The following is a 115,343-nucleotide window of genomic DNA, read 5'->3' on the forward strand; positions in this document are numbered from 1 at the left end:
ATTAAAGATATTGTTGGGTAAAAAAGAAAGGTCAGTCGATTTTGCCGATGAAGCGGTAGTAGATTTCTACTTCCTGTTCACGGCTTCCGTCCTCGCCCTTGGCAGCTTCGTGGACGGTTATTTTTTCAATTAGAGTGTTCAGAAGTTCGGCGGTCAGCTCCACAGGGTTGACATACTGTTTCATTAGGGCAATCCACTTTTCAGCATCCGCTGCGGTCTGTACGGCGGCTTCCATCGTTTCGTGAAGCTGTCTTATTTTTGCTTCAAGCTCCTTTTGCTCGTTCTGGTACTTCTCGGACAGCATATTGAAGTTATACTCGGTTATGCGTCCGGCAGACCAGTCCTCATACATTTTAGCAAACAGCCCGTCAACCTCGGCTTTACGCTTCTCTGCCTTTTTCAGCTCCGCAGCCTGCTTTTTCTTTGCAGAGTTTCTTTCCCTGTCGCTGGCATTGAGCAGGCGTTTCAGTAGCTTGTCCTCGTCTTTCTGTGCCAGCATAGACCAGTATTGCAGTCTTGCAAGTACATAGGCATACAGTACATCATAGCGGATATAGTGCATGGAACACTGGCGTAATCCCTGTCCGTTTTTGCTGCAATGGTAGTACCCGTATGGGTTTTTGTTCTGCTTGTTTTCCCCATAGGCTAAAGACCATCCGCAGTCTGCACATTTTATCAATCCTGCGAAAATCTGTGTCGTACCGTTTCTGCGTTTCCTGCGTCTGCTTGCAATCAGCTCCTGAACTTTTTGGAACACTTCTTCGGAAATGATGGCTTCGTGGGTATTTTCCACACGATACCATTCTTCCTGCGGCTTCCGCACCTTTTTCTTGTTCTTGAATGAAATGTTGCTCTGCTTGTTGTGAACGCTGTGACCGATGTAGGTTTCCTCTTTCAAAATGCTCTTGACCTGTGCAATCGTCCACGCATAGGCTTTTTCTGCGGGCGCACCGGCGTAGATATTAGCGAAAGTCCCGTATCTTTCATAGTTCAGCCAGCCGGGGGTAGGTACTTTTTCTTCCACCAGAATCCGTGTAATGCTGGCGGCACCCCTCCCGTGTACTGCAAGGTCAAAAATCTTCTCTACAATCCAGCGTGTTTCCGGGTCGATCAGAAGATGACCTTTTTTGTCCGGGTCTTTTACATACCCCAGCGGTGCATAGGCTCCATAGTGTGCGCAATTGGCAAATCTTGTGCGCATGGCAGCCTTGACCTTTTTGCTGGTCTGTCGGGCGTGCATTTCATTCAGGATGTTTAAGAATGGGGCAAGCTCGCTTTCTCCGTTGATGGTGTCCACATTGTCATTGATGGCAATGTAGCGTACTCCCTTGCTGGGGAAATAGATTTCCGTGTACTGACCGGTCAGGATATAGTTTCTTCCCAGACGGGATAAGTCCTTTGTGACAACGCAGTTGATTTTCCCGTCCTCGATGTCATCAATCATCCTTTGGAAACTTGGACGCTCGAAATTTGTCCCGCTCCATCCGTCGTCAATGTACTCGTCTACAACAGTCAGCCCATGCTCTGCGGCATACTGCCTAAGCATCATGCGCTGGGTCTGGATACTGCCGCTTTCCCCCTGTAATTCATCGTCACGGCTCAATCTCAAATATAGTGCAGTGTTATAAATCGTTGTATTGTATGGTTGTTTCACGGTTAAAAATCCTCCTTCTAAAAGAAACAACCCACGCTTATACAATACTCGCTGGTACAAGTATATCATAAGCGTGGGCTGATTGACAGTCGTTATTCCGTATTTTTTCAGGAAGCGGCGGCAGCGTGCTGGATCACATCTTCCAGTAGGCTGTCAAGCGGCTTCCCATCCTGTGCGAAATGCTCCGATACCTTGATACGGACTTTCCCCATGACAAAATACTGGGTGCCGTCTTTTTCGGTAAGCAGGGTGCCGCTGTTTTCGTTGTTGCTCTCGTTTTTGTTTTTTGCCATAGGCAGTTACCTCCATAAATGAAATATGCCCGACAAGGGAATGTCAGGCAGGTGTACAACCGCAGACTGTCTCCGTGTCAACCAAACCGTGTCAACCGGCAGAAAAGACTTTGAAAACAATCCATAGGCGCTCTATTATTACTTTTTACTTTTTCTTTGATTTCTTGGTTGACATGGTTGACAAAGGAGAGAAATGCCCCAAATATCAGGCTTTTCCCCGTCAACTGGCTGTCAACCAAAGCGTCAACCAAACTGTCAACCGGCGGCTTTTCAGAATGGCAGTTCCATTTGCCGGGCTTCTTCTTCCGTGATTTCCTGAAAACCGTCCCCCTCCGGCGGGTCTTGGTTGACACGCTCCCAGCCTTTTTGAGAACCGTATTTCTTATACCGCTTCGGGCTTTTGTAGGCTGCCCAGCCCTGTATGATGCCGCCCGCAATGCCGGTATTCATAATCTCGCAGATTGCCCGTGTCTCCCAGTCTGCCGGGGAATTTAAGTTCCCCAGCGCTTCCTCATAAAGCTGCTTGGAGCATACCCTGTCACCGGTGTAGTCCTCCAAATAGGCGTAGATCATGCCGGCCTGTGTGTCTTCCTGCATAAAGTCCTGCTGGTGGGCGTTCAGGTATCGGTTCATTTCCATGCTGAATGACAGCTTATACTTCCCACTGCGATAAACCGTCATGGCTTCCGCCCACATCTGTTCGATATACGCCCTCGCCGCCGCTTCATCGTCCAGTATGTGAACCTCCGCCCGTTCCGGGTACACCGTCACGGGGAGAAAGCGCCGGTTGCCGGTGCGGTCACGGGGCAAAAAGTCCTGCCGGTTGGTCGTCCCTCCAAATACACATTGCCGCAGCCGGTCTGCCGGATGTGTCTCATACGGCACTTTGTAGGTTTCTTTCTGGCGGCTTAAGAATGACTTGATTTCCTCAATACTCTTGGCGTTGGCTGTGGCAATCATCTCCGACATCTCGATAATCCAATGCCCTTGCAGCTTGCGGTACACATTTTCATCGTCCAGCTTTTTCAAATCGTCTGAAAACCATTCGTCCCTGCCTGCCAGCAGCCGGAAAAAGGTAGATTTCCCGGCTCCCTGACCACCAACCAGACAGAGCATGACCTCAAACTTGCTCCCCGGTCTGAATACCCGCCGGATGGCTCCCATCAGGAACAGTTTCAAGGCTTCATAGGTGTATTCGTCCGTATCGGCTCCCAGAAAGTGATGCAGGGCGTAACGGATGCGCTCTGTGCCGTCCCATTGCAGGCTGTTCAGGTAATCCCTGACTGGATGGTAGCGGTTTTCATTGGCAACAATCTTGATGGCGCTCTGCACCTTTTTCTCGCTGGTAAGCCCGTAATTTTCTTCCAGATACAAAAGCAGGTAGTTCATGTCCATGTCGGTCAGCGTGGTACTGGTGCGCTCCCAGCCCAGCGGCTTCACAATGTCAATCTGCTCCGTCAAAAGGTTCAGGCGCAGCGCCCCGCGAAACAGAGGGTCACGCTGGAACACCGTCAGGCAGTTTCGGATGCTGTTCTTCACGCCGCCTTTCTGCGTCCCCTCTAATGTTTCCCGGATTTCTGCCGGTGTCTGCGCCGGTTCCATTGTGTCCATCGTCCTTTTGACCGCTTCCTGCGTTTCCGGCGGCAAGCTCTGAAATTCGCTGTTCAAGCCGCAACACCTCCTTTCCCTGTGCGGCGATCAATGCCGCTTTTTCTTCTATTTCTCCGTATAACAAAATATCCAAAAGGTATTCTGTGTAGCTTATCCTCTGCAACGCTTCCACAAAAAGAGGATGCCAGATGGCATCCTGCGGCTGTGGGGCGTGTGCTGTTTTCCAATGCTCCAGCAGGCGCAGATAATCGCATAGCACCCGGAAACAATACCGTTCCGTTTCCTGAAATCTCTGCTCCGCTGATTTTTGTCGGGGCTGTGACCTGTTGTGACGCTTCCTATCTGGCGGCGCATTGCCGGATTTCTCATAGGAAACGCCGAAGTCCTCCGCAAGCCTGACCGCAGCTTCCCGTTTCCCCAATCCATGCAGCAAAGCGGCAAAGTCGATCACATCCCCGGAAGCCCCGCAGCCGAAGCAGTAAAAGCGGCTGTCCACTTTCATGCTGGGCGTGCGGTCATTGTGGAATGGACAGCAGACCATGCCGTTTCTCCCCACCCGGATTCCATAGAATGAAGCAGCCTGCCGGGTGGTAACAGACTGTTTCACCGCTTCAAATACATTCAAATGCTCCCTCCATAAAAATACTGGTAGCGGTAAAGCTGCCGGTTATATCATAGCTCCATCTCATGTTTCTTTCTCTGTACTGCCTGTGGCTGCTCCCTCCGGCGCAGTGCGGTATCTACGGCGTTCTGCACCTGCCGTAGCCGTATGACTTCCTCCCGGAGTGGCTTGTGCTGCGGAGACAGTTCGGCATACTCTGTTTTTAACTGTGCGTATTCCTGTTTCCATGCTTTCAGGGCAATGGGTTTTCCGTCCAGTTTTTCTTTCAAAATACGGCGGGCGGCATAAAACAGCCGTAACTCCGCATCGTGGGATGTTTCAAATTTCTCCCTCTGTTTCTTAAACTTGATATTGTTCAATTCCGTATGAACAGGTTTTAGCCGCTGGTAATTCTCGCCCTCCCGTATCAATTCCTGCAATTCCTTTATCCGGGCAGATTTCTTTTTCATGGAGTCGCTTAACGCTTCAAATTCTTCGTTGACAGAGGAAAGACGCTCCTGCAAATCCTCTAATGTGAGCAGCTTGTTTTCCGTCAGATAATTGACGGCTTCGGCAAACTGCTTTAAGTTTCCGGTTCTGGCTTTATTGCTCCATGCCCCTGCGTTGCGCTGGTTGTAATAAGCGATCAACAGGTCGGCAAGGCTCGGTGTCTGCGGTTTGGAAAGTTCTTCTTTTACCTCTGCCATCCAGACAAACAGGGCTTTGATCTTCTTCCTCACATCCTGCATGAGCCGGTTGGTGGCTTTAATCCAGCGGTTCAGTTCCCCTTTCTCGGTGCGGATGCCCTTTGCTTCCATCTGCCGGACATTAGCTCCCTCGTGGACAGTAGGTATCAGGTCAAGCCCCTGCCGCACATAGGAACGGTGGTCGATACGCACATCCAGCCCTTTTTCCTCAAATTTTGTATTAACGGCAGCCGCCCACTGCTCCCGCCAGTGTTCCAGCGTTTCCGGCTCATGCCAGTCTGTTGTATGGACAGCGTTAAACATATAATCGCCGTTTTTATCCCGGATTCGGTTTCCATCTTCATCAAGAAGATATTCCCGACGCTGTTTTTGTCCCCATGTGCCATCCGGGTTCAAAGGGCGCATGGTTGTCATCACATGAAAATGCGGGTTAGGGATGCCGCCGTCCTCTTTCTCCGGGCTGTGAAAAGCAAGGTCGGCAATCATGCCTTTTGTCACAAACTGCTCCTGTACGAACTTCCTCGCCAGCTCCATGTTTTCTTCCAGCGTCAATTCATTCTGCATGGCAATATCAAAGGAATAGGCAAGCTGTGCTTTTGGATGTTTCTCGCAGTTCTCCACAGCATTCCAGAGGGTCGCCCGGTCAAGATATATTTCCGGCGCATGGGGCGGCAGCATGATTTCCGAAGCGATCACGCCGCCCTTTTTGGTGTAGTCGCTGACTTCTCCATAGTAGCTGCTGTAAAGACGCTCCCCGGCTCGATAGGCTGTGCTGGCAATGGCGCTCTGACCGGCGCTGCGCTTGATCTGTGCGATTGAAAAATGATAAAGTGCTATCCTTAGTCACCGCCTTTCTCCTGCCCGGAAATACGGGCGTGGTTCTCTGTGGCAGACCGGATGAAATGCTCCGCCTGCGGCAGATTCAAAATGCTTTCCATGAGGGAATAAAATTCCGCTTCGGATAGCTCCTTTGTCTGTGGTGCAATGCTCTCAATAGCTGCCCCACGGGTAATCAGCCGGTGCGTCCTCTGTTTCCGGGAACCGCTTTCCAGATACGCCTGCCGGTTTTTCAAACGCTGCATTTTCCGTTTTTCCTGTTCCAGCAGGACAGTGGTTTTTTCATATTCCTGCTTCAACTGTTCCAAAGATTTTTCCATGTTCTCACATCCTTTGCTGATAAGATAAAGAAAGACCATCCGCAGACAGTCCGTGTGTCAGTGCTTCTATAAAACCCGATGAAAAGGGAAAACCGCAGAGCGGATTTCTCTTTGCGGCGGGTACACAGGGGATAGCCGCTTTAGCGGCGCAAGGGGGTGTAGCCACCTTGTCGGAGCGAAGCGAACGCAGACCTCGGATTGCTGATTTTATCAGCGGCAGAGGTAAGCTCCGCAGGACGCACGATACATGGTCTTTAGACTATGTATAGAAGTGCGCCCTTAGTTCCTAAGGGATTTTGCCGTTTCCGGCAGTCTTGTCCTTTTTCTTGGAACGCTTGGAAAGATACTTCGGGCAGTCAACCACAACCGCCCGGAAGCTCTGTTTACATTCGTGCTGGCATTTCCGGCACAGTTCGTTGTAAGTGATACGGCTGCGGTCATTTAAGAAGAAAGACCATTCCAACCGCCGCTTGTTACTCATTCTTGCCATAACCGGCTCCTTTCTCCGTTTCTATCTGATGTACGCAGATAGGCTGTTTTGATGTAGCGTCTCGGTATCATTTTTAAGTTTTTTTCCCTCTGTATGCCCCTTTGGAAAGTGCGGCAGTATTGCAAGTCAGGGAATGATACCTCACGCTTATTTGTCGCTTCCCGGTACGGTTTCGGAGCCTTTTGCCATCCATTCAAAGAAAGCAATTTTGCTGACCTTGATAAGTCTGCCCCTGCGGAACGCTGGAAAGCCGGGTGTGTGTACCAGCTCATAGGCGCTCGCTCTTGAAATTCCCATAATCCGCTGAATGTCCGCCACATCCAGAACCAGCGGTAAATCCTCGTAGCTGTTCAATCTCTTTTTATCGTTCATTCTGTTCCTCCCATAAATCAAATAGGTTAAAATGCTTCCTGTTGCCGTTCTCCCCAAAAGCCGTTTTCCTGCCCCATTCCTGCGGTGTTTCCCTGCATTGGTGCGCCGAATGCGTCACTTCTCCTGCCGGTCATATCCCTTTTGGACGGTCATTCACTTGTCAAGGTACTGTGCGGTACGAAATTACCAACCGCAATCATCATAGCGTACTATCCTTGACAAAACAATGATTCTGCGATACCATGAGTGTAACGGATATAACTGAATTATATAATTACCATAAACAAAGGCAGGGGATAGGGATGGAGAATCAGTTTATACGGCATGAGCCATGTTTTGAGAGGATTTTGTTTGTCCTGACGCTGGACAGGAAGAAAATGAAAGAGCGGATTTTGATTGGGGAAGAACAGCAGATCCGCTTCCGTCTGAACGGGAGCCAAAACGCAGAGGTGCTTTGTGATATGACACGCCCACTGGGAACTTTTTTGATAAACTTTGAGCGTGACACGGACAGAGACTGGAACTTATACGGGCTTTCTCCGCTGCGGCAAGCTCTCCACTCCAACCGATGGAAACAGCCGGAGCTGGAGCAGGCGGCAAGCGAATTTCTTTGGGAGAAATATCTTAGCAACGACCCTCTGAAAATGTATGTGGCGTTCCGTATCTGGAACAGCTATCTGCTTGCCAGAGAACCCCGTGACCGTAACGCTGCCTGTGACCGCTTCATGGATAAAATGAGCAGACTGACCGGGGTATTCCAAAACGAAACCATGAGCTTTGACAGGGAGACAGGAAAACCGAAACAATTTCAAGCTGGCAGCCTTTATTTCAAAGGCGCACCGTCAGAAGATACCCGGCTTGACCTCTGGTTCCCGGACAACCGGCGCACAGAAGAATGTGTGTCTGCCTATGCGTCCCTCTACCCGTTGATTACCTATTATCTGAACAGGCTGAATGACTGGGGGCTTTGCTTCCGGCGGTGCAAGGTCTGTGGAAAATATTTTCTGGCAAAGAGCCAGCGGTATGAGCTGTGCAGCGACAAGTGCCGAAAAGCACAGGCGCTTCAAAACAAGCGGGAATTTGACGAGAGGTCAAGAGAAAATAACTATGACCTGCTTTATAAAAATGAATGCCAGAACTGGCGCAACAAAATAAACCGGGTAAAAAATACCGCAGGCTTTCCGGCTGACCGTCTGGAAAAAATACAGGCTTCCTTTTCCGACTTTAAGAAAGAAGCCTTACAGAGAAAAAAGGCTGTAAAAACAGGAACGGCCAGCCCGAAAGAATTTACGGACTGGCTGTATCTGCAAAGTAATGTAATTGTGGAACTGACAGAATACTAAATTTTTTTCTCGTTGTGAGGTTTCTGTGACATTTGCCTGATGGCAGTATCGAAATTGCAGTAATTACTCATGCAAAATGCTTCTTCGTTTTATACACTATACCTATATGGTGGAGCACCAAATGAAAGGAGCAAAAAATATGTCTGAGATTCAAAATGCGATTGAAGTAAAGAACTTAAAAAAAGGTTTTGGTGGCAGAGTTTTGTTTGAGAATTTTAGCCTGAATGTAAAAGCAAATACAATCCATGCGATTATTGGCCCGAACGGTTCTGGAAAGACAACACTGCTACGCTTGATTACAGGGGTATACCAGCCAAATGCAGGGACAATCAACATTGCAGGGAAATATGCAATGCAGCTTGAAAATGACTATCTGTATGAAGAACAGACTGGTCTTGAAAATTTGAAAATTTTTGGGAAATACTTTGGATTTGAAATAAATGATCGTTCAGACGGCTATTGTACGCAATTAGGATTGACCGAGCATTTAGGAAAGCGTGTTAGCACTTATTCTAAAGGAATGAAAAGAAAACTGTCCCTTTTGATTGTGATTATGATGGGACGGGATATTCTGCTCATGGATGAACCAACATCGGGTGTAGACCCCATATCCAGAGTAGAAATCCGTAGTTTGATAGAGGCTCTAAAAGCTGACGGAAAAACGGTTATTATCACTTCACATGACCTTAGCGAGATTGAAAAGTGCGCTGATGATGTATCTATGATTAAAAATGGCAGATTGCTGTTTGATAAGGGTATTCAAGAAATGCAAGGACAATCATTGGAAGAAATCTTTATTAAGGAGGGCAATCGGCATGAGTAATATGGGAAAAGGCGCAGGCTACTATCTTACCAGAAGTAAAAGCCTCCTAATTGATACTGCGATTGTTGCCATTCTGGCGATTTTTATGAGCTTTGCAATGCAGATGGACACCTTGCAGTCTAAGGGAGAAGATTATTTAGTCCTAATGCTCTATGCGGTTATTTTTGGTCTTACCTCCCTGCAATCCGGTGCTATGATTGTAGATTTGACAGCAAAGGATAAGTTAAGCCGGAGAATTGAATTTTTTGCAGCTTCTGGAATTGCAGTAAAAGAGATTATAAAACAGTATTCGATACAGATTTTCCGCTTTTCTGGTATTATCCCGTTCTTTGTTTTTATGAGTTGCTATTACTTTACCGACTGGACAATGAGCTTTGGGCGGATCGTATGCGTTTATCTTAGTATTCTTGTACTTAGTTTTTGTGAGATTGTCGCTTTGAATATCATTGTACTGGATGTGAAACGAGTAAAACTGTTCAAAAATGTTCTGTTCTTTGGTAATTTTGCACTGGTTTATTTGATTGCGATGTCGGCAGAACAGATTACAGAGTTTGTGAATCAACATCATATAGGAATTGACTATTTGATTATTGTGGTTGATGTTGCACTTTGCATGATGTTTGCACTATTAAGTTTCTTTAAGGCTCGGCACATGAGCAACGAAACAGTCATCAGGAGGGATGGCGAATGGGTTTGATAACATTAAACCTTAAAAGGGTATTGAACTGGAATTTTATATTTATGAGTGCGGTAGCAGCTATCTTCGGCATGATCTCTCTGATGAACTTTGGGGATATTTCAGAGAACATTGTATTTGGTGTTGATATAAAGTATTTTATGCTTGATGGATACCTGTGCTTATTTATCTTTTTTGCCGGAGAAATAAGCAAGGATATGTTGCAGCAAGAAAAAATCACAAAGAGAATAGAATGGAAACTTGCTAATGGTATTAAAATCTCAAGTATTGTTAAGGAGAATCTGCTATCACTATGGATTGGAACGCTGATCCTTTTGTTTCCTCTACTTTTGATGATTTCCATTCGTCTGCCAAACCTTATCTTGTTATTAAGCACCTATTTTCTGATCCTTAGCATATTGTATTCGGCATTTATAAATGTTTTGATTCTCTGGATTAGAAATATGAACTGGTTTAAGAGTATTCCTATCTTTGCAACACTGCTTCATATTTTGCTGGTTGTCTTAAAATGTGGGATATTTATGAAAACGAATAATGTGTGGGTGTTGCTACTATTTTCTCCAGTGAGTATAATAGTTTTGACTGCGTGTGGTTTATGTCTGATGACTAAAGAACGGATCGTATCATCATATTACTAACATAATGAATTTTAGCTGAAAGGAGGGGGGCTATGCAGGATAAACGCTTCTATCCGTATCTGTTTCTTCATGCGGGTATTGTGACTTTATGGGTTATATTGGATAGAACACATAAAGGAATTGCGAATGACGGAGCCATCAACTTATTGTCGATTGCCGTCTTGCTTTGTTATTTCAATCTGCTCTATCTTCATGTAATGACATCACGGCGAAAGGCAACAATATCTGAATGTGGCTGGAACCTGCTTTCTGTTTCCTTTATTGCGGCGCTGATGTATGATGGATTTTCCACCTTATACACGGGTGCATTTCTGGTTTTTGCATTGATTATCGGAATAATGCTGGTAAGAACTGACGCAAGCCGGGGAAAAATGGTTCGCTTGCTGTTTGGAATTGCGTCTATCATACTGTCGTTTTTCAATTTCCGAATTCTCCCTGCTATAACCATGTTAGTTGGAATGTTCATGGGAATTTTCCTTGATTATAGATATATAAATTTGAAACAGGTTAATATTCTTCCGATTGCCCAGAGGAAAGCAAGATATGTCCTCGCTCTTATGATTCCCTTGTTTACAGTCGTACTTTATTGCTTTGATTTGTCCACCCTGCAAGTCAATGTGTTTTTTCAGCTTATAATGCTTTTATTTGAGGCCTTTGCTGTCATTCATCTTGGCGACATGGAAGCTCGTTACAACGAGCTGACAAAGTATTATGAATTAACGAACTATATTGCAAGTGAGAGGGAAGATTTTTCAATGCTACTTCACAACGATGTGCTTCAAGATATTGGAGGTGCCAAAAATCTTCTGTCGCTTCGCTCACCAGCTATTGATGAAACAAAAAGGATATTATCTGATTTGGAACTGCGAATAAGAAATATGATGAATTTCTATTCGTCTAATATCTTTTCGGGGTATGCTTCATGGGAACATATTGAATATATGCTTGACGCCATTAAGAAGCTGTACCCAAAGAAAAATATATTTATAGATTTTACCATTGACAGCGAAGCAAGGATTGCTTTGAAAAAAGATAACAGTTTGGAACAGACTATGCAGATAATCAAAGAGCTTGTCAACAATGTTTATAAACACGCTGCCGCTTCTTTTATCCATTTGGAAATCGCGTTAAATGAAGAAAGTAAACTCGTAATTACCTGTCAAAATGACGGCGCGAAATCGAATGACATTGAAAACATTCTTTCTTCTAAAGGTGGTATGCTGTTCTTAACGGTGTTGATAAATGGGAATGGCGGTAACATTCAGTATTTAGAAAAAGATGGTATTTTAACTGCAACGGCAGTTTTGGGGAGAAAAAATGAAGATATTACTATTTGATGACCACAGGATATTTGGAGAGAGTTTAAGCAAACTTCTGGAAGATTGGGATGAAATCTCTATCTGTCGCTATGTAAGTAATGAAACAGAGTTTTGGAATATTCTTTCCGTAGACGAATGGGACATTGTATTACTTGATGTCAACCTAAGAGAGCAGTCAAAAAGTTCTGGCATTGATCTGATAGAAACGATATATAGTAAAAAGCCAAAAATAAAGGTGGTTATGCTATCCTCTTATGATATGCCAGTTTATAGACAGGAGGCACTTAAAAAAGGCGCCGTAAGTTATATTGATAAGTCTGCCTCTGCTGACGAGTTGGTAAAAAAACTCACAGCTATTAGTAAAGGTCACAAGTCCACTACGCCCCCTTTATTAGATCCCCTGACAGATCGTGAAGCGGAAATTATTAAGGCGATTGGAACAGGGAAAACGAAGCATGAAATAGCGCAAGAACTGTATATCAGTGAACGGACACTTTACAACCATATCCAAAGCATCTATGATAAGCTGGGGGCTAAAAATGCTATCGAAGCCTATAACAAGGCTATTGCACTTGGATATATCACACCCTTAATATGAGTTTAGGCAATAAGAGGGACAGATATATCAGAACACAAGTGACAAGTATGCACATTATGTAAGCAGATAGCAAAAACAAGTATCATTGAACGACTTCATCAAAACAATAAAGAAAAGCCGGGAGCAAAATTAAGTCTGCTTCCAGCTTTTTTGTATTTGTTATTGTATGTGGTTGACTAAGGAATATTGTTTAAGCGTGAGTTTGTGATATTGGGTGTGGTATCTTTAACTATGGGAAACTCCCTTTTCCCATTTTGAAACTGTCTGCCGAACAACATTTAACTTTACTGCCATTTCTTCCTGGCTCATTCCTCTTGTTTTTCGGAAATGCTTTATATTCTCATTAATCATAATTTCATATCCCTTCTATTCGATATGTACATGTACATTATAAATTATACGAATATGCTGTTTCCGATACAAGCAATGGAAATTAACATTGGCTATTTTTTCTTTACACTTAAAAGTTAATTTGTGAATACCCGATAATTCTCTTCCTTATCGTAATCCTTGTGGATTCCATCATCCTCATACATCGTATAACTGCTGTTTTTATATCCGATAAGTTGCAGATGTTCGGTATCAATATCTTTCACACACTCTGCTGCTTCTGCAACCGGGATGCATTTACCACTTCGAATGAAGAGCGGTACTTCATTTAGTGCCACATCTACATAATGAATACCTTTTGCGAGAACCTCTTCAGAAATGCTTCCGTCCGGCAGGAACTTGATAAATTTCATTTCTTCCGGCAGATAAACATAACGGCCTCTTGCGTTCTGCTCGTAGACCGGAGCGATCATGATCTCGTTTCCAAGCATCAGCTGATCCTCTATCCTGATTGCTCTCTTGTCATCCGGATAAACAAACCCAAGTGGTTTGAAATACATGTCATCATTCAGCACAGCTTTCATGTACTCACTGTACAGATACGGCACAAGACGATATCTTGTATTAATGATAGCGCGGAAATCCTCGATTTTTTCAAATTGATAACATTCCTGCTCTCTTGTTCCCGTTGCTGAATGATTACGCATCAGTGGTGTGAATACACCAAGTGCAAGAAAGCGAAGCAACAGTTCTCTTGTCGTATCACTGCCAAATCCTCCAAGGTCAGCACCTGTATACAGGAAACCGCACATATTCAGAGACGGCAGCATCTTCAGGTTAAGAAGGATATGCGACCACCAGGATTTATTATCACCTGTCCAGATTCCGCCATAACGGTGCATTCCGATATAAGAAGATCTAGAAAACATCAGAAAACGTTTTTCCGGGTCAATGCGTTCAAAAGCTTCTCCTGCTGCTCTTGTCATATTGTAGCCAAAAAGATTATGTACTTTGTCATGACGGATCTTTTTGCCATCGACATTGTGATAAAATCTTTTGTAATCTTCCGGATTATTTGCAATACTGAGCATCTTGTCCTGCATTTCCCAGGGATGGGTCTTGCCTTCGGTATCCTTTGCAAACGCTCCGGCAAGTTCTCTTGCCTCTGCAAGGCCTTCGGAAGAATAAAAGATTGCAGGCTCATTCATATCATTCCAGAAACCTTCTATTCCCTGTTCGATCAGAAAACGATACTTGTCCCCGAACCATTTTCTGGCTTCCGGATTCAGCATATCCGGGAAATGGGTATCTCCCGGCCATACAGCTGCAACAAAATCACTTCCGTCTTCTCTCTTACAGAAATAGTTGTTTTTGACACCTTCCTCGTAAATCTCATATCCCGGCTCAACCTTCACACCGGCATCAATGATCGGAATCAGGCGAATATCCTGGTCATCCATTTCCTGCACAAATTCTGGAAAATCCGGGAAATTTTCTTCATTCACTGTGAAATCTTTGAATGACTGCATGTAATCAATATCCATGTAAATCATGTCGATTGGGATATGATTCTCCCGATATCCTTTTGCAACAGTACGGAAATCTTCTTTCGTCGTATACCCCCAGCGGCTCTGTCCGAAACCAAAAGCAAACTTCGGCGGGATATAGCTGCGTCCGATTACGTGGCGGAACTGTTTTACGATATCATAAGCATTCTCACCTTCAAGCACATAGATATCCAGATCGGCATTTTCGCAGGATACCCTGAGTGTATCCTCTCTGTCATATCCGATATCAAAGGTCAGTTTCGACGGATAGTCAAAAAACAATCCAAACGTAGTCTTTCCACTCACAATAATAAAGTTGTGGGCTCCGTATAAAGAACGCTTGTCCTCTGTGTGTACCGGATCATCTGTGCAATTACTGATATAACAATACCCTCTCTTGTTGATTCCACGATTGGCTTCACCCAGACCATAGACAATGTCATCTTCATCCATGATATAAGTAAAAACAAATCCTTCCTCCTGGCTGACCTCTCCATATGGGAGAACGCCCTCAGTTGTTTCAATTTTTTCAGTCAGTGCCTCCGTATTAAACGGAGTTCCATATCTATATTTTCTAATCATTTCTCTGCCACCTGATGTTTATAATATAATACGAATGCTTCATATGGGTTCAGAATAATTTTTCCGTCGAATTCTTTTCTTCCAAGGTTTGTGATCAGACACTCTGCGCCTTTGAATTCTTCCGGCACTTCTACTTCTGCATTCTTGTCACTGAAGTTGCAGACAGTCAGAAGCTTTTCCTGATCCCCTTTTCTTGTGTAAGCAAAAATCTGTTCGTCTTCACGATAAAGTGGTTCAAATTCGCCATAAACAATAATTTCTTTCTCCTTGCGCAAGCTGATCAGTTTCTGATAGTAATGGAAAATAGAATCCGGATCTTCAAGCTGCTGTGCTGCATTAATCTTTTTGTAGTTTTGGTTTACTTTAATCCACGGCTCACCATCTGTGAATCCAGCCTGTTTGCTGTCATCCCACTGCATCGGCGTTCTCGCATTGTCACGGCTTCTCAGCATCAGACATTTCATCATGTGTTCCGGAGTCATAAGACCTGATTCAGTAAATTCTTCAAAATAATTGATACTTTCAATATCACGGTAATCTTCCAATTTGTCAAAATAAGCATTTGTCATACCAAGCTCTTCCCCCTGGTATACATATGGCGTTCCCTGCATCATGTGAATACAGGTAGCCAGCATTTTTGCAGATGTTTCTCTGTATACCGGATTGTCATTTCCAAAACGGCTGACGCTTCTCGGTTGATCATGATTACCTAAAAACAAACTGTTCCATGCTTTACCCTGGAGTTTCTCCTGCCATTTGATCATGATGTTTTTAAACTCTTTAAAATCATATTTTTGAGTTGTCCACTTTCCATAATCTCCGCATCCACTCTCCACATGCTCAAATTGGAATACCATGTTCAGTTCATTTCTGTCTTCACCCGCATATTTCTGTGCTTCTTCAATTGTAACTCCAGCTGTTTCACCAACTGTCATGATATCATATTTTGAAAGGACTTCATGATTCATTTCCTGAAGAAATTCATGGACTCTTGGACCATGTACGCTATATGGTCCAAAATCGCCATAAAGTCCGTTATTCATTTCTCCATCCGGAAATCTCTGATCTTTGGAAATCATACTGATAACATCCATACGGAAACCATCAATTCCTTTTTCACACCAGAATTTCATCATATCGTAAACTTCCTGGCGTACTTTTTCATTTTCCCAATTGAGATCCGGCTGTTTTTTTGAAAACAGATGCAGGTAATACATCTGTGTCTGCGGATCATATTCCCATGCAGAACCGCCGAATGCTCCGCCCCAGTTATTAGGTTCTTTTCCGTTTACCGGGTCTTTCCAGATATAATAATCACGATATGGATTATCTTTTGACTTGCGGCTTTCAATAAACCAGTTATGTTCATCCGATGTATGATTGACTACAAGATCCATCAGAATTCTGATGGATCTTTTGTGTGCTTCACACAACAATTCCTCATAATCCTCCATAGTTCCATATTCTTCATAAATTCTACGGTAATCGGAAATATCATAACCATTATCGTCCTGAGGTGATTCCAGCATCGGAGAAATCCATAACACATTTACCCCAAGTTCTTTAAGGTAATCGAGTTTCTGTATGATTCCTCTGATATCTCCCACACCATCACCGTTACTGTCTTTAAAACTCTTAGGATATATCTGATATACTACACTTTCTTTCCACCATTTTTTCTCCATGCCAAGTCTCCTCATTTCTAATTATTTGACCGCTCCTGCAACCACACCATTCATTATACTCACCTCAGCCTTGCAATATCAAGAGGTTTCTCGCGAAACTACAAAAGGTAACAAAGTTTATTTCCTGCTTTTATACAGTTTATACAAAGAAAAACAGGTCATTGCACCTGCTCGCCTATATATGCAAAAAAAGGATCCTGTCATTCTTTGACAGAATCCTGGTATGCTCCCCGTCAAGAGGACAATAAAAAATAATAAATTTTTGTATCGTCAGCCATGCTATGGCTGGCGATATTTTATGCTGCTTTTGTATATTGCTCATGATATTTCATTGGTGTCATTACATGCAGTTTCCTTTGAAGTCGTTGGTTGTTGTAGTAATCTATGTAATTAGCTATCGCAGTAATCAAAGAGCTTCTGCCATTAAAACGCTGTTTATAATACATTTCTCGTTTTAGAATTCCCCAAAACCCTTCCATTGGTCCATTGTCAATACAGTGGGCAACTCTAGACATACTCTGCTTCATATGATGTTTTTTTAATCTAGTATAAAACTGTGCGCTTGTATATTGAAAGCCTCGATCAGAATGAACTAATGGGTGTGCATCTGGCTCCTGACGGACAGCCTCATCAAACGTGTCCATAACTAATGGATTATCATTATGATCGCTGATTTTAAAGGAAACAATCCTTCTATCATATAAATCTAAAATAGCACTCAGATAAACTTTATGAACTTCTATTCCGTTGTAGTATTTAAATTCAGAAACATCTGTAAGCCACTTTTCATTCGGTTTTTCGGCGTGAAATTCACGGTGTAAATAGTTTTTTGCTATGTGATCAGGATTTCTGTCTCCTCTGGTACAACTCTTAGGTTTCCATTTAATATTTGATTTTATATCGTATTTCCTACAAATACGAAGTACTCGTTTATCATTCACATGAATTCCTTTATGTCCATCTAATTCATCACGAATCCTTCGGTATCCCATATCTGGATGCTGGTTATGAATCCTTTGGATTTCAGTGGATAGTCTTTCGTTTCGAAGTTCATTATTACTTTTCGGATATTTTACCCAGCGGTAATACGCAGAACGTGTAACATTAAGATATTTACAAAGTCTATCTATGGGATAATGCTTAGTAGACGATAGTTTTTGGATGGCTTCATATTCGGCTAACCGATGGATTAAAGATAGCGACCCCTCCTTTCCAGTTCTCTGACTTTTTTTAACAGATCATTCTCCATTTGTAAGTCTAGATTTCTTCTTTCCAGTTCAGCTATCTTGTCACGTAGCTCTTCTTCAGGTGTTCTGCTTGGAAGAGAAGCTATACGACGTCCACGTCTGTCTTCCAGACCCGCTTGACCCATCTTTTCGTATCGTATTACCCAATTGCGTACTTGTTGATAGGAACAATCATATTTGAGTGCCATTGCACCATAATTCTTATCATTTGCAAGACAATCTGTTACTATTTTTAATCTCTCATCAAGTGTAGTGTTCTTTGCTTTTTTCATGTAAGCACCTCCAGTGGATGTTTTTAATATTCCACCAGAATTATACACCTTAATCCAATCGGAAAGCTGTTTGTGTGAACGAATTCCGTATTTTGTGCAAATATCCTGAAGAGATCCTTCTCCGTTAAGATAATCATTTATAGCAGATATTTTTAAATCTTTTGAATAAGATTTGTTTTTCGGTTGATTGAGTAATCCAGTTGGTCCATCATACTGATAAATAGAAATCCAATTTCGAATACTATGATGATCAACTCCCAATTCTTTTCCTGCTTGCCGTATGCTAATTTCTCCTGCAAGGTAGCGTTCGACTATTTTTACTTTTTCTACTGGTTCTATCTTACTCTTTCTGAACATGAAAATACCCCCATATAGGACTTTTATATTTCATTGTCCTATATGAGGGTAGCATATCATCCCTCTTTACCAGATAGACTGGGTTTTTTATATTTAATTCGTTCAGCGTCTCTCCCTGAATCAATTTCATCAGACGTTCCAACGCCACATGTGCTTTTTGTGGAATATCCTGATGAACTGTTGTCAGTTTCGGTCGAATCATGCTCGCGTAAACACTGTCATCATATCCTGTAACAGAAATCTGCTCCGGAACCATGATTCCTTCGTCAAAAAAGAAATTTATTGCTTCTATCGCATTATAATCTGAAGAAAAGGCCAGCGCTTTTGCTTCAAGAAAGCGTGGAAGAAGTTCTCTATATTTCCTGAGACGAAGATTTCTTTTACCCGGGATAACTATATATCTGGAACGACTGCAGAATCCCCCTTGTTTTTCCATCGCCTGTTTGAATCCCATCCACCGATAGTAATCGCTGTCCTGCTCTGTTTCTGCAACAAACAATGCTTTCTTATATCCACAGGAATACAGGTATTCTCCGATCTGATACCCGCCTGAATAATCATCTATGCCAACATTCTGGAATGTATAAGCACCCTTCGGATAAGCATCGATCAGAATCATTTTCTTATTTAATCTGTGTGAAAGGTTATGATACTGCTCTTCATTGTATCCAAGGATAATCAATCCCTCTACATTCCATTTTGAAGCAATATCCACTACATTCTGAATACTTTCACCACCGATAAGCATAACATAATATCCGTTTTCTTCCATTTCCATCTGAATCGTTCCGATCAGTTCTCCCACGAATGGATCCTGAAGTGACTGCATACCATGAGCGTAAGTAAATCCGAGTACTACACCTATGATTCTGGAACCACGTCCGGAAAGCATCATGGACCCCATATTCGGAACATAGTTCTGTTCTTTAAGAATAGCCGTGATTTTATCGATCGTTTTCTGGGAAACTCTTTTCGTATTGCCATTTATAACATTGGATACCGTGGTGCGGCTAACGCCTGCCATATCTGCAATATCCTGAAGCCGAATCATAAAACCTTCCTCCTGTATTCTTATTTCCTTACAATACTTTTTCCTGCTTATTTGTACTCAGATACTTTCGTTTCTACAAAAGTCATTTTCGCTTATATCAAATTTATAATATCATAGGCAGTTATGTTTGTCACATAAAGGTTTGCAATTTCAAACTGCAAGACCGCTGTAATTGCGACTGATAAAATTAACCATTGTCTCCATGAATATATTAGAGATATAATATAAATACTGGTATCTGATTTTTCTGAATACTAAGTATCTAAAAATGGGGAATGATAAATGAACAAACAAGAGAAACAGATTTTCACATCAGACAATTTGAAAGAAACAGCCATCATGACGATAGCAGTGGGCATTATCGCCGCGGCCGTATATTTCTTTTTGATTCCGAGTATGACCTCGATCAGCAGTATATCCGCACTGGCAATTGTTATGTCGCATTATATACCGTTGCATGTATCAACGATCACAATGATATTGAACGTTGTCCTACTGCTGATAGGCTTTGTGACATGCGGAAAGGAATTCGGAGCAAAGACGGTTTACACCAGCATCCTGCTGCCGGTGTATCTTGCAGTATTTGAACACATATTTCCGGATTTTACCTCGCTGACAAACAGCAGTGAACTGGATGTAATATGCTATATCCTGGTCGTAAGTATCGGCCTCAGTATTTTATTTAACATGAATGCATCTTCTGGCGGACTGGATATCGTAGCGAAGATCATGAATAAATATCTGCACATAGAATTGGGAAAAGCAATGTCCATCTCGGGCATGTGTGTGGCACTTTCTTCCGCTCTGATCTATGACAAAAAAGCTGTAGTTTTAAGTGTGCTTGGAACTTATTTTAATGGTATTGTGCTGGATCATTTTATCTTTGGCCAGAATCTGAAAAGACGTGTATGTATTATTACAAAATACGAAGAAGAAGTCCGTCAGTTTATTTTACATGAACTGCATAGCGGAGCAACATTCTACGAGGCGACAGGCGCATACAATATGCAGAAACACAGAGAAATTATTACAATTGTGGACAAGAGTGAATATCAGAAACTGATGAATTATATTATCAAGAAGGATCCGGAAGCATTCGTGACAGTGTATACAGTATCTGATATGAGATACCGTCCAAAGGTAAGATCCTTTTAGGCGGGAAGAAGCTCTACAAAACACTTTACGCAGCTGCTTGAATATCTGAACAGAAAAGAGTCGCAGCCTGTTCCATCAGGGAATAACTGTGACTCTTTTTATTTTGTCTTCCATTTTTGTGGCATTACTTCACAATATCCAGCTGCCCGACAATTCCGATATATCCATCTGTTTTTATTGATGACCATAATGTGTGCAGTTTCAGATCACACATCTGCCTTTCACCTCTTACTTTTAACATTACTTTCATTGAAACTTCTTTGTTTTTACTTGATACTGAATCCAGCGAATCTTTTACGCGCTGAATATCCTCTTCGCTTATATCATATGCTCCATATAAATCAAATTCCAGATTATCTCTCTGATATTCTTTCTGCGATTCTCCGTCTGTTAAAACCAGCTTTCCTGAAATCGCATTATACTCTATTGAAATCTTACCGCTATTTTCCTTAAAGAACTTTATCTTTTCCTGCATAATCTCAATAACACGCTGGGAATAATCCTTGCGTGGCAATGCATTTTGCCTCAGTATTTCTTCTGAGATCTTCTGCGCTTCATAATACTCTCTGTTGTCATCCTTTTCTTTCTTAAATGTTCTGGACAACTGAGGACTGATCTCTTTCAGGCATTCCAGAAGAAGCGGATTAAACTGTCCGCACTGACCTTCCTGGATCATCTGGATTGCCGTATCATGATCATATGCATTCTTATAGCACCGTACACTTGTAAGCGCATCATACACATCAGCAATTGACACGATCTGCGCAGAGATTGGTATTTCTTCCCCTTTTAGTCCATCCGGATATCCTCTTCCGTCCCATCGTTCATGGTGCCACCGGCAGATTTCCCATGCAGTGCGTACCAGTGGCTTGTCCTGTGGAAAATCCATATTCCGGATCATAGACGCTCCAATCTCACTGTGGCTTTTCATGATCTTGAATTCTTCATCTGTCAGTCTGCCTGGTTTATTGAGGATTTCTTCCGGAATGCTGACCTTTCCAATGTCATGAAGGGAAGATGCTGTTATAATCAGAGCAATATCCGCTTCTGTCAGATGATACGCATCTGTTTTCCTGATCAATTCTCTCAACAGCATCTCCGTTGCGATACGGATGTGTAATATATGTTCGCTGCTTTCACTGTTATGAGAACCTAATACATTGCTCAGGATTCCAATCATAATCGTGTTGTTTTCTTCTTTCTCATAGACCTGATCTACAACCACATTGATCAGTCGTTTCTGGTTTGCATAAAGTCCCAATGTATTCTGGACTCTTTTCTTTACGATAACTGCATCAAACGGTCGGCTGATATAGTCTGTGATCCCCAGATCATACGCTTTTCGCATAATTTCGACTGATTCTTCTGATGAAATCATGACAACCGGGACTTCATCAATCCACTGGAACTCCCTCATATGTTCCAACACCTGGAATCCATTCATCTGCGGCATATTGATATCCAGAAGCATCAGGTCGATCTCTGGATGCACTTCCAGAATCTGAATTGCCTGAGTTCCATTTTCAGCTTCCAGATAATCATAACTGCTGCCAAGAATCTCCTTTAATATATCTCTGTTAAGTTCTGAATCATCTACAATAAGTAGTTTTTGTTTCTCACTCATCCTTTATCCTCACGATTTTTATTTTTCCTGCTAATTCAGCAATAATCTTCACTAATAGTTTCATATCGATCGGTTTTGAGACATGCTCATTCATTCCCGCTTCTTTTGACTTTATCCGGTCCTCAACAAAGGCGTTCGCAGTCATTGCGATGATCGGAATTTTCTTTGCATCACTTCTGTCCATTGAACGGATTATCTTTGTTGCCTCATATCCGTTCATAACCGGCATCATGACATCCATGAGGATTGCGTCGAATTCACTGGAAGCACTTTTCTCAAAAGCTTCCACTGCCTCCTGACCGTTCCATGCCTTTACCACAGAAGCTCCTTCGCTTTGAATGACGAATTCTGCAATCTCCATGTTCAGTTCATTGTCTTCTACGAGCAGAATGTTTAATCCTCTGATGGAAGCCGTTACTTCCTCCTGCTTCTCTTCGTCTCTTGCTACATCTTCATTTATTTTAAATGGAATTGTGATCACAAAAGTAGTACCTACGCCCTGCTCACTTATAAAGGTGATTGTTCCACCCATTTTTTCCACAAGACTCTTTGTGATCGGCATTCCCAGGCCGGTACCGCCAAACTTGGATGCTCCGCCTTTCTGCTCCTGCGCAAATGGCTCAAACAGATGTTTTTGGAATTCCTCACTCATACCAATTCCCGTATCCTGGCACTTAAACTCCAAAGTTACAATTTTGTCCTGTTCAGAAGAAATCTCCCTGCTGCTCAAATAAATCTTTCCATAATCTTTATTGTACTTTACGGCATTACTCAGGATATTCATCAGAAGACGCTTTAGATGGATTGGGCTGCCTATAAGATCTTTATGAATGATCTCTGGTGTTTTATATTCCACCTTGATTTCTCTTTCATCAGCCATCTTTCCGACTACATCTATCACTTCATTTATTATTTGATAGATATTAAACGGTTTCTCTTCCAGATAAATTTCTCCTGACTCCAGTTTGCTCATATCAAGAACTTCATTAACCAGTTCCTGGAGAATATTGGAAGCCTCACGGATTTTCCCTCTGCATTCAGTCTGTCTCGACAGATCATCACGATAATAATCGCCCACATCAAGCATTCCGCAAATTCCATTGATCGGTGTCCGGATATCATGGCTCATCCTTTGCAGGAATTCTGTCTTCGCCCGGTTCGCCGCATCAGCCTTTTCCGCTGCTTCCAGAAGGCTCTTTTGATACTTCTGTTCTTTTTCCCTTTCTATTTTGAGAATATTTTTCTGTAATTTTCTGTAAATCATCCAGATTAGTGCTACAACAATCAGATAAATGAACAGGCACATGATCACATTTTGCAGAAGTGTCTGAAATATGATCGAATCCGGAACGTAAGCATAGATATAATGGTCTCTCTGCTTCAGCATAACACCGTGACACCGGACTCCATTGATCGTTAAGCCCATCATATGCTTACTGTCCGCATGATCTTTTAACTTCTGGATTGCTTCATAGTCTGTTGTGCTTTGTCCGATCAGCCCGGTATTGTTTGAAGCAATGATCACGCCTTCATCTGCTACGATAATTGTCCCATCCCGGTCCTTCCGATAGCCATTCAACAAACTTTGTATCGTAAGTGTATAATTCATTGCATACTCTGCGGAAGTATAATAGTAAGTCACTACAACTCCCGGTGCATCCTTTCTTGTGCAGGCAGCCATATCAATATAAGCCCCGTCATTATGATTGATTCTCTTGGCATACACTTTTTCATCGTAAATTGCTGTATCCAGTACGATTTCTTTCTCTGCACATTCTTTTATTTCCGGCAATAAACTTTCGTTCGTACTGTATTCACATACTATAGTTCCATCTATATCCAGAATTGCTATTCCCGTCAGCCATAACTGCTCTGCACTTTCTTTCAACAACTGATTATCCAATGTTTTTTCATTTTCTATTTCTGCGGCTATATTTTTGCTAACCTGCCGGGTTCCCTCAATGGCACGAAGCAGACTTTTGGATTCTGATGATTCATTATAATGTGTATATGTAGAACATTGTACTTTTACATAATTTACCGTGTCTAAAAGATCAGCCTCTTTCTTTTCTTTGTCTGCATTGCTGAAAAAACATACAGACAGCACGACAAGACATATCCCAACAGCTATACTGATGATCCAGAATTTCTTTTCTGTTGGGACAGATTTTTTATTCTTCTTCAAGCTGGTCCACCTCCAGATATTTTTCTGGGTCATCAAGATATTTTCCTATGATTTTTTCAGAAGTTCCGTCCTCTCTCATTTCATCCAGAGTCTGCTCCAGTTTCTCCGGCAGATCCCGAGTTTCATTTTTTGAGAAAGCGACTCCGATTCCAACTGTCATAAGTGGTTCATCCAGAATTCGGAATTTCGCATCATAATCTTTCATATACTGTATAACCGATTCCTCATGTGCACCTATTGCATCTGCATATCCCTTTCCAAGGAATGTATAGATCAGTTCCCTGTGTTCCAGGCTGATCAGATTACCAAGCTTTGGAATCCTGCTGTCTGTTCTTTTCAGAAAAATTCCTTCCGGTTTTGTTGTAGATTGTACGGCAAGTGTCTTTCCTTCCAGATCACTCAGGGTATAGATATCACTGTTCTCATTGACTGCAACCACCTGGTTACTGACCATATACGGACCGGCCCATTTATAATCATCCAATCGTCCTTTCATGGAGAAGCAGCCCATAATACAATCAATATCACCGTTCTCTACCAGCTCTTGCTTCTTCTCCCAGTCAATATTGACAATTTCCACGTCATAACCCATTCGTCCGAACGCTTCCGTTGCCAGTTCAACATCGATTCCTGTTGGTACACCATCTTCATTCAGATAATTATATGGGGGATAACTGTCGCTTCCAAGCTTTATAACCGAGCGTTCCGCTGTGTCAGATACTTGATCTGTTTTTCCACATCCAGAAAGCCCTGTTATCAGACATGTCAGCATAAGACATGCACTTATCACTTTCTTTATTGTCATATACTTTTTTCCTTTTGAAATCAAAAATGTGGTAACTGTTCAGAGCCAACCTCCAAAATGCTACGCATTTTACACCTGTTTTATGAAATTTTGCTTGGCTCTGAACAGTTGCAAAATATGATTCTATTATATCTTGATATTATTCTGTACACAAGAAAAACCTGTTACTGTTCACACGATGTGCGACCAACAACGCATATTGCGCAACCATATTGACATTCCTTTCACAGGGTGTCATAATACTTGCGGAGATAGTATTTGGAATACTACAAAACTATACTCTGACTGAATCACAACAATTTCATATTGAACAGTTACCCCGCCGGAAATGGCGGAAAGCGAGCTTATATTTATTTAAGACATAAAATAAGACTCAGGGAATACGAAGAATAGCAAAAGCATTTGCAGGGACCAGTATGCCTTGACGAATGCTTTTTTTGTAAGGAGACCAATAAGAAATGACAGTTGAGATGTTAAAAGGAAAGATTCATCGTGCTACAGTAGTACAGGCCGAACTTGACTATGTTGGAAGTATTACTGTTGATGAAGACCTGCTGGAAGCAGCAGGAATTATGGAATATGAGAAAGTTCAGATCGTGGACGTAAATAACGGAAGCCGATTTGAAACTTATACGATCTGCGGCAAGCGCGGAAGCGGAATGATCTGCTTAAATGGTGCTGCGGCAAGATGCGTAAGTACTGGTGACAAGATTATTATCATGTGTTATGCACATTATGATTCTGAAGAAGCCAAAGAACATAAACCACAGGTTGTTTTTGTAGATGATGAGAATAAGATCAGCCGTGTTACAAACTATGAGAAACACGGATTACTGAAAGATATGGCATAACTGCAAAAGTGATTGTAACCTATAAATGAAAATGAAATTTGTTGAATTCAGAACAAGAGGCTATCTCCTAATTTAGTTTTAAAAGGAGAACACCATGCAGGTAACAAAAACAGTAAAGGAAACAAGAGATTTAATTAAAAACTGGAAAAGAGAAGGAAAAACAATCGGTCTTGTACCGACAATGGGATTCCTGCACGAAGGACACGCAAGTCTGATCAAGAGATGTCGCGAAGAAAATGACATCGTTGTTGTATCTGATTTTGTAAACCCGACACAGTTTGGACCGACAGAAGATCTGGAAGCATATCCGAGAGATTTCAAACGTGACAGCGAACTCTGCGAGAGCCTTGGAGCTGATGTCATCTTTCATCCGGAACCGGAGTATATGTACCATGATCCACATGCCTTTGTAAGTATTGATACTTTATCAGATACACTGTGCGGTAAGACAAGACCAATCCATTTTAAAGGTGTATGCACCGTTGTTTCTAAGTTATTTAACATTGTAACACCGGACAGGGCATATTTCGGTCAGAAAGATGCACAACAGCTGGCAATCATCCGCAAAATGGTACAGGATCTGAATTTTGATATCCAGATCGTAGGATGCCCTATCATCCGTGAGGAAGACGGACTTGCGAAATCATCCAGAAATACATATTTAAGTGAAGAAGAAAGAAAAGCCGCACTTTGTCTTTCAAGAGCTGTAAAAGCCGGTCAGAATATGATCTGTAAGGGAAGCAAAGCTGAAGAAGTATTAACAAAGATGCGCGAGATTATCGAAGCTGAACCTCTGGCAAAGATTGATTATGTATCTATGGTAGATGCACTGGATATGCAACCGGTAGAAATCGTAGAAAAAGACGTTCTGGTCGCCATGGCAGTTTACATCGGAAAAACCAGACTGATCGACAACTTTAGCTACGAGGTATAACATATGGAAAATGTGATGAAAAAAGTAGGAAAAGCCAGTTCTTTTCTTACAAAATATATTGGAATTATTATCATCTGCTTCTCTATGATCGCATTTTTCTGGCGCGATGGATTCGCGTGGACAACCAATTATACATCCATCTTTTTAGGTGTTGCCATGTTTGGCATGGGGCTTACAATCAAGATGAACGATTTTAAGAGAGTTTTTTCAAGACCAAAAGAGATCGTGATCGGATTTGTTGCACAATATACGATCATGCCTGTTGTGGCATGGGGATTATGCCAGCTGATGCATCTTCCGACAGATCTTGCACTCGGCGTTATTCTGGTCGGATGTTGTCCTGGGGGAACAGCAAGTAATGTGATCACATATATTGCCGGAGGTGATGTGGCACTCTCTGTTGGAATGACGATCACTTCCACGCTTGCGGCCCCACTGATGACACCGTTATTAGTGTATCTGCTTGCCGGTGCCTGGGTAGAAGTATCTTTCCTTGCAATGGTAATTTCTGTTGTAAAGGTTGTACTGATTCCGGTCCTTCTTGGTATTTTGATCAACTGGATCTTTGGAAAGCAGATTCAGAAAATATCAGAAGTACTTCCACTGATTTCTGTTGTATCCATCGTAATGATCATCAGTGGAATCGTATCTGTCAATGCAGAAAAAATCTTAAGCTGTGGTCTGATCGTACTTGGAGTTGTGGCACTTCACAATCTCTGCGGAATGGGCATCGGGCTTGGCGCAGCAAAACTTTTACATATCGAATATGATAAAGCTACTGCGATTGCAATTGAAGTCGGAATGCAGAACAGCGGCCTTGCGATTTCTCTTGCAACAGCTAATTTTGCAGCCAATCCGCTGGCAACGCTTCCGGGAGCGATCTTCAGTGTATGGCATAATATATCAGGCTCTTTATTCGCCGGGATCCGCCGTGGCGGAACTGGTACGAAAGAAGCTTGCCTGGAAGTAACTGAATAGATAAAAGAAAAGCAAACGAGGATAGGAAACTACTTTCTCCATCCCCGTTTGCTTTTCTTTATTTTCCATAAGCATACAGCTTAAAGTCATCCGTTTTGCCTGCAAGCCCCTTCATTCGTATCGCCACAGTCGTACTCGGATGTACATTTTCTACCGTTATCGTATTCAGCCATCCTGCGACATTGCCCTTACCTCCGTCTTCCGTAAATTCTTCCTGCGTTAATATATTTCGCATTGCCTTGTCCAAATCTACTTTTCGGTAAGGCATTTCCGGAAGATATACGAACCGATCCTGCAGTCTGAGGAGTTCAAGATATCCGGTTGGACAGTATAATGCATTTCCACTGCTTCCTGCATACATACCGATTGCCATATTGTTATATCCCGGTTTATCTGACACATCCATTGAAAATGCAGTCTCACCGGTCTCAAAATCGATCATGATAAACTGCCACATGCCACTGTCCAGGTCCTGAACATAACCGTAAATGTATCCTGTTGCGGTTGAAAGCTTCATCATCGATGTATCCCGGATATCATCTCTGCACCAGATACTCTTCATTTCATATCCGTCCTCTGTCTTGATCGTATCAACACGCTCAACTCCCGGCATGACCATTTTATTTCCTTTCTGCAGCCAGTTTACATCATAGATATTTTCATATGTCTGTACAGATGAATCGTTATCTGCGTCCGCAAGCTTCGCACTTCCTGCTCCAAACCAGTTACATACGATTGTGCTGACTGTACCTTCACTGTTATCATATACGATTGCTGAATTTTCTACGGATACCTGCATTTCTTCCGGCAGCTCATCAATAACAGGTGTGCTTGCAACCTTTTCACCGGTCTTCATATCTAATGCCAGCAGATTCACCGGATTCTGATTATCTGTAAACATGACCAGATTACTGGTTAGTGACGGTGAACATCCGCTTCCCCACGCCAGACCTCCTCCGGTCGTTTCATCACCTTCTTTGCTGTCTTTTGCCCCTGCACTTTCATACGGAGTACACCATTCTACCTGTACACCGTTATCTGCTTTCAGCAGATAGCAGTTCTGATTTGTTAAGATGACCGCACCCTCTTTCGAAGAAGCTATTCCATTTTCTGCCCCTTCTCCAGGAGTTAATTCATATACAAATGTAGCCGCTGTCAGATCAACCTCTTCTCCATTCAGAATTGCGTTGATCGCATCTCTGGAAATGTATCCCATCGCACCTTGCTGCTGACGTTCCGGATAGATTCTGAATCCGCCGGTTGCAAACCAGAGATTCCCCTCATAGTCAAACACTACGGATAATAAATTCTGATCCAATGTCTTTCCGGTAATCGCCTCTGCCGCTGCTTTAATATCAATATCCAGCACTTTTTCAAATTCCGGCAGCACATTTCCTTCCTCGTCTGTTGCTTTCAACATAAGTACATGATTGTTGCTTGTCGGACACACCAGACGATTATTTTCATCAACAAAGGAATAGGAACTTTGTATCACATACCCTCCACCGTCATGCTGTTTTGGCGAGAAATATCCGATCGTCTGTGTTTCTTCTGCATTGATATCACGAATTGCAAGTCCTCCCAGCAACGGAACAACTGAATGTCCATAATTGTCAAAAAATACCGCCGGAGACGCATTCGGATTCACCTTTTCATAAGAAACATTAATTTCTGGGTAAATACCAACAGGCAGTACCTCATCTGTTGAATCTGAATTATAACAATCATGGTGGATATTCGCATCATTTTTTGCCATATAAGGATTCTCATCGATTGCCTTTTGGGTAAGCGGTTTTATCGTTACTCCTGAGCTTACACTTTCTGTTTTTGTCTGTTCCTGTTTCACCTCATCTGTCTTTGGTTCATTCGATGAACAACCTGATGTCATTGCGACTGCTGATATAATAAATGCTAAAAGAATTGTTCGTTTTTTCATATTATTCGGCCTCCTTTTCTCGTAATCTGTAACTGTTCAGAGCCAAGCAGAATTTCATAAAACAAGTGTAAAATGCTTGCATTTTTAAGACTGTTTTTGAAATTTTATTTGGCGGATACGCCACACCGACGAAATGCGTAGCATTTTGAAGGTTGGCTCTGAACAGTTATGTTTTTATTATAAAAAAACATCTCTTATTTTCAATTCTTTTGGCACGAATCATGCTAAAATGGCACGAATTGTAAAAGACACCATCTCCTGACCGAACTACTTTTCAGCCAGAGATGGTGCCTTCGTTATCCACATTCTTCTGTTAAATGAAATCTTTTTTCCACATTTATTCCATGTTTTTCACATTCCGGATGTGGATTTCCCATTACTTTTCACACTGCGTGTGTCCAGCAACAATTTCTCTTCATTTTTAAAAATTAATATATCCCTGCAGCCAGATCGTACCTTTGAACCGTCTTCCGATCTCCGGCTCTCCCATCACGGAATCTGCCGGAACGCAGACATCAAATGTCAGTTCATTTACATTCAGACGCATCTGATACAGTCTCACACCTGTCATTCTGTTGATCCGCTCTCTCACTGCCAGGATTTCTCCCATGATCGAATACATATCACATTCTGCTCCAAACGGCATGAAATATGTGTCCACAATGGAAAATACATCTTCATTCGCCAATCTCTTTGACACCTTGGAATAGAGATCCATATCGTCAAATGTCAGCGTCTCGATTGCTGCCTGGTCGCCCTTGCGGGCTGCGTTCATCAATTCTCTTCTTGTATCTGACGCACGCTTTTCATTTAAAATCTGCTGCTCATTTTTATTAACCGGAAGCAGGATCATTCCACCTTGTGCCAATCCTGAAAATGTCACTGAGGTCTGCACATCTTTTGCAAGACCAGCCTGTTTCTCCCGCATATATTCCACACCATTCTGCAGTGTGAAGATCAGACTGATTCCGATCTTAGAATCTTCACAAAGACCAACATACTGTTCTTTCTCAATCTTTCTCTGCACATCGATTTCTGCATACGTTGTAACTCCGCTTCCTTCAAAATACGGGAAATAATATGCAGCTTCAAAATGTTCCTCATCATCAAGTTCTCCGCAGAGTGTGATTCCTACATCCTGACCGAACTCTTTCTGGAATTCACAGAAATCTTCGCCCGGTCTGTAGGATACAATTGTCTGATGTGTGAAATTCTCTTCTACTTCTTTTAAGAGCTTTTTCAGATCTTTTCTTGTTTGAATATTTTCAAATCCAATTGCTTTTAAATACTGATGCATATTTTATTTGCTTTATATTTCTTTATTTGTTCTTTGGTGTAATTTCTTTGTTTCCACCCATGTATGGCTGAAGAACTTCCGGAATTCTTACAGAACCATCTGCCTGAAGATTGTTCTCAAGGAACGCGATCAGCATTCTCGGTGGAGCAACAACTGTGTTGTTTAATGTATGAGCGAAGTAGCTTCCGTTCTCTCCTTTGATACGGATACCAAGTCTTCTTGCCTGGGCATCTCCTAAGTTAGAGCAGCTTCCTACCTCGAAGTATTTCTGCTGTCTTGGTGACCATGCCTCTACGTCAACAGATTTTACTTTCAGATCTGCAAGATCTCCGGAGCAGCACTCAAGTGTACGTACCGGAATATCCATAGAACGGAAAAGGTCTACTGTATTCTTCCACAGTTTGTCATACCATTCTTTGCTTTCTTCCGGTTCGCAGACAACGATCATTTCCTGTTTCTCGAACTGATGGATTCTGTAAACTCCACGCTCCTCAATTCCGTGAGCACCTTTTTCTTTTCTGAAGCAAGGTGAATAACTTGTCAGAGTCTGTGGAACCTGATCTTTCTCCAATGTCTGTCCAATGAATTTACCAATCATGGAATGCTCACTTGTTCCGATCAGATAAAGGTCTTCTCCTTCAATCTTGTACATCATGGCATCCATCTCAGCAAAGCTCATAACACCTGTTACAACGTTGCTTCTGATCATGAAAGGCGGTACACAGTATGTGAATCCTCTGTTGATCATGAAATCTCTTGCATAAGAGATCACTGCTGAGTGAAGTCTTGCGATATCTCCCATCAGATAATAAAATCCATTACCTGCTACTCTTCTTGCAGCATCGAGATCGATTCCATTGAAAGATTCCATAATGTCTGTATGATATGGAACTTCGAAATCCGGAACAACCGGCTCGCCAAATCTTTCTACCTCTACGTTCTCACTGTCATCTTTACCGATCGGTACGGAAGGATCAATGATGTTCGGGATGATCATCATATTCTTTTTCAGTTTCTCTTCTACTTCTTTCTCTTCCTCTGAAAGTTCATTGATACGTCCATTGCTCTCTGCAACTTTCTTCTTCAGTGCTTCTGCTTCTTCAATCTTCTTCTGAGCCATCATTGCTCCGATTTCCTTAGAAGCTTTGTTTTTCTCTGCGCGAAGTGCTTCTACTTCCTGTTTGATTTCTCTGTTTCTCTTATCCAGTTCAATTACTTCATCAACAAGTGGAAGCTTCTCATCCTGAAATTTATTTTTGATGTTCTGTTTTACTACATCCGGATTATTTCTTACAAATTTGATGTCTAACATGTTATTTACCCTTTCCTGTCTAATTTCTTTTTTACTATTTATTTTTCTTGAAAAATAGCTTTCTCAAGACTTTCTCTTTCTTCCTCTGCCAGCTGAATTGTACTCTCACCTTTTACAATATCTTTCACATATGCATAACAGCCCTGCCGGCTATGCATTATATTTAAGATCCATCCAGTATTGTTTTCATCTAACATTGTAATTGCAAAACTTAATTCGCCTCCCATTTCATGGAATGCATCATATTTTACGATTCCGACTTTCTGGTAATGCGTTTTCATTTTATTATAAAGTTCTGCAATCTCCTCACGGTTTTCTTCTACCTGATCTACGACTTCGTCGATCTTGTCAAACCGTTCAAAAATGGATTCCTCCAGTGATTTTCCATTCTTTCCCTTCATAAAGGTATTGAATACTTTTTCCAGGTGTTTATACTTATCATACACTAACACAAGTACGACAAGCAAGGCTACCTGCAAAATAAGTAAAATAAGAAATGCGTAGAATGGATCAATTCCCAGATTGCCAAATACTCCAGTCACTTCTACCATCTCCTTTTTAATTATGCTGGATTGTCATGAGCAACTCATAGATTCTTTCCAGATCATCCGGTGAGTAATACTCAATCTCAATCTTTCCTTTTCCATTTGCTTTCGCATGAACACTTACTTTTGTACCGATCAGACTCTTCATCTGCTCTTCAAGATTTGTGTATACGAACTGATTTTCTACTTCCGGCTTTTTTTCTTCCTTTTTCGGATTCTTCAGAGCCTTCACCAGTTTCTCTGTCTCGCGAACACTAAGCTTCTCATCAAAGATTTTGTTGGCAAGCATGTACTGCTGCTCTTCATCTTCGATTGCCAGAAGAGCTCTTGCATGGCCTGTACTGATCATATCGTCAATGATCATCTGCTGAACTCTGTCATTCAGTTTTAATAATCTCATTGAGTTCGTAACCGCAGTTCTGCTCTTTGACACTCGTTCAGCAACTTCATCCTGTTTCAAGTTGAATTCTTTCAACAGTCTCTTATAAGCCATTGCTTCTTCAATCGGATTCAGATTTTCTCTCTGAATATTCTCAATCAAAGAAATCTCAACAATTTCCTGCTCTGTAAATTCTTTTACGATAATTGGCACTTCTTTCAATCCTGCCAGCTTTGCCGCGCGCCATCTTCTCTCACCGGCAATAATTTCATAATAGTCCTTCTTCTTCTGAACAAGAATCGGCTGCAATACACCAAACTGCTTAATTGAATCTGCAAGTTCCATCAATGCATCTTCATCAAAATCTTTCCGTGGCTGTTCCCGATTTGGTTCAACTTTATTTATCTTCACCATGATCGGTCCTGCCTCTAAAATTTCTTCTTTCGGAGCTGCCTTTTTCTCGTCCGCTTTTACAGAAGGTTTTGCGCTTTTAACGTTTTTGTTTGGGATTAGACTATCCAATCCTTTTCCAAGTCCGCTCTTCTTCACAGGCATACTTATTCTCCTTTATTAATCACTTCTTCTGCTAAAAGCATGTAACTCTCTGTTCCTTTGGATTTTGGATCATACAGATTGATTGGAAGTCCATAACTTGGTGCTTCAGCCAGTCGGACATTTCTCGGAATAATTGTCTTATAAATATTTTGGTTCAGGTTATCTTTTACATTTTCCACTACCTGTAATGATAAATTTGTTCTTGCATCGTACATTGTAAATACGACACCTTCCATTTCAAGTTTCGGATTCAGTCTATCCTGAACAAGTTCAATCGTATGCATCAATTGACTTAATCCTTCCAGCGCATAATACTCACACTGAATTGGAACAATCACCGAGTCAGAAGTAGTCATTGCATTAATTGTAAGCATGCTCAATGCCGGAGGGCAGTCAATAATTATAAAGTCATAATTATCTTTTATCTTTTCAACTTCATCTCGTAAAATATATTCCTTATTGTCAACGCCAATCAGTTCAATCTCAGCGGCTGATAAATCAATACTTGACGGAAGCACATCTACACTCAGGTTTTCTATTGGTTCCTTGCAAATACACTCCTCAATTTTACACTTACCAATAATAAGTTCATAAATTGTCTTTTCAACCTCATTCTTATCAACGCCCAATCCACTGGACATATTTCCCTGAGGATCCATATCTATAGCAAGCACTTTTTTTCCCGAACTAGCTAAAGAGGCCGATAAGTTGATTGCTGTTGTAGTCTTACCAACTCCACCTTTCTGATTCGCAATTGCTATCACTCTACCCATTATTTTTACTCCTTTCTCTCGGACATTCATTATTATATCACCTTTCTTTTCATTAATCTAGAACTAATCAAATGTTTCACGTGAAACATCGTTACTGTTCACACAATGTGCGACCAACAACGCATCTCGCCATTTTAAATCGCCTTTGGCGATAGGGCGAGATGCATTCAAGCCAAAACATGCATCCTCCGTGTCAATCAGCGAAGTGATTGACACGGGAGTGAACAGTAACGAAACATCTTCCTTTTCATTTCCTCATTTTCTAAAATGTTTCACGTGAAACATTGTGTTTTCTCAGTTATTTCTAGTACTGCATTTTGTAAATAACTGTATTATACGCGCAGGGTGCGGATTTGATTGTGCGGATCAAAAATGTTTCACGTGAAACATTTTTAGAGATAATCCACTATCTTCTATAATTAAACATTAAGATTTTTTCGCTTTATTTGAATTTAAGAATGTAGTATAATAAAGTAAGAGTTTCTTTTAATTCAGGCTCTTACTTTTATATAAAACAAACCACTATTATAATAAGGAAGGTGAATAATTTGAGTATTAAGAAAAAACTAACTTTTTTTACTACTTTAGCAGGAGTTTCTCTCGGTGCAATGCATATTGCCAACCGTGTATTAGAATATATCTCAACTGCTGATAAATTAATCAATTCTGATGAATATGAATACTATAACTGGAGATTTGGCAAAATCGCATATAAGAAAACTGGTGAAGGATCACCTTTACTTTTAGTGCATAATCTCAATGTATGTTCTTCTTCCTATGAATGGAGAAACAATATAGCGGAACTTGCCAAGTTCCATACTGTATATACAATTGATCTTTTAGGCTGCGGTTGTTCCGATCGTCCGGGATTAACATATACTAATTATCTGTATGTAGAATTAATCGCGAACTTTATCAAACATATTATCGGAGAAAAAACTGATGTAATTGTTTCTGGTGAATCCTGTCCATTTGTACTAATGGCCTGTGCAAACGATGAAACACTTATAAATAAAGTTATTATGATAAATCCGCCGAATCTGGTAGACCTGGCAAAGATTCCTACAAAACGTAGTAAATTCATAAAGAATATCCTGTATTCTCCTATTCTGGGTACATTTATCTATAATATGTATGTAAATAAGAAGACAATTGCTCATGCCCTCTGCTCTTCTTATTATACTCAGAATGAAATTAGTGAAAAAGATATTCTCACCTACTTTGAAGCAGCACACAAAGAACATACAAATTCCAAATATCTTTTCGCCTGTCAAAAGACGAGATATACGAATGCAAATGTTCTTCACTGTCTGAATAAATTAAATAACAGCATCTCCATTATTGTAGGAAATAGTAATCCTGAAAATTCTTTGGCAGCCAGTGAATATCAGAACTATCTTCCTTCGATTGAAATTGCAGGAATGGCCAAAACCAAACAACTTCCGCATATTGAAAAATGTGACGAATTCATTGAAAATGTAGAAATTTTCTTGTCAGACGCTGAAGAATGTGAATAGAATATCGCATAAATTAGAAATTTTACTCGCATCATATTTTTTCTAAAAACTAGAGTTATCCACATTTTCCACATGAGATATCCACACAGAGTGAATATCTCATGTGGAAAATGTGGATAACTCCTTATTTTTTTGAGGATATCTTCTTTTTAGACTTATTTTCTGACTATTTCAGCATTTTTCAACAATACACTCAAAAATGAAGACCTATTCACCAGAATGCCAGTAAACAGGTCCTCCTATATTTGCTTATTTTAATGGTTCTTTTGCCGGTAATCCTGCTTTTCTAGGATATTTTCCCGGTGTCTGCTTTGTTTTTTTTATTTCAACAAGTGCACGCCCCATGTCTGTTCCAGGTAATTGGAACTTATCCACATTCTTTACTTTTCCACCTAACAATGAAATCGCATGTTTTGCCTGATGGATTTCTTCTTCAGAATCTCCACTTTTATAAGAAACAAAACTGCCATTTACAGCTACAAATGGAAGGCAATACTCACTCAATGTTGACAGATTCGCAACAGCTCTTGAAACGCAGAGATCAAACTGCTCTCTGTATTCCTTTTTCTTTGCAAAATCTTCTGCTCTTCCATGAATTGTACTGATATTTTCCAATCCTAATTCTTCAATTACTGCATCTAAGAACTTAATGCGTTTATTCAGTGAATCAAGAAGTACAACCTTCAGATGCGGAAATGCAATCTTCAGAGGAATCCCCGGGAAACCAGCTCCTGTTCCGATATCAATCACGCTCTGCACCTTCTGCATCTCCTGTGTCCTTGCGATTGTCAGACTATCTGTAAAGTGCTTCAGATTCACCTCATCATACTCCGTGATCCCAGTCAGATTCATCACTTTATTCCACTCAACTAGCATTTCATAATACTTGTCGAACTGCTGCTTCTGCCGCTCATTTAATGTGATTCCGATTTTTTCTAATTCTAGATCAAATTTACTCTGTGTGTTCTCTCCCACTATATTCTCCAATCATTACTTCCCACGGAACAGTTTCAACAATTCGATAATACCATTCCATAGAATATTATTATAGCATTTTTAAATTCTCATGTATCGCTTTAACTAACACTTTTATTTACTGCTCAAATATACAAGAAGCACGGACACATCTGCCGGTGAAACTCCTGAGATTCTGGATGCCTGGCCGATTGACGACGGGCGGATCTGATTCAGTTTCTGCTTTGCCTCAAGACGAAGGCTCTGAATCTCATCATAATTAATATTTTCTGGAATCCTCTTGTTCTCAAGCTTCTTAAACTGCTCTACCTGACGCATCTGACGCTTGATATAACCATCATATTTGATATTAATATCAACCTGTTCTTTCACATCATATGGCAGTTCTTCTCTGTGCTTATCGATCGGTGCGATCTTCTCATAAGACAACTCCGGTCTGCGGATCAGCTCTGCAAGTGTTGTTCCTGATGTCAGCGGTGTGCTTTCATAAGATTCAAGCAATGCCTGTACAGCTTCTGTAGTACCTACATTTGTGTGCTCCACACGCTCGATCTCTTTCTCGATCATCTCTTCCTTTTTCAGCAGTTTCTGATATCTCTCCTCATCGATCAGGCCCACCTCGTAACCAATCTTTGTAAGACGCATATCTGCATTATCCTGACGAAGAAGCAGTCTGTACTCTGCGCGCGAAGTCATCATACGATACGGTTCATGACTCTCTTTTGTGACAAGATCATCAATCAGAACTCCGATATACCCTTGAGATCTGTCGATCACGATACCTTCTTTTCCCTGCAGCTTTCTCGCTGCATTGATTCCTGCGATCAGTCCCTGGGAAGCAGCCTCTTCATAACCTGAACTTCCGTTAAACTGTCCACCACTGAACAGACCTTCAATCTCTTTGAATTCCAATGTACTCTTCAACTGTCTCGCATCAATGCAGTCGTACTCGATCGCATACGCATTTCGCACGATCTTCGCATGTTCCAGTCCCGGCACACTTCTGTACATTGCATACTGAACATCTTCCGGAAGTGAACTGGACATTCCACCGACATACATTTCATTCGTCTCAAGTCCTTCCGGCTCGATAAACACCTGATGGCGATTCTTGTCCGGGAATTTCACAACCTTATCCTCGATCGACGGACAATATCTCGGTCCCGTACCTTCAATTGCTCCTGAATAAAGCGGTGAACGATCCAGATTGCCACGGATGATCTCATGTGTTGTCTCATTCGTATAAGTCAGCCAGCAGGACGCCTGATCGATCTGAACACTCTCAGGATCTGTAGTAAACGAGAACGGTACAACCCTCTCATCTCCTTTCTGCTCCTGCATCTTGCTGAAATCAATCGTATTCTTATCAATACGCGCCGGTGTACCTGTTTTGAAGCGATACATCTTAATTCCGAGTGCTTTCAGACTATCTGTCAGGTAGTTGGCACTCTGAAGCCCGTTAGGGCCCGTATGTGTGCTTATTTCGCCGTAAATACAGCGTGCCTTTAAATATGTACCCGTACAGAGTACAACGGCCTTACAGCGGTAAATAGCGCCTGAGTACGTCTGTACTCCTGTGATCTTCCCATCCTCTGCCAGGATCTCTGTCACTTCCATCTGACGGATATCCAGATTCTCCTGGTTCTGAAGCACCTGACGCATTGTTTTACTATAATTTGCCTTATCCGCCTGTGCACGCAGTGAATGCACGGCAGGACCTTTTGAACTGTTAAGCATCTTAGACTGGATAAATGTCTGGTCAATGACTTTTCCCATCTCTCCGCCAAGTGCATCCAGCTCTCTGACCAAATGTCCCTTTGAGCTTCCTCCGATATTCGGATTGCATGGCATCAGTGCGATACTGTCCACACTGACCGTAAAGATCACTGTCTTAAATCCAAGTCTTGCAGTCGCAAGTGCAGCCTCACAGCCCGCATGTCCTGCGCCTACAACGACAACATCATATTCATCTTTATTTTCCCATACAGAACTTGCTGAATATTTCATTTACTAAATCTTCTCCTATTGATTCTCCGGTAATATTTCCAAGTGATTCATAGGCATCCATCAGATCGATCGAATAGAAATCCTCCGGCATGCCGGCGTCAATGCTGAAAATGACTTTCTTCATACTCTCTCTCGCATTGACCAATGCATTTTTCTGTCTTGCATTTGTAATATAAACCTCTTCATTGAATGAGAGATCTCCCTTTAAGAACATTGCTTTCACGGTGTTCTCAAGTTCCTTGATTCCCTGCTCTTCCTTCGCAGAAATCGCAATCACAGGAATCTGCTTCTGAACACCCTTTTGTGAAATCCTTTCGCGGATCATCTCTTCTGTCACTACGGTATCCAGATCCGACTTATTAAGCAGAATCACTGTTCTTTTATCATAAATCAAATCAAAGATTTTTTCATCATTTTCGTCAAGATTTCTTGATGCATCTACAACATAAATAATAAGATCTGCCTCTTTTGCGTATTCTTTCGCCTTATCGACACCCATTTTTTCCACAATATCGTCTGTCTGACGGATTCCTGCAGTGTCTATAATATTCAAAGTCAGTCCCTGCAGACGGATCTGCTCCTCTAAGACATCTCTTGTCGTTCCTTCAATATCTGTAACAATCGCACGATCATGACCCGCCAGAATATTCAGAAGGGATGACTTTCCTGCATTCGGTTTTCCAAGAATTACTGTCTGGATCCCCTCTTTCATGATCCTTCCATCATCCGAGGAATCAATCAGTTCTTTCAGCTGATCGATCACCTCTTCTGCTGCCTCCTTTAGCACCTCACCATATCCATCGACACTGATATGCTCCGGATCATCCAGCGCAGTCTCAATAAACGCTGTATGATAAATAATCTTCTCACGGATCTCTTTGATCCTGTTCTTCACACTTCCCTTGAGCTGGCTGATCGAACTCTGCAATGCATACTCATTTTCTGATGTGATCACATCGATGACCGCCTCTGCCTGTGACAGATCCATCTTGCCGTTTAAGAATGCCCTCTTGGTAAATTCTCCCGGCTCTGCCGGTCTTGCTCCCGCCTTTAAGACCGTCTCCAAAACTCTGCTTACAACATAAGTTCCACCGTGGCAATTGATCTCAACTGTGTCTTCTCCTGTAAATGTACGAGGTCCGCGCATCACCATCACAAGTACTTCGTCAACTGTCTCATCTCCATCCATTACATGTCCATAATGAATCGTATGCGTTGGCACTTCTGTAATCGTTTCTTTCCCTTTATATACACGATCTGCTATCTCCAGCGCCTCACTTCCGCTGATTCTTACAATTCCGATTCCCGAATTAGTCATACCTGTAGAAATCGCTGCAATCGTATCCTGATTCATGCCTTATTTCCTTTCTGTTTTCCTGCTCTGTACTCTGATTTCCTGCTTCCTATATTCTGATGATGTTGGGGGCAAACTCCCCCAACTATGATACCTACGGATTGTTTCGTGCAATGCACTCCCACAATCCTGGTATCATCATATTTTACCATAGAAAAAAGGACGTTCCACACCTCACGAAAGTATCCGTGAAGCGTAAACGTCCTTTCGCTTCCGATTCATAAACAGTATTATTTCTTCAAAGTAATAACAACTTTTCTGAACGGCTCTTCTCCCTCACTGTGTGTCATCACATAAGGATCTGACTGCAGTGCTGAGTGGATGATTCTTCTCTCATAAGGATTCATCGGCTCAAGTGCCACCGGTCTTCTGTTTCTCTTTACCTTATGTGCAATGTTCTTTGCAAGGTGTCTCAGAGTCTCTTCTCTTCTTGCACGATAGTTCTCTGTGTCAAGCTTTACTCTTACATAACCTTCCTGATGCTTGTTCGCTACACGGTTCGCAAGATACTGCAGAGAATCCAGAGTCTGTCCTCTCTTACCAATCAGAATTCCCATATGCTCTCCACTCATATCTACGCAAAGTGCACCATCCTGATCGATCTCAGTCTTAAGCTCAACTTCCATGTCCATGGCTTTCATTGTATTCTTGAGGAAATCTTCTACTGCTTCGATTGTCTGAGGCTGAACTTCTACAAGTTTTGTCTCTTTCTTAACTTCCTCTTTTACTTCTTTTTCTACAGCTTTTTCAAAAGCAGCCTTCTGAGGTTCATCCGCTTTCTTTTCTGCAGCTGCTTTCTGAGGCTGAACTGTTTCAACCTTCTTTGGCTCTGCTTTCACAGGTTCTTCTACTACAGGCTCTTCTACCTTCTCCTCTTTCGGTTCCGGTTTTCTTCTTGCTTCAATAACTGCCTGCTTCATTCCGATTCCCAGGAATCCTGCGCTTCCCTTCTCGATTACTTCGTACTCCAGTCTGTCGCTTGTTACACCAAGCTGGATTAATGCTTCTGTGATCGCATCATCAACTGTTTTCGCCGATACTCTGATACTACCGTTCATCCCGATTCCTCCATCTTCAAATCCTGACCCGTCTCCTGCTTTTTAAGAGAACGGTTAGGAGTTACGAATCTTCCTTTATTTTTTCTTGCCCTTTTTTTCTTTAGAACTGCTCTCATCTTCTGCCTTCGGCTGGTTTGTCTGCTGTCCGCTGTTATAACGGCTTACCAGATTTGCCTTAGAAGCAAGGCTTCCCGGCTTGGAATTCTGAGCCTTCTGCTTTGCTTTCTGGATCTTTTCTTCTTTCTCTGCTTCAGAAATTCCAGATTTTCCCTTTGTAACAGTACCCACATTACGAGTACTTGTTGTTGCCATCTTATTGATCTCTTTTGCAGAAGTTCCGTGTTTCTCACGTTTCTTCTGTGCTTTCTTCTGGTTCTCTTTGATCATCTCATCAAGAGACTTTGTGCTGAGATATTTGTTGATTGCAAGCTGCTGAATACATCTTACTGCTGCACTTGCTGCCCAGTAGAGACCAAGACCTGCCGGAAGTGTGAATCCCATAAATACTGAGATCAGCGGCATTGTGTATGTCATTGTCTTCATAGAGCTTGCCATCGGGTTATCTTTGTCATCTCCTGCCGGCTGTGGCTGAAGCTTAACACTGATAAACTGTGTCAGACCTGCAAGTACCGGAATAAGTACTGCAAGGATGATTCCTACAACAGATCCGTTGTGTAATGCAGTTGTCAACTGTGTCAGCGGCTGCTCTCCAATATTAATTCCAAGGAAACTGTTCAGGTGAGTAACCTTATCCATTGTCTGCTGTGCAAGATCCGTGATACTCGGCATCTTTTCCATCAGCGTATTCCATGTAGAATCCTGGAATTTATAAAGTACATTTACAATTGTATCTGCCTGGGAATAATCATAAGCCTTTGGGTTCATAAGAACCGGGCTTGCTTCACCGATCGTCTCCATGATCTTCTGGAAGCCATTTGTATTCATGATTGCTTCTGTCACAGGCATATAAACATCTTTAACACCTTTTACATACGTCGGAATATCACGGATAACCGGATACAGCGCGAACAGAATCGGCATCTGGATCAACATCGGGAGGCATCCACCTGTCATGGAAGTTCCATACTTCTCATAAACAAGATTGATCTCTTCCTGCTGCTTCATCATTGAAGCCTGATCTTTCTTTCCTTCGTATTTTTTCTGAATTTTCTTGATCTCCGGCTGCATAACAGCTGACATCTTAGAAAACTTCTGCTGCTTGATTGTAAGCGGAATCATCAATGTATAAATAATGATTGTGAAAATAATGATACAAACACCAATATTCTCAATACCAATCTTGCTAAGTACATTGAAGATACCATTCATTACCTGACCTAAAAGCCAGGCAATCTGTTTGATAATCGGCCAGTCTCCATAACCTGAAGCCAAAAGTCCGTATACTTCCATTACTTATCCTCCTTAAGGTACCGGATCATATCCACCTTTTGAAAATGGATTACAGCGCAGGATTCTCCATACCGCCAGAGCCCCTCCCTTGAGTGCTCCGTACTTCTCGATTGCTTCCAACCCATACTGTGAGCAGGTTGGATAATACTTACAAGTGCATCCGCCCTTCATTCCGGACAGATATTTCCTGTAAAAACGAATCATCCATAACAAGACATACTTCATCTGCGCCACTTCCTTATCATTGTCTTATCAGACATATATGTGATGAAGCTTTCCGAGATGGATCAGTGCACTTTCCACATCATGATAATTCTTATCCTTTGCACTTGTTCTCGCGATTACTACTATATCATACCCACATCGGAAATGTTCTTCTGATAATCTATAACTTTCTCTGATCAATCGGGTAAGATGATGTCTTACCACACTGTTTCCAACCTTCTTACTAACTGATATTCCCAGTCGGTTCTTATTCAGTTCGTTCGGGATTATATACATTACAAGACATTTATTAGCGAAAGATTTTCCATTCCTGTAGACTGACTGAAAATCTTTATTCTTTTTTAAAGACTCAGAAAATTTCATCAATATCCTCTTCATTCCAGATAACAAAAATCCTGTTATCATTTAATATTAAATAGAAGAAAAGGCCACATATATGCGGCCTATGCTGATAACTGTTTTCTTCCTTTTGCTCTTCTTGCTGCCAGAACTTTTCTTCCGCCTGGTGTGCTCATTCTTGCTCTGAATCCGTGAACTTTAGATCTTGATCTCTTCTTCGGCTGAAATGTCATCTTCATATTCTTACACCTCCCTTATGCCTGATATACCTTATAATAAAAGTATTCACAAAATTAACTTCGTTACTGCGCCTCAATATTAAAAGACACTGCTCTTAATTATAGAGGGAAAACCGCATAAAGTCAAGCTTTATCAACAATCTTTCCCTTAATTTCTGGCCTTTTTTCATTTTAAAGAGTTTTTCACATTTTCTGTGAATAATTTCACAGTTCCTCGAACCCCTTATATATCAAGGAGTATAACTATTTTTTCACATAATTATACAACAGTTATACAGAAGTTATCCACAAAGTTATCAACATATGTGGATAACTTCTGTATAACCTGTGGAAAACCACTAAATATCGTGTTGATAAAATTTTTTTTATTCATAAAAAACCATATTTATCAACGTTTTAAGATGTTGATAAAGTTATACACACTGTTTTTTCATTGATTCTACAGCTTTTTTGATGTAAAATGTAATGGAGAGACTCTACCATTTTTAGAGTTATCCACATTATTTTAGTACGAAGTTAATAAAAAGTGGCTGTTTTTCACTTTTTTTAACAAACAGTTGCTGAAAACATTGTATTTGGGTAGGGGAAAGTCTGCCCTAAAAGCCATAATCAGGAGTTGAATGTGGATAAGTCCTGAATTATTTGCGCTGGATTTTCAACCTTTCCATTATAATTTTAAAAAATTAGGAGTTACTATCGATGAACATTGTAGAACAAAACTGGGATCAGGTACTAAACAAGATGAAGCTGGAATATTGCTCATCCAATATTTCTTATACTACATGGATTGCACCACTTACTGTTTATGAAGTCAAAGACAATACCGTATATATTCTCGTCAAACTGAAGGCGAGTCTTGAACATATTCAAGATAAATATCTGCTTCCTTTTAAGGTCTGCATCGCCGAAGTAACCGGTACAGAATATGAAGTGGAATTTGTAACCGACAGCCCGAAAGTGATTAAGGAAAAGAAAGAGTCTTCCGTCCAGAAGACCCGTGTAAATGCGATTTATGAAAAGGCAAACTTAAATCCAAAGTATACTTTCGACACATTTGTCGTTGGAAGCAACAACAATTTCGCCCACGCTGCTTCCCTCGCAGTTGCCGAATCTCCGGGAGAGATCTACAACCCTCTCTTCTTATATGGTGGTGTTGGACTTGGAAAGACCCATTTGATGCACTCCGTGGCACATTACATTTTGGAACATGATCCCTCCAAAAAAGTACTGTATGTCACAAGTGAAACTTTTACGAATGAACTGATCGATGCTCTTAAAGTAGGTAAGAACGGAAATGAACTGGCAATGACCACATTCCGCGAGAAATATCGTAATAATGACGTTCTTCTGATCGATGATATTCAGTTTATTATAGGAAAAGAAAGTACACAGGAAGAATTTTTCCATACATTTAACCACCTTCATGTGTCAGGAAAACAGATTATCATCTCCAGTGATAAGCCTCCGAAGGACATTGAGACACTGGAAGCCAGACTTCGCACACGTTTTGAGTGGGGTCTGATTGCTGACATCTCCTCTCCTGACTATGAGACAAGAATGGCGATTCTTCGTAAGAAAGAAGAACTCGACGGACTTGAGAAATATCATATTCCAGATGAAGTTATGCAGTACATTGCCAATAATATTAAATCCAATATCCGTGAGCTTGAAGGATCTTTGAATAAACTGATCGCTCTTTCTAATCTGGAGAATAAACCGATCGACATTCCTTTGGCTGCTGAGGCCTTGAAGGATATGATCTCACCGGATGATACCCGTGCAGTTTCACCAGAACTGATCATGGATGTGGTTTCTGAACACTTTAATGTACCGGTAGCTGAACTAAAAGGTAAAAAACGAAACGCTGAGATTGTTCTTCCACGCCAGATTGTCATGTATCTGTGCAGAAATATGACCGATACACCACTAAAATCCATTGGTGCCCTGCTCGGTGGTAAAGATCATGCTTCCATTAGCCATGGTGTACGCAAAATTGAGAATGATCTGAAGACAGATGAAGCTTTAAACAACACTGTGAATATAATTAAGAAGAAAATCAATCCTGTATAAGGAAGATAACTCTATAAAATGTGAATAACTTGTCAGTTTTTCGCGTTAATTGTGGATAACTTTGTAGAAAACCTGTAGATTTCTATGTGAATAACGTTGGGATAACAAAAATGTGGATTTTTTGCCGAATTTTTTTCCCCACAGTTTCAACACGTTATTTTTCTGTAATCTACATAGTTATCCAAACCCGCAACCCCTTGATTTTAAAGGGCTGCAGCTACTTATCCACTTATCCACACCCCCTAAGGCGGAGAAGGCGGAATCGATTTATATAAATATACATAAATTACGCGAGAAAAAAACGTTATCCACATATCAACCGTAACCTTGAAACCTGAAAGGAGTAATCATCAACATGAGAATCATATGCAAAAAATCGAATCTCGTAAAAGGAGTCAGTATTGTTTCCAAGGCAGTACCCTCTAAAACAACAATGCCTATTCTTGAATGTATTCTGATTGATGCAACAACGGATGTAATCAAACTGACTGCCAATGATATGGAACTTGGAATTGAAACTACAATTGATGGAATTATTGATTCCAGAGGTATTATTGCTTTAAATGCAAAGATTTTTTCAGAAATTGTCCGTAAACTTCCAGACAATGATGTTGTTATTGAAACAGAATCTGACAATCAGGCAATTATTACTTGTGAAAAAGCGAAATTTAATATCGCAGCCCAGTCAGGAGACGATTTTTCTTATCTTCCGGCGATTGAGCGTGAAGATTTTATTACTATTTCCGAGTTTACTTTGAAAGAAGTTGTTCGCCAGACTATTTTTTCAATTGCTGACAATGATACGAACAAGATGATGACAGGAGAACTTTTTGAGATTGACAATGATGTTCTCAGAGTGGTTTCTCTTGATGGTCACAGAATTTCAATCCGGAAAATCGAACTGAAAGATGCTTATCAGCCGAGAAAAGTAATTGTTCCTGGAAAAACTCTTCAGGAAATCAGCAAGATTATTGGCGGTGAAGCGGATGCTGAAGTTGAGATTTCGTTTACAAAAAATCATATTGTCTTTGAATTTGACAGAACATTGGTTGTTTCCAGACTGATTGAGGGTGAATATTTCCGAATTGATCAGATGCTGTCCAGTGATTATGAGACAAGAGTACATGTGAATAAAAAAGAACTGTTAGATTGTATTGATCGTGCAACTCTGCTTATCAAGGAGGGAGACAAAAAGCCGATTATCATTGACATCAAGAATGAATCAATGGAGTTGAAGATCAAATCACAGATTGGATCTATGGATGAACTGATTTTCTGTACAAAAGACGGAAAAGATCTGATGATTGGATTTAATCCAAAGTTTTTGATCGATGCACTTCGTGTGATTGAAGATGAAGAAGTAGACTTGTATTTTATGAATGCAAAAGCACCTTGCTTTATCAAAGATGAGAATCAGTCTTACATTTATCTGATTCTTCCAGTCAATTTTAATGCAGCTGTCTAAACTCAGAAAATAATAGATTATGCGGAGCAGACGCCCTGCTCTGCAATTTTTTGACTTTTCAAAATCTAGAAAATTAAAAGTTTAAAAATGTTTAAAAGGTTTAAATAAAAAATAAAGATCAAAAATACTGATAAAAATTAATTAAGGAGTAATAAAAAATGGAAATAATCAAACTGCGCCCTCAGGATGAATTTATTAAACTCGGTCAGGCGCTCAAGGCAGCCGGGTTAGTTGAAAGTGGTGTTGAGGCTAAGGACGTAATTCAGAACGGGCTTGTTCTTGTAAACGGAGAAATTGATACGAGACGCGGAAGAAAGCTTTATCCGGGCGATACAGCTTCTTTTGACGGAAATGAAATAAAAATTGAAAAATAATTAAAAAACGTGTAGAATAACATGTGAGAGGTTTTCTCGCTCGTGTTATAACGTGATGGCGGGGAAATTATGATAATCAAGTCTTTAAAGCTGAAAAATTACAGAAATTATGATTTATTAGATTTGACCTTTGATCCGAAAACAAATATTTTGTACGGTGACAATGCTCAAGGAAAGACAAACATACTGGAAGCATTGTATTTGTCTGGAACGACGAAATCTCACAGAGGAACGAAGGATCGGGATATGATACAGTTTGGGTATGATGAATCCCATCTGGAGACAGTAGTTGAGAAAAAGGGAATCATTTTCCAGATCGATATGCACCTGAAGAAAAACAGTCCGAAGGGAATTGCAATCGATAAGGTACCGATTCGCCGTGCAAGTGAGTTATTCGGTATTGTCCATTTTGTTTTCTTTTCTCCAGAGGATCTTAATATTATCAAAGAGGGTCCGGCAGGAAGAAGAAGATTTATTGATCTTGAGCTTTCCCAGCTTGATAAGATCTATCTGAACAATCTTTCGAACTATAACCGTATTATTAACCAGCGTAATTCACTTTTGAAGGATATCTATGGCTCGAACCAGCAGCATTTGCTGGAGACACTGGATATCTGGGATATGCAGCTGGCTGCTTATGGAACAAAGGTTTTGGACAGAAGAAAAGAATTTGTACGACAGGTGAATGAGATTATTTCAGAGATTCATTTCCGTCTGACAGGCGGGAAAGAACGGCTGTCATTGACTTATGAATCAAGTATTGGTGAGATGTCGATGGAGCAGGCTCTGAAGAAAAACAGGGAGAGGGATCTGCGGATGAAAAGTACGTCTGTAGGTCCTCATAGAGATGATCTGTGTTTCCTGTCAGGAGATTTGGATATTAGAAAATTTGGTTCTCAGGGACAGCAAAGAACAGCTGCGCTGTCCCTGAAATTAGCTGAGATTGAACTGGTGAAGCGGATCATTGGGGATACGCCGATCCTGTTATTAGACGATGTTTTGTCTGAATTAGATAAAAACAGGCAAAACTATTTACTGGATAGTATTCATGATATACAGACGGTGATTACTTGTACGGGACTGGATGAGTTTGTAAATCATAGATTTTCTATCAACAAGATATTCCATGTGAAAAGTGGACATGTAGCAAAAGAAAACTAGGAGGTTTAAGAATGGGTGCATCAGGTACAGAATTTGACGCTGAATACGGAGCGGACCAGATTCAGATTTTGGAAGGATTGGAAGCCGTAAGAAAAAGACCGGGTATGTACATTGGCAGCACTTCCGTCAGAGGACTTCATCACCTGGTTTATGAGATTGTAGATAATGCGGTGGATGAGGCTCTGGCCGGATACTGTGATAAAATTCAGGTAGACATTAACAAAGACAATTCGATAACGGTCACAGACAATGGGCGTGGAATTCCTGTAGGAATCAACCATAAGGCAGGGCTTCCTGCAGTTGAGGTTGTATTTACAATCCTGCATGCCGGTGGTAAATTCGGCGGTGGAGGGTACAAGGTATCCGGAGGATTGCACGGAGTAGGTGCATCTGTTGTTAATGCTCTTTCTGAGTGGCTGGAAGTAGAGATTGCCAACGAAGGAAAGATTTATAAACAGCGCTATGAGCGTGGTAAAGTATGTTATAAACTCAGAGTTGACAGAGAATGTGAGCCGGAGATGAGAGGAACAAAGGTTACTTTCCTTCCGGACAAGGAAATCTTTGAGGAAACAGTATTTGATTATAATACACTGAAACAGCGTTTCCGTGAGATGGCATTCCTGACAAAGGGATTGAAGATTCACTTAAGAGATCTTCGTGAGGAAGAGATCCATGAGCATATATTCCACTATGAAGGTGGTATTAAAGAATTTGTAACATATCTGAACAAGAGTAAAACTGCGCTCTATGAGCAGATTATTTACTGTGAAGGTATGAAAGATAATGTTGCAGTTGAGGTTGCTATGCAGCATAATGACTCCTACAATGAGACTACTTACGGTTTTGTAAACAATATTACAACGCCGGAGGGTGGTACTCATATTGCGGGATTCAGAAGTGCATTGACCAAGGTATTCAACGATTATGGCAAGAAAAATAAGCTGCTGAAAGAGAATGAGCAGCTTTCAGGAGAGGATATCCGTGAGGGACTGACTGCGATTGTTAGTGTCAAGATTGAGGATCCTCAGTTTGAAGGACAGACAAAGCAGAAACTTGGAAACAGTGAAGCACGTGGAGCTGTTGATAATATCGTCAGAACACAGCTGGAGATCTTCCTGGAGCAGAATCCAAGTGTTGCAAAGATGATCATCGAAAAGTCTGTTATGGCACAGCGTGCCCGTGAAGCAGCCAGAAAAGCAAGAGATCTTACAAGAAGAAAGTCAGCTCTTGAGGGAATGTCCCTTCCGGGAAAACTGGCAGACTGTTCAGATAAAGATCCGTCCAAGTGTGAGATCTATATCGTCGAGGGAGATTCCGCCGGCGGTTCTGCAAAGACAGCCAGAGACCGTGCAACTCAGGCAATCCTGCCACTTCGTGGTAAGATTCTGAACGTAGAGAAAGCACGTCTTGATAAGATTTACGGAAATGCTGAGATTAAGGCAATGATCACAGCATTCGGAACGGGAATCCACGAAGATTTTGATATCAGTAAGCTGAGATATCACAAGATTATTATTATGACCGATGCCGATGTCGATGGAGCGCACATCAGTACACTTCTTTTGACATTCCTGTATCGTTTCATGCCGGATCTGATCAAAGAGGGATATGTATATCTTGCGCAGCCGCCGCTGTATAAGCTGGAGAAGAACAAGAAGGTATGGTACGCATACAGCGATGACGAACTGAACCAGATTCTTACAGAAGTTGGTCGTGACAGCAACAATAAGATCCAGCGTTACAAAGGTCTTGGAGAGATGGATGCAGAGCAGCTTTGGGAGACAACTATGGATCCGGAGCACAGAATCCTTCTGCGTGTAACGATGGATGATGAGACCTCTTCCGAGCTCGATCTTACTTTCACAACCCTTATGGGAGACAAAGTAGAACCAAGAAGAGAATTCATCGAAGAAAACGCAAAGTATGTACAAAACTTGGATATATAGTAGTTATAGCGACACAACAGGTAGATTCAGTCAAGCATGTTTCAAGTTTACTTGAAAGCATGATTGGATGAATCTATCTGGGTTGGCATTAGAAATGCCAACCCAGCGAAAAAATCGTCAGATTTTTGAGCTGGTGTGGAGCGTAAGAACGCGAAACCCAGTTAGATTTTGAGCTGGTGTGGAGCGTAAGAACGCGAAACCCAGTCAGATTTTTGAGCTGGTGTAGAGCGTAAAAACGCGAAACCCAGCCAGGTTTTGAATATGATAGACTGACCCTAGAAAAAAGGAGACAAGTGATGGAAGACAATATTTTTGACAAAGTCCATGAAGTCGATCTGAAAAAGACGATGGAGACTTCATACATCGACTATGCCATGAGCGTAATCGCTGCCCGTGCTCTTCCGGATGTTAGAGACGGACTTAAGCCGGTACAGAGACGAATTCTGTACTCAATGATAGAATTAAATAATGGACCGGACAAACCGCATCGTAAATGTGCGCGTATTGTCGGTGATACGATGGGAAAATACCATCCTCATGGAGACAGCTCGATTTATGGAGCTCTCGTTAATCTTGCACAGGAGTGGTCTACCCGTTATCCTCTTGTAGATGGACACGGAAACTTTGGTTCAGTGGACGGTGATGGCGCTGCTGCAATGCGTTATACAGAGGCACGTCTGAGTAGGATCTCCATGGAGATGACAGCGGACATTAACAAAAATACCGTAGATTTTATCCCGAACTTTGATGAAACAGAGAAGGAGCCTACTGTACTTCCGTCCAGATTTCCGAATCTTCTGGTAAATGGAACATCAGGTATTGCAGTAGGTATGGCAACGAATATCCCGCCGCATAATCTGCGTGAGGTTATTTCAGCAGTTGTTCAGATCATAGATGATCAGATTGCAGATAAAGAAGAGACGACAATCGAGGAAATTCTTGAAATCGTGAAGGGACCAGATTTCCCTACAGGTGCGGAGATCCTTGGAACAAGAGGAATTGAAGAGGCATACAGAACAGGACGCGGTAAGATCAGAGTGCGTGCGGTGACAAACATTGAGCCAATGCAGAACGGAAAGAACAGAATTATTGTTACTGAGCTTCCGTATATGGTAAATAAAGCACGTCTGATCGAAAAGATCGCTGAACTTGTAAGAGATAAAAAGATTGATGGAATCACTGATTTAAGTGACCAGTCTAACCGTGAAGGTATGAGAATCTGTATTGAGCTTCGTCGTGATGTGAATCCGAATGTAATTCTGAATCAGTTATATAAACATACACAGCTTCAGGATACATTTGGTGTGATCATGCTGGCGCTCGTTGATAATCAGCCGAAGGTTATGAATCTTCTTGAGATGTTGCAGTACTACCTGCGTCATCAGGAAGATGTTGTGACAAGAAGAACACAGTATGACCTGAATAAAGCACAGGAGAGAGCTCATATTCTGAAAGGATTACTGACCGCTCTGGATAACATTGACGAAGTCATCCGCATCATCCGTGGTTCTAAGAATGTTCAGGAAGCAAAAGCAGAATTGATCAAACGCTTTGGACTCAGTGATGCCCAGGCCCAGGCAATCGTAGACATGCGTCTGCGTGCACTCACAGGTTTGGAACGTGAGAAGATTGAAGCTGAATATGCAGAGCTTATGAAGAAGATTGAAGAGTATAAAGCAATTCTTGCTGATAAAAAACTTCTTCTTGGTGTGATCAAAAAAGAGATTCTTGTAATTGCTGAGAAATACGGTGATGACAGAAGAACTAAGATTGGATTTGATGAATTTGACATCTCCATGGAAGATCTGATTCCGCGCGAGAATGTCGTAATTACAATGACAAAACTTGGATATATCAAGAGAATGTCTATGGACACATTCAAGAGCCAGAATCGTGGTGGTAAAGGTATTAAGGGAATGCAGACTCTGGAGGATGATTACATCCGAGAACTGTTTATTACAACCAGTCACCATTACATTATGTTCTTTACAAACACAGGCCGTGTCTACAGACTGAAAGCTTACGAGATTCCGGAGGCAGGAAGAACTGCGCGTGGAACAGCAATCATTAACTTACTCCAGCTGATGCCGGAAGAGAAGATTACTGCGATCATTCCGCTTCGTGAGTATGAGGAAGGTAAGTATTTGTTCATGGCAACGGAGAAAGGTCTTGTGAAGAAGACTCCGATTCAGGACTATGCAAATGTCAGAAAGACAGGACTTGCGGCAATCGTACTGCGTGAGGATGATAAGCTGATCGAAGTTAAGATCACAGATAATACAGAGGATATTTTCCTCGTTACAAAATACGGTATGTGTATCCGTTTCAATGAGACAGATGTACGTTCTACAGGCCGTGTTTCTATGGGCGTACGCGGTATGAACCTGACAGATAATGACGTTGTGATCGGTATGCAGATCGAAAGCCAGGGCAAAGATATGCTGATCGTATCTGAGCGTGGTATGGGTAAACGTACAGACATGGATGAATTTACTCGTCAGAACCGTGGCGGTAAAGGTGTGAAATGTTATAAGATCACAGAGAAGACAGGAAATGTTGTCGGAATGAAAGCTGTAGATGAAGACAGTGAGATCATGATCATCAACACAGAGGGAATTATTATCCGTATGAAGTGTTCTGATATCTCTGTTTACGGCAGAATCACATCAGGTGTAAAACTGATCAACCTGAAGGAAAATGACACTGTAGCAAGCGTTGCGAAGGTGAGAAAGGCTTCTGCCGAGATCGACGGTGAAGAAGTTGAGATTTCTGATGAAGATGAGTCTGAAAAATCAGAGGGAGGATCAGTTTCTGAGACAACTGAGCAGGAAACAACAGAGGAATAAAGTTGTTATGTTTTACAGAAGATTGTAAGCTGTCCTGAAAAATAAAAAGATAAGAGAAAGTGGATGGAGTTTACTTGATTACAGTGAACTTTATCCGCTTTCTTTTTTGAGTATAAAGAATTGAAAATGGAATCAAAAGGAATAAAAAAGAGACGGAAAAAATAAAATAAATCAAGAAAAACAGATTGGAAGAGTGAAATGAAAAAGAAAACAGGATACTTTTTTCTCAAGTTTTTTATACGTGCAACCATAGGAATGGCGTTGATTTTTATAATAAACAAATATGTTCTTCCAGCAGATTCTTCAATTAATGTCGGTTTGAATCCGATGACCTTTTTGACATCCGGAACCCTTGGAATTCCTGGGGTTTGTCTTCTTTATAGCATTACATGGTATCAATTTTTGTAAGTTTTTTACAAAAACATTATATTTTTAATTTTGGTATGGACAAAACAGAAGTGCCCGTATATAATCTCACTTACCAACAGAAAATCATCTGTTGCAGCATCAGTGAATTGGGGAATTACTGATGTATCTTTTGCATCGAAGCGTTGGACCTTCGGTACAATTTCTTTATTCAGGCTGTATGATCGCAGCAAAGTTTCGAATTATGACAATTGAGCAAAGAGCAGTAAGAGGAACTGCTGAGAATTTTGTGATTTGTGATACACAAAAGAGTTATTCAGAAAATTTGTTCAGAAGATTATCTGAGAAATTATCCGGTTATTTTCAGTTTCATGTATTTCATGATATTGAGAATCTGAAAATAGCAGCCAAGAGTATGCAGGTAAATATTCTGCTGATCGGAGAAGAGTATGGAAAAGAAGATCGGGATGAGATTCCGGCAAGACAGAAGTATCTTCTGATCGGCGAGAAGATTCCGAACGAAAGAAGTCCCACAGAGATTCCATTCTTCCGGTATCAAAGTGTCAGCAGTATGCTGGAACTTTTACTTCAGGAAAAAGATCAGGAAAATTCAGAAGTACAGACGCATCAAATCCAACTTGTCTCAGACAGATCGCAGACAGTGAAAGCAAATGTAAATGGTCTGATCGGGATCTATTCACCGGTTCATCGAATCGGGAAGACAAGGTTTGCCATGCGTATGGGACGAGTTCTTTCAGAATCGATTCCTACGTTGTATCTGAATCTGGAAGGGTATTCAGGATTAAATTATTACCTGCCGGAAGAATCCGGAATGAATCTTGGAGATCTGCTGTATTACATGAAGCAGGAAAGTATCAATCCGGTATGGAAGATCAGTACTTTGATCAGCCATATGAATGGGTTGGATTATATCGCACCGATCCGGGCAGAACAAGATTTCAGAGAAGTGACAAAAGAAGAATGGAATCAACTTTTGGATCTGATTCTGGAGAAGAGTATTTACAAAGTGATCATTCTTGATCTTGGAGATACGGTAGACGGTCTGTATGATCTGTTAGGAAGATGCAGCAAAGTTTATACGCCTTACATTGAGGAAGGTGCAGCAAAAGCAAAACTCAATCAGTATGAAGAGAATCTTAGATCAGCAGGATATGGCGAGATTCTTAAGAAGACGGTAAGACGTAGAATGGGAAAGCCAAGAAATCCTGTTGCTTTAGAAGCATCTGCAAGTAAAATTACGGAATTTCCGGACAGAGAAAGGAAGTCGTAAGGATGATTAGAAAAGAGCAGCTGTATGAACAGATTCTGGAACAAATCGATCTTACGAAGGAGACGGATGATGAAGAACTGCAGGAGCTGATTCGCACAGTATTGGATGAGGCAGCAGATGAAGAATATATTTCGTTGAGTGATAAGATCAGAATTGGGCGTGAGTTATTCAACTCTTTTCGTAAACTGGATGTTCTGCAGGAGCTTCTTGAAGATGATTCGATTACAGAGATTATGGTAAATGGAATCGACCATATTTTTTATGAGAAAGAAGGAAGAATTTTCCGGTCTAAGAAGTGTTTTTTGTCTCAGGAGAGATTACTGGATGTGATTCAACAGATTGTAGGTGAATCGAACCGTTATGTAAATGAGGCCTCTCCGATTGTGGATGCAAGGCTGAAGGATGGATCTCGAGTAAATGTTGTATTGAATCCGGTTGCTGTGAATGGACCAATCCTTACAATCCGAAAGTTTCCATCGGAAGCAATTACGATGGAAGAGCTGATCCGTATAGACAGCGTAACTGATGATGCCGCTAACTTTTTAAAAAAGCTGGTAGCAGCAAAATATAATATTTTTGTCAGTGGTGGAACAGGAGCAGGAAAGACAACTTTCCTGAATGCGTTGTCGAACTATATACCAAAAGGAGAACGCCTGATCACGATCGAGGATAATGCAGAGTTACAGATTCAGGGAGTTCAGAATCTGGTGCGCTTAGAAGCACGCGGACCGAATGCAGAAGGAGAAGGGGCTGTAACCATCAGAGATTTGATTAAGTCAGCACTTCGTATGAGACCGGATCGAATTGTTGTAGGAGAAGTCAGAGGAGAAGAGACGGTAGATATGATCTCTTCAGCAATTATATGTACTATATAATAATTATATATATAACGTGTATAAGGATGGAATATTATAGATTAAAGGGATGGTATAGGAACGCTATGAACATTAAGTATAGATTATTGTGTAAAAGGTTAATAGAGGAAGGGAAGAGAGTAGGTGTCATTCAATATTATAATGTACTGTTCATAATGGAGTTGTTGTCAGATAAAGACATATGGTCTTTAGAACAATGGGTGAATAGTATGAATAGCATGTATATGAAGGATATACATAATTGGTGTAGATTACATTTTATTAAATATCACACTGTATTTGTTTACAGAATAGAGTATCCGGTAAAAGCAAATATTTGGAATGGGTATTCATATATAAGGTGGAGGGTGGAGCGAATGATGAATTTAGAATAAGATAAAATGGTGCTTGCATGAAAGGGAGCCTTAAAGTGGGATATCCTTTTTGAAAGTATGGATCCAAAGAAGTGATTGTTGAGTGATGATAATGAATGACGGGTTTATTTCTTCGTGGTATACTGTAGGCATAGATGAAAATAATGTATGGTTTCAGAATATAATAACAAGAAGTCTTACATACGAACCCTGCAAGTGGTGTAATTCATAAGATACACGATAAGGAGGCTCATAAATGGCTTACAATAATTTATACATAGTGGATAATTCCACAGAGCAGCAATCTGTAAAAGAATATCTAACTGATTGGTGCAAAGTATCAAAACAGATGGATATTGCTACCGGGTACTTGGAAATAGGTGGCTTACTTGCACTGGACACACATTGGCAAAAGCTGGACAAAATCCGTATAATTCTTGGAAATGAAATGACCAAGTATACCAGGGATGTCATTGATAAGGCTGTTGAGGTACTGATTTCACGTTTCAATGATAGCATAGATACGGAGCATGAAAAAAATGAGTTCCTGATAGGTGTCCCTGCAATTCTGGAGGCAATGAAATCTGGCAAAATTGAATGCCGAGTGTACGATAAAAATAAGTTTCACGCAAAAGCCTATATAACATATTTTCGTGACGAATACCGGAATCAGTTTATCCAGGCAATGAATGTACCAATTGGTTATGCCCTTGTTGGATCTAGCAATTTTACGAAAGCGGGACTTACTCAGAATATTGAACTTAATGTTCAGGTGAGTAATGATGTAGATCAGTTGCAAAAGTGGTTTGATGATCATTGGGAGCGGGGGGAAGATATCACTACGGCGGTGCTCAATGTTATTGAGAACCATGTAAAGGAATTCAGTCCATACGATGTATATATACGATCAATGTATGAGTATTTCAAGAGCCGTGAGGAAACCGTTTCTGAATGGGAACAACATGATTCTGTTATCTACCAGGGACTTTCCCAGTATCAGCGTGACGGATATAACGGTCTCATAGAGATTGCAAATCGTTATTCGGGTGCCTTTTTATGCGATGGCGTTGGTCTTGGCAAGACCTTTGTAGGCATGATGCTCATTGAACGCTTCGTTAAAAAGGAACGGAAGAATGTTGTACTGATTGTACCTGCCGCTGCAAGAGTGTCTGTATGGGAAACCACCATCAAAAAGTATATTCCTGAAATCTTGGATGGTTTCTATTCTTTCAAGATTATCAACCACACTGATCTGCTTCTTGAGAAAAACGAAAACCTCATGAATCAGATTCAGGAGCAGGCGGAGATTGTCATAATCGATGAGGCGCATCATTTTCGTAACCGCTCATCCAATCGTTACCGTAAATTGTTTGATATGATGGCGGGGGGACGTCAGAAACAGATGTTTATGCTTACTGCTACTCCAATCAATAACAGCTTTTTGGATTTGCAGCATTTGATAGAATTGTTTACACATAGACAGGATGACTACTTTGCCGCTGCCCCGCTCGGAATTCACAGTCTTTCTGGTCATTTCAAAAAGATGGAAGCCAATCTCAAGCGCCAGGCGGGTACCGAAGTTTCCGATGCCGTGGATGTATCGGATGATATTTTTCGTGCGGATCCATTGGTAAATGCACTTGTGGTACAGCGTAGCCGAGCCTATGTTAAAAAGAGTTTGTCTGCCACAGAGGGCGATAAGGTAATGTTCTCCATCCGGCAGGCTCCAATTGTGGCAAATTACTCCTTGCGCAGTTCTTATGGAAAGCTGATAGATGACTTTGTAAATTCTTTTTACCGTAAAGATAAGGAATCTGGGCGTAGCCTTCCTATTCTGGCTTTGGCTGTATATTCTCCTTATGAGGACGAGTATTATATCGGGGATAAATCCAAAATTGACTTGATGGTATCTGGTCGCCAGCAACAGGTAGTAAATTTGATACGGCAGTTGTTACTGAAGCGCTTTGAAAGTTCTATTGCGGCTTTTGAGGAGACCTGTATTCGAATTTATTTTAGACTGTATACATTCCTTAATGACTACAAAGAGAACGGCAACAAACGACTCATAGAACGGACGCTCAATTATCAGGCGAAGGTCTTGGATTATGTAAAGAATTTTATAGAAAACAATATGCAGTCCACTCTTGAGGAGTTAGAGGACGATTTGCCCGATTATGTATGGGAAACGGAAGATAACCTTAATACAGAAGATTTCGATATTCGTGCCATGTTGGATGACACTATCTTGGATATGGAGGTCTTGGCTGAATTCATCGAAGATATTATGGATTTTGACTCCAGCAAAGATGACAAAATTCGAGAACTGAAGCGTATTCTTACCGAGGATGAGCGCATAAAAGGGAAAAAAGTCATTATTTTTACCGAGTTCCGATCTACTGCTAAATACATTTATCGCGAACTGCAAAAGGCTGGCTTTGAGGGCTTATATGAAATTGATGGTCAGTCCAAAGGCAATCGACATGATATGGTGGTTCGGTTCAGCCCATATTATAATGATTCTTGCTCCACAGAAGTAAAGGATGAAATTCAAATTTTGATTGCTACCGATGTTTTGGCAGAGGGCTTAAATCTCCAGGACGCTTCGTGCCTGATCAACTATGAATTGCACTGGAATCCTGTTCGTCTTATGCAGCGTATCGGTCGTGTTGACCGCCGTCGTAATGTAGAGATTGAAGAACGCCTTCTGGCTGATCATCCAGAGTTGGCAGGAGACAGGGCAAACGCTTATTACTGGAATTTTCTTCCTCCTACAGAGTTGGAACAGCTTCTTAACCTATATCAGACGGTTTCGAAGAAAACTCTTCGTATTTCTAAGACCTTCGGTATTGAGGGTAAGAAACTGCTGACACCAGAAGATGATTTTGAAGCTCTGAAAGAATTTAACTCTCAGTATGAAGGGGAAACATCCTGGGATGAGGAAATGGCTCTTGCATATCAGAAACTTCTTGCAGCGCAGCCAGACTATCCTGATCTGGCTGCATCTATGCCTAAAAAGATGTATTCTGGTAAACAAGCATCCACCTTTACTGGATTCTTCTTCTGTTACGAATTGCCGATGAAACGAACTGATGGGACATGGTCTGATGGAGATGGTTGGTATCGCTGGTATATGCTTGATCCGGAAACAAATAAAGTAATCGAATCCACCTACGATATCTGGAAAGCAATTCAGTGTACACCGGAAGAACCGAGAAAAATTCATACTAATGAAGTTGGTTTTGTAAAAGCTAGAAAAACGATTGAAAACTATATTAAGAAAAATTATATGCGTTCTGTACAGGTACCACTCGGTGTTAAACCAAGACTTGTAACCTGGATGGAACTTTGTTAAGGAGGTGTACAGTATGGCACAAGACTTGCGAAAAGTAAATGACATAGAGTCATTGATGATTTATTTTTCAGAAAAGTTGGGCTGGGCTATCGCCCCGGATGATTACTACGATATTGATGATATTACATATGATTTCGATGCAGCAGACCTGGGATTGAAAGAAGAGGTCTTTGCAAAAATAACATCACTAAAACAGTTGCGACCATTGGTAGATGACCAGCGCTGGGGTATCTTTTTCGTAAATTTTGAGAGCAACCGCTTTGAAGTATCTGCATTAAGAAAAATTCTTTCTGGTTTGATTCCTGCACGACGTAATGCGGATCATGTAGTTTGGGACAAAAAAGACTTGTTATTTCTTTGCATTTGGGGCGAGTGGAATAAGGTTACCATTGGAGCTGCTCATTTTGAAGATAGTGAAAAGGGACTACCTCAGATTAAGATGATATCTTGCGCACCAGCTGTTGAGGACTTTACTCAAATCAAAGTCTTTGAACAGCGTCTTGCTAAACTTGCTTGGCCAAAGGATCCTACTGATGACGAGGCATGGCATGATGCTTGGGCTTCTGCCTTTACTACACGTTATCGCCAGACGATACAGGATGCCCATACCCTTACTATTCGCTTGGCTGAAGAGGCTCAAAATATTCGGAATCGTATTCTATCTACATTAGGAATTGAAACGGAAAATGGATATGTACATCTTTTGTATAATAAATTTAAAGAAACACTTGTGCATGATATGACGGAAAAGCAGTTTGCAGATATGTATGCACAAACTGTGGTTTATGGTCTTTTCTCAGCAAGATGTATGGATAAGACTCAAGATGACTTTAATGCAACAGAGGCTGTAGAATGTATTCCGAATACGAATCCTTTTCTTAAAAGTTTGTTACAAGAGTGCTTGGGTTCTAGTAATTCTAAGAGTAAACTCTCTTTTGACGAATTGGAAGTAGGCAATATTATAGATTTGCTTCTTCATACAAAGACAGACTCTATTATTGCTGATTTTAACAGGCAGACAGGTGGTGGACGTGAAGACCCTGTAATCCATTTCTATGAGGAATTTCTTTCTGAGTATGATAAGACTCAAAAGGTTCAGCGTGGTGTTTATTATACACCGCAGCCGGTAGTTAATTTTATTGTCCGGGCTGTTGATGATATCTTGAAAAATAAATTTAATGTACTGGATGGATTAGCATCTACAGGCACAAAAACTATAAAAGTTTATCGTGATTCAAAACGAAGAATAGATGGTTTTATCAGAACTGTTGAAGATCAAGAAATAGTACCTGCAATTCAAATTCTTGATCCTGCAACAGGAACTGGTACTTTCCTGCGTCAAACTATACTTCAGATTTATCAAAATTTTTGTGATGTTCGTAAAGGCCAATCAAAGGATTCAATCCTAGCTGAATGGAATGCTTATGTTCCCGAACATCTTTTACCACGTTTGAATGGTTTTGAACTTATGATGGCTCCATATGCCGTTGCACATATGAAACTAGCAATGGTTCTGAAAGATACAGGGTATCGATTTGATAGTGATGAACGTTTGAGAGTGTTTCTTACTAACACTCTTGAAAAGCCCGGAAATTCTGAAGCACAATTGTCTTTATGGGAAGATCCACTTGCTTTTGAGTCAGTATCAGCTAATGCTGCAAAAAAAAATTCTGGAATTAATATTGTACTTGGAAATCCTCCTTATAGTGGGATTTCATCAAATAGTGGTAAATGGATTACTTCAATGATTGAGGACTACAAGTACATTAATGGAGTATATTTTGGTGAACGCAAACATTGGTTGCAGGATGATTATGTTAAATTTATTCGTTTTGGCGAAAGAGTTATTGAAAAAAGTAGCAATGGTATTCTCGCTTTTATCAATAATCATGCATTTTTAGACAATCCAACATTCAGATGTATGAGATGGCATTTACTAAATACATTTGATGAAATTTACATTATTGACCTACATGGTAATGTAATGAAAAAAGAAGTAGCTCCTAATGGAGAAAAAGACGAAAATGTATTTGATATTCAACAGGGGGTATCTATCAATCTTTTTGTTAAGAACAGCACACGAAATAAAGGAATTGCACGTGTTTATCACACTGATTTTTTTGGAAAGCGTTCAGATAAGTATGACATGCTCAATTCTTTGAAGATTGGTGAAATTTCATGGACATCACTTGAACCTAATGAACCTTTCTATTTTTTCATTCCTCGCAATGAACGAAATAGAGCATCTTATGAAAAAGGGTTTTCTATACAAGAACTTATGCCTGAGCATACCACGGGTGTTGTTACTGCGCGAGATGGATTAGTTGTAGCAAAAAAACCTGAAGAGTTATTAGATAGGATTAATTTTTTTACAGATCCTGACAAAACGGATGATCAAGTTCGTGCACACTTTTTTGGTAATAAAAAAGCCGGTAAGTACTTACCAGGTGATTCGCGAGGATGGAGTCTATCGTCGGCACGTGAAAAAATCAAAGACTTTAATCATGAGGCTAATATTCAGAAAATAGCATATAGACCTTTTGATACGCGATATATATATTATGTTCCTGAGATGGTGGACTGGGGGCGTGATAAGCTGATGTATAATCTTCTGGCTGGTGATAATTATGCTTTGGTTATTCCTCGTCAAGCTGCAACAGATAACTGGTCTCATGTGCAAATTACAAAATACATGGCTGATAATAGAATTCATTATAGCAACAAGGGAATTCCTATTGAATGCCCACTCTACTTATATGCGCCTGGTTATGACGGGCAATTAACAAGGTATCCTAATTTGAATGATGCCATCATAAACAAACTCACTACTTCTATTGGTATGCGTTTTGTACCTGAAAAAAGTAATGAAGAAAATACGGTATGCCCTTTAGATATTTTAGATTATATTTATGCTGTTTTATTTTCAAGAAAATATCGTCAGGCATATTTGGACTTTTTGAAATTTGATTTTCCACGCGTTCCATATCCACAATCAGCGGATTATTTTTGGACAATGGTATTTTATGGAGCAAAATTGAGAGAATTGCATGTTTCAGAAGATGACTTAATTGATAGCAAATACTCTTACAAAGGACATACAGAATGTGTCGTTGATCGATCTACATATCAAGATGGCATAGTTCATTTTAATAAAAAGGGTGATATGGTCATTAACGTTCCGGAAAATATTTGGAATATGTATTTTGGGGGATATCAGCCTCTTCAAAAATGGTTGAAAGATCGCAAGGGGAATATACTCACGCAATCTGATATTCGGCATTTTATAAGTATCATTACAACATTGACTGCTACTGAAGAAATAATGAAACAGATTGATGATTATATCGTATTTTAATACTTATAAATTCATAACAGGTGTGGTCAAACATTATGGCTACGCCTGTTCTTATTTTATTTATTGGGGTTGATATCCTTCTGTTTCTATCTACAATAGTTTAGATAGTTGAGTTACAGGATGATTAGGAAGTATCTGTGGTATGTAGTGATGAACAAAAATTTGATTTTAATATTGAATAACATTGTAAAAATTGAAAAAGGTAAAATTTCAAAGTGAGGGGAGAGTCAACAAATAGTGTATGTGCGTTTTTCAAATTTACTGTTTTTTTAATTTTGGGTAAGGCTCCGAAATTGGCAATTTTGCGGAAGTGTATCCACACTTCCTGTCCTTGCTGTTTTTAAAATCACATAGTGATTTCACAGAGATATAGAGATATTTAGTCTATTTTATATCCCTGTGTTGTGACCGGAAAAATTCGGGGAACCAAGTGTATATTTATGCTGAATGTGAGGAACTGGGGAGCACAATCCTCAGCAAGAATCCTACGTCCGGAAAATATCATATTGCTAAAATAGCGATATGGTATTACCGGGGTGGATCTTGCTCTAATGTGTACAGTAACCTCGGCATAAATAGAAAGAATGGGTTTGGGGAATCCCCAGCAAGATAAAAATCTGATGAAAGAGCATTTGTCGGAAAGACAATATTGTTAAACACAGGTGGATCTTGCTCTGGAGTAATTGAGAAATAGTGTTTAGAAATAATTGCCTTGTTCTCAAAAAACGGAAATAGTGATAGTATGAATTGGGAAAATCGGTATTTGTAGAACTGGTTAAGTGTATCCAGTGATGTAATTACACCTATTAAATAGTTAAAAGAGAGGAATATGAAATTGTTACATAGACTTTGGTTAAAAATAAATGATATTGGTGAATATGATGTTAAATATGGAGCATGGAAAATATATCAAATAATGTATGCGAATAATCTAATTAAGGGTGGAAATTTATTTACAGATAATGACATCATTAAAAATGGCAGAAGACCATATATTAAATGTCAATTTATACATAATGGAAAGTCCACGGAGGAAATGAGGTTTAGTGGCGAAACGGATTTTAACTTTTCTACCCAAAAGAAAAGTGAATTATGTAGAAGCAGATATGAAAACTATAAAAAAATTTTAGAACGTGATTTAGCAGGCGAAGGAATACTAGATATATATTTGGAAATGCTGAATGAATGTTCCCAGATGCATCATTCACAAGATAATATATCTATAATGCTTCAATCAGGAAATATGCAGGGAGCTAAGGGAGCTATCGGACTAGATAGATTAGATGTTTGGCTTCTTATTTTGGATATGAAATATAGATACAACATAAATATGTTACAAAATCACTGTACAATGGAGAATTGTTCAGAAATTGAAAAGTTTTTAAATTTGTTTGATGATGTATACGATTATGCAAGCACCATTTATCATATAAATAGTGAACTGGTAGATAAACTGATTGAATCTGGGAAAAGACCATTATATTCAGCTACAAATATAATTACATATATGTCATTGGCAAAAGAATTTTGGAATCAAAAGCACGCATTTATTGAAAACCAACTAAAATATGAACAGTGATTTAATCGAAAAGAAAATGCTAGATTTGTCGATGCAAGTATAATGAATAGAAGTGCCCATTACATTTTTTGCGATGGGTGTTTTTTGTGAAATCCACTTTTATTCATTTTTGAATAAAAGAATTTTGAATCTGCAGCCGATAGAAGCAGATGGTTATAAAAAGCTTTTGATAACTATGAGTGCAAAAACAGAAAGCTGCGAAAATTTATTATGAGCTAATAGCAAAATTTGACATTTTGTGATATCGAGGGTATGGGGAATCGTAATCTCCATTAAGTTCGTCAGAGAATCATAATCCCAAAATGGGATTTTGAGTTACTCTAGGCGATACTTGCTTTAGAAAATGATTTGTCATAATGAGTTAGAACATGGGAGGAGGAAGCGTTAAAAAAAGAGAGAGCCATAAGCAACTCTCTCTGTGATAAAATTAAAAAGTTATAGTATCAGTGATTCGGTAAGATTACAAAAATCCTTAACAGGAATATTTTCTTTAAGTGGTAAAGCGGTCTCTAAAAAGGTTTCGTCTGCAAATCTTTCGAGTTCAGAATCAAAATGTATAATTGAAGCATTTGTATTTAATTGGTATGGTGGAATTGTAACAAAATAATCATAATCTTCATAAGAAGGAGTGGCGCAAGAAACTTTGATTTTTCCGCCCAATTTCAATTTTGCAAATTCTCCATAAATGGCAGTTAAGGCTTTTATTCTTTCTTCATCAGAAGTAATTCTATCTACATATCTAATATACCAATAATCTATATTTCCCTCTTTTAATTCAATTAAATAATCGTATGATCTGGGCGTTCCAGATTTTATTGTCCATTCAACTTTATGCAGACTTGTCATCATGGAAAGTCCACGCATTAAGGTGGAAAAAAACTTTTCATGCACCTGAACAGTAGAGAGATCCAGAGAAAATCCATTGTCTGCAATTATCTTTTTTCGTTCCCGTATTTTCTTAGAAGAATATCCCGTTGCATCATATAATTCTTGGATAAGTTCTGGATCATCAATGGCTTTTGCAATTTTATCAATAGTGCTTTTATATGGTCTTCCAGATCGGGCACCGTTGAGCATTCGTGAAATGGTTGCATTATTTAAGCCTGTTTGTTCAGATAATTCTTTTTGTGTTTTTTTCTGTAAAATGATTTGAAGTATATTGATAAATCTTTCCTGATCGTAAACGCTGTCAGGATTTATTAGTGTGCCTGAATTTGATATAAATTCGTTCATTCAAATCTCCTCTTGACTTCTTTGACTTTGTATAAATTGACTTCTTGTGTTTTATCTTATCAATTATATCCCTAAAAATCAATTTAAAACATAAAGAAATCAAAAAATGCTTTATTGATATTCGTGTAAAAGTCAAAGAAGTCAAAAACGTAATTGACATTTTGACATCTTTGCGTATAATGTAAATCAAGAAGTCAAAGAAGTCAAACAAATCAAAAAGAAAGGAAGGAGGGCTGTGGATTGAAATATAGGGTTGTTTCGGTTTTGAAAGATAATAGACCACGTTTTTTGATTATTTCTGATATTGAAGAAATTGAAATCCTTCCATCAAAGTATTTGAAGCATCTGGATCAGATTAATGCTTCTCCGAATACTGTAAAATCCGCAGCTTTCGCACTTTCATATTATTACAATTTTCTGCAGGAGCAAACGATAGGATTGGATGAGATTACATTGCTATCTTATTCAGAGCAGAATAAACATTTTATTGATTTCTTGTATTGGGTTAAGAGTGGAAAGCATACTGAGCATAATACACAGACGAGCAATAAGACCTGCAATATGTATCTTGGTGCAGTCTTCAGATACTACCAGTTTTTGGCACTGGAAGATGTCTTGCCAATGCTTAAAGTCTTACGAGTAAAAAAAGTATCATATTTTGACAGTATGGGAGTAAATCATCAAAATGCAGTGAATTCGTTTAAAGGTTTCTTCAAAGAAGAAGAACCTAATCTGGAAGAAATAACATCCGAAGAAATACAGGAGCTGATAAATGCCTGTACGAATGATAGAGATCAATTGCTGATAGCAATGATGGCAGAAACCGGTCTTAGATTAGGGGAAATTCTAGGAATCCATTATACCGAAGATATTGATTTTGAAAGAAGGACGGTTCGGGTAAGGTATCGTGAATCCAATACCAACTTGGCAAGAGCAAAAAATGCAGAATATAGAATGGCTTTGTTAAGTAATACAACTTTTGAGTTCTTGGTTAAGTACATTTCTGATAATCGAAAAAGTCTGATGAACTCGGAGTATCTATTTACAAAATTAACTGGAAAAAACAAAGGAGAGCCATTAGATGCGGATTCTGTGTATAGCATGTTGAAAAGACTATCCAAAAGAACGGATATCAATTCCCATCCGCATCAGCTCCGACACTATTTTGCGGAGGAAAGAAGAAAAGAAGGATGGGATTTGAATGACATTCGTTTTGCCTTGGGGCATAAGAAAGTTGAAACTACCATTAAATACTTGGGTGAAAATAATGAACGATTGATAGAAGCGACAGATCAATACTACTCAAATAATGAAGATTTATACCAAATTGCAGATTTTCTGTAAAAGGAAGGAGGGATTACCTTGGCAGTATTAAAAATTGTTCCGAAGTTATATCAGGAAAAAATATCTGAGAAATTAAAGGAAGAAATATCTTTAGTTACGACTGGAGAAGCAAAATACTATAACCGGTTATACAAATTTTTTCAGTATACAGATATACAGTGTACTGCAGATATTAACTATGAAACGAGAAAAATGTATATGGATTCTCTTGAAAAAGAGGATATTTCAGAAAAATATAAAGCGGAATTACTGAGCTTATTTGATCGTTTAAAAATAGAAAATATGCCGGATGTCTATTCACAAGGAAAGCCCTTCTCTGTAGAACAGGAGTTTTTTAAGCAAGACAAATTGTTTTTGCTGTATGTCCCCAATAAGAAGAAAGCACAATCTTTCCGTCAGGTGGTTGATAAGAATGATTTGTTATGGGACTTAACGAGGATACATTCATCACAGTTGGTGCGACAGACAAAAATATTGCTGTGTGAAATTCTGAATATGGATAAGGTACAAAGACATCGAAGATATTTTTTAGAACCATTAAAAGCACTTATACGGTTTTGCGATAAGTACGGAATAGATGATATTGAAGAAATGGAACAGGCAGACGAAAACAGATTTTATCTGTATTTAAACAAGGAGTCGGAAATTATAAAAAAACAGGCTTCTAAGATTGTTGAGTTTGCGAGAAGAACGTTATTTCTGACAGATTCAGAGACAAATTGGCGAGCGTGTATCTGGTATATGGAGAGGTTTCAGTTTGATAAATCAAGAATCAATGCCAGTTCACCTGTTAAAAGCCTTTCATTTATTAATATTTACGAAAAAGAAAATCGTTGGTATTTACAATTATACGCAAAATATTTAGTCGGGATATCTGATCTGTCTTTATCAAATATCCGAAATACAATATGTTTTATTTCACAATTTTTAAAATATCTGGATGGACAGAGTAAGAAAGTAACTGAACTGGAGATACAAGATATAGCGGATTATGTATCTGTTTTGAATGAGTCCGATATTAAATATTCCACTTTTAACCGACATATCACTCATATGCATACATTTCTACAGTTTTTGAAAATGAAAAATATTGAAGTGTTGAAGTTTTATCCGGAACGATTTTTAAAAAAAGGTTTTCCAGAACACAATGAAAGAAGTGTTCCAGAAAAAACAATTGCTCATCTGATTAAGGAGCTGCCGGCATTCCCAGAGCATTTACAGTTGATGTATTTGATTTTGTTTTGTACAGGAATTAGGAAAAGCGAGGTTTGTACAATAAAATCGGGAGCCTTTTATTCACAAGGCAATGAGAATTGGATGCGCATATATCAAAGCAAAATGCGGAGGGAAAAAGTCATTCCTGTTCCCAGTTTATTGGTTGAACTGGTGAACGATTATGAAAAAAAGTACGGAATAAAAAATGGGGAGTATTTATTCAAGAATAAAAAAGGTGGTGCATTTAATGGACAGACATTTTCAAATCAGATGATTCGGGAGTGTAAGGTCCGTGGGATTGCCTGCGGAGATTATATTTTTAGAGCACACGATTACAGACATAACCTTGCAACTTCAATGTACGGAAATGGAGTTTCTATACAAGGGGTACGAGATTATCTGGGACATTCAAGTGAGAATATGACAAAACAGTACATTGATTTCATGCCGGAACGTATTGTATCGGCTGAAGATAAATATTTTTCAAAAAATCAGTCATTTAAATTGAAAGGAGCAGAAGATGATGAAAGGTAATATTAATTTGATTTCTTATGACTGTTATCAACAAGCTACAGAAAAACAGTTGGCTGGGTTGAAATGGAAGGAAAACAGGGTGTACTACATATCAGAGATTCATAATGAAAAGATACAGGATGAGATTTATGGGTATATCGATGATAGATGTAGACGTTTATCATTATCAACAGCAGTAAATGATATTTACAGATTTGATCTGTTGAAAGAATTTCTGAATGAGAAGTGTACGAGTTGTAGTAGCATCACTGATAAAAAATGGGAAGAACTGGAGAGAAGCTATAAAGCATTTTTATATAAAAAAGGATTGGCGCTGTACGTTAGAAGAAATAGACCGGATAGGCGGAATGTTGAGCAACAAAGTAGCGCTCAGGTTTCTTTTTTGAAAATGTATTATGAGTATGTTGTGAAGTGTAAAACAGCAGATATTCCAGAAAATGAAAAAGATGTATGGGATATGAGAAAGTTAGATATTGTGCCAAGGAGTAATCCGATTCGGGGAAGATATAGATTAGATTTTCGTGAGATCAGGCAGAAAGAATTTAAAGAGATAATAAAGAAAATATTGTATAGCCACTGCCAGACAAAAGCAATGGGTAGTATAAAAGGCGAATTGCGTGGATTCCGTCGGTTTGCTAGTTTCATGTATGATCGTTTTCCAGAAGTAAAGCATTTTACAGAAATTAGCAGGGATATGATAGAAGATTATTTGGTTTATATAAAAACGGATACAGGCCTTACATCAGTCAGTTACACGACAGAACTGTCGGTTTTGGATAATCTGCTGGATGAAATTGGGCGTGAACTGGAAATAGAAAAGTTATGCAACCTTTTTCTGTCCAGTGATTGCAGAGCATATGACAACGCCTTACCAGAAGCGTATTCAGATGCAGAAATCAGGAGATTTAATTGTGCATTAACAAAATTAAAGCCACAGTTAGGCAGATGTTTAATAATACATCAAATGCTCGGTACAAGAATAGAGGATACGTTGACTTTGCGAAGGGATTGCTTATCTGAGAAATCGGGGCATTATTTTATAACTATTCTCCAGCAGAAAACAAGGAAATACAAAAGACCAGTCAGCGATCAGCTGGTAGAATTGATTAGAAAAGCAATAGAAGTTTCAGAAAAGGAGCATCCAGATTCAGAATATATTTTTCTGCAAGATAATGGAAAATTATATACAGATTCAATGCTGAAATATCATGTAAATATCATGATTTATGAAAATGATATCAGGGATGATAATGGAAATTATTTTGAGTTTCGTACACATCGTTTTAGACATACTTTTGGAGTAAAACTTACAGAGATGAAATTAGATGATGATAGCATTGCAAGGCTGTTGGGGCATAAGGATACTCGAACAATACCACATTATCGGCGGTTAAGAAACGAAGCATTAGCGGAGGATACAAAGGCTGTACGAGATGAAATGAATGAATTATTAGCACAATACAGGAGGGAAAAGGAAAATGCAGAAACACGATAAAATGGTAGCACTGGCAAAAGAAAGAAGTGCGGAAATGACGGAAACAGCAATAACAGCTATTGAAACAATGTATAGAAAAAATATAAAAATTTCAGTTGCTGAACTTACAAAACTAACAGGACTTTCCAGAGGTTTTTTCTATAATAATCCGAATGTAAAACAGTTCATGATGGAATTGAAGGAAAAGCAACAGGGAATGATATTGCAAAATCCCAAAAGCGATGCTATTGCAAAAGCACAGGAAGCACGGATTAAGAGTTTAGAACAGAAATTATCCGATAGTGTTCCGAAAAATGAATATGAAAATCTTCAGAAAAAATATGAAGAATTACAAGTGAAATATAGTCAAATGAAAAAGGAAACACTGTTGAAGATGTACGACCAATTATAGAAAGAAAAGGAGAATATTTTATGCAGAACGAAATTTATGATGAGAAAAATGGACTTACTTATATGTTATGTGGTGATTATTATTTGCCGGAATTGGCACTTGCAGATATCGAACCAACTTATGGGAAATATGGGATGCTTCGTAAAAGCTATTTACAGGAACACAGAAAGGCAAAATATCAAATATTGTTGTTACAAGGAACACTTGTCGAGCATTTGAATCAGATTGATGCAGAAGCAAGGGATAGGGAAGAACAATTAGTAAAACAGATGATGGAGAAACAAGGAATTACAGAGAAATTAAAAAGGCAGGACAACATGGAATGGACAAGAAGGATGAATAGCATTTATCATGATGCAGAAGAGATGATTTTGACGGAAATGATATACACGAAAGGATAATGATCTGTAATGGATAGCAAGAATTTTGCAGTCCGGATAGCAAAAAAGTGGAAGTCTGGATGGCAAGGTTCTTGCAGTCTGGAAAGATAAAAAATGAGGGATTAAAAATGTTGGTCAAGTACATAATAAAAGTGTTTTTATATTTGATTCTTGCAGTAATGACATTGATTCGCTGGTTATTAAAAATTCCGATGATGCTGGGAAATATTTTGCTTTACTTTTTATCAATTATATTTATTCTGACAGGTGTTTTGAGTTATGGATTTGCATTGGAATCTGCAAGAGAATGTGGTCGAATGATAATAATTGGGATGGGATTTGGTGCAATACCAAACTTTATCCCATTTTTGGGAAAAAGTTTAGAGACATTGGTTGACAAACTGTTGAGTATGACAAATGAATGAGAAAGTCGATATGAAAGGGGGCTGTGAAAGGCTCTCTTTTCTTTTTGCAGCTGTGAAATGGCAAGATAATAACGTTATATACATTGTATATTATGTACAGATATTGCATTTATGCATGATGAGGGCATAGGGAGTCCATATAAAGGCTATGTTGAATGGTCACAGTGGTTCAATGTCAACGGGACATGCCAATAATCCAACAGATATGTTACACAGACTGGAAACAATGATGCTGATGGGGATTGATCTTCCGTTACAGGCAATTCAAAGACAAGTTGCATCGGCACTTGATATTATCATTCATCTTGGAAGACTTCGAGATAAGACAAGAAAGGTTTTGCAGATTGTAGAAGTGGAAGGTTATGAAGATGGAAGGATCCAGACAAAGGTTCTTTATGAATTTAAGGAGGAGGGGATGAAGAATGGAAAGATACAGGGATGCCTTATGAAGAAAAATGAAATCACGAATAAAGAAAAACTCCTGGCTGCAGGATATCACACCATCTGAATATACTGTCGGAATCATAAAATGTACGGTGAGATTTCTTCTGATTTTGTATTTGTTTTATGAATCGATACTTCCGGCAATTCTCCTGTTCCCGTTATGGTTCTTATACATGAAGGAGTGGATGGAAGAGAAAGCAATCGGAAAAGAACAGGAATTCAGGAGGCAGTTCAGAGATAGTATTCAGACAATGGCAGGGGCACTTAAGGCAGGATATTCTGTAGAGAATGCAATCAGGGAAACAAATCGTGATCTGATCGGAATGTATGATGCGAATACAAGGATTCGAAAAGAATATGGTCAGATGGTAAGGAAGCTGGATCTGAATCTGTCAGTTGTAACCGTATTGAATGAATTTGCGGCTGAAGTAAAGCAGGAGGATGTGACGAATTTTATTACAGTTTATGCAGCAGCTAAGGTCAGTGGTGGGGATTCAATTGCAATTATCAGAGATGCGGCCAGAACAATCGGAGAGAAGATCGATACAGAACGTGAGATACAGACCATGCTGGCTGCGAAAAAGCTGGAATTTGAAATCATGAGCGTAATCCCATTTATAATGATTCTCTACATGAAGATGACATTTGGTGAATTCTTAAGTGTCCTGTATGGTACATGGACCGGATGTATCGTAATGAGCATTTGTCTTGTGCTTTATCTTGGAGCATACAGGTTTGGAAGGAGGATTCTACAGATTGAGATTTAACAAGAAGTGGAAAAAAGTACTTCAGCCTGACAAAGGAAAATATGGAATCTATAAAAAGGCCGGAATCGTTCTTTTATTGTCAATCGTAATGTTTAGTGCAGTGTATGTCACAGATAATCATCGTCAATTAGCACAGGATGAAAATGGAAACCGGATTTTGGAAAGAAAAGGACAGGGAGAAGGAAAAAAGACAGAAAAAATCCAGATGGAGACAGGCGAGTGGAAAGAGAAGATGAAGGTTCAGATTTCGGAAAAGAAGTATGCAAAAGAAGAGATTAGAGAACAGCTTTCTAAGGCGGCAGAAGAACTTCCGGCTCAGATCCTTGGTGAAAACAAAAGTCTGGATGAGGTCAGGTCAGACCTGAATCTTATTATGGAAATTCCACATACGGGAATCAGCGTGTCATGGGAACTTGATAACTACGAGGTTATGAACAGCAGAGGTGTTTTAAAGCAGGAGAAGCTGACGGAAGAAGGAACACTCGTCAAATTAACCGCTGTCCTTCGATATGATGAGGAAAAAATGTCCTGTGAATTTTATGCACACCTGTTTTCCACACCGTTGTCAAAGAAGGAAGGTGTTCTGAAAAAGATATCCCAGGAAGTAGAAAAAGCAGATCAGGAACAGCGGGAAAAGGATTACCTGATATTGCCAGATCAGGTAGATGGAAGAAAATTATCCTGGAAGCCTGTGAAGGAAATGAGAGCATTTGGAATTCTTTTGCTTGGCGGAGTGATGATTGTATTCCAGTTTACAGCAGAGAAACAAAAGCAGAAAGAACAACAAAAGAAAGAAATCAGGCAGATGCAGTTTGATTATCCGCAGCTGATCAATAAATTCAGTCTGTATATAGGGGCAGGAATGACAGTGAGAAGAGCCTGGATCCAAATTGTAAAAGAATATGACAAAGAGAAACACTATCTTGGAGAAAGAACAGTGTATGAAGAGATGAGATATACAATGAATGAACTGAAGAATGGAAGACCGGAAAGTGAATGCTACGAGGCATTTGGAAGGAGGTGCGAAAGTCCGGTTTACCGAAAGTTCGGAATGCTTTTAAGTCAGAATTTAAGAAAAGGAACCAAGGGATTGACGAATCTGTTACAAAGAGAGGCGCAGGAAGCTTTTGAGGAACGGAAAAATATGGCAAAGAAACTTGGTGAAGAGGCAGGAACAAAGTTGATGATACCGTTGTTTCTTATGTTGGCAGTCGTGTTCGTGATCGTGACTGTTCCAGCGTTTTTGACGATTCAGATTTGAGAAAAAGAGAGAAAAGAAGGAGAGATACAAGATGAGAAAATTATTGATAAGAAAAAATAAAGATAAGAAATATGTTGCCGCAATCACAACAATTGAACTGGTTTTAATTTTGGTTATATTAATTGCGCTTCTGTTGATTTTTAAAGAACAGTTGATTAGTTTGATCACTACGATTTTTGAGAAAGTGACATCAGAAAGCTCCGGCATATAGCATGTGGTCCGCAAAAGGCGAAATTACTGTATTTTTAAGCTTATCATTTACTTTGTTACTTTCATTTATCTTTGGAATTCTAGAGTCTGCTGTGATTCAAGGATCAAAAAATCTCAGCAGAATTGACACAGATCGAGCAATCTATTCCGTTTTCGGAGAATATCATCAGGAACTTATGGAACAATATCATGTTTTGGGAATTGATCTTGGTTACAGGACAGGAAATTATGAAGAAGAAAATCTGATCCAGCGTTTGCATTATTACAATTCTGGTTCTACAGATCATCAAATCAAGGGAATTCAGTATTTGACAGATCAATCCGGACAGGCATTTCGAGAACAAGTGCTGGCTTATATGGAACAAAGGTATGGAATGGATCTGGTTAAAAAGTTTACCGGAACAACAGAGAAATGGGAACAGACAGAGACAGAAGAATCTGATATGGAAAAGAAAACAGATGAAATGACAGATGCAATGGAACGGGTGAATGACAGTCTTGACGCATCCGGCAGTCAAACGGAAGGAGAAGATGTGGAAGAAGGTCCAAGTCTGCCAGATGAGGAGAATCCGTTTCGTATTATGCAAAAGATAAAAAAAGAAGGAATTCTTTCTGTTGTGATTCCGAAAGGAAAAAAAGTATCTGAAAAGAGTGTTGATTTGTCGGGGCAGGCATCAAAGAGAACTTTGAAAAAAGGATATGGGACATTTCCAACAAGAAAAGGACTTGATCAGACAACGGAGAAACTTCTGTACAACGAATATCTTCTCAAAACATTCGGCTATGCATTTCGGCAGGATTCAGAACAATCAGAAGGAACGGATGAGAGTGGAGAGAAGGAATGGCAGTCTGATCGTTCGGATGCTTTAGCATACGAACTGGAATATATTCTACAAGGAAAAGGATCAGATAAAGAAAATCTGGAATCCGTGTTATTTCGTCTTTTTCTTCTGAGAATATCAGGAAATTATAGTTGTCTGGCAAAGGATATGGGACGAGTGGCAGAGGCAGAAGCGCTGGCTGTGACAATATCTGCACTACTACTGATGCCTGAAGCGGTAGAAGCTTTGAAACAGATGATACTTGTTGCGTGGGCAGGAGGAGAAAGTGTTATGGATCTTCGTTGTCTTTTGGATGGAAGAAAAGTTCCACTGGTAAAAAGTGCAGATAAATGGGTTGTTTCTCTGTCACAGCTGCCACTTCTTCTGACAGATGGTGGAAGTGTAAGGGGAAATGATTCCGGAGAAGGAGTCGGATATTCCGATTATATCAGGATGTTTCTCTTTTTGAAATCAGTGCCGGAAATTACAATGCGGACTTTAGATTGTGTAGAAGAGGCATTCCATTCCAAACATATTTTGTTTCAGGCAGATCAATGTGTGACTAAATTAGAAATACAGAATAAGATAATCGTTTATAAAAATCTAAATTACCAATATCCGGTTTATTTCGGATATGAATGAAGCCAGAATTACCCCCGGTGCAGATGCCCTTTCAGACCTTCTTTTGTACACCCCAAAACGTACACTCAGAATCCTGCAATCCCTCTTGCAGGAAACCCACACACTTTAGAAAGGAAAAGCTGCGATGTCAAATAAACAGGTAAAAAATACCAGTCCAACAAGAGAAAGGGCATCTGCACCGGGGGTAAGAGCAAGTGTAACAATAGAAGCTGCATTTGCAGTTCCCCTCTTTATGTTTGCAGTATTAAGTTTGATTTTTTTAATTGAAATCCAGAGTATACGAGGCTGCATCCATGCAGCAGGAAGTGATGCAGCCAAACAGGCAGCAGAGTCAACGGCTGTCCTTCCTGTATTGAATACAATTCAATTAAAATCAGATTTGGTGAATCTGATTGGAGAAGAAAGAATTGAGAGAAGTATTCTGAATGGTGGTACATCAGCTATCAGTTGCTGGAAGTCTTATTGGATTCCGGGAACAGAAGAGATAAATGTTGTTATCGAGTACAAGATAAAGATTCCGGTTCCATTAATGAAAAGTCCTTCGGTGAAGTTGAAAGATGAGTTTAAAGTCAGTGCATGGAATGGTTATCAAAAAGATAGAAAGGGAAATGAAGACGGACAGATTGTCTATATCACAGAAAAAGGAACAGTATGGCATTCAGATTATCAGTGCAGCTATCTTCAATTATCTATTCAATATGTTCAATACTCAGAATTACAAAATATGAGAAATGAAGGTGGAGGAAAATACCATAAATGTGAGCAATGTGTTTATGGACAGGCAATGAATGGTGTATATATTACCAGTTATGGAAACCGGTATCACAACTCATTGAATTGCAGTTCTCTGAAGAGAACAATACGTGCAGTTCATAAAAGCGAAGTAGCAGGAAGAGGAGGATGTTCTAAATGTGCAAAATAATGAATGTATTCGGGCAAAATGGAAGGGAAAATCTATGGATGTTTTTTCAAGCTATTATAGCAGTGTATCTGTTGATTTTGTCTGTGATAGATATTCGTTGGAAGAAAGTAAGTGTAAGAAGTCTTTTGATTTTGCTTGCGATTGCAGTTTTATGTCAGGTACTATGTAGCAAAGGAGAACTCAGGATGATGGTAGCCGGTGGATTGTGTGGAGGTGTATTTCTTTTTTTTAGTTGGTTCACACAAGAGTCATTTGGTTACGGAGATAGCATATTAATTTTGATCCTTGGAATTTTATCTGGGGGATGGAATCTTCTTTGGATTCTGTTTGCTGCATTTCTGATCGCATCTGTTTACGGAGGAATTATGATCGCACGAAAGAAGTATACAAGAAAAAATTCATTTCCATTTATTCCATTTCTGACAGTTGCTTATCTGGGAGGCATGATTGGTGGAGTTTACTGAAAAATATACGAAAAAATACGTGAAAGGAAGTACAGTGGTAGAGATGTCTTACCTTATTCCTTTTTGCTTAATTCTATTTTTTCTGCTCATCACGATCATTTTTTACTTTCATGATAAGGCAATTTTAAACGCAGCGGCAGCGGAAACGGCTGTGACAGGAGTTGAAATGGACAGGAAAAAGATAGAAGACGCAGATCTGGATGCTTTTTTCCGAGAAAGGACGAGTGGAAAATTGATTTTTCTGGAAAATATAACAACCAGAGTTGATCTATCAGGGAAGAAAATAGAGGTAGAAGTTTTTGCATCAAAAGGACGAATGAAGATTCATCTGATACAACGTGCAACGAAGGTGAAACCAGAAGAAAAAGTCAGATGGAAAAAATAGATTTCTGTAAAGCTGAAAAAGTGAAGGGAGAAGAAAATCAGATGGAAGAAAAAAAGACAAATCAGCAGAGCAGAGTGGCAGAATCTGAAATCATAATAGACAGCGTACAACCGTATCGGGAGAATTATCAGATGCGGATGCTTAAGAATAATCGGATTCCCGGATTATTGAGAGTAAGTGGATGTGGAATGGAAGGTGCAAGTAGATATTATTATCATACAGGGCATGCACAGTCGTTGGAAACGTATTATAAAAATAAAGATATCAGAGCAGAAGAGATATTAAAACTGACAAGACAATTTCTCAGTGTTATGGAAAAAATGAAAGATTATATGTTAGAACCAAATTATCTGGTGCTTTCAGAAAAATATATTTTCGAAAAGAATGAAAACTATTTTTTCTGTTTTTTTCCAGAGAATGAGAAGACCTGGCAGGTGTCTTATCATGAGCTGACGGAGTATTTTGTAAGGAAAGTTGATTATCAGGATTTGGAGAGTATTCAACTTGCCTGTATGCTTCACAAAGAAACGCTAAAAGAAACGTATGATCTGGAAAGCATACTGCAGCAGTATGAGGAAGAAGCAAAAAACAGGGAAGAAAAGTTCAAAGAAGAGAAGATCAGAGAAGAAAGTAAGAGAGAAAAAGACAGAAGAGAAATGGAAGAAAATCAAAACATTGAGGTACAGGAAAACAGCTATTATAACAAGGCGAGAGAGAATTATGCAGTGATGGAAGAAAAGAGATATGGTCCGATCAAGAAATTTGCAAAACGCTTTAAGTCTGGAAAATGGGGAGAATGGGAAGATCTGATAACGGAAGCTGATGACTATGAATGATATATGGGATGTGGTATAGTATACGCAGATTCAAAAACATATCATAGAAGTCAAAAGGGAGTCAGAAAGAATGAAAGAGAGACCAAAAGAAATAATGACGATCACGTTGATAGGAATCAATATTCTGGTGTTTATTGTTCTTACGATGATCGGACGGACTGAGGATGGTTATTTTATGTTGCAGCATGGAGCAATGTATGAACCATATATTATAGAAAATCAGGAATACTATCGGCTGTTTACCAGTCTTTTTCTGCATTTTGGAATCTCACATTTATTAAATAACATGGTGCTTTTGTGGGCACTTGGATCGATTTTTGAAAAAGAGGCCGGTAAAATTCGGTTTCTGCTCTGTTATTTTATCAGTGGAATAGGTGGTAATCTGCTGTCTTTGTACTGGAATACCATGAACGACAGACAGATTGTATCTGCCGGGGCATCGGGAGCAATTTTCGGACTAATGGGAGGGTTGCTTTGGATTGTATTTGCGAACAGGGGAAGGCTGGGAACACTGTCAGGAAGAGGCATGCTGATTATGGTTGTACTGAGTCTCTATTTTGGATTTACAAGTACAGGCGTAGATAATCTGGCTCACGTAGGCGGATTGATTTGCGGTTTCCTGACAGCGCTGCTAACCTATCGAAGAAAAAATCAAAAGATCCTAACGGTATCTGATATTAACGATATCTGATATTTTACGCAGGAAGTGTGATCGATACGATTGTTCCATTGGTATGGTCAGATGTAATGTCGATTGTTCCATTATGTGCTTCAATGATTCTTTTGGAAACTGCGAGACCAAGACCAGTACCGTTTTCTTTGGTCGTAAAGAATGGTTCATAAAGCTTATCAACAATTTCAGTCGGAATACCACAGCCGTTATCCTGACATTGAATCAGGATTTTATCGTCAAGCTTCTTTGCACGAAACTGCAGACGTGGGGCATACTTACAATCGGCAAGAGCATCTTTGGCATTTGTAAGTATGTTTAAGAAGACTTCCTCTAATTTGGTGCGATCACCATTGAACCTTTTTATATTCTTATCAATACTGGAAGTCATCTCAATCTTTGATTTTTCAAAGTTGAGAGACATGGCGAACAGAACAGCAGAGTTGCGAAGAACATGTCCGAGAGGAAAGGAAGCACGATTTAACTGGTTTCCGTTGTTGAGTTCTGTCAGATCATCCAGCAAATCACACATATGTCTGGCGCCATCCATGCATTCTTCCCAGACACAGGAACCTTTAGCAGTTTCAGCATAAAGAGAGCTCATTAATTGCATGGAAGAATAAAGAACCGTCATAGGATTGCGGATCTCATGCGCAATTGTAGCAACAGCAGCATCATGGTTCTTCAGAAGCTGTGTGATAATCTCTTTTGCATCTTTGTTTGTTTCCATCAGGTGGTTCATTTTTTCAAGATCGATATTTGTTAACATAATACTTACTCCTAATAGTTAGATTTTCTTGAGTTCGGTAAGAGTGTAGCACCACCGAAAACAGCATTCAATAAAAATCATTCGACTATTTTCGACCTTTTTCGACCTGTTGTCTAAAAAATGTATTCTCTTTTTCTGAAAAATGGTCTATACTACAGATAAAATAAAATGGAAAGAGGAAAGATCATGAGAGATGATAATTGTATTTTCTGTAAAATAGCAAATGGAGAGATTCCGTCAGCAACATTGTATGAGGATGAGGAGTTCAGAGTAATTCTGGATCTTGGACCGGCATCAAAAGGACATGCGCTGATCCTTCCGAAGAATCATTACCGCAATCTGTATGATATTGACGAGACAACAGCTTCAAAAGCAATCTGCCTGGCAAAAAAGATGATTACAAAGATGACAGATGTACTTGGATGTGATGGTTATAATATCGTTCAGAACAACGAAGAGGCAGCTGGACAGACGGTATTCCATTTCCATATGCACTTAATCCCAAGATATAAGAATGACAATGTAGGTCTCGGATGGCATATGGGAGAACTTACAGAAGAAGATAAGAAAGAGATACTTGAAAAATTAAAATAGTACTGGAGAAGATATGTTAACAGAAAATCGCGAATTCAATGAGATTTATGAACAATATAAAAATCTCATTCTAAAAGCGGCATATACTTATTCAGGCAGTTATAGTGCAGCGGAAGATATTACTCAAGACACTTTTCTGAAACTGTATATGGGATATGACAGCATGAAGAAGAAAAATATTTCTTCATGGCTGTTTACAACGGCAAAAAATGCGGCATTAAATTACAGGAAAAAGCATAGCCGGGAGATTTTCGAGATTGATGAGAATTGGGACAGTGAAGAGGATACCGAGAAATATGAAGCACAGGTATACAGTGCAGAGGAACAATTTCTGGAAGATGATCTTCAGAAACAAAGATTAGAGCTTCATGAAAAGATTTTCACCAATTTGATGGAAAAGAATGAAAGATGGTACGATGCCATTGTTCTTGTATATTACATGGAGATGCCTCAGGCAAAAGCAGCAGAATTAATGGGCATTCGACTCGAAGTGCTTCATAGTCTTCTGCACAGAGCAAAGAAATGGATTAAGAAAAAGTACGGAACGGAGTACGAAGAAATGAACCGGGAAGACTAAGAGCAAAACCAAATGTTTACTGTTCAATGTACAAAGAAAAAGTGTATAAGGAACAGTGGTGCTGATAGTTTCCCGGTATCTTTTTGAATACTGTAGTTTTATGAAGAGTGTTGCTGGTAGATGAACTACACTATTTTGTGGCAGCTTCTTCAATGAGGCCGATAATAGTAGCAATCGGATCCTGCTGTCCAGAATTGTGCATTGCATTTATGAACTGCTCACGGTTTTCGTACAGGTTATGAACTGCATCCAAAAGCGTTGCATTCGTAAGCTGTTCTTCCTCGATTACAAGACTGAATCCCTGACGTTCGAAAGAATGTGCGTTAAGAATCTGATCGCCACGGCTTGCACGGGCAGAAAGCGGAATCAGAAGATTCGGTTTTCTAAGAGCAAGCAGTTCACAGATTGCATTCGCACCGGCACGTGAGATAACAACATCTGCAAGAGCAAAGAGATCACGCAGTTCGTTTTTGATATATTCAAACTGACAGTAGCCTTTGATTTCTTTCAGAGAATCATCAACCTTTCCTTTTCCGCAGAGATGGATGATCTGGAACTGTTTCAGCAGTTCAGGAAGGGCAGCACGTACCGCCTCGTTGACAGCTACAGCACCAAGACTTCCGCCGATTACGAGAATGACAGGCTTTTCATCTGTAAAGCCACACATCTTTCTGGCAGCATCCTTATCACCAGTAAGAAGTTCCTGACGAATCGGAGAACCGGTAAGAACAGCTTTTCCCTCCGGAAGAGCATCTAACGTCTCCGGGAAGTTACAGCAGACTTTGACAGCAGATGGAATTGCCAGTTTATTTGCCAGGCCAGGTGTCATATCAGACTCATGAATAATGACCGGAACTTTGCATCGCTTTCCAGCAAGAACAACTGGAACCGAAACAAATCCGCCTTTAGAAAAAATAACATCAGGCTTTAAGCCTTTGATTAACTTACGGGCTTCACCAAAGCCTTTGATCACACGGAATGGATCTGTGAAATTCTGCAGACTGAAATAACGGCGCAGCTTTCCAGAAGAAATTCCATGATATGGAATTCCAAAAGGTTCAATCAGTTCCTTTTCAATTCCATTGTAAGAACCTATGTATTGAATATCATAGCCTAATTCTCTAAGCTTTGGAATCAGGGCTATATTCGGAGTGACATGTCCGGCAGTACCGCCGCCGGTCAATATAATTCGCTTCATAAATTAACCTCCAGATTTAGTGTAGAGTGCTACTGTTCGAAGTAAATTGAGAACACTAGCCTTATAGCATCATATTACCCTTATTTGAAAAAATGTCAAGAAAAACGGGACACACAAACTGGAGAGAATAAGGTAAAGAAAATGAAAAAACTGAAAAAATTATCATTGGAAAATGAAATGAAAAAAGAAGCTGAACAGATTGAAAAGAAAGTCCGTAAGGACAAATCTCTAGATGACATTACAGTGTCTGATGAGATGGAAAAAGAGCTTTTCAATAAGATTCAGGATTACGAATACGACAAGAGGCATAAAAAAGTCGTCCGCAAAAAGAAGAAAAGCAAGCTTGTAATCGGAGCACTGGCAGCAGTGCTGATTTTGGTGTGCGGAAGTGTGATGACAAGTGTGGGGAGTAAGTCGTATTGGAAGACGTTGTGGAATAAAGAGGCAGGGGATGAAACTTTGTCTTATGTAGATGTTGAGAATATGGAGACGATGGAAACGAAAGATTTTGAAGTATTAGAGCTTGATAAAGAAATCGCCAAGGTGATCGGAGATTATTGGGTTCGTATAGAATATAAACCAAAAGATATGGTATTAACAAGGTATACAATAGACGGAGATCAAAGAAGAGCAACGTTATTTTATAAATATGAAAATGAAATCATTCGGTACACAATGTATATGAATTCTAAAGATTCTTCTTTGGGACAGAAAGCAGTTGATAAATTGTTAGATGAGTATATTGTGATGAATGGAGAAAGAAAAATTAATGTAAAAGAATATGAGGTGAAAAATAAAAAAGAAAAAAGATATATAGCCGAATTTGAAGACAAAGGGATTCAGTATCAGTTAAAGGGAGTTATGAAGAAAGATGAATTTGAAAAAATTTTAAAAAATTTATTTTTTGTGTAAAAATGCGTAAGTTTTTTCAATCTCAGTTGTTTACTTATTAGAGGACAATAACAAAAGAGGGGGAAGATAGTTCTATGATAAGTAAGAAAATAATGTCAATGGTAGCAAGTGCTATGGTGTTTTGCTTTATGGTGTGTGTATCAGTAACAGGTGTTAAAGCAGATGATAGTGAAGTTAAAATTGTTGATGGATCTTATTTAACTTCAGCGGATTCATCAACAGGCTATACACCGGAGAGTGATGAGCGTGGCGAACATCTGATGGATGGGGAATGTTCAATCACAAAAGCAGGAACAAAACGAATTTACACATACGGAGCAACAACAGCAAATCATACTGTTGATACAGTAGCAGTTATTGTTTATGTGGAGCAGTACAATGAGAAGGATGATAAATGGTATCAGATAGATGCTTTTTCCAAGAAAGTAGAAAATGATTATTATGTTGCTGCATCGAAATCTATTCAAGTTGACCGAGGATATTATTACAGAGTGCATGCTGAACATTTTGTGAGAATGGGGGAGGATCCTGTAGAGGAAACCTATTCTGTAACTAACGGCATCCTAGTCCCATAAGCATCTTCCTCCCACACCAACGGCAGAAGATGCAGCCCGTGGGCTGGCCTAACAGCCGCTGCGCGGTGGTTCGCTCGGATACTCACAAATTAGATTCTAATAGATAAAAGTGAGAGCCTTGTTCCTTGATACACCACAATTGAATAAATGAGCATATAATCACCATAAGCGGCTGTTAATCAGTCCATGGACTAGTAGGGCAGAAGGGAAGGATTGAATCAAGAGTAGCGATCCTTCCCTATTAGTTTGCCATTTTTTAAATTATTTTCCTGTTGCTTCTTTCAGTGCCTGAGCAAGCTGGTCCGGGCAGGAAGTTTTCTTGAATCCACACTGGATTCCTTCCAGGCGTGAGATGGCCTCATCTACATCCATTCCTTCAACCAGATGGGAAATTCCCTGCAGGTTACCGTTACATCCGCCAACGAAGGAAACATTATGAATCTTGTTATCTTCGATATCAAAGTGAATGCTCTGGGAACAGACACCTTTTGTTCTATAATCCATATCTAGATATCCTTTCTTTTAAATTTTTAGATCTTTTAGTTACCTTTTGAATTATAGCAAATCAAATATAAAAAAACAATTTTTCTTTTCACATCTTTCAGCATAATTTTCCTCAATACGACAATTTTGATTTTTGCTGTAGAAATCTGTAGAACGATTTATGCGGACAGAATATAAAATCAGGTTTATAATATCTACAAACGTAACGAAGGGGAGGCCCGAACAGTTACGTGCAATATTTTTAAAACCAGGAGGGGTTGCTATGTTAAGAGAACTGGCAGTGAACACGAGAGTCATCTATTATCTGATGGCGCTTCTGGGCATAATCGGAGTGCTGGCAAAAGCAGTGAATCAGCAGACATTGAATCAGATGCTGAAGGCGGCGGGGAATATGTCCAAGAGTACACACCGACTGATAAAACTCGTAAGAGCAAAATACGAACATGCATGTATGGTGCATGACAGTGTAGAGAATACAAATGCATTTGTGGAGAAATATATTTATGAATATAGAGGCTTTTTGTTTGGAATTCATACCTGGAGACAGATGCAATTGCTGACGGTGTGGTTTGTTGGAATTCTTGCAGCTCTTGGTGCATTCGAATGTTATATTACTTATGGATTTTCAGATGCGGCGTATCAATATATAGAAACAGGATTAGCGGAGATGGTACTCCTTTTTGTTATCAGTCATCTTTCGGACGAACAGTACAAGCTTAATGCTGTCAGGATGTATATGGTGGATTATCTTGAGAATAATTGTGCATTTCACGTAAAGAGACAGCGGACTACGGATAGAGAAGAATTGAATGTGATCGCTGCAGAGAATACCGGAAAGCAGGAGTGGGAAGAAAAGAAAGGGGAAAGAGAGATTCACAGAGAAGACAACTTACAGAATGGAAATAAAACAAAAGCAGAGAGGACGGAGCTGCCGATTAATATCGAGGGAGAACCAAGAGCGGTAGAGCCGGCAAGGAATCCGAAAGGAAATTCAGAGAGAGACGTAGATAGAGATTCGGAGCGAGATTCAGGAAGAAATGCAGAAAGAGAAGCGGCGATTCGTCAGATTCTGGAAGAATTTTTAACATAACGAAAACTAAAATTTCTTGAGCAGCATTTGTAAATAAGGTATAATAAAAAGCAGTTGGTAGCCGCCGGTCATGGAATATCAGGAATGGCGGCAGGGAAAGAAGAACCAACTGCTTTTTTAGGGCTTATAAACAAGAAAAGAAAGTAACTGATTAAGACAGGTGCAAAGAGTAATAGGAGGAGTTGCTATGTTAAGAATAGGAATGTTGACCAGCGGTGGAGACTGCCAGGCACTTAACGCAGCAATGCGCGGTGTTGTAAAAGGAATTTGCAACAAGCGCAAAGATGTAGAAATCTATGGATTTAAAGATGGATACAAAGGTCTGATCTATTCGGATTTCAATATGTTGACATCAAAGGATTTCTCGGGAATTCTGACACAGGGTGGAACAATTCTTGGTACATCCCGTCAGCCGTTCAAACTGATGCGTGTGCCGGATAAGGATGGAATAGACAAGGTGGAGGCAATGAAGCACACATATCATAAGCTTCATCTGGATTGTCTCGTTATTCTTGGAGGAAATGGAACTCATAAGACAGCAAATCTTCTTCGTGAGGAAGGACTCAATGTAGTGACATTGCCGAAGACGATCGATAACGATCTGTGGGGAACAGACATGACATTTGGATTCCAGAGTGCAGTTGATATCGCAACAGATACGATTGACAGAATCCATACGACAGCAACTTCCCACAGCCGTGTATTTATTATCGAGGTTATGGGTCACAAAGTAGGTCATGTAACTCTGCATGCCGGAATTGCAGGCGGAGCAGACATAATTCTTCTTCCGGAGATCCCATATGATATTAAAGCAATCAAGAATGTGATCGACAAACGTACACAGGCAGGTAAGAGATTTACAATTCTTGCTGTTGCAGAGGGTGCGATTTCCAAAGAAGATGCAAAACTGAAAAAGAAAGAATACAAAGAGAAGCTGGCAAACAGAAAATATCCTTCTATCGCTTACGAACTGGCAGAACAGATTGAAAAAGAGACAGACAAGGAAGTTCGTATCACAGTTCCTGGACATACACAGAGAGGTGGCACACCTTGTTCTTATGACCGCGTATTTGCAACAAGAGTCGGAGCGAAGGCAGCAGAATTGATCCTGAATGAAGAATACGGATATATGGTAGCCATGAGAAATGGTGAGACAGTGAAAGTTCCGTTGGAAGAGGTTGCAGGAAAGCTGAAATATGTTGATCCGAACTGTGGTCTAATCAAAGAAGCGAGAACAATCGGTATCAGCTTCGGAGACGAGGTGTAATTCATGTCATATACGGCGCTATACAGAAAGTTCCGTCCTTCTGAATTCGAAGATGTAAAAGGACAGGATCATATTGTTACAACGCTTCAGAACCAGATTAAGGCGAACAGGATCGGACATGCGTATCTGTTTTGCGGAACGCGAGGAACCGGTAAGACAACGGTTGCGAAAATATTTGCGAAGGCAGTAAACTGTGAGCACCCGGTAAATGGAAGTCCATGCGGAGAGTGTGAGATGTGTAAATCTATCGCTGCCGGCACTTCAATGAATGTGATCGAGATCGATGCTGCATCGAACAATGGTGTTGATAATATCCGTGAGATCCGGGAGGAAGTGACATATCGACCGACAGAAGGTAAGTATAAAGTATACATTATCGACGAGGTGCATATGCTTTCCATCGGAGCATTTAACGCATTGCTTAAGACACTTGAGGAGCCGCCGGAGTATGTTATTTTTATTCTGGCGACGACAGAAGTGCATAAAATCCCAATTACGATTCTTTCCAGATGTCAGCACTATGATTTCAAGAGAATCAGCATTGAGACAATTACAGACCGTATGCGTGATCTGATGCAGACAGAACAGGTAGAAGTGGAAGAAAAAGCACTTCGCTATATCGCAAAGGCGGCAGACGGATCTATGCGTGATGCACTCAGTCTGCTGGATCAGTGTATTGCATTTTATCTGGGACAGAAGCTGACGTATGATCATGTGCTTGAAGTACTTGGTGCGGTGGATACGGATGTGTTCAGCCGCCTACTTCGGAAAGTATTGGAAAGAGATGTTGCCGGAGTTCTTGATATCGTGGAAGATCTGGTTATGCAGGGACGTGAACTGACCCAGCTGGCCGCAGATTTTACATGGTATCTGAGAAATTTGCTTTTGGTTAAAACTTCTGATAATATAGAGGACGTGCTGGATGTGTCTACGGAAAATATGTTGCAGCTCAAGGAAGAATCAAAGATGATCGAACTTGATATGCTGTTGCGTTATATCCGTATATTCTCAGAACTTTCCGGTCAGCTGAAGTATGCGACGCAGAAGAGAGTACTTCTGGAAGTTGCACTGATCAAGCTTTGCACTCCGGCGATGGAGACTGGTCAGGATGCACTTCTGGACAGAATCCGTGCGGTAGAAGACAAAGTAGAGAAAGGACTTGCTGCAGCCGCAGATATGCCGCAGCGAGTTGTTTACGTGAATGGAGATGATGCGTCATTATCCGGATCAGGCGTTGCGGGAAGCAGGAAGGCGAAACCGGAGCTGCCGAATGCAATTCCGGAGGATGTGCAGGAAGTGGTGAAGAATTTCCGTTCTATCGCAGATGAAGCGTCAGGTATGATCAGAGGCTTTCTTAAAAAAGCAAGACTGAGTCTTGGTGGTGACAATCGCTTGCTGATTGTACTGCCAGATGCTATGTCGGCAGATATGGTTGGCAGAGAAGATCATGTGCAGGAACTTGAACAGCTCATTGAAGAGAAGATTGGAAAGAAAGTCGAGGTGGATGTCCGTCATGTAGAAGAGGGCAGACACTTTGAGGATACATTTGTGGACATAGAACAGAAAATAAATATGGAAATAACAGTGGAGGATTAGACATGGCAAAGCGTGGAGGATTTCCAGGCGGCGGAATGCCGGGAAATATGGCGAATCTGATGAAGCAGGCACAGAAGATGCAGCGTCAGATGGAAGAGCAGCAGAAAGAACTTGAGACAAAAGAGTTCACAGCAGCTGCAGGCGGCGGAGCAGTAGAAGTAACTGTATCCGGCAAAAGAGAAGTAACAAAAGTAAAACTTGCAGAAGAAGTTGTAGATCCGGACGACATTGAGATGCTGGAAGACCTGATCGTAGCAGCGACAAATGAAGCACTGCGTCAGGTTGAGCAGGAGACAAATGCAGCAGTATCTAAGATGACAGGCGGATTTGGCGGTCTTGGAGGCGGAATGTTCTAATGGATTACTACAGTAATCAGATCAGCCGCCTGATCGAGGAGTTCTCGAGACTTCCGGGAATCGGGAATAAATCAGCACAAAGACTTGCATTTCATGTGATCAATATGCCGGTAGAACAGGTAGAAGGACTTGCGAATGCAATCGTAGATGCCCGCAAGAATGTCCGTTACTGTAAGGAGTGCTGTACGTTGACGGATAAGGATATCTGCCCAATCTGCAGCAATCCGGACCGAGATCATAAGACAATCATGGTAGTGGAGACACCGCGTGATCTGGCAGCGTATGAGAAGACCGGAAAGTACAACGGAGTCTATCATGTACTTCATGGAGCAATTTCTCCAATGCTTGGAATCGGTCCCGGGGATATCCGTCTGAAAGAATTGATGGAGCGTCTGCAGGGAGATGTGGATGAAGTGATCATTGCGACGAATTCCAGTCTGGAAGGCGAGACAACAGCAATGTATATCAGTAAACTTATCAAACCGGTCGGAATCAAGGTGAGCAGGATTGCCAGTGGTGTTCCGGTTGGAGGTGATCTGGAATATATTGATGAGGTAACACTGCTTCGGGCATTGGAAGGAAGAACAGAATTGTAAAAGCATTTGAGACACCGGCAGGAGGGACTGGCTATGGCGAAGAAAAAAGTTACATCTTCAGATGTGGCAAAGCGCGCGGGAGTTTCACAGGCAACGGTCTCGATGGTACTCAATAAGAAGTATAACGTCTCTTTTTCAAAAGAAGTAATCCAGAAAGTGGAGGCAGCGGCGGAAGAACTGGGGTATGAACTTCCGAAACGCAGAACACAGCGTGGAGAGCGACGAGAAAAACTGCTCGTTGTCATCAGCCCGAACCTGACAAACCCATACTATGTAATGCTTTTGCAAGGAATTGAATCAAGGGCAACAGAGCAGGGATTCGGAATCTTTGTCTGTAATACACAGAGAGATTTAAAACTGGAAGAGCGTTATCTGAAAATGATCTCGACTCTGAATGCACAGGGAATTATCTATATGTGCAATCCGGGGAAATGCTTTCTCGGACAGCTTAAAGAAATGTCTGAAAGGATTCCGGTTGTTGTGATCAATAACCAGGAGAAGCATTTGGATGTAGATGCAGTGGAGTTGGACAATACAAAGCTTGGAAGATTAATGGGCAGACATCTTCTGGAGCTGGGGCATCAGCATGTGGCATACATTACACCGCCATTAACTGCAAGACAGAAGCAGAGATTCCGCCGGGTAGAAGGTTTTCTTGATGAATTCAGAAAAGCCGGATATGGCGATCAGGTGATTGTAAAAGAAGCAGATGAAGAATTTGACCGGAATGTTCCGGGAATCGATTCAGAGTACCGCATCGGATATGATCTGACAAAAGAACTGCTCCGGACAGAAAAAGATCTCACTGCAATCGTGGGGCTGAATGATATGATCGCATTTGGGATTATGGATGCACTCCAGGATATGAAGTATAAAGTTCCCGGAGATGTCTCGGTTATGGGATGTGATAATACTTTATTTTCCAAAGTTAAGAAAGTGTCACTTACAACGATCGAGCATTTTGTAGTTCACAAAGGAATGGATGCCTGTGATATCATCATGAAAAAGATCAGTTCAAGGGACTGGAAGTATACGGAATTTGAACCGGTCAGTATTTATCATGTGGAATATGAGCCACAGATCGTGGTTCGTGGAACAACGTCTTATGCGAAGACAAAATAGTTGATGTATAGACGTTGTATTATTTAAAATTAATAAAAAATAATAAAATTATTACTAATAAAAACAACAAAAACAAACGATTCTGATTTTAGAAAATGTTGATAAAGCCTTTAAAATAAAGATTTTTATACAGAATAAAAACGATTGATATTAACTAATATTAATAAAAACGGTTAATATGTCGGATTATTAAGTGAAAAATGACTATTAATAATTTTTCAGACAGTTGACCTCAGGTTTTGGAAGCTATATAATCAGCTCATAAACAAACGAATTACTGCTGGAAAAACAGTGAGTTGTATCAGTGGTAAGAGGAAGATTCATGTATAGGAGGACTTAAAAATGAAATTTTTTATCGACACGGCTAATGTAGAGGATATCAAGAAAGCAAATGACATGGGAGTGATCTGCGGAGTTACAACAAACCCGTCTCTGATTGCAAAAGAAGGACGTGTTTTTAAAGAAGTTATCGCTGAGATCGCATCTATCGTAGACGGACCAATCAGTGGAGAGGTTAAGGCTACAACAACAGATGCAGAAGGCATGATCGCAGAAGGACGTGAGATTGCAAAGATCCATCCGAACATGGTAGTTAAGATTCCTATGACAGTAGAAGGTCTGAAGGCTGTTAAAGTTCTTACAGCAGAGGGAATCAAGACAAATGTAACTCTGATTTTCACAGCAAACCAGGCACTTCTTGCAGCAAGAGCAGGAGCTACTTATGTTTCTCCGTTCCTTGGACGCCTGGATGACATTTCTACAAAGGGAGTTGACCTCATTGCAGAGATCGTAGAGATGTTCGAAGTAGCAGGAATTGAGACAGAGATTATCGCAGCAAGTGTACGTAATCCAATCCATGTAACAGAATGTGCACTGGCAGGAGCAGATATTGCAACAGTACCTTACAAGGTAATCGAACAGATGACACATCACCCACTGACAGATGCAGGTATCGAGAAGTTTAAAAAGGATTATATTGCTGTTTTTGGTGAGTAATCCGGGAAATAACGTTAAGACTGAAAATGGAATCAGAATGGAAATTAAAAAGGAGATATCATGAACAAGTTAGAGCTTATGAAAACTGCGAATGAGATCCGGAAAGGGATTGTAACAGCACTGCATAGCGCAAAGGCTGGACATCCAGGTGGATCTCTCTCAGCAACAGAGATTTTTACATACCTTTATTTTGAAGAGATGAACGTAGACCCGAAAGATCCAAAGAAAGCGGATCGCGATCGTTTCGTTCTTTCTAAAGGACACACAGCTCCGGGATTATATTCTACACTTGCGCAGAAAGGATTCTTCCCGAAGGAAGATCTCGTGACACTTCGTCATACAGGATCTTATCTGCAGGGACATCCGGACATGAAACACATTCCAGGTGTTGATATGTCTTCAGGATCTCTTGGACAGGGAATTTCAGCAGCTGTAGGTATGGCAATCGCAGGAAAGCTTGACAATGCAGACTACAGAGTATACACACTGCTCGGAGACGGTGAGATCCAGGAAGGTCAGGTATGGGAGGCTTCCATGCTGGCAGCACACAGAAAACTGGATAATCTTGTTGTTATCGTTGATAATAACAATCTTCAGATTGATGGAGAAATTACAGAAGTTAACTCTCCGTACCCAATTGATAAGAAGTTTGAGGCATTTAATTTCCATGTAATCAATATTGATGGAAATGACTTTGATCAGATCGATGCTGCATTCAAAGAAGCAAAGACAGTCAAAGGACAGCCGACAGCTATTATTGCTAAGACAGTAAAAGGAAAAGGTGTATCCTTCATGGAGAACCAGGTAGGATGGCACGGAAAAGCTCCGAACGATGAAGAGTACAAGATTGCAATGGAAGAATTAGAGAAAGCAGGTGAAGCATTATGTCAGAAGTAAAGAAGATCGCAACAAGAGACAGCTACGGTAATGCTTTGGCTGAACTCGGAACAGAACATGATAACGTTGTAGTACTTGATGCCGATCTGGCAGCAGCTACAAAGACAGGTGTATTCAAGAAAGCACATCCGGATCGTTTTATCGATTGTGGTATTGCTGAGTCTAATATGATCGGTGTTGCAGCAGGTCTTGCAACAACAGGAAAAGTGCCATTTGCAAGTTCTTTCGCAATGTTCGCAGCAGGACGTGCATTTGAGCAGGTAAGAAACTCTGTTGGATATCCACACCTGAATGTAAAGATTGGTGCAACACATGCCGGAATCTCTGTAGGAGAAGATGGAGCAACACATCAGTGTAATGAGGATATCGCTTTGATGCGTACAATTCCGGGAATGGTTGTAATTAACCCAGCTGATGATGTAGAGGCAAGAGCAGCTGTACGTGCTGCTTACGAGCATCAGGGACCGGTATATCTGAGATTTGGACGTCTCGCAGTGCCGGTGATCAATGACAGACCGGACTACAAATTTGAGCTTGGAAAAGGTGTTGTATTAAGAGAAGGAAAAGATCTGACAATCATCGCAACAGGACTTCCTGTAAGTAACTGTCTGGAAGCAGCTGAGAAGCTTGCAGCAGACGGAATTGATGCGAAAGTGATCAACATTCATACAATCAAACCTCTCGATGAGGAGCTTGTTGTAGCAGCTGCGAAAGAGACAGGAAAAGTTGTTACGGTTGAAGAGCATTCCGTTATCGGCGGACTTGGAAGTGCTGTATGTGATGTACTTTCAGAGAAAGCTCCGACACAGGTTATGAAGATCGGTGTGAATGATACATTCGGTGAGTCTGGTCCGGCACTTGAGCTTCTGAAGAAGTATGGTCTTGATACAGACAGCATCTACGAGAAGATCAAAGCATTTGCAAAATAATTAATAAAAAGAACGCTTCGCGCTTTCTGTTTACAGAATATCTGCAATCAGAGAGTACCGGAGCGTTTTTTGATGTTTGGAGATATTAAGAAAATGCCGTGCACGAAAAGTAATATTTGTCGAACTTACCTGACACTAATTGATAAAATCTCCCGATTTCCTTGTGCTATGTTAAGGGCAATCCCCGGGAAATTAAATAAAAGTGATAGAAAGGTGAGTATAAAATGGAGAGACAGATTCCGAAAAATGTGCGTCAGATAGGAAACGTGAGTGATAGTCCAAAAATCTATGTGGAAGATTATGTAGATACTTTTTTTCTTCAGTTAAGTGAAAAAAGCGAGAAAGAAAAACAACCAGAAGGAGCCTTTCTGATTGGTGAAATACAGAAGCAGGATAATGAAGAATATATTTATATTTATGGTGCGATAAAAATAAAAGAGTTAAAAAAGGAGGGTGGTGAATACCTGATCGATGACAAGATATGGAAATGTGGTTGCGAAGAATGCAGCCAGTATTTTGAAGAAGGAGAAATCATAGGCTGGTTTGTGACAGAGCATGATTTACAGCTGGCTCCGAGTTCTATCAACGTAAAGCTGCATAAAAAATTATTTCCAAAGAAAAATACCGTCCTTGTTATGAAAGATTCGGCAAACCAGGAAGATGTATTTTTTGTACATAAGCTGGGAGATCTTATGGAAATTGGAGGACATTATACTTATTACGAGAAGAATCCGTGCATGCAGAATTATATGATTGCAAGTCGAAAAAAAAATGGGGCAGTTCAGACAGAAAATGTGGAAGATACGGCTGCACAAAGCTTTCGTTCTCTGGTACGTGAACGAGGCGGTCAGAAAAGAGAAAGAAGGACAGGCAGTCTGATGTATGGGATCAGTACATGTCTTGTACTAGTTCTGATCGTGATGGGCGTTTCTATGATGAATAATTTCAGTAAAATGAAATCCCTACAGAATAAGATAAATGTGGTTGCCGAGGGGGAAAAGCAAACATCCTCACCTGATGTGAAAGAGACGAGTGGAGCAGCAGCTACTGTGGAGAAAAATCAGGAAGTAGCAGATGCAGAAAAGGAATCAGCAGAGGTAACGGAAGAAAATGAAGGGGAAGAACAGACGGAAGATAAAAATACAGAAAGTGTTCCGGTTTCCGGGACTGCCGTTGCAGCAGATGAAAATGATGGTATTTATGTGGTGGAAAAAGGAGATACCCTTGCAATTATCAGTAAAAAAATGTATGGAGATGTTAATCATGTAGATGCGATCAGCCGGATGAATGGATTGCAGAATGGGAACCTGATCTATATTGGACAAAAATTGATATTGCCATAAATCCGTGTTATACTGTGAAAGACAAGTGAAAGCTAAAAGTGTATCAACAGAAAAAGGTGCACTGGACAAACGATAAGGGGAGCAATATGGCGCGAAAGAAAATGTCGAATTTACAGGTGGTAAAAACGCAGGATGATAGAAAAGCGCTGAGACAAAGGGAAAGAAGGATCAAACGCCGGAGAAGAAAAGAACTTCTTACCTATATCATCCTGATTGCGATGGCAATCTGCGGAACATACCTCCTTTTAGATAGTAAGACTTATGGCACAGTCCGCAAGGCAGACAGTTACGCGAAAGACCTTTCGGACAGGAATAATTACGTTCAGTTTGCAGATGGAATTGTGCGTTATAATCATGACGGTGTGGTATTTCTAAATAAGAAGAATGAGGAAAAGTGGATTCAGCCAACACAGCTTCAGACACCGGTGATTGTTGTGAAAGACGATGTGTTTGCGGTTGCTGACAGCGGAGGCAACAGTATTCTCGTATTTACAAAAAATGGGTTGAAAGGTGAGATTCAGACGACATTACCGATTGAGAGAATCGCAGTATCGAATCAGGGAATTGTCAGTGCAATTTTAAAAGATGAGACTTCACCGAAGATCATATCCTATGATGCGGCAGGAAATATTCTGGTAGAGCAGCAGATTACGATTGGAAATACAGGATATCCGATCGCATTGGATTTGTCTGATGATGGAAAGGTTCTGGCAGTTTCTTATCTTTATACCAAAGGAACACAGGTGCAGAGCAGGATCGGATATTATAATTTTGATGCTGCCGGCAAAGAGAAGGCAGATAACAAAGTGACAGCAGATACTTATGAAGATATGCTGATCGGCGAGATTTTCTTTATGGGAAATGACAGATCTGTTGCAGTTGGAGATAATGGATTTGAGATTTATACAGGAAAAGATGCTCCAAAGCAGATAAAAGAAGTGAAAGTGAATCAAGAGATAAAAAGTGTTTTCCATTCGGATTCTTATTTTGGATTTGTCCTGCTTAATCAGGAGAAGTCAGGGTATGAGTTGAGAATGTATAATCGATCAGGAGATACTGTGTTCAGCAAAGAGATACAAGGAGATTATAGTCATGTAAAGATGGATGGAGACAATATCATTCTGTATGATGGAAGTAAGTGCTGTATTTATACAACAACGGGAATCCTGAAGTTTAAGGGAGACCTGGGAGCAGATGCACAGGAAATCTTTGATGCATTTGGTCTGAACAGATACTATGTGATGAGTGATAATGAACTGCGAATTGTTTATTTGACAAAATAGGAGAGATATATGGAGAATTGGTTGTTACTTGCAGTCGGGATTGTGTTTTTAGTCTGCATGATTGCCGGCTTTGTGAAGGGATTTCTCAGAATTGGTTTATCCCTTCTGTCAACAATATTGACACTGGTACTGGTGTCATTCCTTTCCCCATACGTGTCGGATGCGCTGATGAAGCATACACCGGCGCAGGACGTACTGGAGAAGAAGATAGTGGAAGCATTTATGCCAGAGCTTTCAGCAGATGATCTATTGAAAGCGAATCTCAGTGGAACACCTCTGGAGAATTTAACGGTAGACCAGATTAAATCATTAAGCGAATCAGGATGGGACAAACTGGGGATAACTGCACAGGATATCCTGAAAGTGGTCGGAGATCTTCCAAAGGATACACAGATCCGTGAGATTGAGAATTCAATGCTGCCACAGTTTTTGAAAGATGCATTGCTGGAAAATAATAATACTGCGATTTATGAAGAACTGGATGTTACAACTTTCCCAGAATATGTTGCGGCCTATATTTCACGAATGCTCCTCAATGTTGTGTCATTTCTTGTGACATTTTTGATTGCGATCATTCTTGTAAGCGCATTGATGTATGCAGTGAATATTATTGGTGAACTTCCGTTACTTGGTGCGATCAATCATCTGGCGGGAGGAGTGCTTGGAATTGGTCTGGGATGTATTATCGTATGGATCGCATTCCTTGTGCTGACTCTGATTTATACGACAGAGATTGGAACAACGTGTTATGCGATGGTTGAGCAGAGCGCGATCTTGACGTTTTTGTACAAACATAATCCGCTGTTGATCTGGTTACTTGGATTTCGGTAAGAAAAATAAAAGAAAAATATTAAAAATAGGGTTGACACTCTCAATAAGCTATGATATCATATAGAAGTTCTGTTGAGGACATACATATGGGGGATTAGCTCAGTTGGGAGAGCGCCTGCCTTGCAAGCAGGAGGTCACGAGTTCGACTCTCGTATTCTCCACTAGGATTACGGATTGTGCATTGCACAGTCCGTTTTTTGTTACATATACAGAGCCAGGCAATTAAAGACAGACTGTGCTACCTCGTGCTTGCACGAAAGTACTACAGTCTGTCTTTAATTATGTGGCGGATACGCCACAGCGATGAAATGCGTAGCATTTTAGAGCTACTGGATAAGGAAAAATCTGACAAGCTGTGTCAGATTTACGCAACAAAAAAACATCCCACAGCGCGAAATCTGTGAGATGTTCTTCATAACTCCCCCTGTTGGACTTGAACCAACGACACTTCGGTTAACAGCCGAATGCTCTACCGACTGAGCTAAGGAGGAATATTTCCTTGTCTTATCGACGAAAAATATATTATCATATTTAAATGGTCTTTGCAAGAGAAAATTTTAAAAAATGTAAAAATCTTAAAGAAATCTATTTTTATCTCTTTCAAGTCATAATCAGAAATCCAGCGTCATACATATATTAGACAGGAGGGCAGATATAAAATATATCGACAGTACTTCCTGAAAGGTAACAATTCAATTTAAGACAGGAGAGGGCAAAATGCGAAGAAAGCTGAGAAGACATTTTGCATTTCTGATGGCGGTATTGATGATGCTGTCGTTGATGGGTGTTCAGGTACTGGCAGAAGGTGTACAAGTTGAGGCTGTACAAACCACAGAGGGAACAGATTGTACCGTGCTCCCGGAAGAAACAGATGCGGAAGAGACTTCCCGATCAGAAATGCAGAAACCAGACGCAAAAGAATCTCCCCCTGAGTCTGGAGTAGTAACAGAGGAAGGGAAAAGTACCGATTCAGAGAAAATTTCAGTTGCTCTTAAAGATGAGATTCTTACAAAAGGTTCTCTGACAGCAAATGTTAGTGGAACAACAGAATCAGATCAGATTGCTTATCAGTGGCAGATAAGTGAAAACGGTCAATGGAAAGATATTGAGGATACAGCGACTGTGGATAGTAGAAAGCAATCCTATGAAGTTGCAAGAGATGGTGCACAGAAGACATTTCGTGTGAAAGTGACAGTAAATGAGGCGGTGACAGTTTATTCTTCCGAATACAAGGTGAATTATTATGACAAGCTTCAGAATGGAAGTTTTGAGACGCCAAAAGTATCTGATGTAGGAACACTGACTTATAAGAATGCACATTTTATTCAGGTAGCAAATGGAACGAATAATTTGTACTGGAAGACAACAGCGAAAGGTGCATATTTTGGCGCTGGAAATCAGAAAGATTATTATATCGAGATTGCAGACGGAAGCAGAAGTTATTATGGAAATACGGTTAATGATCCAAAGCCGGTTTATAACATCAGCAGTGCGGCACAGGAAAATCAGTTCGCAGAATTAAATTGTGAGGAACCAGGAGCACTTTATCAGGATGTTTTGACAGAACCGGGGACAGTCCTTCACTGGGGATTGGAACATGCCGGACGTTGGGGAACAGACACGATGGCGGTTATCATCAGCGATACGAAATCAATGAGTTCTGATTGGAATCCGGCAGGATCGGGATTTGATCAGAGTAATCCAGATGTACAGGCTGTATTGTCAGATGAAGCCGGCAGATGGACTTATCACTATGGAGATTATACGGTTCCGGCAGGGCAATATGTTACTCGATTTTATTTTGTGGCAGTAGCGGCAGCAAATGGAAATCTGTCAAATGGAAACCTGCTCGATAACATTTCTTTTGGAAAGGATCTCCCAACCCCACCGGCAAAAACAGGTAATCTGATGATTACAAAACAGGTGGAGGGAATTGCAGCGAGTCAGGTTCCGGACGAGTCCTTTACATTTCAAGTAAAACGGGGAGAAGAAGTGATCGAAGAAGTGAAGCTTCCGCAAAATGGTCAGTGGAGTGCATCTCTTCAGGCGATTGAACCTGGGGAATATACAGTGACGGAGATTGCTCAGGAACAGAATAACTACAGGCTGGGGCATACCTTTTATCTCGTGGGACAGGAAAGTCAGACAGAGGGGATGACAGCACAAATTGATGTAGTGAAGGAGCAGACTGTAACAGTAACATATACGAATCAGTATCAACCGCTTATGGTTGTTCCGACAGGAGTAGAGAACAGGATGTTTCCTACAATCCTGATGGAAACAGCAGGTATAACAGGAGGAGCAGTTTTTCTGTTTCTTCGAAGAAAGAGGAAAGAAAAAGATTCATGAAATTAAAAGGAGAGATTCATCTTTTTCTGATTCGTCTTGCGTTTCTTCTGGTGTTTCTGTGGGTTTTGTTCGGGCTGTTGTTTGGCATTACAACCATGAAAAACAATGACATGTCGCCACGCATCAGTGCGGGAGATCTGCTCTTTTATTATCGACTGGAAAAACCGAAAAGCGGGGATGTGGTGGTTCTTCAGAAAGCAGGAGAGAAATATGTGGGCAGAGTGATCGCAGCCGGCGGCGATACAGTAGAGATTACAGAGGACGAAAAGGTAAAGATCAATGGAAGTAAGATTGTGGAAAATGATATTTTCTATGATACACCGCAATACGAAAGTGACACGGTCTATCCACTGACGCTGAATAGCGGAGAATATTTTATTCTGGGAGATCAACGGGAAAATGCAAAAGACAGCCGGTATTTTGGAGCTGTGAAGGACAAGGAGATAAAAGGCAGAGTAATTACGGTGCTCCGCCGGTTAGATATCTGAAAACCGGAAATCAGAGTAAAAAGTGAGGTAGAGATTATGAATAGGAAAACAGCAGGACGTATTTCAGCAATGGCAATGGCGAGCATGATGATGATGTCAGTTTGTGTGGTAAATGCGGCGGCCGAGGAAAATGAACCGATCACACAGTTGAATCTGAAGAAAACAGTGACAACGGATGGAAATACATACCAGCCAAACACTTCATTTTCGTTTCATGTGGAGAATGGTGAAGCAGCAGAAAATTGGAGAGATAATGTAGTATATGCCGGTGTGACAGGTGGAATCAAGGCCACCCAGACAATCGGATTCCAACCATCAGGAGAAGATACACTGGCAGCAGTTTACAGCAAGAATGCAACATTGGAAATTAATGCAGAGGTATTTGAACATGCCGGTGTTTATCATTATGTTGTGACTGAAGATGCAGGCTCTTATGAAGGAATCGATTATGATACAGCAGGCAGAGATGTTTATCTTTTTGTATATAACGGAGCAGATGGAGCACTTTATGTTGGAAATGTAATTACAGAAAATAACGGTGAAAAAGGTGATCTTGAATTTATCAATGATTATGGTGCAGAAAATGATACAACGCATGATGTGACAATCAAAAAAACGATCACAGGTAATCAGGGAGTTAAAAATAAATCCTTCGAATTCAAGGTTGCGGTGAATGGTGGACAGGGAGAACTCTACAAAGTTGTAGTGAAGAAAAATGCAAATGCACAGGCACTTACAGAATACATCACAAGCAATGAAGCAGAAACTTCTTATCAGATTTCTGATACAGGTTCGATTACAATTTATGGATTGACAGAATCTGATAAATACACGGTAACAGAGACCGATGCGAATAAAGATGGATATACCACTACGATTGACGGAGAAACAACTGCGACCGGAACAAAGACAGGAACTACAAAAGAAGATGGTACAGTAGTTCAGTATGTGAATGAGAAAGATGCGGCTGTAGTAACAGGCGTCGCAAAGAAATACACACCATACGTACTACTTGTGGGTGCGGCAGGCGCACTTGGATCAGTTTTCTTTCGTAGAAAAAGAGCATGATAAACGAAACGACAGAAGGTCAGGAGGCAGGGGAGCAGAGGGAAGAGCTGTTTTTTAAAGTTATAAAAGCGGGAAATAAGATATTGGAAATTCTGGCAGCGCTCTTTATTATTCTTATGCTTCTTTATGGTGCATATTCATTATGGGATACCTGCCAGATCAACCGACGTGCGTTTATCAGCGGAGAATTAATGAAATATAAACCTGCAGGAAAAACGGATGAAAGTCCGTCCCTGCAGGAACTTCAGAAAATCAATCCGGATGTGTGTGCCTGGCTGACGGTAGATGGAACAAAGATTGATTATCCGGTTGTGCAGGGAGAAACAAATCTGGAATATATCAATCAGGATATCTATGGAGAGTTTGCTCTTTCAGGAAGTATTTTTCTGGATAGCAGAAATGACAGAAAATTTATTGACAGTTACAGTTTATTATATGGTCACCATATGGATAATGGCGCAATGTTTGGGGATGTGATGAATTATAAAGAAAAGGAGTATTTTGAATCGCACAAAACAGGTACGCTATATTTGAATGAACAGTTAGAAAAAATCCAGTGGTTCGCCTGTGTGGAGACGGATGCGTATGATGAAGTTATTTATAATCCACGAGATTATAAGAAAGAGAATCTGGAAGAACTGATGGAATATATAAAGGCACATGCCGTGCAGTATCGTCTTCCTGAGAAAAAAGGAAAAGAGGGGTGGAACAGGATCATTGGCTTATCTACTTGTTCTAACGATCAGACGAATGGAAGAGTAATACTTTATGGATTTTTATATGATAGGGATAGGTAGATAAAGAATGATGTAGCGCAACGCCGTTGCATATTTGTCTGTTGAATGTTAAAATGTGAATGTCATTCAGGTTTAGGTCAAAGCTAGAAAAAGAGCGAAAATGGATCTGGATAATTTCGAAAATCAGGGAAATAAAGGCAGGCAGTATACGATGACGATAAAAGAGATTGCGCAGATGGCCGGGGTGTCCAGCGCAGCAGTATCAAGATATTTGAATGGCGGATATGTGAGTGAACAGAAAAAGGAGCAGATCCGTAAAGTGATTGAAAAGACGGGATATCAGCCGTCTACTCAGGCAAGAATCCTAAGAACCGGACGCGCACATCTGGTTGGTGTGGTGGCTCCGAAGATCAATTCAGAATCAATCAGCCGGATCACAGCGGGAATTGAACAGGTTCTTTCGGCAAGAGGGTACCAGATGCTTCTTGCAAGCACGGATAATCAGCCAAAGAATGAGCTGACTTATCTGAGAATCTTTGAAAGTTATCCGGTAGATGGAATTGTACTGATCGGTACAGTGCTTACAGACGAGCATCGGAGATTTTTAAAAGAATCAAAGGTTCCGGTTGTGATTGTGGGACAGGAGACAGAAATGGCAAGCTGTATCTATCATGATGATTTTGGTGCGGGAAGAGCAATGGGACAAGAAGTTGCGGTGAAAGCACTGAAGCGGAATGGTGGAAGACCTGAAGATTGCAAGATTGCATATATTGGTGTTACTCGTGAAGATAAGGCAGCAGGTGCTGCCAGAGAAGACGGGTTCCGCAAAGGACTTCAGGAAGCAGGGATTACTTTCGATGACCATCGGTACAGACGCGAATCAGAATTTACAATGAGCGGCGGATATGAAGCAGTAGTGGATTTGTTGAGCGAAGAAAATGGAATCGATATCATATCATGCGCAACAGATACGATTGCAGCAGGAGCAATCGAGGCATTGATCGCACAGAGTAAAAAGGCGGTTCCGGAATCGGTTCAGAATTCTGGTGCAAGGATGCTACACATTTTGGAACAGTCTGGTATCTGTGTCACAGGATTTGGTGATAATCAGATGTTAAGGGCTGTGACAGGCGGTATTCCAACGGTTCATTTTGGGTATAAAACGAGTGGAATCAAGGGGGCAGAGCTCTTGCTTGAACAGATTGAAGAGAAAAATCCGGTGCCGGTGCATATGAAGCTGGGATTCCAGATCGTGAATAGATTTGAATGAATGTAACTAAGAGTATAGTGCAAGTTAAACAAAACAGAAGAATCAGAATTAGTAAAAATGCCATCTTTACAAATGGCATTTTTTTATTTAATATAAAATCATAAAACGTGAAAACGATTACACATAAAATAGAGAAGGAAGGGAGCGTAATCATGGATTACAGGAAAACAGCCCAGGAGATTCTGGGATATGTAGGTGGAAGTAAGAATATTGTATCCGCAGCGCACTGCGCAACGCGTCTTCGTCTTGTTATCGCAGATAATAGTAAGGCTGATAAAGAGGCAATAGAGAATGTGGACGGAGTAAAGGGAGTATTTGAGGCATCTGGACAGCTTCAGATTATTCTTGGAACAGGAACAGTGAATAAAGTGTTTGATGAATTTATCGCGATCGCAGGTATTACAGCAAGCACAAAGGCTGAGGCAAAGGAAGCAGCGACAGAGAAGCAGAACTGGTTTATGAAGGCCATCAAGCTGTTAGGTGATATTTTTGTACCGATCATTCCGGCCATCGTAGCAAGTGGTTTCCTGATGGGAATCATGAATGCGCTGGATTTCATGAATGCAAATGGATTTTTAGCAATTGATACAAGCAGTTCTATTTATGTGTTTGCGAATCTGTTCAGTAATATCGCTTATACATTTCTGCAGATTCTGATTGCATTTTCAGCTGCGAAAGCATTTGGTGCAAACCAGTATCTTGGAGCTGTTATCGGTATGATCATGATTCATCCGTCACTGCAGAATGCATATACAGTTGCAACAGAAGGTGTACAGCAGACACAGAGCGTATTCTTCGGACTGTATCACATCGACATGGTTGGATACCAGGGACATGTAATCCCGGTTATTATTGCAGTATGGATCCTTTCTGTATTAGAAAAGAAGCTGCACAAGGTAGTTCCGGCAGCACTTGATCTGTTTGTAACACCACTTGTCAGCGTATTCGTGACAGGATATCTTACACTTTCTATCGTAGGACCGATCTTCGTATGGGGTGAGAATGCGATCCTTGGAGCAATCCAGTGGATGCTGACACTTCCGCTCGGACTTGGAAGTCTGATCATGGGAGGTTTGTATGCACCGACAGTAGTAACAGGTATTCATCAGATGTATACAGCAATCGATATCGGTCAGCTGGCAAAATACGGAGTAACTTACTGGCTTCCACTTGCAAGTGCAGCAAATGTAGCACAGGGTGCGGCAGCATTAGCAGTTGGAATTAAATCAAAAGATCAGAAAGTTAAATCCCTTGCACTCCCGTCATCACTTAGTGCATTTATGGGAATCACAGAGCCGGCAATCTTTGGTGTAAACTTAAGATTCTTCAAACCATTTATCGCAGGATGTATTGGTGGAGGATGTGGAGCTCTGTATGCATCACTTGTACATCTTGGAGCAAAGGGAACAGGAGTAACAGGTATCTTCGGTATTCTGCTTTGCCTGAATCAGCCGCTTCAGTACATTATTGAGATGGCAATTTCAGTAGGAGTAGCATTTGTGATCTCCTTCATGATTTACAAAGATAAAGAGCCGGTAGTTAAGACAGCCGCAACAGAGACAACAGTTGAGAAAACAGAAGAGACAGAGAATGTAGTAGAAGCAGAAAATGTTTCAGCAGAAGAAATTACAAGCCCGGTAAACGGAAATGTTGTTGCGACAGCAGAAGTAGCAGATGAGACATTTGCATCAGAGATGCTTGGAACAACTGTTGCAGTTGAGCCAACAGATGGAAAGATTGTAGCACCATGTGACGGTGAAGTAATGAATATCTTCGATACAGGGCATGCAGTATGCATCGCAACGGAAGCAGGAGCAGAGCTTCTGATCCACATTGGAATTGATACAGTTTCCATGGATGGAAAAGGATTTGTAAAGAAAGTAGCAGACGGAGCAAAAGTTCGTAAGGGCGATGTGCTGATCGAAGCAGATCTGGATGCTATCAAAGCAGCAGGACATCCGGCAACTACGATGATGATACTGACGAATGCAGATGACTTCAGCAAAGTAGAGAAGACAGCAGCGGGAACAGTTACAACAGCTGATCTCGCAATGAAGATTGAGAAATAAATTGAACAGTGATTAAAAAGATACAGCCGTTTTATTCAAAGAAGAATTCTTGCAGAATAGAACGGCTGTAAATGGAAAAAGGGAGACAAGAGCATGAATGCATTAACAAGGGATCTGATCAAACTGGTAGATATGACGGAAGAGATGATGAAAGAAAAAGAGCAGAAAGAAGGAGCGGATTATCGTGAGAAGCTGCATCTGATGCCTCCTGTTGGCTGGCTCAATGATCCGAACGGATTGTGCCAGTTGAATGGGATCTATCATGCATTTTTTCAGTATTCTCCATTTAATGCCGAAGGCGGCGTGAAGATGTGGGGGCACTATACAAGCAAAGATATGATCGACTGGGAATACCAGGGAGTAAAGTTATATCCGGATCAGCCATTTGACTGTCATGGTGTATACTCCGGATCAGCATTTATCGAAGATGACAAAATGTATGTTTACTATACAGGCAATGTAAAGCTGGAAGACGGAGATTTTGACTATATCAACACAGGACGCGAGTCAAATACGGTTCTTGTTGTCAGTGAGGATGGAAAGACATTCGGTCCGAAGAAAGAACTAATGAGAAATGTTGATTATCCGTCAGATCTGACCTGCCATGTGCGTGACCCGAAGGTATGGAAAGAAGGAGATACTTACTACATGATTCAGGGTGCGCGTACAAAAGAAGATGTCGGACAGGCATTGATCTTTGAGTCAAAAGATAAAATCAACTGGAATTTCAGAAGCCGCGTGGAATCAGAAGAACCATTCGGATACATGTGGGAATGTCCGGATTATTTTGAGGTAGACGGAACAAAAATTCTCTCGGCGTCTGTGCAGGGACTTGAGGGTGGTATCTGGGACGACAGAAATGTTTATCAGTCCGGATACTTCCTAGTAGATGGGGATATTCTGGAAGACTATAAACTCTCCGAGTATCAGCTTTGGGACTATGGATTTGATTACTATGCCCCACAAAGCTTTGAGACAGAAGATGGCAGAAGAATCCATATCAGTTGGATGGGAATGCCGGATTGTGAAGAATATACCAATCCGACGATCGCAGAAGGGTGGCAGCACTGCTTCACTTTTCCGAGAGAAGTATTTGTAGAAGATGGCAAAGTTTGTCAGAGACCGGTCAGAGAATTGCAAAAGAAGAAAACTCTTGTGGATAAGTCAGCCGGAATGTTGAAAAAAGATGGATATAAAGTCTATGATGTGAATATCTCGGGCATTCAGAACAATGAATTCAGGACAGTGATTGATGAAGAATTGATTCTTGAGTACAAAAATGGAAGATTCGAGATGCATTTTACAAGCCAGGATAAGAATTCAGTATCTGCCGGAAGAGGAATGCGTTATATTGCATTGGATTCTGTTACAGATGTAGAAATCTTGGTAGATCATTCTTCCGTGGAAGTGTTTGTGAATGATGGAGAAGCTGTATTTTCCACACGATTTTATCCAAAGGCAGACAGTCTTCTGGTAGAGGCAGAAGAGGCGCAGATTATGATGTATGAGATTCAATAGAGAAAAAAATGAATGAAAAAGAGGGCGTGGATTTATTCGTTGATATCACCACATATCAAATGATGAATCCGCGCCCTCTTTTTTGAATCAGCAGGATTGGAAATGTGAAATGTCACAGAAAATGTGAAAGAGATCTAACGCTGTGAAGGGGGGCATAATGTACAAAAAGTATTGTTGAAACGCCAGAGTGTATGTATTATATGTACAGAGTAATTCATGAATGAAAAAACACTGTTGATGACAGAGAATTTGTAAACAGTTGTAAACAAGTTACGTAGGAGGAATGAGGATATGAGTGAAAAGAAAAGTACTTTGATGCAAAAAGTACAGCGCTTTGGTGGAGCGATGTTCACGCCGGTATTATTTTTTGCAGTCTTTGGAATTATTGTAGGTTTCGCAACTTTATTTAAGAATAATCTGGTATTTGGATCTTTGGCAGATCCTGAGACTACCTGGTACAAGGTCTGGGATATCATTTATAATGGAGCAAACACGGTATTTAAACAGATGCCATTGATATTTGCAATTGGTCTTCCGGTATCACTTGCAAAGAAACAGCAGGCAAGAGCATGTCTTGAGATATTTGTAATCTATGCAACCTTTCTTTATCTGACAAGTTCTATTTTGCAGTACTGGGGGCCGGTTTTTGGTGTTGATTTTGAATCTGTAGAAAGAACAAGCGGACTTGCAACAATTGCCAGTGTAAGAACATTGGATATGGGAATTGTTGGAGCACTGATCATTGCAGGAATTGCAGTTTATCTTCATAATAAGTTTTTTGACATGGAAGTGCCGAAATATGTTGAGACATTCAAAGGTTCTCCAATGGTTGTACTAATTGGATTCTTTGTTATGATTCCTGTTTCTGTTCTTGCATGCCTGATCTGGCCACATGTACAGGATGGAATTGCCAGTGTGCAGAGCTTTCTTGCAAGCACAGGAGTCTTCGGAGTAGGGATGTATACATTCCTTGAAAGATTGATGATTCCGTTTGGACTTCATCATTTCATTTACGCTCCATTTTTATATGATTCAGCAATTGTTGACGGTGGAATCAAGGCATACTGGGTTGCGCATCTTTCAGAATTCGCTTCTATGAAAGGTTCTCTTGCAGCAATGTTCCCGGCAGGAGGATTCGCTCTTACAGGTATGAGTAAGATGTTTGCACCACTCGGAATCAGCGGAGCAATCTATGTGACAGCAAAACCAAATAAGAAAAAGAAAGTACTTGCACTTTTAATTCCGGTATTGATTACAGCAATGTTCACAGGAATTACAGAGCCACTGGAATTTACATTTCTTTTTATCGCTCCTGTTTTGTATCTGTGTCATGCAGTGCTTGCAGGATTGATGTCAGCAATCACATTTGCATGTGGAATCAGTGGAGATTTCAGTTTGGGACTGATCCAGAATGCGTCTCTGAACTGGGTACCTCTTTGGAGCACACATGGTGGAAGCTATGTACTTCAGATTGTGATTGGATTGATTTTCTCAGCCATCTATTTTGTACTGTTCCGTGCATTGATTCTTAAGATGAATCTGAAGACACCGGGAAGAGAAGCAGATGATGAAGAAAGTAAACTGTATACAAAGAAAGAATACAAAGCAAAGAAAGAAAATAGTTCAGACAACAAATATCAGATAGCAGCAGAAGTTTATATGGAAGGTCTTGGCGGAAAAGAAAATATCATCGATGTAACAAACTGTGCTACCCGTCTTCGTGTATCGGTGAAGGATGTTGATAAGGTACTGCCGGATGCATATTTCAAAGAAAATGGCGCGCATGGTGTTGTGAGAAATGGAACAGCGCTTCAGGTTATTGTTGGTCTGAGTGTTCCCAACGTAAGAGAAGAATTTGAAAAATTACTGTAGAAATAATAGAAAAAAGAGGAAAATATAATGAAAAAATTTAACATTACAATCGCCGGAGGCGGAAGTACTTATACACCAGGAATTGTATTAATGCTTGCAGAGGAGTCTTATCGATTCCCGGTAGAAGAAATTAAATTATATGACAATCTTGCGTCTCGTCAGGAGCCAATCGGAAAAGCAATGGAAATTATGATGAAAGAGCAGCATCCGGAGATTAAGTTTTCTTATACAACAGATCCGGAAGAGGCATTTACGAACATTGATTTTGTATTTGCACATATCAGAGTCGGACTTTATGCGATGCGTGAACTGGATGAAAAGATTCCGCTGAAATATGATGTTGTTGGACAGGAGACTTGCGGACCAGGAGGAATCGCATATGGAATGAGATCCATTGCAGGTGTTCTGGAGATTCTTGATTATATGGAGAAATATTCTCCAGATGCATGGATGCTGAACTATTCCAATCCGGCAGCGATTGTGGCAGAAGCGACAAGAAGACTCCGTCCGAATTCAAGAATTATCAATATCTGTGATATGCCAGTTGCACTGGAAAATATTATGGCAAATATCCTAAATCTGGAATCAAGAAAAGAAATGATAGTAAAATATTATGGATTAAACCATTTTGGATGGTGGACAAGCATTACAGATAAAGCAGGAAAGGATCTGATGCCTGAACTGAAGGCATTTGTGAAAGAAAAAGGATATGCGAAGGAGACGGAAGATTATCAGCACCGTGCCCAGAGCTGGAAAGATACTTATCTGATGGCAAAAGATGTTTACGCATTGGATCCAGAGACAGTACCGAACACGTACCTTAAATATTATCTGCTTCAGGATGAAGTTGTAGAGCATTCAAACAAAGAATATACGAGAGCAAACGAAGTAATGGATTCTCGTGAGAAAGAAGTATTTGATACGGCGAAAGGCATTATCGAAAAAGGTAGTGCGGAAGGATATACTTTTGCAGTCGGAGCACATGCAACATTTATTGTCGATCTGGCATGCGCACTTGCATTTAATACAAAAGAAAGAATGCTTCTGATTGTACCAAACAACGGAGCAATTTCCAATTTTGATCCGGAAGCAATGGTTGAGATTCCATGTCTTGTTGGAAGTAACGGACCGGAGCCACTGGCAGTAGGAAAGATTCCAGAGTTCCAGAAGGGACTTATGGAGCAGCAGGTAGCGGTTGAGAAACTTACGGTAGATGCGTGGATGGAACATTCCTATCTGAAGTTGTGGCAGGCACTTACGTTAAGTAAGACGGTACCAAGTGCAAAGATTGCAAAGAAGATTCTGGATGAGCTGATTGAGGCAAACAAAGAATACTGGCCGGAACTTTCATAATAAAATAAAAGACATAGTAGAAATACGATTGCGTCTAAAGAAAAAACTGGTGTGCAGTAGCGCAGCAGTTTTTTTCTTGTGTTAAGCAGGAAGGAGCAGGGAAGAATTGTGGAATAAATAAGAAGATTGTGATAGTATAGAAATAATAAATAATCGAGAAAATGAGGTGATGGCATGAAATTAGAGGCGTTAGTCAGCAGACATTATGATGAATTGAATCCAAATGATCTTATTATCTGGCGGTATATTACTCAAAATAAAGAACAATGTCTGAACATGACGATTGAAGCACTCGCACAGTTATGCAATGTATCTCGGAGTACGGTCATGCGTTTTGCACAGAAGATTGGCTTATCCGGCTATAGTGAATTAAAAGCCTGTCTGCGCTTTGAACTGGAAGAAGACGAAGTGCCTGTGTCACGTAATTTGGTATCCTTGATATGTGACAGCAATATCAAGGCCATACATCATTTCCAGTCACAGAACTACGATGATATCTGTCAGATTTTATATAATGCGAAAAGAATTTTTATGTATGGGACGGGGAGTCTGCAGAAATCAGTCTGCCGGGAATTTCAGAGAATGATGTTGTCGTTGAATATTCTGGTTAATGATATTCCGGCGGAGGGTGAAGTGCGCAAAGTTGTAAAACTGATGAAGCCGGATGATATCTTTTTTGTTGTATCAAAATCAGGAGAAAGTGATTTTATACGTAATATTATGATTCAGGCGAACAGCAAAGGTGTGACAACAATCTCTTTGACTCGATATGGGAATAATACACTGGCCAGAATGAGCACCAAAAATTTGTTTGTAAATATAGAGGAAGTTACTGTATTGGAGGAGACCAATTTTGAGTCTATGACATTGATGTTTATCATTCTTGAAATTTTATTTGCAAAGCTAGTAGAGTACAGGACGAAATTTTACATAGAGTAGTTGAAAAATTCTTGGTAGAATTAGTGATTTTAAAAGTGATAAATTATGATTGAAAAAAAAGTTGTTGCGACTTATAATAAAACTACAGATTCCCACAGATGAAAGGTCTGTGGGGATTTTTGCGTTATGAATTCAAACAACCGGAGGATTTCCTTTATGATAAATTTTAAGAGATACGGAAAGTGCTGTCTGTCTCTTTTCCTGGCGGTATCTATGATATTGATGCCGTCAGTACAGACATTTGCTGAGGAAGAAACGGCGGCAGCCACAACAGATTCAACTCAGACAGAGGGAGAAGACAGGGAGACACAGCGTCAGAAATGTTATGCGATCGCACCAGATTCAAACAGTGTGGAGAACTGGCCACAGGGTCCGGCGACTTATGCGGATTCTGCAATCGTTATGGACATGAACAGTGGGGCAGTTTTATATAGCAAGCAGATTGAAAAGAAGCATTATCCGGCAAGTATTACAAAACTTCTGACAACATTGGTTGCGTTGGACAATGCAGAGCTTACAGATACGGTAGAATTTTCCCAGGACAGTATCTCCTTTCTGGAATATGGTGATGCCCATATCGGCATGACACCGGGGGAGCAGATCAGTATGGAAGATGCGCTCTATGCCGTTCTTCTGGCATCGGCAAATGAGGTCTCTTATGCAGTAGCTGAGAGTGTTGGCAAGAAGATGGGTGGGGGTTATGACACATTTATTCAGGCGATGAATGATGAGTCAGAAAAACTTGGATGTACAGGTTCACACTGGACGAATGCGAACGGACTTCATGATGAACAACATTATACAACGGCGCATGATATGGCAAGAATTGGTGCAGCAGTTTATCAGAAGGAAGCGTTCCGGACAATTTCCCAATCGTTAAGCCATACGATTCCGGCAACGAATCTGGTGAATGAAGAACGTACTTTTCAGCAGAAGCACAAGATGCTCTGGCCACAGAATGATAATTATTATGAATACTGCAAGGGCGGTAAGACCGGCTACACAGATCAGGCAAGAACAACGCTTGTGACAATGGCAGATAACGGAGATATGCAGCTTGTTGCGGTTGTACTTTATGATTTTGGAAATGATGCTTATATAGATACTCGTGCCATGTTTGATTATGCTTACAGTAATTTTTCAAAAATATCTTTGAAGGATCAGAAGCTTCCGGAAGGTGTGAAGTCTTATGAAGACGAAGATGCTTATATCGTACTTCCGAAGAGTGCACAATTTTCTGATGTGAAAGCAGAAGTGAAGGAAGACAGCAACAAGGATGGATCCGGAACAGTAACATTTACTTATAAAGGGCAGGAAGTAGGCAGTGTGAAAGCTGCGATAGAAAAAACAGAGGAAAGCAGTGCAGCTGTTTTGGGAAAAAAGAAAGATAAGACAACTTCAACTGTCGTAACCGGGATTTCAAAGTTTATGAAAATTGTGATCGGAGTTGTAATTGCAGTTGTGATTTTATTGATCATCATTGTTGTACTTGCGAATTACCGGAAGCAGATAAGACGTCGCAGAAGAAAAAAAGGAAAAAGAAGAAATGCAAAGAGTGGTAATGTGAAAAGAAAGAAGAAACGCCGCAGATAAGAAAACAGAAATTTGCGAAAGAACGCTGAAAACAACGTTTTTTCGCACTTTTTTTATCATAATAAACCTTGACTAGAGCCAAGAATCTCTTTATAATAAGCCGTGTGTAGAAGTTCACAGGTAAAGCGATGACGGAGACAGTAGGATTTATCCGAACGTTACAGCGAGCCGGAGATGGTGGGAGTCCGGTGCAAGTAAGAGATTTTTGAAGATCACTCCAGAGCAGCAGTTCCTGAAACAGATGCAGAAAAGAGGTTTCTGCAGAAAGAGAGAGTAAGGACTGACGCGTGTCCGGCGTTAAAGGATACCATATGCAGGTCAGAAATCAGACCTAAGTATGATGTAACAGGTGGTTTAACGAGAGAAGTTCAGGCTTTCGTCCTATTACAGGACGGAAGCCTTTCTTTTTTTAAGAATCATAAAATAAACTCAGGAAAGGATAAGAACATGTATAAGAAAGTTTTAACTGACATGAACTTTGTCAGCCGTGAAAAAGAAGTTGAAAAGTTCTGGGATGATAATGAAATCTTCCAGAAAAGTATGGATGAAAAAGAAGGATGTCCGGATTATATTTTCTATGACGGACCTCCGACAGCAAATGGTAAACCGCATATCGGACACGTTTTAACTCGTGTTATTAAGGATATGATCCCAAGATACCGTACAATGAAAGGATATATGGTTCCAAGAAAGGCCGGATGGGATACACATGGCCTTCCGGTAGAGCTTGAAGTTGAGAAGCTTCTTGGTCTTGATGGAAAAGATCAGATTGAGAAATATGGTCTTGAACCATTTATCAAGAAATGTAAAGAGAGTGTATGGAAATACAAAGGAATGTGGGAGGATTTCTCAGGTACAGTTGGATTCTGGGCTGACATGGAGCACCCATATGTAACATATGATAACAATTTTATCGAGTCTGAATGGTGGGCTCTGAAGCAGATTTGGGATAAGGGACTCCTTTACAAAGGATTTAAGATCGTTCCTTACTGCCCGCGTTGTGGAACACCGCTTTCCGCACAGGAAGTTGCACAGGGATACAAGGATGTTAAGGAGCGTTCAGCAATCGTTCGTTTTAAAGTAAAAGATGAAGATGCATATATTCTTGCATGGACAACAACACCTTGGACACTTCCATCCAACCTTGCACTTTGTGTAAATCCGAAAGAAGATTACGCAAAGGTTAAGGCAGCAGACGGACATGTATATTACATGGCATGTGCACTGCTTGATACAGTTCTTGGAAGACTTGCAGAAGAAGGTAAAGATGCTTACGAAATCCTTGAGACTTACAAGGGAACTGATCTGGAAGGAAAAGAATACGAGCCACTGTACCAGTGTGCCGCAGACGAGGCAGCAAAACAGCGCAAGAAAGCATTCTATGTTGTATGTGATGAGTACGTCACTCTGACAGATGGTACAGGAGTCGTTCATATCGCACCAGCATTTGGTGAAGATGATGCGAATGTAGGAAGAAAATATGATCTTCCATTCGTACAGCTTGTAGATGAGAAGGGTGATATGGCAGAATCCACACCGTTCGCCGGTCTGTTTGTAAAGAAAGCTGATCCGGAAGTATTAAAGGATCTGGATGCAAGAGGACTTCTTTATGATGCACCGAAGTTCGAGCATAGCTATCCTCACTGCTGGAGATGTGATACTCCGCTGATCTACTATGCACGTGAGTCCTGGTTCATCAAGATGACAGCAGTTCGCGACGATCTGATCAGAAATAATAACACAATTAACTGGATTCCGGAAAGTATCGGTAAAGGACGTTTCGGTGACTGGATCGAGAATGTTCAGGACTGGGGAATCAGTCGTAACCGTTACTGGGGAACACCACTGAATATCTGGCAGTGTGAGTGTGGACATATGCACTCTATCGGAAGCATTGAAGAACTGAAATCAATGTCTGATAACTGTCCGGATGATATCGAGCTTCACCGCCCATACATCGATGCTGTAACAATCAAGTGTCCGGAGTGTGGTAAAGAGATGCACAGAGTACCGGAAGTTATCGACTGCTGGTTCGACAGTGGATCCATGCCATTTGCACAGCATCATTATCCATTTGAAAATAAAGACTTATTTGAGAGACAGTTCCCGGCAGATTTCATTTCCGAGGCGGTAGACCAGACAAGAGGATGGTTCTATTCTCTGCTTGCAATCTCAACACTGCTGTTCAACAAGGCTCCATATAAGAATGTTATCGTTCTTGGACATGTTCAGGATGAGAACGGACAGAAGATGAGTAAGTCTAAAGGAAATGCGGTCGATCCGTTTGATGCACTTGAGAAATACGGAGCAGATGCGATCCGCTGGTATTTCTACATCAACAGTGCTCCGTGGCTGCCGAACCGTTTCCACGGAAAAGCCGTTCAGGAAGGACAGCGTAAGTTCATGGGAACACTTTGGAATACTTATGCATTCTTCGTGCTTTATGCGAATATTGATAATTTTGATGCAACAAAATATACTCTGGAATATGATAAACTTCCGGTTATGGACAAGTGGATCCTCTCCAAGATGAACACAATGGTAAAAGATGTAGATTATAATCTTGGCAATTACAGAATCCCAGAGGCAGCACGTGTGCTTCAGGATTTCGTAGATGATCTGAGTAACTGGTATGTAAGAAGAAGCCGTGAGCGTTTCTGGGCAAAGGGAATGGAGCAGGATAAGATCAATGCTTACATGACTCTGTACACAGCTCTTGTTACAGTATCTAAGGCAGCAGCTCCGATGATCCCGTTCATGACAGAAGAGATTTATCAGAACCTGGTTCGCAGCATTGATAAGGATGCTCCGGAAAGTATTCACCTTTGTGACTTCCCAGAAGTTCATGAAGATCAGATTGACAAAGAACTTGAAAATAACATGGAACATGTTCTTGACCTTGTTGTTATGGGACGTGCATGCCGTAATGCGTCCAACATCAAGAACCGTCAGCCGATCGGAAAGATGTTTGTGAAAGCAGACTTTGATCTTCCAGAATTCTATCAGGAGATCGTTGCAGACGAGCTGAATGTTAAAAATGTTAAATTTACAGATGATGTAAGAGACTTTACTTCTTATAGTTTTAAACCACAATTAAAGACAGTCGGACCGAAATATGGTAAGATGTTAGGTGGTATCAAAGCGGCGCTTAACGACATCGATGGAAATGCAGCAATGGATGAGCTCAACGCTACAGGTGCACTCAAACTGGATGTAAACGGACAGGAGATCGAACTTTTCAAGGAAGACCTTCTGATCGATACAGCACAGATTGAAGGATATGAATCTGTAAATGACAACGGAATCACAGTTGTTCTCGATACAAACCTGTCACCAGAGCTGCTGGAAGAGGG

General features: G+C 40.4%; 99 protein-coding genes, 2 tRNA genes and 3 pseudogenes (1 of these 104 running past the window's edge). 68 read left to right on the forward strand and 36 right to left on the reverse strand.

Annotation, left to right across the window (positions count from 1 at the left end; translation table 11 throughout):
* Positions 1 to 31: 31 nt before the first annotated feature.
* The 8 genes from ACZ47Z_RS00005 to ACZ47Z_RS00040 all read right to left on the reverse strand — a co-directional run bounded on the left by ACZ47Z_RS00005 (position 32) and on the right by ACZ47Z_RS00040 (position 6,885).
* Positions 32 to 1,654, reverse strand: coding sequence for a recombinase family protein (locus ACZ47Z_RS00005; RefSeq protein WP_464525729.1), 1,623 nt, complete (start codon positions 1,652 to 1,654; stop codon positions 32 to 34).
* Between the two features lie 107 nt (positions 1,655 to 1,761).
* Entirely contained in the window at positions 1,762 to 1,947 is a 186-nt protein-coding gene (locus ACZ47Z_RS00010) for a hypothetical protein (protein WP_015540918.1), read from the reverse strand.
* A 270-nt stretch (positions 1,948 to 2,217) separates the two neighbouring features.
* The gene (locus tag ACZ47Z_RS00015) at positions 2,218 to 3,558 is read right to left on the reverse strand and encodes a virulence-associated E family protein (RefSeq protein ID WP_069955626.1); all 1,341 of its coding nucleotides are present in this window, start codon (positions 3,556 to 3,558) and stop codon (positions 2,218 to 2,220) included.
* Complete coding sequence (locus tag ACZ47Z_RS00020; protein WP_014079457.1) at positions 3,443 to 4,183, reverse strand: CHC2 zinc finger domain-containing protein; 741 nt, start codon at positions 4,181 to 4,183, stop codon at positions 3,443 to 3,445. The genes ACZ47Z_RS00015 and ACZ47Z_RS00020 overlap by 116 nt, the downstream gene beginning before the upstream one ends.
* A 47-nt stretch (positions 4,184 to 4,230) precedes the next feature.
* Positions 4,231 to 5,703 (reverse strand): MobQ family relaxase, encoded by a 1,473-nt coding sequence (mobQ, locus tag ACZ47Z_RS00025; RefSeq protein ID WP_390575790.1) that lies wholly within the window; start codon positions 5,701 to 5,703, stop codon positions 4,231 to 4,233.
* A gap of 2 nt (positions 5,704 to 5,705) precedes the next feature.
* On the reverse strand, positions 5,706 to 6,023 hold the full coding sequence (locus ACZ47Z_RS00030; RefSeq protein ID WP_008816380.1) for a DUF3847 domain-containing protein: 318 nt from the start codon (positions 6,021 to 6,023) through the stop codon (positions 5,706 to 5,708).
* Between the two features lie 286 nt (positions 6,024 to 6,309).
* On the reverse strand, positions 6,310 to 6,513 hold the full coding sequence (locus ACZ47Z_RS00035; RefSeq protein WP_004614949.1) for a hypothetical protein: 204 nt from the start codon (positions 6,511 to 6,513) through the stop codon (positions 6,310 to 6,312).
* A 147-nt stretch (positions 6,514 to 6,660) separates the two neighbouring features.
* Entirely contained in the window at positions 6,661 to 6,885 is a 225-nt protein-coding gene (locus ACZ47Z_RS00040; protein WP_005362423.1) for a helix-turn-helix domain-containing protein, read from the reverse strand.
* Between the two features lie 302 nt (positions 6,886 to 7,187).
* On the opposite strand from ACZ47Z_RS00040, the gene ACZ47Z_RS00045 reads away from it, so the two are divergent.
* The 6 genes from ACZ47Z_RS00045 to ACZ47Z_RS00070 all read left to right on the forward strand — a co-directional run bounded on the left by ACZ47Z_RS00045 (position 7,188) and on the right by ACZ47Z_RS00070 (position 12,303).
* A complete protein-coding gene (locus tag ACZ47Z_RS00045) occupies positions 7,188 to 8,228 on the forward strand; it encodes a DUF6076 domain-containing protein (RefSeq protein WP_390428932.1) in 1,041 nt (346 codons plus the stop codon).
* 121 nt (positions 8,229 to 8,349) lie between these two features.
* Positions 8,350 to 9,051, forward strand: a complete 702-nt coding sequence (locus ACZ47Z_RS00050; RefSeq protein WP_118316602.1) for an ABC transporter ATP-binding protein — start codon at positions 8,350 to 8,352, stop codon at positions 9,049 to 9,051.
* On the forward strand, positions 9,044 to 9,748 hold the full coding sequence (locus tag ACZ47Z_RS00055) for a hypothetical protein (protein WP_054754390.1): 705 nt from the start codon (positions 9,044 to 9,046) through the stop codon (positions 9,746 to 9,748). The genes ACZ47Z_RS00050 and ACZ47Z_RS00055 overlap by 8 nt, the downstream gene beginning before the upstream one ends.
* Positions 9,739 to 10,386: a hypothetical protein gene (locus tag ACZ47Z_RS00060; RefSeq protein ID WP_118344071.1), complete on the forward strand. Its 648-nt coding sequence runs from the start codon at positions 9,739 to 9,741 to the stop codon at positions 10,384 to 10,386. The genes ACZ47Z_RS00055 and ACZ47Z_RS00060 overlap by 10 nt, the downstream gene beginning before the upstream one ends.
* A 32-nt stretch (positions 10,387 to 10,418) precedes the next feature.
* Complete coding sequence (locus ACZ47Z_RS00065; RefSeq protein ID WP_464525730.1) at positions 10,419 to 11,723, forward strand: sensor histidine kinase; 1,305 nt, start codon at positions 10,419 to 10,421, stop codon at positions 11,721 to 11,723.
* Positions 11,704 to 12,303, forward strand: coding sequence for a response regulator transcription factor (locus ACZ47Z_RS00070; protein ID WP_009243057.1), 600 nt, complete (start codon positions 11,704 to 11,706; stop codon positions 12,301 to 12,303). The genes ACZ47Z_RS00065 and ACZ47Z_RS00070 overlap by 20 nt, the downstream gene beginning before the upstream one ends.
* Before the next feature lie 234 nt (positions 12,304 to 12,537).
* On the opposite strand, the pseudogene ACZ47Z_RS00075 reads toward ACZ47Z_RS00070, so the two are convergent.
* From ACZ47Z_RS00075 to ACZ47Z_RS00100, 6 genes and pseudogenes are all read right to left on the reverse strand, one after another.
* Positions 12,538 to 12,654, reverse strand: a pseudogene (locus ACZ47Z_RS00075) (helix-turn-helix transcriptional regulator); the annotation flags it as partial.
* A gap of 116 nt (positions 12,655 to 12,770) precedes the next feature.
* Complete coding sequence (locus tag ACZ47Z_RS00080) at positions 12,771 to 14,762, reverse strand: glycoside hydrolase family 31 protein (protein ID WP_464525731.1); 1,992 nt, start codon at positions 14,760 to 14,762, stop codon at positions 12,771 to 12,773.
* Positions 14,759 to 16,447: a glycoside hydrolase family 13 protein gene (locus ACZ47Z_RS00085; protein ID WP_464525732.1), complete on the reverse strand. Its 1,689-nt coding sequence runs from the start codon at positions 16,445 to 16,447 to the stop codon at positions 14,759 to 14,761. Before ACZ47Z_RS00085 ends, ACZ47Z_RS00080 begins: the two co-directional genes overlap by 4 nt.
* 296 nt (positions 16,448 to 16,743) lie before the next feature.
* The gene (locus ACZ47Z_RS00090; RefSeq protein WP_464526057.1) at positions 16,744 to 17,637 is read right to left on the reverse strand and encodes an IS3 family transposase; all 894 of its coding nucleotides are present in this window, start codon (positions 17,635 to 17,637) and stop codon (positions 16,744 to 16,746) included.
* On the reverse strand, positions 17,637 to 18,323 hold the full coding sequence (locus ACZ47Z_RS00095) for a helix-turn-helix domain-containing protein (RefSeq protein WP_054754427.1): 687 nt from the start codon (positions 18,321 to 18,323) through the stop codon (positions 17,637 to 17,639). The genes ACZ47Z_RS00090 and ACZ47Z_RS00095 overlap by 1 nt, the downstream gene beginning before the upstream one ends.
* Positions 18,307 to 19,374: a LacI family DNA-binding transcriptional regulator gene (locus ACZ47Z_RS00100; protein WP_464525733.1), complete on the reverse strand. Its 1,068-nt coding sequence runs from the start codon at positions 19,372 to 19,374 to the stop codon at positions 18,307 to 18,309. Before ACZ47Z_RS00100 ends, ACZ47Z_RS00095 begins: the two co-directional genes overlap by 17 nt.
* Before the next feature lie 282 nt (positions 19,375 to 19,656).
* Between ACZ47Z_RS00100 and ACZ47Z_RS00105 the strand changes: the two genes are divergently transcribed.
* Positions 19,657 to 20,529 carry a YitT family protein gene (locus tag ACZ47Z_RS00105; protein ID WP_020437183.1) on the forward strand — a complete coding sequence of 291 codons (873 nt, stop codon included), beginning with the start codon at positions 19,657 to 19,659 and terminating at the stop codon, positions 20,527 to 20,529.
* A 124-nt stretch (positions 20,530 to 20,653) separates the two neighbouring features.
* Here the strand turns inward: ACZ47Z_RS00105 and ACZ47Z_RS00110 are convergent, their stop codons facing one another.
* The 3 genes from ACZ47Z_RS00110 to ACZ47Z_RS00120 are packed head-to-tail and all read right to left on the reverse strand — an operon-like array spanning position 20,654 to position 25,143.
* Complete coding sequence (locus ACZ47Z_RS00110; RefSeq protein ID WP_055171303.1) at positions 20,654 to 22,153, reverse strand: HD-GYP domain-containing protein; 1,500 nt, start codon at positions 22,151 to 22,153, stop codon at positions 20,654 to 20,656.
* On the reverse strand, positions 22,146 to 24,338 hold the full coding sequence (locus ACZ47Z_RS00115) for an ATP-binding protein (RefSeq protein WP_464525734.1): 2,193 nt from the start codon (positions 24,336 to 24,338) through the stop codon (positions 22,146 to 22,148). The genes ACZ47Z_RS00110 and ACZ47Z_RS00115 overlap by 8 nt, the downstream gene beginning before the upstream one ends.
* Positions 24,325 to 25,143, reverse strand: a complete 819-nt coding sequence (locus ACZ47Z_RS00120; protein WP_155203460.1) for a substrate-binding periplasmic protein — start codon at positions 25,141 to 25,143, stop codon at positions 24,325 to 24,327. Before ACZ47Z_RS00120 ends, ACZ47Z_RS00115 begins: the two co-directional genes overlap by 14 nt.
* A 458-nt stretch (positions 25,144 to 25,601) precedes the next feature.
* Between ACZ47Z_RS00120 and panD the strand changes: the two genes are divergently transcribed.
* The 3 genes from panD to ACZ47Z_RS00135 all read left to right on the forward strand — a co-directional run bounded on the left by panD (position 25,602) and on the right by ACZ47Z_RS00135 (position 27,906).
* A complete protein-coding gene (panD, locus tag ACZ47Z_RS00125) occupies positions 25,602 to 25,994 on the forward strand; it encodes an aspartate 1-decarboxylase (protein ID WP_020437124.1) in 393 nt (130 codons plus the stop codon).
* A gap of 94 nt (positions 25,995 to 26,088) precedes the next feature.
* Positions 26,089 to 26,928 (forward strand): pantoate--beta-alanine ligase, encoded by an 840-nt coding sequence (gene panC / locus ACZ47Z_RS00130; RefSeq protein ID WP_054753586.1) that lies wholly within the window; start codon positions 26,089 to 26,091, stop codon positions 26,926 to 26,928.
* A gap of 3 nt (positions 26,929 to 26,931) precedes the next feature.
* Positions 26,932 to 27,906, forward strand: a complete 975-nt coding sequence (locus tag ACZ47Z_RS00135) for a bile acid:sodium symporter family protein (RefSeq protein WP_227165390.1) — start codon at positions 26,932 to 26,934, stop codon at positions 27,904 to 27,906.
* A 58-nt stretch (positions 27,907 to 27,964) separates the two neighbouring features.
* Here ACZ47Z_RS00135 and ACZ47Z_RS00140 read toward each other — a convergent pair whose 3' ends face one another.
* The 6 genes from ACZ47Z_RS00140 to ACZ47Z_RS00165 all read right to left on the reverse strand — a co-directional run bounded on the left by ACZ47Z_RS00140 (position 27,965) and on the right by ACZ47Z_RS00165 (position 34,703).
* Entirely contained in the window at positions 27,965 to 29,842 is a 1,878-nt protein-coding gene (locus ACZ47Z_RS00140; RefSeq protein WP_464525735.1) for a hypothetical protein, read from the reverse strand.
* 421 nt (positions 29,843 to 30,263) lie between these two features.
* Positions 30,264 to 31,139 (reverse strand): DUF3881 family protein, encoded by an 876-nt coding sequence (locus ACZ47Z_RS00145; RefSeq protein ID WP_055171297.1) that lies wholly within the window; start codon positions 31,137 to 31,139, stop codon positions 30,264 to 30,266.
* A gap of 22 nt (positions 31,140 to 31,161) precedes the next feature.
* Entirely contained in the window at positions 31,162 to 32,451 is a 1,290-nt protein-coding gene (gene serS, locus ACZ47Z_RS00150; protein WP_055145237.1) for a serine--tRNA ligase, read from the reverse strand.
* Positions 32,452 to 32,489: 38 nt separating this feature from the next.
* Complete coding sequence (locus tag ACZ47Z_RS00155; protein ID WP_054753588.1) at positions 32,490 to 33,002, reverse strand: DUF4446 family protein; 513 nt, start codon at positions 33,000 to 33,002, stop codon at positions 32,490 to 32,492.
* A 7-nt stretch (positions 33,003 to 33,009) separates the two neighbouring features.
* Complete coding sequence (locus tag ACZ47Z_RS00160; RefSeq protein WP_020436476.1) at positions 33,010 to 33,930, reverse strand: ParB/RepB/Spo0J family partition protein; 921 nt, start codon at positions 33,928 to 33,930, stop codon at positions 33,010 to 33,012.
* 2 nt (positions 33,931 to 33,932) lie between these two features.
* The gene (locus tag ACZ47Z_RS00165) at positions 33,933 to 34,703 is read right to left on the reverse strand and encodes a ParA family protein (RefSeq protein ID WP_020436477.1); all 771 of its coding nucleotides are present in this window, start codon (positions 34,701 to 34,703) and stop codon (positions 33,933 to 33,935) included.
* Between the two features lie 539 nt (positions 34,704 to 35,242).
* Between ACZ47Z_RS00165 and ACZ47Z_RS00170 the strand changes: the two genes are divergently transcribed.
* Positions 35,243 to 36,220 (forward strand): alpha/beta fold hydrolase, encoded by a 978-nt coding sequence (locus tag ACZ47Z_RS00170; protein ID WP_054753590.1) that lies wholly within the window; start codon positions 35,243 to 35,245, stop codon positions 36,218 to 36,220.
* A 249-nt stretch (positions 36,221 to 36,469) separates the two neighbouring features.
* Here the strand turns inward: ACZ47Z_RS00170 and rsmG are convergent, their stop codons facing one another.
* The 8 genes from rsmG to rpmH form a co-directional block, all read right to left on the reverse strand.
* Positions 36,470 to 37,207, reverse strand: a complete 738-nt coding sequence (rsmG, locus tag ACZ47Z_RS00175; RefSeq protein WP_264292654.1) for a 16S rRNA (guanine(527)-N(7))-methyltransferase RsmG — start codon at positions 37,205 to 37,207, stop codon at positions 36,470 to 36,472.
* 102 nt (positions 37,208 to 37,309) lie between these two features.
* A complete protein-coding gene (gene mnmG, locus ACZ47Z_RS00180; RefSeq protein ID WP_015527677.1) occupies positions 37,310 to 39,202 on the reverse strand; it encodes a tRNA uridine-5-carboxymethylaminomethyl(34) synthesis enzyme MnmG in 1,893 nt (630 codons plus the stop codon).
* Positions 39,168 to 40,556, reverse strand: a complete 1,389-nt coding sequence (gene mnmE / locus ACZ47Z_RS00185; RefSeq protein ID WP_015527676.1) for a tRNA uridine-5-carboxymethylaminomethyl(34) synthesis GTPase MnmE — start codon at positions 40,554 to 40,556, stop codon at positions 39,168 to 39,170. The genes mnmG and mnmE overlap by 35 nt, the downstream gene beginning before the upstream one ends.
* A 230-nt stretch (positions 40,557 to 40,786) precedes the next feature.
* Entirely contained in the window at positions 40,787 to 41,614 is an 828-nt protein-coding gene (gene jag, locus ACZ47Z_RS00190; RefSeq protein WP_020436915.1) for an RNA-binding cell elongation regulator Jag/EloR, read from the reverse strand.
* A gap of 75 nt (positions 41,615 to 41,689) precedes the next feature.
* Entirely contained in the window at positions 41,690 to 43,024 is a 1,335-nt protein-coding gene (locus ACZ47Z_RS00195; protein ID WP_020436914.1) for a YidC/Oxa1 family membrane protein insertase, read from the reverse strand.
* Between the two features lie 12 nt (positions 43,025 to 43,036).
* The gene (yidD, locus tag ACZ47Z_RS00200; RefSeq protein WP_015527673.1) at positions 43,037 to 43,249 is read right to left on the reverse strand and encodes a membrane protein insertion efficiency factor YidD; all 213 of its coding nucleotides are present in this window, start codon (positions 43,247 to 43,249) and stop codon (positions 43,037 to 43,039) included.
* Positions 43,250 to 43,276: 27 nt separating this feature from the next.
* Positions 43,277 to 43,612: a ribonuclease P protein component gene (gene rnpA / locus ACZ47Z_RS00205; RefSeq protein WP_015527672.1), complete on the reverse strand. Its 336-nt coding sequence runs from the start codon at positions 43,610 to 43,612 to the stop codon at positions 43,277 to 43,279.
* Positions 43,613 to 43,692: 80 nt separating this feature from the next.
* A complete protein-coding gene (gene rpmH / locus ACZ47Z_RS00210) occupies positions 43,693 to 43,827 on the reverse strand; it encodes a 50S ribosomal protein L34 (protein WP_004847680.1) in 135 nt (44 codons plus the stop codon).
* 699 nt (positions 43,828 to 44,526) lie between these two features.
* Between rpmH and dnaA the strand changes: the two genes are divergently transcribed.
* The 12 genes and pseudogenes from dnaA (at position 44,527) to ACZ47Z_RS00270 (ending at position 64,860) form a co-directional block, all read left to right on the forward strand.
* Positions 44,527 to 45,897 carry a chromosomal replication initiator protein DnaA gene (gene dnaA, locus ACZ47Z_RS00215; RefSeq protein WP_020436913.1) on the forward strand — a complete coding sequence of 457 codons (1,371 nt, stop codon included), beginning with the start codon at positions 44,527 to 44,529 and terminating at the stop codon, positions 45,895 to 45,897.
* A 355-nt stretch (positions 45,898 to 46,252) separates the two neighbouring features.
* A complete protein-coding gene (dnaN, locus tag ACZ47Z_RS00220) occupies positions 46,253 to 47,362 on the forward strand; it encodes a DNA polymerase III subunit beta (protein WP_015527670.1) in 1,110 nt (369 codons plus the stop codon).
* Positions 47,363 to 47,520: 158 nt separating this feature from the next.
* A complete protein-coding gene (locus ACZ47Z_RS00225; protein ID WP_015527669.1) occupies positions 47,521 to 47,736 on the forward strand; it encodes an RNA-binding S4 domain-containing protein in 216 nt (71 codons plus the stop codon).
* Positions 47,737 to 47,805: 69 nt separating this feature from the next.
* On the forward strand, positions 47,806 to 48,897 hold the full coding sequence (recF, locus tag ACZ47Z_RS00230) for a DNA replication/repair protein RecF (RefSeq protein WP_015527668.1): 1,092 nt from the start codon (positions 47,806 to 47,808) through the stop codon (positions 48,895 to 48,897).
* 11 nt (positions 48,898 to 48,908) lie between these two features.
* On the forward strand, positions 48,909 to 50,843 hold the full coding sequence (gene gyrB, locus ACZ47Z_RS00235) for a DNA topoisomerase (ATP-hydrolyzing) subunit B (protein WP_054753594.1): 1,935 nt from the start codon (positions 48,909 to 48,911) through the stop codon (positions 50,841 to 50,843).
* Positions 50,844 to 51,139: 296 nt separating this feature from the next.
* Positions 51,140 to 53,689 (forward strand): DNA gyrase subunit A, encoded by a 2,550-nt coding sequence (gene gyrA / locus ACZ47Z_RS00240; protein ID WP_054753596.1) that lies wholly within the window; start codon positions 51,140 to 51,142, stop codon positions 53,687 to 53,689.
* Between the two features lie 198 nt (positions 53,690 to 53,887).
* Entirely contained in the window at positions 53,888 to 54,097 is a 210-nt protein-coding gene (locus ACZ47Z_RS00245) for a pro-sigmaK processing inhibitor BofA family protein (protein WP_015527665.1), read from the forward strand.
* 121 nt (positions 54,098 to 54,218) lie between these two features.
* The gene (locus tag ACZ47Z_RS00250; RefSeq protein WP_054753600.1) at positions 54,219 to 55,346 is read left to right on the forward strand and encodes a P-loop NTPase family protein; all 1,128 of its coding nucleotides are present in this window, start codon (positions 54,219 to 54,221) and stop codon (positions 55,344 to 55,346) included.
* Positions 55,347 to 55,348: 2 nt separating this feature from the next.
* A pseudogene (locus ACZ47Z_RS00255) lies at positions 55,349 to 56,209 on the forward strand (CpaF family protein); the annotation flags it as partial.
* A 621-nt stretch (positions 56,210 to 56,830) separates the two neighbouring features.
* Positions 56,831 to 59,926, forward strand: coding sequence for a helicase-related protein (locus ACZ47Z_RS00260; protein ID WP_195250358.1), 3,096 nt, complete (start codon positions 56,831 to 56,833; stop codon positions 59,924 to 59,926).
* A 13-nt stretch (positions 59,927 to 59,939) separates the two neighbouring features.
* The gene (locus tag ACZ47Z_RS00265) at positions 59,940 to 63,281 is read left to right on the forward strand and encodes a type ISP restriction/modification enzyme (RefSeq protein ID WP_464525736.1); all 3,342 of its coding nucleotides are present in this window, start codon (positions 59,940 to 59,942) and stop codon (positions 63,279 to 63,281) included.
* A gap of 829 nt (positions 63,282 to 64,110) precedes the next feature.
* The gene (locus tag ACZ47Z_RS00270) at positions 64,111 to 64,860 is read left to right on the forward strand and encodes a hypothetical protein (RefSeq protein WP_054753614.1); all 750 of its coding nucleotides are present in this window, start codon (positions 64,111 to 64,113) and stop codon (positions 64,858 to 64,860) included.
* A gap of 435 nt (positions 64,861 to 65,295) precedes the next feature.
* On the opposite strand, the gene ACZ47Z_RS00275 is transcribed toward ACZ47Z_RS00270, so the two are convergent.
* Positions 65,296 to 66,093, reverse strand: coding sequence for a helix-turn-helix domain-containing protein (locus ACZ47Z_RS00275; RefSeq protein ID WP_054753616.1), 798 nt, complete (start codon positions 66,091 to 66,093; stop codon positions 65,296 to 65,298).
* A gap of 240 nt (positions 66,094 to 66,333) precedes the next feature.
* Here ACZ47Z_RS00275 and ACZ47Z_RS00280 point away from each other — a divergent pair, with 240 nt between their 5' ends.
* From ACZ47Z_RS00280 to ACZ47Z_RS00355, 16 genes and pseudogenes are all read left to right on the forward strand, one after another.
* On the forward strand, positions 66,334 to 67,437 hold the full coding sequence (locus ACZ47Z_RS00280; RefSeq protein WP_464525737.1) for a tyrosine-type recombinase/integrase: 1,104 nt from the start codon (positions 66,334 to 66,336) through the stop codon (positions 67,435 to 67,437).
* A gap of 18 nt (positions 67,438 to 67,455) precedes the next feature.
* The gene (locus ACZ47Z_RS00285; RefSeq protein WP_195250354.1) at positions 67,456 to 69,186 is read left to right on the forward strand and encodes a tyrosine-type recombinase/integrase; all 1,731 of its coding nucleotides are present in this window, start codon (positions 67,456 to 67,458) and stop codon (positions 69,184 to 69,186) included.
* A gap of 202 nt (positions 69,187 to 69,388) precedes the next feature.
* Positions 69,389 to 70,681, forward strand: coding sequence for a tyrosine-type recombinase/integrase (locus tag ACZ47Z_RS00290; RefSeq protein WP_464525738.1), 1,293 nt, complete (start codon positions 69,389 to 69,391; stop codon positions 70,679 to 70,681).
* Position 70,682: 1 nt separating this feature from the next.
* Entirely contained in the window at positions 70,683 to 71,072 is a 390-nt protein-coding gene (locus ACZ47Z_RS00295) for a DUF6262 family protein (protein ID WP_464525739.1), read from the forward strand.
* Between the two features lie 20 nt (positions 71,073 to 71,092).
* A complete protein-coding gene (locus ACZ47Z_RS00300) occupies positions 71,093 to 71,473 on the forward strand; it encodes a TnpV protein (protein ID WP_054753624.1) in 381 nt (126 codons plus the stop codon).
* Between the two features lie 107 nt (positions 71,474 to 71,580).
* On the forward strand, positions 71,581 to 71,877 hold the full coding sequence (locus tag ACZ47Z_RS00305; protein ID WP_054753699.1) for a hypothetical protein: 297 nt from the start codon (positions 71,581 to 71,583) through the stop codon (positions 71,875 to 71,877).
* A 145-nt stretch (positions 71,878 to 72,022) separates the two neighbouring features.
* Positions 72,023 to 72,385, forward strand: a pseudogene (locus ACZ47Z_RS00310) (CpaF family protein); the annotation flags it as partial.
* Entirely contained in the window at positions 72,333 to 73,088 is a 756-nt protein-coding gene (locus ACZ47Z_RS00315) for a type II secretion system F family protein (RefSeq protein ID WP_195937470.1), read from the forward strand. The pseudogene ACZ47Z_RS00310 and the gene ACZ47Z_RS00315, both read left to right, overlap by 53 nt.
* The gene (locus tag ACZ47Z_RS00320; protein WP_464525740.1) at positions 73,078 to 74,349 is read left to right on the forward strand and encodes a type II secretion system F family protein; all 1,272 of its coding nucleotides are present in this window, start codon (positions 73,078 to 73,080) and stop codon (positions 74,347 to 74,349) included. The genes ACZ47Z_RS00315 and ACZ47Z_RS00320 overlap by 11 nt, the downstream gene beginning before the upstream one ends.
* Positions 74,350 to 74,380: 31 nt before the next feature.
* On the forward strand, positions 74,381 to 74,560 hold the full coding sequence (locus tag ACZ47Z_RS00325; RefSeq protein WP_020437074.1) for a Flp1 family type IVb pilin: 180 nt from the start codon (positions 74,381 to 74,383) through the stop codon (positions 74,558 to 74,560).
* 91 nt (positions 74,561 to 74,651) lie between these two features.
* Complete coding sequence (locus ACZ47Z_RS00330; RefSeq protein ID WP_464525741.1) at positions 74,652 to 76,022, forward strand: DUF5702 domain-containing protein; 1,371 nt, start codon at positions 74,652 to 74,654, stop codon at positions 76,020 to 76,022.
* A 124-nt stretch (positions 76,023 to 76,146) separates the two neighbouring features.
* Entirely contained in the window at positions 76,147 to 76,944 is a 798-nt protein-coding gene (locus tag ACZ47Z_RS00335) for a hypothetical protein (protein WP_055145145.1), read from the forward strand.
* Positions 76,932 to 77,408: a prepilin peptidase gene (locus ACZ47Z_RS00340; protein WP_464525742.1), complete on the forward strand. Its 477-nt coding sequence runs from the start codon at positions 76,932 to 76,934 to the stop codon at positions 77,406 to 77,408. The genes ACZ47Z_RS00335 and ACZ47Z_RS00340 overlap by 13 nt, the downstream gene beginning before the upstream one ends.
* A complete protein-coding gene (locus tag ACZ47Z_RS00345) occupies positions 77,395 to 77,793 on the forward strand; it encodes a TadE family protein (protein ID WP_020437070.1) in 399 nt (132 codons plus the stop codon). The genes ACZ47Z_RS00340 and ACZ47Z_RS00345 overlap by 14 nt, the downstream gene beginning before the upstream one ends.
* Positions 77,781 to 78,629: a DUF6382 domain-containing protein gene (locus ACZ47Z_RS00350; RefSeq protein ID WP_464525743.1), complete on the forward strand. Its 849-nt coding sequence runs from the start codon at positions 77,781 to 77,783 to the stop codon at positions 78,627 to 78,629. The genes ACZ47Z_RS00345 and ACZ47Z_RS00350 overlap by 13 nt, the downstream gene beginning before the upstream one ends.
* Positions 78,630 to 78,699: 70 nt before the next feature.
* The gene (locus ACZ47Z_RS00355; RefSeq protein ID WP_464525744.1) at positions 78,700 to 79,320 is read left to right on the forward strand and encodes a rhomboid family intramembrane serine protease; all 621 of its coding nucleotides are present in this window, start codon (positions 78,700 to 78,702) and stop codon (positions 79,318 to 79,320) included.
* Positions 79,321 to 79,324: 4 nt separating this feature from the next.
* Here the strand turns inward: ACZ47Z_RS00355 and ACZ47Z_RS00360 are convergent, their stop codons facing one another.
* Positions 79,325 to 80,068 (reverse strand): sensor histidine kinase, encoded by a 744-nt coding sequence (locus tag ACZ47Z_RS00360; RefSeq protein WP_015527655.1) that lies wholly within the window; start codon positions 80,066 to 80,068, stop codon positions 79,325 to 79,327.
* Positions 80,069 to 80,254: 186 nt separating this feature from the next.
* On the opposite strand from ACZ47Z_RS00360, the gene ACZ47Z_RS00365 reads away from it, so the two are divergent.
* Positions 80,255 to 80,662 carry an HIT family protein gene (locus ACZ47Z_RS00365; RefSeq protein ID WP_054753649.1) on the forward strand — a complete coding sequence of 136 codons (408 nt, stop codon included), beginning with the start codon at positions 80,255 to 80,257 and terminating at the stop codon, positions 80,660 to 80,662.
* A gap of 13 nt (positions 80,663 to 80,675) precedes the next feature.
* On the forward strand, positions 80,676 to 81,239 hold the full coding sequence (locus ACZ47Z_RS00370) for an RNA polymerase sigma factor (protein WP_054753651.1): 564 nt from the start codon (positions 80,676 to 80,678) through the stop codon (positions 81,237 to 81,239).
* 130 nt (positions 81,240 to 81,369) lie between these two features.
* Here ACZ47Z_RS00370 and ACZ47Z_RS00375 read toward each other — a convergent pair whose 3' ends face one another.
* The gene (locus ACZ47Z_RS00375) at positions 81,370 to 82,437 is read right to left on the reverse strand and encodes an undecaprenyldiphospho-muramoylpentapeptide beta-N-acetylglucosaminyltransferase (protein WP_054753653.1); all 1,068 of its coding nucleotides are present in this window, start codon (positions 82,435 to 82,437) and stop codon (positions 81,370 to 81,372) included.
* Between the two features lie 141 nt (positions 82,438 to 82,578).
* Between ACZ47Z_RS00375 and ACZ47Z_RS00380 the strand changes: the two genes are divergently transcribed.
* Complete coding sequence (locus ACZ47Z_RS00380) at positions 82,579 to 83,349, forward strand: DUF4367 domain-containing protein (protein ID WP_464525745.1); 771 nt, start codon at positions 82,579 to 82,581, stop codon at positions 83,347 to 83,349.
* 74 nt (positions 83,350 to 83,423) lie between these two features.
* Positions 83,424 to 83,924, forward strand: coding sequence for a DUF6147 family protein (locus ACZ47Z_RS00385; protein ID WP_054753658.1), 501 nt, complete (start codon positions 83,424 to 83,426; stop codon positions 83,922 to 83,924).
* A 261-nt stretch (positions 83,925 to 84,185) separates the two neighbouring features.
* Here the strand turns inward: ACZ47Z_RS00385 and ACZ47Z_RS00390 are convergent, their stop codons facing one another.
* The gene (locus ACZ47Z_RS00390) at positions 84,186 to 84,428 is read right to left on the reverse strand and encodes a TIGR03905 family TSCPD domain-containing protein (protein ID WP_015527650.1); all 243 of its coding nucleotides are present in this window, start codon (positions 84,426 to 84,428) and stop codon (positions 84,186 to 84,188) included.
* 262 nt (positions 84,429 to 84,690) lie between these two features.
* Between ACZ47Z_RS00390 and ACZ47Z_RS00395 the strand changes: the two genes are divergently transcribed.
* From ACZ47Z_RS00395 to ACZ47Z_RS00455, 13 genes are all read left to right on the forward strand, one after another.
* Positions 84,691 to 85,518 carry a hypothetical protein gene (locus tag ACZ47Z_RS00395; RefSeq protein WP_464525746.1) on the forward strand — a complete coding sequence of 276 codons (828 nt, stop codon included), beginning with the start codon at positions 84,691 to 84,693 and terminating at the stop codon, positions 85,516 to 85,518.
* 187 nt (positions 85,519 to 85,705) lie between these two features.
* Entirely contained in the window at positions 85,706 to 86,785 is a 1,080-nt protein-coding gene (locus tag ACZ47Z_RS00400; RefSeq protein WP_144366383.1) for a 6-phosphofructokinase, read from the forward strand.
* Positions 86,786 to 86,788: 3 nt separating this feature from the next.
* Complete coding sequence (dnaX, locus tag ACZ47Z_RS00405) at positions 86,789 to 88,381, forward strand: DNA polymerase III subunit gamma/tau (RefSeq protein WP_054753662.1); 1,593 nt, start codon at positions 86,789 to 86,791, stop codon at positions 88,379 to 88,381.
* A gap of 2 nt (positions 88,382 to 88,383) precedes the next feature.
* Positions 88,384 to 88,737, forward strand: a complete 354-nt coding sequence (locus ACZ47Z_RS00410; RefSeq protein ID WP_015527646.1) for a YbaB/EbfC family nucleoid-associated protein — start codon at positions 88,384 to 88,386, stop codon at positions 88,735 to 88,737.
* Positions 88,737 to 89,333, forward strand: a complete 597-nt coding sequence (gene recR / locus ACZ47Z_RS00415; protein WP_015527645.1) for a recombination mediator RecR — start codon at positions 88,737 to 88,739, stop codon at positions 89,331 to 89,333. Before ACZ47Z_RS00410 ends, recR begins: the two co-directional genes overlap by 1 nt.
* 33 nt (positions 89,334 to 89,366) lie before the next feature.
* Complete coding sequence (locus ACZ47Z_RS00420) at positions 89,367 to 90,455, forward strand: LacI family DNA-binding transcriptional regulator (protein WP_155203428.1); 1,089 nt, start codon at positions 89,367 to 89,369, stop codon at positions 90,453 to 90,455.
* Positions 90,456 to 90,797: 342 nt separating this feature from the next.
* Entirely contained in the window at positions 90,798 to 91,451 is a 654-nt protein-coding gene (gene fsa / locus ACZ47Z_RS00425) for a fructose-6-phosphate aldolase (RefSeq protein ID WP_054753666.1), read from the forward strand.
* A gap of 60 nt (positions 91,452 to 91,511) precedes the next feature.
* Complete coding sequence (locus ACZ47Z_RS00430; RefSeq protein ID WP_117541740.1) at positions 91,512 to 92,348, forward strand: transketolase; 837 nt, start codon at positions 91,512 to 91,514, stop codon at positions 92,346 to 92,348.
* Positions 92,336 to 93,277, forward strand: coding sequence for a transketolase family protein (locus ACZ47Z_RS00435; RefSeq protein ID WP_020436972.1), 942 nt, complete (start codon positions 92,336 to 92,338; stop codon positions 93,275 to 93,277). Before ACZ47Z_RS00430 ends, ACZ47Z_RS00435 begins: the two co-directional genes overlap by 13 nt.
* A 224-nt stretch (positions 93,278 to 93,501) precedes the next feature.
* Positions 93,502 to 94,620, forward strand: a complete 1,119-nt coding sequence (locus tag ACZ47Z_RS00440) for a LysM peptidoglycan-binding domain-containing protein (protein ID WP_464525747.1) — start codon at positions 93,502 to 93,504, stop codon at positions 94,618 to 94,620.
* Positions 94,621 to 94,706: 86 nt separating this feature from the next.
* Positions 94,707 to 95,903 carry a DUF5711 family protein gene (locus ACZ47Z_RS00445; protein WP_054753668.1) on the forward strand — a complete coding sequence of 399 codons (1,197 nt, stop codon included), beginning with the start codon at positions 94,707 to 94,709 and terminating at the stop codon, positions 95,901 to 95,903.
* Between the two features lie 9 nt (positions 95,904 to 95,912).
* Entirely contained in the window at positions 95,913 to 96,734 is an 822-nt protein-coding gene (locus ACZ47Z_RS00450) for a CvpA family protein (RefSeq protein ID WP_117889986.1), read from the forward strand.
* 88 nt (positions 96,735 to 96,822) lie between these two features.
* A tRNA-Ala gene (locus ACZ47Z_RS00455) sits at positions 96,823 to 96,895 on the forward strand.
* Between the two features lie 257 nt (positions 96,896 to 97,152).
* On the opposite strand, the gene ACZ47Z_RS00460 is transcribed toward ACZ47Z_RS00455, so the two are convergent.
* Positions 97,153 to 97,225, reverse strand: a tRNA-Asn gene (locus tag ACZ47Z_RS00460).
* 226 nt (positions 97,226 to 97,451) lie between these two features.
* Between ACZ47Z_RS00460 and ACZ47Z_RS00465 the strand changes: the two genes are divergently transcribed.
* The 12 genes from ACZ47Z_RS00465 to ileS form a co-directional block, all read left to right on the forward strand.
* On the forward strand, positions 97,452 to 99,083 hold the full coding sequence (locus tag ACZ47Z_RS00465; RefSeq protein ID WP_464525748.1) for a DUF5979 domain-containing protein: 1,632 nt from the start codon (positions 97,452 to 97,454) through the stop codon (positions 99,081 to 99,083).
* Complete coding sequence (gene lepB / locus ACZ47Z_RS00470) at positions 99,080 to 99,571, forward strand: signal peptidase I (RefSeq protein WP_464525749.1); 492 nt, start codon at positions 99,080 to 99,082, stop codon at positions 99,569 to 99,571. The genes ACZ47Z_RS00465 and lepB overlap by 4 nt, the downstream gene beginning before the upstream one ends.
* 36 nt (positions 99,572 to 99,607) lie before the next feature.
* Positions 99,608 to 100,639: a DUF7601 domain-containing protein gene (locus ACZ47Z_RS00475; RefSeq protein WP_054753676.1), complete on the forward strand. Its 1,032-nt coding sequence runs from the start codon at positions 99,608 to 99,610 to the stop codon at positions 100,637 to 100,639.
* A complete protein-coding gene (gene srtB / locus ACZ47Z_RS00480; protein ID WP_464525750.1) occupies positions 100,636 to 101,436 on the forward strand; it encodes a class B sortase in 801 nt (266 codons plus the stop codon). The genes ACZ47Z_RS00475 and srtB overlap by 4 nt, the downstream gene beginning before the upstream one ends.
* 100 nt (positions 101,437 to 101,536) lie before the next feature.
* Entirely contained in the window at positions 101,537 to 102,646 is a 1,110-nt protein-coding gene (locus tag ACZ47Z_RS00485) for a LacI family DNA-binding transcriptional regulator (RefSeq protein WP_464525751.1), read from the forward strand.
* Between the two features lie 152 nt (positions 102,647 to 102,798).
* Positions 102,799 to 104,715, forward strand: a complete 1,917-nt coding sequence (locus ACZ47Z_RS00490; RefSeq protein ID WP_054753678.1) for a PTS sucrose transporter subunit IIABC — start codon at positions 102,799 to 102,801, stop codon at positions 104,713 to 104,715.
* A 93-nt stretch (positions 104,716 to 104,808) separates the two neighbouring features.
* Positions 104,809 to 106,233 (forward strand): glycoside hydrolase family 32 protein, encoded by a 1,425-nt coding sequence (locus ACZ47Z_RS00495; protein ID WP_226871092.1) that lies wholly within the window; start codon positions 104,809 to 104,811, stop codon positions 106,231 to 106,233.
* 291 nt (positions 106,234 to 106,524) lie between these two features.
* A complete protein-coding gene (locus ACZ47Z_RS00500) occupies positions 106,525 to 108,105 on the forward strand; it encodes an alpha-glucoside-specific PTS transporter subunit IIBC (protein ID WP_270364156.1) in 1,581 nt (526 codons plus the stop codon).
* A gap of 27 nt (positions 108,106 to 108,132) precedes the next feature.
* Positions 108,133 to 109,458, forward strand: coding sequence for a 6-phospho-alpha-glucosidase (locus ACZ47Z_RS00505; protein ID WP_054753682.1), 1,326 nt, complete (start codon positions 108,133 to 108,135; stop codon positions 109,456 to 109,458).
* Between the two features lie 174 nt (positions 109,459 to 109,632).
* Positions 109,633 to 110,397: a MurR/RpiR family transcriptional regulator gene (locus ACZ47Z_RS00510; RefSeq protein ID WP_117541758.1), complete on the forward strand. Its 765-nt coding sequence runs from the start codon at positions 109,633 to 109,635 to the stop codon at positions 110,395 to 110,397.
* A 156-nt stretch (positions 110,398 to 110,553) separates the two neighbouring features.
* Positions 110,554 to 111,990: a D-alanyl-D-alanine carboxypeptidase family protein gene (locus ACZ47Z_RS00515; RefSeq protein ID WP_464525752.1), complete on the forward strand. Its 1,437-nt coding sequence runs from the start codon at positions 110,554 to 110,556 to the stop codon at positions 111,988 to 111,990.
* 447 nt (positions 111,991 to 112,437) lie between these two features.
* On the forward strand, positions 112,438 to 115,343 hold the 5' portion of the coding sequence (gene ileS / locus ACZ47Z_RS00520; RefSeq protein WP_464525753.1) for an isoleucine--tRNA ligase. The gene runs 250 nt beyond the window's last position; only the first 2,906 of its 3,156 coding nucleotides appear in the window; the start codon lies at positions 112,438 to 112,440; its stop codon lies beyond the right edge, outside the window.

The organism is Mediterraneibacter faecis (genome assembly GCF_055383675.1).

Excerpts from the sequence above, each read along its gene's own strand:
- ACZ47Z_RS00505 (WP_054753682.1), top strand. The coding sequence starts at position 108,133 with ATGAAAAAATTTAACATTACAATCGCCGGAGGCGGAAGTACTTATACA.
- ACZ47Z_RS00430 (WP_117541740.1), top strand. The coding sequence starts at position 91,512 with ATGAACAAGTTAGAGCTTATGAAAACTGCGAATGAGATCCGGAAAGGG.
- dnaN (WP_015527670.1), top strand. The coding sequence starts at position 46,253 with ATGAGAATCATATGCAAAAAATCGAATCTCGTAAAAGGAGTCAGTATT.
- ACZ47Z_RS00030 (WP_008816380.1), bottom strand. The coding sequence starts at position 6,023 with ATGGAAAAATCTTTGGAACAGTTGAAGCAGGAATATGAAAAAACCACT.
- ACZ47Z_RS00265 (WP_464525736.1), top strand. The coding sequence starts at position 59,940 with ATGGCACAAGACTTGCGAAAAGTAAATGACATAGAGTCATTGATGATT.
- srtB (WP_464525750.1), top strand. The coding sequence starts at position 100,636 with ATGATAAACGAAACGACAGAAGGTCAGGAGGCAGGGGAGCAGAGGGAA.
- ACZ47Z_RS00225 (WP_015527669.1), top strand. The coding sequence starts at position 47,521 with ATGGAAATAATCAAACTGCGCCCTCAGGATGAATTTATTAAACTCGGT.
- ACZ47Z_RS00245 (WP_015527665.1), top strand. The coding sequence starts at position 53,888 with ATGAAAAAGAAAACAGGATACTTTTTTCTCAAGTTTTTTATACGTGCA.
- ACZ47Z_RS00160 (WP_020436476.1), bottom strand. The coding sequence starts at position 33,930 with ATGCCTGTGAAGAAGAGCGGACTTGGAAAAGGATTGGATAGTCTAATC.
- ACZ47Z_RS00100 (WP_464525733.1), bottom strand. The coding sequence starts at position 19,374 with ATGATTCGGCTTCAGGATATTGCAGATATGGCAGGCGTTAGCCGCACC.
- ACZ47Z_RS00395 (WP_464525746.1), top strand. The coding sequence starts at position 84,691 with ATGTTAAGAGAACTGGCAGTGAACACGAGAGTCATCTATTATCTGATG.
- ACZ47Z_RS00370 (WP_054753651.1), top strand. The coding sequence starts at position 80,676 with ATGTTAACAGAAAATCGCGAATTCAATGAGATTTATGAACAATATAAA.
- panD (WP_020437124.1), top strand. The coding sequence starts at position 25,602 with ATGACAGTTGAGATGTTAAAAGGAAAGATTCATCGTGCTACAGTAGTA.
- ACZ47Z_RS00350 (WP_464525743.1), top strand. The coding sequence starts at position 77,781 with ATGGAAAAAATAGATTTCTGTAAAGCTGAAAAAGTGAAGGGAGAAGAA.
- ACZ47Z_RS00485 (WP_464525751.1), top strand. The coding sequence starts at position 101,537 with ATGGATCTGGATAATTTCGAAAATCAGGGAAATAAAGGCAGGCAGTAT.
- ACZ47Z_RS00365 (WP_054753649.1), top strand. The coding sequence starts at position 80,255 with ATGAGAGATGATAATTGTATTTTCTGTAAAATAGCAAATGGAGAGATT.
- ACZ47Z_RS00065 (WP_464525730.1), top strand. The coding sequence starts at position 10,419 with ATGCAGGATAAACGCTTCTATCCGTATCTGTTTCTTCATGCGGGTATT.
- jag (WP_020436915.1), bottom strand. The coding sequence starts at position 41,614 with ATGAACGGTAGTATCAGAGTATCGGCGAAAACAGTTGATGATGCGATC.
- ACZ47Z_RS00260 (WP_195250358.1), top strand. The coding sequence starts at position 56,831 with ATGGCTTACAATAATTTATACATAGTGGATAATTCCACAGAGCAGCAA.
- ACZ47Z_RS00495 (WP_226871092.1), top strand. The coding sequence starts at position 104,809 with ATGAATGCATTAACAAGGGATCTGATCAAACTGGTAGATATGACGGAA.
- ACZ47Z_RS00390 (WP_015527650.1), bottom strand. The coding sequence starts at position 84,428 with ATGGATTATAGAACAAAAGGTGTCTGTTCCCAGAGCATTCACTTTGAT.
- ACZ47Z_RS00420 (WP_155203428.1), top strand. The coding sequence starts at position 89,367 with ATGGCGAAGAAAAAAGTTACATCTTCAGATGTGGCAAAGCGCGCGGGA.
- ACZ47Z_RS00105 (WP_020437183.1), top strand. The coding sequence starts at position 19,657 with ATGAACAAACAAGAGAAACAGATTTTCACATCAGACAATTTGAAAGAA.
- ACZ47Z_RS00110 (WP_055171303.1), bottom strand. The coding sequence starts at position 22,153 with ATGAGTGAGAAACAAAAACTACTTATTGTAGATGATTCAGAACTTAAC.
- ACZ47Z_RS00445 (WP_054753668.1), top strand. The coding sequence starts at position 94,707 with ATGGCGCGAAAGAAAATGTCGAATTTACAGGTGGTAAAAACGCAGGAT.
- ACZ47Z_RS00475 (WP_054753676.1), top strand. The coding sequence starts at position 99,608 with ATGAATAGGAAAACAGCAGGACGTATTTCAGCAATGGCAATGGCGAGC.
- ACZ47Z_RS00510 (WP_117541758.1), top strand. The coding sequence starts at position 109,633 with ATGAAATTAGAGGCGTTAGTCAGCAGACATTATGATGAATTGAATCCA.
- ACZ47Z_RS00440 (WP_464525747.1), top strand. The coding sequence starts at position 93,502 with ATGGAGAGACAGATTCCGAAAAATGTGCGTCAGATAGGAAACGTGAGT.
- ACZ47Z_RS00500 (WP_270364156.1), top strand. The coding sequence starts at position 106,525 with ATGAGTGAAAAGAAAAGTACTTTGATGCAAAAAGTACAGCGCTTTGGT.
- panC (WP_054753586.1), top strand. The coding sequence starts at position 26,089 with ATGCAGGTAACAAAAACAGTAAAGGAAACAAGAGATTTAATTAAAAAC.
- ACZ47Z_RS00095 (WP_054754427.1), bottom strand. The coding sequence starts at position 18,323 with ATGTTCAGAAAGAGTAAGATAGAACCAGTAGAAAAAGTAAAAATAGTC.
- ACZ47Z_RS00515 (WP_464525752.1), top strand. The coding sequence starts at position 110,554 with ATGATAAATTTTAAGAGATACGGAAAGTGCTGTCTGTCTCTTTTCCTG.
- ACZ47Z_RS00410 (WP_015527646.1), top strand. The coding sequence starts at position 88,384 with ATGGCAAAGCGTGGAGGATTTCCAGGCGGCGGAATGCCGGGAAATATG.
- dnaA (WP_020436913.1), top strand. The coding sequence starts at position 44,527 with ATGAACATTGTAGAACAAAACTGGGATCAGGTACTAAACAAGATGAAG.
- gyrB (WP_054753594.1), top strand. The coding sequence starts at position 48,909 with ATGGGTGCATCAGGTACAGAATTTGACGCTGAATACGGAGCGGACCAG.
- ACZ47Z_RS00140 (WP_464525735.1), bottom strand. The coding sequence starts at position 29,842 with ATGAAAAAACGAACAATTCTTTTAGCATTTATTATATCAGCAGTCGCA.
- ACZ47Z_RS00080 (WP_464525731.1), bottom strand. The coding sequence starts at position 14,762 with ATGATTAGAAAATATAGATATGGAACTCCGTTTAATACGGAGGCACTG.
- rpmH (WP_004847680.1), bottom strand. The coding sequence starts at position 43,827 with ATGAAGATGACATTTCAGCCGAAGAAGAGATCAAGATCTAAAGTTCAC.
- ACZ47Z_RS00275 (WP_054753616.1), bottom strand. The coding sequence starts at position 66,093 with ATGAACGAATTTATATCAAATTCAGGCACACTAATAAATCCTGACAGC.
- ACZ47Z_RS00335 (WP_055145145.1), top strand. The coding sequence starts at position 76,147 with ATGTCAAATAAACAGGTAAAAAATACCAGTCCAACAAGAGAAAGGGCA.
- serS (WP_055145237.1), bottom strand. The coding sequence starts at position 32,451 with ATGTTAGACATCAAATTTGTAAGAAATAATCCGGATGTAGTAAAACAG.
- ACZ47Z_RS00120 (WP_155203460.1), bottom strand. The coding sequence starts at position 25,143 with ATGACAATAAAGAAAGTGATAAGTGCATGTCTTATGCTGACATGTCTG.
- ACZ47Z_RS00295 (WP_464525739.1), top strand. The coding sequence starts at position 70,683 with ATGGTAGCACTGGCAAAAGAAAGAAGTGCGGAAATGACGGAAACAGCA.
- ACZ47Z_RS00135 (WP_227165390.1), top strand. The coding sequence starts at position 26,932 with ATGGAAAATGTGATGAAAAAAGTAGGAAAAGCCAGTTCTTTTCTTACA.
- mnmE (WP_015527676.1), bottom strand. The coding sequence starts at position 40,556 with ATGAATCAGGATACGATTGCAGCGATTTCTACAGGTATGACTAATTCG.
- ACZ47Z_RS00360 (WP_015527655.1), bottom strand. The coding sequence starts at position 80,068 with ATGTTAACAAATATCGATCTTGAAAAAATGAACCACCTGATGGAAACA.
- ACZ47Z_RS00050 (WP_118316602.1), top strand. The coding sequence starts at position 8,350 with ATGAAAGGAGCAAAAAATATGTCTGAGATTCAAAATGCGATTGAAGTA.
- ACZ47Z_RS00450 (WP_117889986.1), top strand. The coding sequence starts at position 95,913 with ATGGAGAATTGGTTGTTACTTGCAGTCGGGATTGTGTTTTTAGTCTGC.
- ACZ47Z_RS00340 (WP_464525742.1), top strand. The coding sequence starts at position 76,932 with ATGTGCAAAATAATGAATGTATTCGGGCAAAATGGAAGGGAAAATCTA.
- ACZ47Z_RS00145 (WP_055171297.1), bottom strand. The coding sequence starts at position 31,139 with ATGCATCAGTATTTAAAAGCAATTGGATTTGAAAATATTCAAACAAGA.
- ACZ47Z_RS00385 (WP_054753658.1), top strand. The coding sequence starts at position 83,424 with ATGATAAGTAAGAAAATAATGTCAATGGTAGCAAGTGCTATGGTGTTT.
- fsa (WP_054753666.1), top strand. The coding sequence starts at position 90,798 with ATGAAATTTTTTATCGACACGGCTAATGTAGAGGATATCAAGAAAGCA.
- ACZ47Z_RS00015 (WP_069955626.1), bottom strand. The coding sequence starts at position 3,558 with ATGGACACAATGGAACCGGCGCAGACACCGGCAGAAATCCGGGAAACA.
- mnmG (WP_015527677.1), bottom strand. The coding sequence starts at position 39,202 with ATGAAATATTCAGCAAGTTCTGTATGGGAAAATAAAGATGAATATGAT.
- recR (WP_015527645.1), top strand. The coding sequence starts at position 88,737 with ATGGATTACTACAGTAATCAGATCAGCCGCCTGATCGAGGAGTTCTCG.
- ACZ47Z_RS00400 (WP_144366383.1), top strand. The coding sequence starts at position 85,706 with ATGTTAAGAATAGGAATGTTGACCAGCGGTGGAGACTGCCAGGCACTT.
- ACZ47Z_RS00155 (WP_054753588.1), bottom strand. The coding sequence starts at position 33,002 with ATGGTAGAAGTGACTGGAGTATTTGGCAATCTGGGAATTGATCCATTC.
- ACZ47Z_RS00195 (WP_020436914.1), bottom strand. The coding sequence starts at position 43,024 with ATGGAAGTATACGGACTTTTGGCTTCAGGTTATGGAGACTGGCCGATT.
- ACZ47Z_RS00315 (WP_195937470.1), top strand. The coding sequence starts at position 72,333 with ATGAAATCACGAATAAAGAAAAACTCCTGGCTGCAGGATATCACACCA.
- ACZ47Z_RS00435 (WP_020436972.1), top strand. The coding sequence starts at position 92,336 with ATGTCAGAAGTAAAGAAGATCGCAACAAGAGACAGCTACGGTAATGCT.
- ACZ47Z_RS00355 (WP_464525744.1), top strand. The coding sequence starts at position 78,700 with ATGAAAGAGAGACCAAAAGAAATAATGACGATCACGTTGATAGGAATC.
- ACZ47Z_RS00465 (WP_464525748.1), top strand. The coding sequence starts at position 97,452 with ATGCGAAGAAAGCTGAGAAGACATTTTGCATTTCTGATGGCGGTATTG.
- ACZ47Z_RS00325 (WP_020437074.1), top strand. The coding sequence starts at position 74,381 with ATGAGAAAATTATTGATAAGAAAAAATAAAGATAAGAAATATGTTGCC.
- yidD (WP_015527673.1), bottom strand. The coding sequence starts at position 43,249 with ATGAAGTATGTCTTGTTATGGATGATTCGTTTTTACAGGAAATATCTG.
- ACZ47Z_RS00010 (WP_015540918.1), bottom strand. The coding sequence starts at position 1,947 with ATGGCAAAAAACAAAAACGAGAGCAACAACGAAAACAGCGGCACCCTG.
- ACZ47Z_RS00375 (WP_054753653.1), bottom strand. The coding sequence starts at position 82,437 with ATGAAGCGAATTATATTGACCGGCGGCGGTACTGCCGGACATGTCACT.
- ACZ47Z_RS00035 (WP_004614949.1), bottom strand. The coding sequence starts at position 6,513 with ATGGCAAGAATGAGTAACAAGCGGCGGTTGGAATGGTCTTTCTTCTTA.
- ACZ47Z_RS00300 (WP_054753624.1), top strand. The coding sequence starts at position 71,093 with ATGCAGAACGAAATTTATGATGAGAAAAATGGACTTACTTATATGTTA.
- recF (WP_015527668.1), top strand. The coding sequence starts at position 47,806 with ATGATAATCAAGTCTTTAAAGCTGAAAAATTACAGAAATTATGATTTA.
- ACZ47Z_RS00060 (WP_118344071.1), top strand. The coding sequence starts at position 9,739 with ATGGGTTTGATAACATTAAACCTTAAAAGGGTATTGAACTGGAATTTT.
- ACZ47Z_RS00380 (WP_464525745.1), top strand. The coding sequence starts at position 82,579 with ATGAAAAAACTGAAAAAATTATCATTGGAAAATGAAATGAAAAAAGAA.
- dnaX (WP_054753662.1), top strand. The coding sequence starts at position 86,789 with ATGTCATATACGGCGCTATACAGAAAGTTCCGTCCTTCTGAATTCGAA.
- ACZ47Z_RS00165 (WP_020436477.1), bottom strand. The coding sequence starts at position 34,703 with ATGGGTAGAGTGATAGCAATTGCGAATCAGAAAGGTGGAGTTGGTAAG.
- rnpA (WP_015527672.1), bottom strand. The coding sequence starts at position 43,612 with ATGAAATTTTCTGAGTCTTTAAAAAAGAATAAAGATTTTCAGTCAGTC.
- ACZ47Z_RS00250 (WP_054753600.1), top strand. The coding sequence starts at position 54,219 with ATGTATCTTTTGCATCGAAGCGTTGGACCTTCGGTACAATTTCTTTAT.
- ACZ47Z_RS00270 (WP_054753614.1), top strand. The coding sequence starts at position 64,111 with ATGAAATTGTTACATAGACTTTGGTTAAAAATAAATGATATTGGTGAA.
- ACZ47Z_RS00045 (WP_390428932.1), top strand. The coding sequence starts at position 7,188 with ATGGAGAATCAGTTTATACGGCATGAGCCATGTTTTGAGAGGATTTTG.
- ACZ47Z_RS00070 (WP_009243057.1), top strand. The coding sequence starts at position 11,704 with ATGAAGATATTACTATTTGATGACCACAGGATATTTGGAGAGAGTTTA.
- gyrA (WP_054753596.1), top strand. The coding sequence starts at position 51,140 with ATGGAAGACAATATTTTTGACAAAGTCCATGAAGTCGATCTGAAAAAG.
- ACZ47Z_RS00055 (WP_054754390.1), top strand. The coding sequence starts at position 9,044 with ATGAGTAATATGGGAAAAGGCGCAGGCTACTATCTTACCAGAAGTAAA.
- ACZ47Z_RS00040 (WP_005362423.1), bottom strand. The coding sequence starts at position 6,885 with ATGAACGATAAAAAGAGATTGAACAGCTACGAGGATTTACCGCTGGTT.
- lepB (WP_464525749.1), top strand. The coding sequence starts at position 99,080 with ATGAAATTAAAAGGAGAGATTCATCTTTTTCTGATTCGTCTTGCGTTT.
- ACZ47Z_RS00490 (WP_054753678.1), top strand. The coding sequence starts at position 102,799 with ATGGATTACAGGAAAACAGCCCAGGAGATTCTGGGATATGTAGGTGGA.
- ACZ47Z_RS00305 (WP_054753699.1), top strand. The coding sequence starts at position 71,581 with ATGTTGGTCAAGTACATAATAAAAGTGTTTTTATATTTGATTCTTGCA.
- ACZ47Z_RS00085 (WP_464525732.1), bottom strand. The coding sequence starts at position 16,447 with ATGGAGAAAAAATGGTGGAAAGAAAGTGTAGTATATCAGATATATCCT.